Source organism: Paraburkholderia sp. FW306-02-B, assembly GCF_058782725.1.
This window is the reverse complement of the sequence record NZ_JBYSXZ010000001.1, coordinates 3,951,952-4,064,967: the sequence shown is the minus strand read 5'-3', so window position 1 is coordinate 4,064,967 and position 113,016 is coordinate 3,951,952. Positions and strand designations below refer to the sequence as shown.

The following is a 113,016-nucleotide window of genomic DNA, read 5'->3' as shown; positions in this document are numbered from 1 at the left end:
CTACCGTCCTAAAACCGCGGTCCTGAACAATCTCGAATTCGATCATGCCGACATTTTCCCGGATCTGGCCGCGATCGAAACGCAATTCCATCATCTGATCCGCACGGTGCCGGGCATCGGCCGCATCGTGACGAACGGTCGCGAGGACGCGCTGGAGCGCGTGCTGACGCGCGGGTGCTGGAGCGAAGTGGAGCGGTTCGGCGTGCAGGGCGGCTGGGAGGCCTTGCCGGCGGAAGACGGCGTGCCGGTCGACGAACGTTTTGCCGTGTATCACAACGGCGAGCGCGTCGGCGTGGTCGAGTGGCAGGTGCAGGGTGAGCACAACCGGATGAACGCGATTGCCGCGATCGCCGCCGCGCGTCATGTGGGCGTGCCGCCGGCGCAGGCCGCGAAGTCGCTTGGCAGCTTCCGCAACGTCAAGCGCCGCATGGAAGTGCGCGGCAGCGTCGACGGCGTGACCGTCTACGACGACTTCGCCCATCATCCGACCGCGATCGAAACCACGGTGGCCGGGCTGCGCGCACGCGTGGGCCACGAACGCACGCGGATTCTCGCGGTGCTCGAGCCGCGCTCGAACACCATGAAGCTCGGCGTGATGAAAGCGCAACTGCCGGAAAGCCTGGCCGACGCCGACCTCGTGTTCGGCTACGGCGCGCCGAGCGGCCGCGACGCGCTCGGCTGGAATCTCGGCGAAGCGCTCGCGCCGCTCGGCGGCAAAGCGCAGGCGTTCGACAATCTCGACGCGTTGGTCAAAGCGGTGGTGCACGCCGCGCGCCCCGGCGATCAGATTCTGGTGATGAGTAACGGCGGCTTCGGCGGCGTGCATCAGAAGCTGCTCGACGCACTCTCCGCGCGAGGCACGTCGTGATCCTTTATCTGCACGGTTTCCGCTCGTCGCCGAACTCGTTCAAGGCGCGCGTGCTGGCGGCACGACTTGCCGAACTCGGCCGCGGCGACGAATGGTGTTGTCCGATGCTGCCGGTTTCGCCGTTCGAGACGGTGGCGCTCGCCGAATCGCTGGTGGCTGCCGCGGGCGCCGAGCGCGTGACGCTGATCGGCAGTTCGCTCGGCGGCTATTTCGCTACCTGGCTGGCCGAGAAGCACGGCTGGCCGGCGGTGCTGCTGAACCCGGCGGTCGTGCCGCAGCGCGACCTGAGCGCGTACCTCGGCGAGCAGCCGTTGTGGCACGGCGGCGGCAGCATTGTTGTCGAGCCGCACCATCTGGACGAGTTGCGCGCGCTCAGCGTCGAGTCGATCAAGCGGCCCGAACGCTATTATTTGATGGCAGCCACCGGCGACGAAGTGCTTGATTACCGCGAAATGCTCGCGCACTATCCCGGCGCCCGCACTACGCTGATCGAAGGCGGTGACCACGCGATCAGCGAGTTCGAGCAATACGTCGACGAAGTGCTGGCCTTTTGCGATGCGGAAGACGTCGAACCGCCGGCGCCGCGCGAGGCCGCCTGACGGCCGAGGCCAGGGTTTATATCTCACGAGATTCATGCCGCCGGCGCACAAGTATCGAGTATCGCGCCGCGGACCCACTACCACGAACACGTTGCCGTGCCGCGCACGCCGTGACCGACAGTCGAACCATCGGGCGCGCCGGCAGATGCAAGTCAGAACGAGAGTATTGAGTGAACGTTTTCTTTGAGGAATCGGGCAGTTTCAAGGCGGGCAGCGTGCTGTCGCGCCAAGGCGACGCGTTTCAGGTCGAGTTGCCGGGTGGCCGGCGCGCCAAGGTGCGCGCGAAAGATGTGCTGATCGAATTCGAGAAGCCGACCGCGGCCGAGTTGATGCAGCAAGCCGACGCCGCCGCGCAGGACATCGATCTGGACTTCCTGTGGGAATGCGCGCCTGAAGACGAATTCCCGTTCGCCACGCTGGGCGCCGAGTACTTCGGCGAGGGCTTTGGTCCGATCGAACGCGCGGCGCTGGTGCTGCGCATGCACGGCGCGCCGGTGTACTTCCGCCGCAAGGGCCGCGGCATGTATCAACGCGCGCCGCAGGAGCAACTGAAAATGGCGCTCGCGGGGCTCGAACGCAAACGCCAGCAGGCGCTGGTGCAGGCGGGCTATGAGGAAGAACTGAAAGCTGGCCGTCTGCCCGAGGCGTTCGCCGGCGCCAAAGCGCTGGCGTTGCTGACGAAGCCCGACAAGAACACGATCGAATACAAGGCGCTCGAAGGGGCGGCCGCGGCACGCGGCATTTCGCAGGCGCGCCTGATGCTCGAATGCGGCGGCATTCCGTCTGCACGCGCGCTGCACGAGGCGAAATTCCTTTCGGAGTTTTTCCCGCACGGCACCGGTTTCCCGCCGGTCACCGTCGGCACCTTGCCGGAAGATCTGCCGGAAGCCCTTGTAGAGGCGTTCTCGATCGACGACGTCACCACCACTGAAATCGACGATGCGTTTTCCGTCGAGCATCTGGCCGATGGCCGCGTGCGGATCGGCGTGCACATCGCCGCGCCGGCGCTCGGCATCGGGCGTGGCGACGACGTCGACGCGATCGCGCGCACGCGTTTGTCGACTGTCTATATGCCGGGCGACAAGATCACGATGCTGCCCGATAGCGTCGTCGAAGCGTTCACGCTGGCTGAAGGCGGCTTGCGGCCGGCCTTGTCGCTGTATGTGATCGTCAATCGCGAGACGCAGGAGATCGTGGCGAGCGAAACGCGCGCCGAACGCGTGTTCATCAAGAACAATCTGCGCCACAACACGCTCGACGAACTCGTCACCGAAGAGGCGCTCGCCGCCGGCAGCGGCGACTATCCTCACAAGGAAGACATCGCCGTGCTGTGGCCGTTCGCGCAGGCTTTGTTCGAAAAACGTCAGACCGCGCGTGCCGGTTACGGTCTGCGCCGCGAAGTGCAGCGCAACACCGATTTCAATTTCTACGTCGAAGGCGAGCACATCACGATCACGCCGCGCCGGCGCGGTTCGCCGCTCGATACGATCGTGGCTGAGCTGGCGATTCTGGCCAACTCGTCGTGGGGGGCGTTCCTGCACGACCACGGTGTGCCGGGCATCTACCGTACGCAGCGCGCGTTCGGCGCGCCGACCGGCCCGAAGCGCACCCGCATGCAGACCAACGCCGCGCCGCACGAAGGTTTGGGCGTCACGCAATACGCGTGGAGCACGTCGCCGCTGCGCCGTTACGTCGACCTGGTGAACCAGTGGCAACTGCTCGCATGCGTGCAGCACGGCGTGACCGCGAAGCTGGCCGCGCCGTTCAAGCCGAAGGACGCCGATCTGTTCGCCGTCGTGCAAGGCTTTGACGACACGTACACCGCCTATGCCGATCACCAGCGCCGCATGGAGTACTTCTGGTGCCTGCGTTGGCTGAAGCAGGAGAACAGGAAGCAGGTGGTGGCATCGGTGGTGAAGGGCGATCTGGTGCGCCTCGAAGAGATTCCGTTGCTGCTGCACGTGCCGGGCCTCGGCGTGCACGCACGCGGTACGCGTTTGCAGATGGAAGTGATGTCGATCGACGAATTGACCGTCGAAGCGTCCGTGCGCTTGCTGCATGTGCTGGATGCGCCGACCGTGACGAGCGGCGCCGAGGCTGAAGAAGCCGACGAGGCGGATGAAGGCGAAGAAGAGATCATCGACGCCGCCGACGAAAGCGCCGAAGGCGAAGCCGAGGCGCAAGCTGAAGCGGACCTCGATGGCGGCGCAACTGCACAAGGCGACGCCGAGAACGGCGATGGAGCCAGCGATGCGGCGGCAGATCAACACGTCGCGGAGCCGGGACGATGAGCGCTAACGAAGTACGTGATCGCTACGCGGTAATCGGCAATCCGGTCGCTCATAGCAAATCGCCGTTCATACATGGACGTTTTGCCGTGCAGACTGGCGAGCCGATCGAGTATGGCCACTTGCTCGCGCCGGTCGACGCTTTCGTGCCGCACGTGCGCGCTTTTATCGAAGCGGGCGGCCGCGGCCTCAACGTAACCGTGCCGTTCAAGCTGGACGCGCACGCCTTCGCCGACACCTTGTCGCCACGCGCGGCGGCGGCGGGCGCGGTGAACACGCTGCGCGTCGATTCGACCGGCATTTACGGCGACAACACGGATGGCTTCGGTCTCGTGCGCGACGTCGAAGTGAATCTCGGCGTGCCGCTGAAGGGCGCGCGCATCCTGCTGCTGGGCGCGGGCGGCGCGGCGCGTGGCGTGGTGCTGCCGATGCTCGACCGCACGCCGCACACGCTGACAATCGTCAACCGCACGGCCGCGAAGGCGGAAGCGCTGGTCGACCAGTTCGCGCAAGCCGCACGCGACGCGGCATGCCGCTTGACCGGTGGCAGCGCAAAAGCCATTGAAGCGGGTGAGTACGACGTGATCGTCAACGCGACCGCGGGCAGTCTCGACGCGTCGCTGCCGGAATGCGACGACCGCGCGTTCGGCGCGGGCACGCTGGCCTACGACATGATGTACGGCGCGCAGCCGACGGTGTTCATGGAGCACGCGCGCACACTGGGCGCACGCGGTGCCGATGGTCTTGGCATGCTGGTCGAACAGGCCGCCGAGTCATTTTTTGTATGGCGTGGCGTGCGGCCTGACGGCGCGCCGGTGCTGGCCGAATTGCGAGCGTTGTTGACGGCGCCGCCGCGCGCCTAGACTGCTTTTCACTTTCCGGAATACGCCAACTCACTGACTTGAGGACTCCAGGCACGATGACAGCAACGCGGCGCGCGAGCCGGCCAGGTCCGGTGCGATGGGTGTTTTATCTGGGCGCCGTGGCGGCGATCGCGTGGCTTGCGACGCAGCTCTTCTATTTCGCGCAGATTGCGGTGTGGAATTACGTCAATCCGCAGTCGACTGCTTTCATGCGATCGGACGCATGGCGATTGTCGCAGGATCGGCCCGATTTATCGGTGCAGCATGCGTGGGTGCCGTACGAGCAGATTTCGCACAATCTGAAGCGGGCGATTATCGCTTCCGAAGACGCGAATTTTGTTAATAACAACGGGTATGAGACGGACGCCATTTTGCAGGCGTGGGAGCGGAATAAGGCCAAGGGCAGGATTGTTCGAGGCGGCTCGACAATTACCCAGCAGCTGGCGCGGAATCTGTTTTTGTCCCGGGAGAAGAGTTATATCCGCAAGGGGCAGGAGCTGATCATTACCTGGATGCTCGAGACCTTGATGGACAAGCAACGGATCTTTGAGATTTATCTCAGCTCCGTTGAGTGGGGCAATGGGGTTTATGGTGCCGAGGCGGCGGCGCGTTATTACTATAAGACTTCGGCTGATAAGTTGACTGCTGCGCAGTCGGCCCGATTGGCTGTGATGTTGCCGCGGCCCAAGTATTTTGACGAGCACAGGAGCTCGGGGTATCTCGCTCAGCGATCGCGCGTGATTGCGCGGCGGATGGGGGCCGCTGAGTTGCCGGAATAAGGGTTTATTTGCGCGTAGCGGCTGATTGGGGTGTTTGCCTACGGCGTTGGGTTTTTGCTTGAGCTTGTTTGCGTTTGTGGCGCTTTATGTCTGGGTGCCTACGGTGTTGGCCTTTCCTTGTTTTGTTGTTGGTTTATTAGCGTTCCCCCTGTGCGGGGGAGCACCTACTTTTCTTTGCCGGCCGCAAAGAAAAGTAGGCAAAAGAAAGCGGCTCACACCGCTAGCTTTGAAGCGGGTCCCCTGGCTTGGAGGAGGCAGTGGAGCATCTGGAATCAGTGTTCTCGCACACTCCGCGCTGGTGACAAGGCCGTCATGCTTCCGGCGGCGCTGCGCGCGCCGCAGCGGTACTTCTCAGCACCGAGCGCGGAAATGCGCTTCCAGCATCATTCTTCCCGCTCCGCACTGCGTGCGTTGCAGCGGTACTTCATAAAACCGCCCCCTTCTTTTTGACGCTAGATTTTCGCCCGGCGCGTTGGCGCGCCGTTGCATTGCCAATCCTCACTGTCGTACCGGCTCTTCGCTTCGCGTGATGGCCCGCACTCGCACATTCGGGTGCTTCGCCGAGGCGAAGCCGACGGCCCCCACCAAACCAAAACGAAGCCCCTGGTTTCCTTGGCAGACCGTTCCGGCGAGCACGCGGTACGAGGAGGCGGGAAGGATGATACGGAAAGCGCGTACGCGCTATCGGTGTTGAGAAGTACCGCTACGGCGCGCGTAGCGCCGCCGGAAGGATGACGGCCTTGTCACCAGCGCGGAGTGCGCGATGACACCGATTCCAGATGCTCCATTGTCTCCTCCAAGCCAGGGGACCCGCTTAAGAGCTGGCGGTGTAAAGCCGCTTTCTTTTGCCTACTTTTCTTTGCGGCAGGCAAAGAAAAGTAGGTGCTCCCCCGCACAGGGGGAACGCTAATAAACCAAAAACAAAACAAGGAAAGGCCAACGCCGTAGGCAAACACCCAACCCCAGCCCCCGGCAAGGAAAAAATCCCATTATATGAATCAAACACTCACATATTGGAGATTTCTAAAAAACCGCCCTACAATCCAACCCAACACGCGCCGCGAGCGGGAAAGAGCAGCAAGAGCCAGACCCAGACCCCCGCCCGCGACAGCGACTGCAAAAAAAAACCGGAGACAAAGCCAAACCATGCCTAAGACCCAAAGGCAGCACTGCCACGCCGCGAGCAGCGGCAAACCCCAAGGCCACTTCTCCGGCCCCGCGCTGTAAGCGCAAAAAACCAACCCCATAGCGAATCGCCATGAACAAAGCGATGCCTACTCACGCAGCAAGCGCGCCCGAGCCCGACTTCGCGCCGGCGGCGGATCATGCGCCCAGCGCGGCAAAAAACCCGCGCGCCAGTGCTCAGCCCCCGCGCGCTAGCGCTCAACCCGCCGTGGTCGACGAAATCGCCCTCCCCAGCACGCTGCTGGACATCACCCCGCAACAAGCCGGCACACAAACGCTTCTGCGCGGTCTGGCGATTCTCGAAGCCGCCGCCGCCGGCGTGCGCGATCTGCGGACCTTCGGCGCCGCGCTCGGCACCACCCGCAGCACCACGCATCGGCTGGTGAGCAGCCTCGTGCAGGCGCGCTACCTGCGGCAAGTGCAAGGCGGCTATCTGCTCGGCCCGAAACTGATCGAACTCGGCACCATCGCGCTCGAGCAGATGCCGCTTACCGCCGTCGCGCGTCAGCACCTCGAATCGCTCGCGGAACAGACGCTCGATACGATCCACCTCGGCGTGCGCGACGGCGACGACGTGCTGTATATCGACAAGATCCCCGGTACCCGTGGCCTGGAAATGCGCTCGCGCGTCGGTCACCGGATGCCGCTCGCGTCGACGGGTATCGGCAAAGCCATGATGCTCGACCTCACGCCGGACGTCTGGCAGTCGCTCTTCGAAGCCTCGCGGCGCGCGCTCGCCGGCGTCAGCTTCAAGCCGGATAACCGCCCCGACGCGCAGACCTTCATGCAGCGCATGACCAACTACGCCGCCGGTGGTTACACCTTCGACCTCGAAGAAAACGAAGCGTCGATCCGTTGCGTCGCCGCGCCCGTGCGCGATGCGTCGGGTGCCGTGGTGGCGGCGCTGTCGGTGGCGAGCACGATCCCGTATATGTCGCTCGAACGCATGGATGAACTGATTCCGGTCGTGCAGCGCGAAGCGCGCGCAATCTCGGAAGAACTCGGTTGGCGCGCCCCCCAACCGGCGACCCGCAGGATCAAACGATGAAGCAAGCGGGCTCTCCTACGCCGGCAGTCGATCACGCCGTTGCCGCCGGCACCGCCAACGTCAACGTCGACGCGAACGCCAACCTCGATCACGCAGCGCTGATCGGGCTCGATTGGGGCACGACGTCGCTGCGCGCGTATCTGTTCGACACCGCGGGCAAGCTGCTGGCCTCGCGTGCATCAACGGCCGGCATCATGAATCTGCCATGCAGCGCCGAGCAAGGCGGCTTCGACGCGGCCTTCGACGAAGCGTGCAGCAGCTGGCTCGAACCTGCGCCCGGTCTGCCGGTGATCGCGGCAGGCATGGTCGGCAGCGCACAAGGCTGGGTCGAAGCGCCATACGTCGAAGCGCCGGCGGATACCGACACGCTGGTTGCCGGCATCGTCCGCGTGAAGGCGGCGTGCGGCGCGACGCTGCATATCGTGCCGGGCGTGCTGCAACGCGGCGAACTGCCGAACGTGATGCGCGGCGAGGAAACGCAGGTTTTCGGCGCGCTCGGTGAAGACACGGGCTCCGCGGATAGCGGCAAACGCGCACTGATCGGTTTGCCGGGCACGCACGCGAAATGGGTCGTTGTACAAGCGGGTCGCATCGAACGCTTTCATACCTTCATGACCGGTGAGGTGTTCGCTGCATTGCGCGAACACACGATCCTCGGCCGCACGATGACCACGCCGGATCGTCCGGATACCGCTGCATTCCTGTACGGCGTGAACATCGCACGCGAGAAAGGCCAGGCAGGTCTGCTCGCGACTGTATTCAGCGCCCGCGCGCTCGGCCTGACAGGACAACTGTCGCGTGAACAGCAGCCGGACTATCTATCGGGATTGCTGATCGGTCACGAGCTCGCCGGCCTCGACGCCGTGCTCGCGCAACAGCAAAACTCGCTCAAGGGGCAAGCCTTGCGCCTGATCGGCAACGAAGCACTGTGCGAGCGTTATCGCCTCGCACTTGCGCAATTCGGCTGCACGCAGGCGGAACTGGTGAAGCACGCCACCGAGCGCGGCTTGTGGCGCGTCGCCACCCAGGCGGGGCTCGTCAACCCGGCCGCCCATGCGGTGCATACGGGCTAACCGGCAGCGCCGCCGCACATGAAACAAGGAACCGACATGCAACCTCACATCAATCTGCCCGCTCCGTACATGCCGCACGCGGGCCTGATCGCGGCGTTCGAGGTGTGTCCGCTGATCGCGATCATGCGCGGCGTCACGCCAGCCGATGCGGCCGATCACGGCCAGGCGCTGTACGAAGCGGGTTTTCGGATCGTCGAAGTGCCGTTGAATTCGCCGCAGCCGTTCGACAGCATCGCGGCGATCCGCAAGGCATTGCCGGCCGATGCGATCGTCGGCGCGGGCACGGTGCTGCATCCGAGTTTCGTCATCGATGTGAAGTCGGCAGGCGGCGAGTTGATCGTGATGCCGCATAGCGATCCGGAAGTGGTGAGCACCGCGAAGGCGCAGGGTCTGGCGTGCGCACCGGGCGTCGCGACGCCGAATGAAGCATTCATCGCGCTGAAAAACGGCGCCGACGTGCTGAAGATGTTCCCCGCCGAACAACTCGGCTGCCAGGTCGTGAAGGCGTGGCGCGCGGTGATCGCGGCGCAGGTGCCGCTGGTGCCGGTCGGCGGGATCACGCCGGACAACATGGGGCCGTTTCTGAGCGCGGGCGCGAACGGTTTCGGCCTCGGTTCGGCGCTGTACAAGCCGGGTCAGAGCGCGGCGGTGACGGCCTCGCATGCGAAAGCGTTCGTCAACGGTTTGCGTATCGCCAGGGCTGGCGCGAAGAAATGAAACGCCTCGCCGACAAGGTCGCGTTGATCACGGGCGCCGGGCGCGGCATCGGCGCGGCGATGGCGCTCGCGTTTGCGCGCGAAGGCGCGGCGGTCGTGCTGGCTGAACTGGATATCGAAACCGCGCGGCAAACGGCGGAGCAGATCAAGGCGCAAACCGGCGCGCGCGTGTTGGCGGTGCACACCGACGTCACGCAATCGGCCTCGGTCCAGCATGCGGTGAGCGAGGCCGAAGGTGCGTTCGGCGCGCTCGACGTGCTGGTGAACAACGCCGGCATCAACGTGTTCTGCGATCCGCTGACGATGACCGACGACGACTGGCGCCGCTGTTTCGCGGTCGATCTGGATGGCGTCTGGAACGGTTGCCGCGCGGTGTTGCCGGGGATGGTGGAACGCGGCGCGGGCAGCATCGTGAATATCGCGTCGACGCATGCGTTCAAGATCATTCCGGGCTGCTTTCCGTACCCGGTCGCGAAGCACGGCGTCATTGGCCTCACGCGCGCGCTCGGCATCGAATACGCGCCGCGCAACGTGCGGGTCAACGCGATCGCGCCGGGTTACATCGAAACGCAGTTGACGCACGACTGGTGGAACGAACAGGCCGATCCCGCCGCCGCCAAACAGGCGACGCTCGACTTGCAGCCGATGAAGCGCATCGGCCGCCCTGAAGAAGTGGCGATGACGGCGGTGTTCCTCGCCTCGGACGAAGCGCCGTTTATCAACGCCACCTGCATCACCGTGGATGGCGGCCGCTCGGCGCTGTATCACGATTGACCGTAGCAAAGCAGCACGCAATAAAAAGAGTGAGTTCGCCGGGCGACGCGCTGGCCGCGTGTGTCACAACCGGTACAAGAAAACGCGGCCGATACCTTCTCGTTATCAATTAGTCAGGAGACACGCATCATGAAACGAAGAATTTTCCTTACGCTGGCAGCAGCGGCGGCGGGTGTGCTCTTCAATGCACCGGTCGCGCAAGCCGCCGATCCGGTGAAGATCGGCTTCCTCGTGAAGCAGCCGGAAGAACCGTGGTTCCAGGACGAGTGGAAGTTTGCCGAAATCGCTGCCAAGGAGAAGGGCTTCACGCTGGTGAAGATCGGCGCGCCGTCGGGCGAGAAAGTAATGAGCGCAATCGACAACCTGTCGGCTCAGAAAGCGCAAGGCTTCGTGATCTGTACGCCCGACGTCAAGCTCGGACCGGGCATCGTCGCAAAGGCGAAGGCCGACGGCCTGAAGATGATGACGGTCGACGACCGTCTGGTGGACGGCGCGGGCAAGCCGATCGCCTCCGTGCCGCACATGGGCATCTCGGCGTACAACATCGGCAAGCAGGTCGGCGACGGTCTGGCCGCGGAAATCAAGAAGCGCGGCTGGGACATGAAGGATGTGGGCGCGATCGACGTGACCTACGAGCAACTGCCGACCGCGCATGACCGCACCACGGGCGCCACCGACGCACTGGTCGCCGCCGGCTTCCCGAAGGCGAATATCATCGCCGCGCCGCAAGCGAAGACCGATACGGAAAACGCCTTCAACGCCGCCAACATCGCGCTGACCAAGAACCCGCAGTTCAAGCACTGGATCGCTTACGCGCTGAACGACGAAGGCGTGCTCGGCGCGGTGCGCGCAGCGGAAGGCCGCGGCTTCAAGGCGGACAACATGATCGGTATCGGCATCGGTGGTTCGGAGTCGGCGCTCAACGAGTTCAAGAAGCCGTCGCCCACGGGCTTTTTCGGCACCGTGATCATCAGCCCGAAACGTCACGGCGAAGAAACCTCGACGCTGATGTACGACTGGATCACCCAAGGCAAGGAACCGCCGGCTCTGACGCTGACCAGCGGCATGCTGGCCACGCGTGACAACGTCGGTGAAGTGCGCGAGAAGATGGGTCTCGCGTCGAAGTAAGCACTGCCGCAGCGAGATGAACTGCCGGTGCGTGCGTCTTTTTCACGAAAGAAGGCGCGTACCGGCAGCAGCAATAGAAGAAGTAGTTGAGACAGACCGTGCGAGTGTCTATGAGGTCCACGAGGCACGTCGAGCACGGGTCACATGAAGCAACAGGAGGCGAAGTGTCAGCGACGCTACGTTTTGACAATATCGGCAAAGTCTTTCCAGGCGTGCGCGCGCTCGACGGTGTGTCCTTCGACGTCAACGTCGGCCAGGTGCACGGCCTGATGGGCGAAAACGGCGCAGGGAAATCGACCCTGCTGAAGATTCTCGGCGGTGAATACCAGCCGGATGCGGGCCGCGTGATGATCGACGGCAACGAGGTGCGCTTCACGAGCGCCGCTTCGTCGATCGCGGCGGGGATCGCGGTGATTCACCAGGAACTGCAGTACGTGCCCGATCTGACGGTCGCGGAAAATCTGCTGCTTGGCCAACTGCCGAATTCGCTCGGCTGGGTCAACAAGCGCGAGGCAAAACGCTTCGTGCGCGAACGCCTTGAAGCGATGGGCGTGGCGCTCGATCCGAATGCGAAGCTGAGGAAGCTTTCGATCGCGCAACGGCAGATGGTCGAAATCTGTAAGGCGCTGCTGCGCAACGCGCGCGTGATTGCATTGGATGAACCGACCAGCTCGCTGTCGCATCGCGAGACCGAAGTGCTGTTCAAGCTGGTGCGCGATCTGCGTGCGGACAACCGCGCGATGATCTACATCTCGCACCGGATGGACGAGATTTACGAACTGTGCGACGCGTGCACGATCTTCCGCGACGGCCGCAAGATCGCCTCGCATCCGACGCTCGAAGGCGTGAAGCGCGACACGATCGTCAGCGAAATGGTCGGGCGTGAGATCGCCGACATCTACAACTATTCAGCACGGCCGCTCGGTGAAGTGCGTTTCGCCGCGAAGGCGATCGAAGGGCATGCGCTCGCGCAGCCAGCCAGCTTTGAAGTGCGGCGCGGCGAGATAGTCGGCTTTTTCGGTTTGGTGGGCGCGGGACGCAGCGAGCTGATGCACCTGGTGTACGGCGCGGATCACAAGAAGGGCGGCGAATTGCTGCTCGACGGCAAGCCGATCAAAGTGCGCAGCGCGGGCGAAGCAATCAAACACGGCATCGTGCTGTGTCCGGAAGATCGCAAGGAAGAAGGCATCGTCGCGATGGCGACCGTGTCGGAGAACATCAATATCAGTTGCCGCCGTCACTATCTGCGCGCCGGGATGTTCCTCGACCGCAAGAAAGAAGCGGAAACCGCGGACCGTTTCATCAAGCTGCTGAAGATCAAGACGCCGAGCCGCCGCCAGAAGATTCGTTTTCTGTCGGGCGGCAACCAGCAGAAGGCGATTCTGTCGCGCTGGCTGGCCGAGCCGGATCTGAAAGTGGTGATTCTCGACGAACCGACGCGCGGTATCGATGTCGGCGCGAAGCATGAGATCTATAACGTGATCTATCAGCTCGCCGAACGCGGCTGCGCGATCGTGATGATCTCGTCGGAATTGCCGGAAGTGCTCGGCGTGTCCGACCGGATCGTCGTGATGCGCCAAGGCCGTATTTCCGGCGAATTGTCGCGCAAGGAAGCCACTGAACAAACGGTGCTGAGCCTCGCATTGCCGCAAAGCTCCACCGCGCTGCCCGCCACCCAGCAAGCGGCCTGAACATTATCTGGACGAAAGTCCGCAACCCGTGAGGAACGGGAGGAGTATTCAACATGCAAGCCAGAGAAAACCTCGCGCAACAGGCCGCCAAAAGCGTCGCCGACGCGCTGATTCCGCAAGGCAGCGACAAGGCGAAATGGTGGCAGCAGATCACCGAATACAGCCTGATCGTGATCTTCGTGCTGATGTTCATCACGATGTCGCTGACCGTCGATCACTTCTTCTCGATCGAGAACATGCTTGGCCTCGCGCTGTCGATCTCGCAGATCGGCATGGTCGCGTGCACGATGATGTTCTGTCTGGCGTCGCGCGATTTCGACTTGTCAGTGGGTTCGACGGTGGCGTTCGCCGGCGTGCTGTGCGCGATGGTGCTGAACGCGACCGGCAATACGTTCATCGCCATCGTCGCCGCGGTGTTCGCGGGCGCGGTGATTGGCTTCGTCAACGGTGCGGTGATTGCGTATCTGCGCATCAACGCGCTGATTACGACGCTGGCGACGATGGAAATCGTCCGCGGTCTCGGCTTTATCGTGTCGCATGGGCAGGCCGTCGGCGTGTCGTCCGATACGTTTATCGCGTTGGGCGGCTTGAGCTTCTTCGGCGTGTCGCTGCCGATCTGGGTCACGCTGCTGTGCTTCATCGTGTTCGGCGTGATGCTCAATCAGACGGTGTATGGCCGCAATACGCTGGCGATCGGCGGTAATCCGGAGGCGTCGCGTCTGGCCGGTATCAACGTCGAGCGCACACGTGTTTATATCTTCCTGATTCAAGGCGCGGTCACCGCGCTCGCCGGTGTGATTCTTGCGTCGCGGATTACGTCGGGTCAGCCGAACGCTGCCGAAGGCTTCGAACTGAACGTGATTTCGGCGTGCGTGTTGGGCGGCGTGTCGCTGCTCGGCGGCCGCGCGACGATCTCGGGTGTCGTAATCGGCGTGCTGATCATGGGCACGGTCGAGAACGTGATGAACCTGATGAACATCGACGCGTTCTATCAGTACCTCGTGCGTGGCGCGATCCTGCTTGCCGCCGTGCTGCTCGATCAGTTGAAGAATCGCGGATCACGCGATTAAATCCACCTTGTTCATAGAGGAATCGAACAATGTCGTCTCCGGCCAATGCAAACGCCCGCCTCGCGGATAACGCGTTCGCGCGCTATCCGAGTCTCGTCGACCGCACGGTGTTGATCACGGGCGGCGCGACCGGTATCGGCGCATCGTTTGTCGAGCATTTCGCGGCGCAAGGCTCGCGCGTCGCGTTCTTCGATATCGATGCGACAGCGGGCGAAGCGCTCGCTGATGAACTCTGCGATTCGAAATACAAGCCGCTGTTCTTGCCCTGCGATCTGACCGATATCGACGCGCTGCGAAAAGCGATCGCCGATGTGAAAGCCGCAATCGGCCCGATTCAGGTGCTGGTGAACAACGCGGCGAACGATCGCCGTCATTCGATCGGAGAAGTGACGCCCGAGTTTTTCGATGCGGGTATCGCGGTCAATATCCGCCATCAGTTTTTCGCGGCGCAAGCGGTGATGGAGGACATGAAAGCGGCCAACGCGGGGTCGATCGTCAACCTCGGTTCGATCAGCTGGATGCTGAAGAACGGCGGTTATCCGGTGTACGTGATGTCGAAATCGGCGGTGCAGGGGTTGACGCGCGGCTTGGCGCGCGACCTCGGCCCGTTCAACATCCGCGTCAATACGCTGGTGCCGGGCTGGGTGATGACGGAGAAGCAGAAGCGTTTATGGCTCGACGACGCGGGCCGTCGCTCGATCAAGGAAGGCCAGTGCATCGATGCCGAATTGCAGCCCGCCGACCTCGCGCGCATGGCGCTGTTCCTCGCCGCCGACGACAGCAAGATGATCACTGCGCAGGACATCGTCGTGGACGGAGGCTGGGCGTGAGCACGACGTCGCGCTCGCATCGCGCGGCGTTGCTGATCGATGCCAAATGCACGCTCGGCGAAGGCGCGACGTGGTGCGCGAAAACCGGCCGCTTCTACTGGACCGATATCGAAGGCGCGCGGCTGTGGCGCTATGACCCGAGCGACGGCCGCAGTACCTTCTGGCGCATGCCCGAGCGCCTCGCGACCTTCGCGCTGTGCGCCGATCCGCATTACCTGTTGCTCGGCCTGGCCACGCATCTGGCGTTTTTCGATCTCGCGACCGGCGAGACGCAGCGTATCGCCGATGTCGAGCCAGGTTTGAACACGCGCGTGAACGATGGCCGCTGCGATCGTCAGGGACGTTTTGTGTTCGGCACGAAAGACGAAGGCTCGCCGCTGAAACCGGTCGGCGGGTTTTACCGCCTGAATCACGATTTATCGCTGGAGCGCTTGCCGCTGCCCGCGCCGGCCATCTCGAACAGCATCGCGTTCAGTCCGGACGGCGCGACGATGTACTACTGCGATTCGCCGGCCCGCGAAATCCGCGCCTGCGACTATCGCGTGGACGGCAGCGTCGCCAACGACCGCGTCTTCACCACGCTGACGGACACCACTGGCGAACCCGATGGCTCGACTGTCGATCGCGACGGCGGTTTGTGGAACGCGCAATGGGGCGGAAATCGGGTCGTGCGTTATGGCCCCGACGGCGTCGAAACGGAACGCGTCGACGTGCCGACGGTGCAGCCGAGCTGCGTCGCGCTCGGCGGTCCCGCCAGGAAACTTCCTCCGGGGCGCCCCCCAAGGGGACTTCCTCCGGGGCGCGCGCAGTTGGGCACGCTGTACATCACGAGCGCGCGCATCGGCCTCGATGCCGCTGCGCTCGCGGGCGATTCACGTGCGGGTGGTGTGTTTATCGCAACACCTGGGCGGCGGGGTTTGCCCGAACCGGTGTTCCAAGGCGCGCCGGCGTAGCGCAGAATGACGCTGCCTAGATCGATGAGGCAGCGGTGTATGAGAAATAGCAGTGAATTTGACGGTGAATCAAGCGTTGACGTCGCAAAACTCAGTGGCAGCAAATCGGCAGCATGCAATTCGGACCCAAAGGCGACTGGTTAAAAGAAATCGCCCAACAGCACCCGTCAGCGATGACGGCAACGTCCCACGCCTCTCGATGGAGCCAGATATGACTGTTGCGAATCTTGTTTCCGCCTCTTCTCAAAGCCGACGCGCGCGACTTGCCGCAGCGGCCAATCCGGTGCTTCCGGGTCCCAGTACCTCCGCGGTCGCGGTTGGCGAAACGAGCGGCGGGGAGCTCGCCTGCATTACGCTCGCCAACGCGCAACTGCGGCTCGACGTCGCGCCGACGCTCGGTGGCGGCATCACCCGTTTCGACTGGCGCAACGACGGCGCGCTCACGCCGATCTTTCGGCGCTGCCGCCACGTCGGCGCCGATACCCAGCCGAACCAGCTTGCCTGCTATCCGTTGCTGCCGTATTCGAACCGGATCGGCGGCGGCCATTTCAATGTCGCGGGACGGCGTGTCGACGTGCCGCGCAACCGCGCCGACGAGCCGTTGCCGATTCACGGCGACGGCTGGCAGTCGGCGTGGCAGGTCGTCGAGGCGGATCGCGAAAACGTGCGCCTGACGCTCGATCGCCACGACGGCAAACCGTACGCGTTTCGCGCCACGCAAACCTACACGCTGGATGGGCCCACGCTCGTCGTCACGCTGGAGATCGAGAACGCCGGCCGTGAGGCGCTGCCTTTCGGGCTGGGCATCCATCCATTTTTCGTCCGCGACGCCGATACCGAACTGTCGGCGGCGGCCGGCGGCCTGTGGCTTGCCGGCGACGACTGGCTGCCGGTGCGCCATGTGCCCACACCGCCTGCGTGGCAGTTCGGCGTTGCGTATCCGTTGCCCGAGGCCATTGTCAATCATGCGTTCACCGGTTGGAGCGGGCAGGCGGCGGTGGTGTGGCCGAAGCGCCGCCTGTCGCTGACGATCGCCGCCGACACCGACTACTACGTGCTGTACACACCGCCCGGCGAGGACTTCTTCTGCTTCGAGCCGGTCGATCATCCGATCAACGCGATGAATCTGGCCGGCGGCGCGTGCGAGAACGGCATGACGATGTTGGGACGCGGCGAGCGGCTGACGCGCTCGTTCCGCTTTACCGTCGAACGCACCGGTTTGCGCTCGATGCCGGGCACTCGTGGTTCGCGACGGCGGCAGTAGAAGACGAGCAGAGCAGCACACTGCACCGCTTGGCACGGCATGACGCCGGCGCGGGCTGCCGCGCAGGACGGGTAAAATACGCGCCTCTTCCGTTATCGGCTCGCCGCGAGACTCACCATGTCCAATTTCATCCAGACACTCAACGACGCCTGGCAGCGCACCAACTCGCTGCTGTGCGTCGGCCTCGATCCCGAGCCCAGCAAATTCCCGGGCGCGCTCGCCGGCCGTCCCGAAGTGATTTTCGAATTCTGCCGGACGATCGTCGACGCGACGGCGCCGTATGCCTCGTCGTTCAAGCCGCAGATCGCGTGCTTCGCCGCTCATCGCGCGGAAGACCAGCTCGAGCAGCTGATTGCGCACATTCATGCGCACCACCCGGGCCTGCCGGTGATTCTGGACGCGAAGCGTGGCGACATCGGCAGCACCGCCGAACAGTACGCGCGCGAGGCGTTCGAGCGTTATCAGGCGGACGCGGTGACGGTGAATCCGTATATGGGTTTCGATTCGATCGAGCCGTATCTGGAGCACGAAGGCAAGGGCGTGATCGTGTTGTGCCGGACTTCGAATCCCGGCGGCTCGGATCTGCAGTTTCTGGAGACGGGCGGGCGTCCGCTGTATCAGGTGGTCGCGCAACTGGCTGCCGACAAGTGGAACGCGAGCGGACAACTGGGTCTGGTGGTCGGCGCGACCTTCCCGAAGGAAATCGAACTGGTGCGCGGGATCGTCGGCGAAATGCCGTTGCTGATTCCGGGCATCGGCGCGCAAGGCGGCGATGTGCAAGCGACGGTGAACGCCGGCCGTACGGCGAAGGGCACAGGGATGCTGATCAACTCGTCGCGCGCGATTATCTACGCCGGTAAGGGTGACGATTTCGCCGATGCCGCCGCCAAGGTCGCGATGGAAACGCGCGATCGGATTAATGCGTTTCGGTGATGGACGGCTGTCGTTGGAAGAGACAGCCTCTTAATCCGCTTCTTGAAAGGCTGTGTTGGGCGGCGTTGGGGCTGGTTAAGCGGCCGGCCCCAACCGCTCGATAAACGCTGCATGCTGCGGATGCTTCGTCTTCAACGCGTCGACGTCCGCGAGCTCGAATTCGCTGAATTCGAACCCCGGCGCCACCGTGCAACCCACCAACGCGAAGGTGGCCGGGTCGGCGCATTCGGCGGCGAACCACAACCCTGCGGGCACGACCGCCTGAAACACGGCATCGGAATGCGTCAGCGCATTGCCCAGCCGGTGCGTGACCAAATAGCCCGCTTCGTCGAGCACGTGCACGTTCAGCGGCTCTCCCGCGTAAAAATGCCAGACCTCGTCGGACTTGATCCGATGCCACGCCGAATGCGCGCCGTCGCAGAGCAGGTAATAGATCGCGGTGGACGCTGAGCGCGTCTCGGTAGAACCGTCGTCGCGGCTCACCAGCCCGGCCGACCGGTATGTCTCGCTAAAAAACCCGCCTTCCGGATGCGGCTTCAGATCGAAGCGCTGGATCAACTCGTCTTTGGCTGTGTGCGATTCGGGCATCTTGGGCATCCAACCGGAAGTTAGTGTTCGCGCTCGTCGAGCATTTCCAGCAGGCCGCGCAATGCATGCGCGGCGGCCTGCACGCGGATCTTCTCGCGGTCGCCCTTGAACACCTTCGTTTCCACCGACGTATGCAGCCGGTTGCTCCAGCCGAACGACACCATCCCGACCGGCTTGGTCTCCGTGCCGCCGCCCGGGCCGGCGACGCCGGTGATCGACAACGACACCTGCGCGCGGCTGTTGCGCAGCGCGCCTTCGGCCATCGCGCGCGCTACTTGCTCGCTCACCGCGCCGTACTTGTCGATCAGTTCGGCCGGCACGCCGATCATTTCGCACTTCGCCTGGTTCGAATACGTGACGAAGCCGCGCTCGAACCAACCGCTGCTGCCGGAAATATCGGTGATTGCCGTCGCCACCATGCCGCCCGTGCAGGATTCGGCGGTCACGAGCATCAGGCGTTCGTCGCGCAAGCGGTTGCTCACACGAATGGCGAGCTGGTGAACCACGGAATCGGTAGGCATGGCGTCAATCCGGAAACGGGCGACCGGCGGCTGGCGACCGGCGGCGGGGCTGGTGGCGGTTAAACCGACATGCGCCAGAGCGCAATCACGAGCAGCGTGAAAAACGCGGCGACCAGGTCATCGAACATGATGCCAAAGCCACCTTTCAGTCTGCGGTCGAAGTAGCCGATCGGCGGCGGTTTCACCATGTCGAAGAAGCGGAACACGATGAACGCGGCGAATTGCCCGGTTAGCGTGACCGGCGTGACCATCAGCAACACTAGCCAGAACGCAATGATTTCATCCCACACGACCGGTGACGGATCGTCGATACCGAGCTTCTTCGCGGTGAAGCCGCAGATCGCAATACCGCCGACAAACCCGATGACGATCAGCAGGCCCCACTCGATCACCGTCAGATAACGGCTCAATACGGCGAACGACGCCCACGCGAACAGCGTGCCGACCGTGCCCGGCGCAACCGGCGACAAGCCGCTGCCGAATCCCAGCGACAAGACGTGCAGCGGATGCGACAGCATGAAGCGCGCGGTGGCGCGGCGCGGTGGGCGCGGGTCGGGTGCTTTGGGCGGCGGGCTGCCGATGAGGTCGTCGGCGGGGCCGAGCGAGGGATCAGTCTGCATGGAAATGGTCGAAGCCTTGCAACGTCAGAGTGAGCGGCGCGCCGGCGGCATCGCGCCAGTTGATCGCCGGGCGGTCGGCCGCCGTTTGAAGAGCGCTTATTGTACCGATGCGCGTGACCGGCAGATTCGCCTCGCGGCCGGCCGCTTCAACCGACGCGCGCGCGGCCACTGGCGCCGTGAAGCACAGTTCGTAGTCGTCGCCGCCGGCAAGCGTGCAGCGTCGCTGGATCTCGGGCGATAAGCGGCGTAACGCGGCCGAACGCGGCACCGCGTCAACATCGACGCTCGCCTGCATTTTCGAGCGTTCGAGGATGTGCAGCAGGTCGCCGGCGAGCCCATCCGACAGATCGAGCGCCGCATGCGCAATGCCGCGCAGTGCGAGACCAAGCGCGACGCGTGGCTCCGGGCGTTCGAGGGCGCGACGAAACGTCGCAGTGTCCGCCAGGTCAGCCGACCACTCGCCGCGCTGCACGCCGAGCCCAGCGCGTGCGTCGCCGAGTGTGCCGGAGATCCAGATGTCATCACCCGGTTGCGCGGCGTCGCGGCGCAGCGCCATCCGCGGCGGCACGCTGCCGAATACGGTGATGCAGAGATTCAGCGGGCCGCCGGTCGTATCGCCTCCGATCAACTCGCAACCGTAGCGCCCGGCAATCGTGAAGAGGCCCTCGCTGAATGCGGTGAGCCATGCTTCGTCTGCTTTCGGCAAGGAGAACGCCAGCGTGAACGCCTGTGGCTTCGCGCCCATCGCGGCGAGGTCCGATAAATTCACCGCGAGCGCCTTGTGACCGAGCGCTTCGGGATCGATATCGGCGAAGAAGTGGCGGCCTTCGACCAGCATGTCCGTCGATATCGCCAGCATCTCGCCGGCGCGCGGCGCGAGCAGCGCGCAGTCGTCACCGATGCCGAGCGTGCCGTCGACGGTATTGGGCGGCAGAGCGGCGGCGCGGCGCGCGAAGAAACGATCGATCAGTGAAAACTCGGAGAGCATGGTGGCGACGAGTGAACGGGTAAGGGCGATGAAAAGCCGCTAACGGCGCGCATTGTACGGGGAAGGCGGCAGGTAAACACCTGATCCGCATTCAATCCGCATTCGATTCGCGCTCCGCCCGAAGCGCGCCTCGCGCACCTTTCGCTGTATTTCAGTCGTGGCAGTTGTACCCGTATTGAAGGAATTGGGGCGGCGATTGGGGCTACAATGCCGTCGAACATCTATTCTAATCCGCACTTCGAAGCCCGCCTTATGTCGACTCCCGTCAATAGCAAACTCCGCGAAGCCGCTCTCGATTATCACGAGTTCCCGACCCCTGGGAAGATCGCGATCGCCCCGACCAAGCAGATGATCAACCAGCGCGACCTCGCGTTGGCGTACTCGCCGGGCGTCGCGTTCGCGTGCGAGGAAATCGTCGAAAACCCGCTGAACGCCGCGCGTTTCACCGCGCGCAGCAACCTCGTCGGCGTCGTCACGAACGGCACCGCGGTGCTGGGTCTGGGCAACATCGGGCCGCTCGCGTCGAAGCCGGTCATGGAAGGCAAGGCCGTTCTGTTCAAGAAGTTCGCCGGCATCGACGTGTTCGATATCGAGCTGAACGAGTCCGATCCGCACAAGCTGGTCGACGTGATCGCGGCGCTGGAGCCGACCTTCGGCGGCATCAACCTTGAAGACATCAAGGCGCCGGACTGCTTCATCGTCGAACGCGAATGCCGCAAGCGCATGAAGATTCCGGTCTTCCACGACGACCAGCACGGCACGGCCATCGTCGTCGCGGCGGCGATCACCAACGGTTTGAAAGTCGTCGGCAAGGACATCAAGAAGGTCAAGCTGGTCTCGTCCGGCGCGGGCGCTGCGGCGCTGGCCTGCCTGGATTTGCTGGTCGACATCGGCCTGCCGCTCGAAAACATCACCGTCACCGACCTGGCCGGCGTGGTCTACAGGGGCCGCGTCGAACTGATGGACCCGGACAAGGAACGCTTCGCACGCGAAACCGAAGCCCGCACGCTCGCCGAAGCGATTGGCGGCGCGGACATTTTCCTCGGCCTGTCGGCCGGCGGCGTGCTCAAGCAGGAGATGGTCAAGCAGATGGCCGATAAGCCGCTGATTCTGGCGCTGGCCAATCCGACGCCGGAAATCCTGCCGGAACTGGCGCTTGAAGTGCGTCCGGATGCGGTGCTCTGCACGGGCCGCACCGACTACCCGAACCAGGTGAACAACGTGCTGGTGTTCCCGTTCCTGTTCCGCGGCGCGCTGGATGCAGGCGCGACGACGGTGACGCGTGAAATGGAAATCGCGGCGGTCAATGCGATCGCCGAACTGGCGCGCCAGGAGCAGAGCGACATCGTCGCAGCCGCTTATGGCATCCAGGATCTCTCGTTTGGACCGGCATATCTGATTCCGAAGCCGTTCGACCCGCGCCTGATCGTCAAGGTCGCGCCGGCAGTGGCGAAGGCGGCGATGGACTCGGGCGTTGCGACCCGTCCTATCGAGGACATGGACGCGTACGAACAGCATCTGCAGCAATTCGTCTACCACAGCGGCACGACGATGAAGCCGATCTTCCAGCTGGCGCGCAGCGTCGAGCCGGAGAAGAAGCGCATCGTGTTCGCGGAAGGCGAAGAAGAGCGCGTGCTGCGCGCCATGCAGATCATCGTCGACGAAAAGCTCGCCAAGCCGATCCTGATTGGCCGTCCGGCGGTCATCGAGCAGCGCATCGCGCGCTACGGCCTGCGTCTGGTCGCGGGTCAGGACTACACGGTCGTCAACACCGACCACGACGAGCGCTACCGCGACTTCTGGCAGGAATATCACAAGATGATGTCGCGCAAGGGCATCACCGAGCAGATGGCGAAGCTCGAAATGCGCCGCCGCACCACGCTGATCGGCGCGATGCTGGTGAAGAAGGGCGAGGCCGACGGCATGATCTGCGGCACGATCAGCACGACGCATCGTCATTTGCACTTCATCGATCAGGTGATCGGCAAGCGCGAAGGTTGCGCTGTCTACGCGGCAATGAACGCGCTGGTGTTGCCGAACCGGCAGATTTTCCTGGTCGATACGCACGTGAACGTGGATCCGACGCCGGAACAGCTCGCCGAGATCACGATCATGGCCGCCGAAGAAGTGCGCCGTTTCGGTATCGAACCGAAGATCGCGCTGGTGTCGCATTCGAACTTCGGCTCGAGCAACGCGCCGACCGCGCAGAAGATGCGCGACACGCTGGAGATCCTGCGCGAGCGCGCGCCGGACCTGCAAGTGGACGGCGAAATGCACGGCGACGTCGCGCTCGACGCGAATCTGCGCCGCGAAGTGCTGCCCGACTCGACGCTGGAAGGCGACGCGAACCTGCTGGTGCTGCCGAATATCGACGCGGCCAACATCTCGTACAACCTGCTGAAGACCGCTGCGGGCAACAACATCGCGATCGGCCCGATGCTGCTGGGCGCGGCCAGGCCGGTGCACGTGCTGACCGCGTCAGCCACGGTTCGCCGCATCGTCAACATGACGGCGCTGCTGGTGGCTGACGTAATCGCTGCTCGCTAATCGGGAAGTTGAGCCGGGATTGAATCTGAGGGCTCGAGCGCACCGGTCCTCAGACGAAAAAAAGGCGTGCCCGCAATGGGCACGCCTTTGGGTGAACAGGGGATAGCCACCCAAAAAAAGCTGAATGAAGCCATTCAGCCTCTGAAAGATCGCAAGGATAAGAGAGATTGAGGCGGGGCCGAGCCACAGCAGGCCGGTTCTCTATGGCGTCCTTTATTGCGCTATCAGGCTAATTTTAGCTTGAACAAGCTAAATTTTCTGTCAAAAGTCGTCAAAGCCTGCTCCGTGGCGCTTTACCGTGCGATTGGAACCTTTTGCCTGCCGAACGAACGTTGATTCCGGGGGCCATTAGCGATACCCTTACGACTTTCATGGTCGTCAAACTCGTGATCTAACAGCGGGGAACCCTGATTCATGGCACGCAAGTGGCGGCGCATTAAAGGCGTGCTGATCGGTGCTTTGATGCTCGGCGGATTGTTCGGCTCCGTGCCTGGCGCGTTTGCGCGCGACTACACGGCATCCGCCGATACAGACGCACAGGTGCAAGGCACCATCGCCGCGGCGCAGTTGCCGCGCGAAGCGGTCAATACATTGAACTTGATTGCCGCAGGCGGGCCTTACCCGTATGAGAAGGACGGCATCGTATTCGGCAATCGCGAACGGTTGCTGCCGCCGCATCGGCGCGGCTATTACCACGAATACACCGTTCCCACGCCTCGCGCGTATAACCGCGGCGCGCATCGCATCGTCTGCGGAGGTCCGCTAAAGCGAACCGATAACTGCTACTACTCGGACGACCACTACACCAGTTTTAATCGTATTGTTGAATGACATCGGGATGAACGGCATGAGCGACAACGTCTACGCGCACGACTCCGGAGTCGCGACGGATCTTTTCGCGGCCGGCGACGGCAATTTGTTCCAGCGCGTCATGAAGATGCGCGCCGGCGGTCAAGGCCGGGATAACCAGAGCGAAGCTAGCACTGTGCTTTCATCGAACGAGGAGCCCATGAGTCTTTTCAAGACCGTACGACCGAACATCGTACAGTCGATCCGCGCGTTTCGCGTGCAGGATCTAGCTGACGAAGCCAATCAGCTCGGGCAGCATTTTCTGTATGCGTATTGCGCGAATGCGCAAAGCAAACAGGAAGTGCTTGAGACTATCGCTACATCGTTCCTGTTTCCGAAACACTTCGGCAAGAATTACGATGCGCTCTACGATTGTCTGACCGATCTGGTTCAGAAAGCGGGCGCACAGCCCGGCTTCGTGATCGTGCTCGAGCAACTGCCGGTTGCACAGAAATTCGACAAGGAAGGGCGCGAGACGCTATTGGACGTGTTCCGCGAAGCGGCCGAGTTCTGGGCCGAGCGCAAGGTTGCGTTCCGGGTGTTTTATTCGTTTGCCTGAACGCCGCTTGTCGCGGCAAAAGAAAGAGAAAGGCCCGCCGATTGGCGGGCCTTTGCTTTGGGTACTCGTTTTTTGCGCTGACTGTGGGGGTCGGCCGGGCTAAATCGGCTGTCGGGTGCGGTGCGTCAGCGTGGCTTACCAGCCGCCCCAGCGAGCCGCGAGCGCCGAGAGCACCGCGATGCCGGCCGTTTCCGTGCGCAATACACGTGGGCCGAGGCCGACGGCGGTAAATCCGTGATCGGTCGCAGCGGCTTCTTCAGCGGCCGAAAAGCCGCCTTCCGGGCCGACCAGCACGGTCACGCGGCCGTACGGCGGATTAGCGGGCAAAGCTGAAAAGCTGATGCTGGCGCGTGGCGACAGCAAGAGTCGCAGCTCGCCATCTTCGGGCGCGCGTGGCAGCGCGCCGAGCCAGCTGGCGATCTCGCGCACCGGCATGACTTCCGGCAAGCGGTTGCGCCCGCACTGTTCGCACGACGCGCGCACGATACCTTGCCAATGCACATGCCGCCGTTGCGCGCGGTCGCCGGAAAGCCGCACGACGCTGCGCGTGGTGGTGAGCGGCACGAAACTGGACGCGCCCAGTTCGACCGCCTTCTCGATCAGCCAGTCCATCTTGTCGCCGCCGGCAATACCCTGAGCGAGTGTCAGGTGATACGGCGCTTCGACTTCGATAGTGCGGAATTCGCGAATCCTTACCTTGGCCGAGCGGCGTTCGACTTCGACGAGTTCGGCGCTGTACTCGCCGCCTGCGCCGTTGAAAAGCACGATTGAATCGCCGGGCTGCAAGCGCAGCACGAGAATGTGGCGCGTGACGTCATCGGGAAGCTGCATGATGTCGTCGGGCTGGAGAGGCGTATCGACGAAGAAGCGAGGCATCAGAAAAATACTCATTGGTTCAGGAAAGGTGGCGAGCGAGCGCCCAACGGTAGCCGTCCAGGTCTTCGACCTGGGCAAACCGGTCGCCCCAGAATTGATTCTGTGGCTCGCTCAGCGATTTTGCGCCGGCGGCCAGCGCCCGCGTGTAAACCGCGTCGACATCGTCGACATAGATATAGAACGATTGCGGCGCTATCGCGCCCGCGCTTCTGGGTGTCTTCGCCGCCGAACCGAACGCGCCTTCCGGCGCGAACATCACGATCAACTGGCCTTGATAGGTCATCTCGACATGCATGACAACACCGTCGTCCTGGACACTGTCACGTACTTCGAAGCCGAATGCCGCCTCGAAGAACGAGGTCGTGGCACGCGCGTCGCGTACCGTCAGATAGGGGGTCAACCAGGGCACACCGGCTGGGCGGGGGGCGGTCATGGATTTCTCCGGATCTATTGGGTTTTGCGGGACGCATGCTACGAAGCCAGGCGGGCGGCGGAGGTATCGATATACCGATAGCACGCGCCGACCGAACCGTGCATTTTGCCCCTGCGTTACCGCGATGGCTTTAAGAATTGACTTAGTTTATCGCGCACAGACTGCGAAACAGAGAACAGTCCGGCGTGCGTGGCCGCGTCGTAGTGTTTCAGCGCGTCGATTCGGCGCGCGGCGAGGCGGCTGGCGAGGTCGTCGACGGTGAGGGCGGCGGGGTCGAGCGTGTCGCTGGCGGTCGCCATCATCCAGAGCGAGCCGTATAGCGGGATGAACGCGCTCATCGTGCGTACGACGGCGAACGCCTGGCGCAGATCGTCGAGCAGGCCGGCGACGCGTTCGGCATGAAAGTACGGCGAGCCGAGGTGCAGGGAGAGCACGGAGGCCGGGCTCATCACCTGCTTGAGCTGCGCGTAGAAGTCCGGCGTGTAGAGGCCGGCGGCCGGCGAATCCGGCGGCGTCAGGTCGAACACCACGAGATCGAACTGCGCCGCTGTCGCGGCTGTTGTCGCTGCGGCCGCTGCGACGTAATGTGCGGCATCACCGATCACCAGTTCGACGCGTGGATCGTCGAAGGCGCCGCCGTGCACGTCGGGCAAATGCTCGCGCGTCAGACGCACGACGTCGGCATCGAGCTCCGCCACCACGATTCGCTCGATATCCGGGTGCCTCAGCAGTTGCCGCGCGGCGCCGCCATCGCCGCCGCCCAGCACCAGCGCCGCTTTAGGCGACGGATGGGCCAAAGCGGCTGGATGCACCATGCACTCGTGATAGATGAACTCGTCGCCGGTCGAGGTCATCGGGCGGCCGTCGAGCGTGAACAGGCGCCCGAGCTGCGGGGTGTCCCATACCTCGATGCGCTGATAAGGCGAATCGACGCTCGCGAGCCGGCGCGCGTTCGGAAAGCCGTAGACGGCGTCGGTGCTCGGGTGGAACAGCAGAGGTGTGCTCACGGATGGCAAGGCTCGGTGCGGAACATGGTGGGTTGAGGTTGCCCAATTGTAAAGGCGCCGCCGCGGCGCGGCTTCAGATCGCGCGAGGCCGGACAGCCAGGCGGCTTTCCGAGCGGGGAGCGGGTCAACGTTCTGTTAGAATGTCACGCTTTCAGCCTTGTCCGTTTGCTCTGCCCGTTTCGCGTCTCCTGGCGCCGCACCGTGCGCCGAAGTGGACTGGCCGCCGAGCTTCCGGGCCTCAAGCGCGCACCGCTTTTTGGACTCTGTCTCCGGACTCGACATGACGACCTCGTCTCCCGCAACCACCTCCCTGATGGCCAACGCAATCCGTGCGTTGTCCATGGATGCCGTTCAACAAGCGAATTCCGGTCACCCCGGCATGCCGATGGGCATGGCCGAAATCGGCGTGGCTTTGTGGTCGCGCCATCTGCGTCACAACCCGAAGAACCCGCACTGGGCCGATCGCGACCGTTTCGTTCTGTCGAACGGCCACGGCTCGATGCTGCTGTACTCGCTGCTGCATCTGACCGGCTACGATCTGCCGATGGAAGAGCTGAAGAACTTCCGCCAGATGCACTCCAGGACGCCGGGTCACCCGGAATACGGCATCACGCCGGGCGTCGAAACCACCACTGGCCCGCTCGGCCAGGGTCTGGCCAATGCAGTCGGCATGGCGCTCGCCGAGTCGCTCCTCGCCACCGAATTCAACAAGCCTGACGCGAAGATCGTCGACCACCACACGTACGTGTTCGTCGGCGACGGCTGCCTGATGGAAGGCATCTCGCACGAGGCCTGCTCGCTCGCCGGCGTGCTGAAGCTGAACAAGCTGATCGCGTTCTACGACGACAACGGCATCTCGATCGACGGCGAAGTGGTCCACTGGTTCCACGACGACACGCCGAAGCGCTTCGAAGCGTACGGCTGGAACGTGATTCCGAACGTGGTCGGCCATGACGTCGACGCAGTCGACGCCGCGATCAAGCACGCCAAACAATCGGACAAGCCGACACTGATCTGCTGCAAGACCGTGATCGGCGAAGGCGCGCCGACCAAGGCCGGCAGCCACGATTCGCACGGCGCGCCGCTCGGCGACAAAGAAATCGCCGCGACCCGCGCAGCCATCGGCTGGAAGTGGGAGCCGTTCGTGATCCCGCAGGAAGTCTATGCGGCGTGGGACGCGAAGGAAGGCGGCGCGCGCCTCGAGTCCGACTGGGACAAGGCGTTCGCGCAATACGCGTCGAAATACCCGCAGGAAGCGGCTGAATTCACGCGCCGCAACGCAAAGCAACTGCCCGCCGACTGGAAGGACAAGGCGCAGGCGATCATCGCCGGCGCGAACGAACGCGCGGAAACCGTCGCTACGCGTAAGGCATCGCAGCAAGCGATCGAAGGTTTGTCGGCCGTGTTGCCGGAACTGCTCGGCGGTTCCGCCGACCTGACCGGTTCGAACCTGACCAACTGGAAGGCCGCCAAGCCGGTGCGTGTGAACGCCGAAGGCAAAGCAGCCGGCAACTACGTGAATTACGGCGTGCGCGAGTTCGGCATGAGCGCGGCGATCAACGGCGTCGCGCTGCACGGCGGCTTCAAGGCGTTCGGCGGCACGTTCCTGACCTTCTCCGACTACAGCCGCAACGCGCTGCGCGTGGCCGCGCTGATGAAAGCGCCGTCGATCTTCGTGTTCACGCACGATTCGATCGGCCTCGGCGAAGACGGTCCGACTCACCAGTCGATCGAACACGTCGCGAGCCTGCGTCTGATTCCGAATCTGCAAGTGTGGCGCCCGGCCGATACGGTCGAAACGGCGGTGGCCTGGACCCATGCGGTCGAGCATCAAGGCCCGTCGTGCCTGATCTTCAGCCGTCAGAACCTGCCGTTCTCCGAGCGCACCGACGCGCAGATCGCCAACATCGAGAAGGGCGGTTACGTGCTGCGCGACTGGAACGACGAGATCGTCGCGCGCAAAATCATCCTGATCGCCACCGGTTCGGAAATCGAACTGGCGTTGAAGGCGGTCGAACCGCTGGCTCGCGAAGGCATTGCAGCGCGTGTCGTGTCGATGCCGTCGACCACCGTGTTCGACAAGCAGGACGCCGCCTACCGCGAACGCGTGTTGCCGCACGGTGTTCGCCGCGTCGCGATCGAGGCGGGCGTCACGGATTTCTGGCGCAAGTACGTGGGTCTGGAAGGCGGCGTGGTCGGGATCGACACGTTCGGCGAATCGGCCCCGGCTGGCGTGCTGTTTAAGCATTTCGGCTTCACCGTCGAGCACGTCGTAGAGACGGCTAAAGCCGCGCTCGGCTGATCTTCGGCAGGCGTTGCCGCATGCGTGCGAACGCGCGGCAACGCTGCCAGTCAGACGAACATGGACGTATTTTTTTCAGCCATCAGGAGATAGACCATGACGATTCGCGTCGCAATCAACGGCTACGGCCGGATCGGCCGCAACACGCTGCGCGCCTTCTATGAAAACGGCAAGAAGCACGATATCGAAATCGTCGCCATCAACGATCTTGGCGATGCCAGGACCAACGCTCACCTGACGCAATACGACACCGCGCACGGCAAGTTCCCGGGCGAAGTGTCGGTGGACGGCGACTACCTCGTCGTCAACGGCGACAAGATCCGCGTGCTGGCGAACCGCAACCCGGCAGAACTGCCGTGGGGCGAACTGAACGTCGACGTCGTGATGGAATGCACGGGCTTTTTCACGACCAAGGAAAAGGCTAGCGCGCACATCAAGGGCGGCGCGAAGAAGGTGATCATTTCGGCGCCGGGCGGTAAAGACGTCGACGCAACGATCGTCTACGGCGTGAACCACAACGTGCTGAAGGCATCGGACACGGTGATCTCGAACGCATCGTGCACGACCAACTGCCTGGCACCGCTCGTCAAGCCGCTGAACGACAAGATCGGCTTGGTCAACGGCCTGATGACGACGATCCACGCGTACACGAACGACCAGGTTCTGACGGACGTGTATCACGAAGACCTGCGCCGCGCGCGCTCGGCCACGCACAGCCAGATCCCGACCAAGACTGGTGCTGCATCGGCTGTCGGCCTCGTGCTGCCGGAACTGAACGGCAAGCTGGACGGTTACGCGATCCGCGTCCCGACGATCAACGTGTCGGTCGTCGACCTGTCGTTCATCGCCGCGCGCGACACGACGGTCGAAGAAGTGAACGCGATCATGAAGGAAGCATCGGAAGGCGCGCTGAAGGGCATTCTCGGCTATAACGACGCGCCGCTGGTCTCGATCGACTTCAACCACAACCCGGCTTCGTCGACGTTCGATGCAACGCTGACCAAGGTGTCGGGCCGTCTGGTGAAGGTGTCGAGCTGGTACGACAACGAGTGGGGCTTCTCGAACCGCATGCTGGACACGGCTGTGGCGCTCGCTAACGCGAAGTAAGCTGTCTGCTTCGGGGTCCCTGCGGTCTAGTCGAAGGGACAAAAAAGCCGCTCTTCGGAGCGGCTTTTTTTACGCCTGCGGGATCGGGAAGTAGACGCCGGCGCGCTGCGCGGCATTGGAGATATGCGTTTCGATCGCTTTGCCGGCCGCGGCGGAATCGCGCGCCTTGAGCGCGTCGAGAATCGCGCGATGCTCGTGGTAGGTGGACAGCACCAGTTCGCGCCGGTAGAACGGCAGCCGTTGGCTTTCCTTCATGATGTCCGCGCTGCTGCTCAAAATCGATTCGATCGCCGCATTGCCCGCAATGCTCACGATCCGCATGTGGAAGTCGTAGTCGAGCTGGGCGGCTTCGTCGAGTTCTTCGCAGGTGAGCGCCGCCCGCATCGCCGCGATATTGTCTTCGAGCCAGGCGAGGTCGGCGTCGCTGACCGCCTGCGCCGCCATTCGCGCGACAAAGCCCTCAAGCGCGAAACGCATCTGGTACGTATCCGGCAGCGACGACTGCTCCGCGAAGCGCCACGATTGCGCCGCCGTAGCCTGTGCGCTTTCCACATACACGCCCTTACCGGGGCGTATCACCAGCAAACCGAGCGCTTCGAGGGTGGACAGCGCCTCGCGCAACGACGCGCGGCTGATCGCCAGTTCTTCGGAGAGCTGGCGCTGCGCCGGCAGCAGACTGCCCACCGGATAGGCGCCCGCTTCGATCCGTTCGCGGATGGTCGCGATGGCGGCATCAGTAACAGTATGCGGAACGTTTTTCATCCTGGCTCACTTGTGTGGCGTGGTCTGACCAGCATTGTAGTACGCGTTCTGAACGCTCGTACGGATAGCCGCTCAACATGAGAATCCGGCCCTGAAACACGAAGAAAAGAACGGGTAAACACCGTGATTTGAATCCTTGACGCCAGTATATCGGCTTCCTACTATTCGAGATAACAGAACTGGTCGGACCAGTCTGAACAGATGTGAATCGTAACCAGGAGAAAGCCGTGTTGAAGTTTTTCAATTCACTATTTGGCCGGGTCGTCATAGCGCTGGTGGCGGGCATCGTGATCGGCGCCGTGTTCCCGCATTTCGCCCAATCGCTGCGCCCGCTCGGCGACGGCTTTCTCAAGCTGATCAAGATGGTGATCGGTCCAATCGTCTTTTGCGTGGTCGTGAGCGGCATGGCGCATGCCGGCGATCTGCGCAAAGTAGGGCGTGTCGGCTTGAAGGCGGTGATCTACTTCGAAATCATGACGACGATTGCCCTCGTGATCGGCGCGGTGCTGGCCTATGCGACGCGGCCCGGCGTCGGCATGAATATCGACCTGCATTCGCTCGATCCCGCTTCGCTGTCCACGTACACCGAGCACGCGAAGAGCCTGAAGGACACAGCGGGCTTTCTGCTGAAGATCATTCCCGACACGGCGATCAACGCGTTCGCGACCGGCGACATCCTGCAAATCCTCGTGTTTTCGGTGCTGTTCGGCTCGGCGCTGTCGTTGCTCGGCAATAAGGCGCAGCGTGTCAGCAGCCTGATCGACGAGCTGGCGCAGGTGTTCTTCCGCGTGATGAGTTTCATCATCAAACTCGCGCCGCTCGGCGTGCTCGGCGCGATCGCATTCACCACCGGCACCTACGGGGTGGAGTCGCTCAAGCAACTCGGCATGCTGGTGCTGGTGTTCTACGCGAGCTGCATCGTGTTCGTGGTGGTCGTGCTCGGCGTTGTGATGCGGCTGGCCGGCTTCAGCATCTTCAAACTGATCCGCTATCTGCGCGAAGAGCTGTCGATCGTGCTCGGCACGGCTTCGTCCGATGCGGTGCTGCCGCAGATCATGCGCAAGCTCGAATGGATGGGTGTCAAGGATTCGACCGTCGGCCTCGTGATTCCGACCGGCTACTCCTTCAATCTCGACGGCTTCTCGATCTATCTGACGCTCGCGGTGATCTTCATCGCGCAGGCTACCAATACGCCGCTGTCGATGCACGATCTGATTGTGGTGGTGCTGGTGTCGCTGGTGACGTCGAAGGGCGCGCACGGCATCCCCGGCTCGGCGATCGTGATTCTGGCCGCGACGCTGTCCGCGATTCCGGCGATTCCCGTGCTCGGTCTCGTGCTGATCCTGCCGGTCGACTGGTTCGTCGGCATCGCCCGCGCGCTCACTAACCTGATCGGCAACTGCGTCGCTACGGTGGTGGTCGCCGTGTGGGAAAACGATATCGACCGAGGGCGCGCCCATCGCGTGCTGAACCGCGACGCTGCGCTGCGCTACGTGCCTGCCGGCGAAGAAGCAGGTATCGAGTCCGCCGCCGGCGATCACGCGCCCGCAGTCTGATTTCATCCGATTTCGCGCGAGCCGACGCTCTGCGCTTTCCGGCCGGCGGATGCCGTGAATCCGCCGGTTGCCACCTACATAACTCACTGTTGCCTGACCGAGACTATGGCTAATCCGATCCTCGACCCCAATGCTCCCGCTTTCACCCGTCGCTACATGAACCTCGCCGACCCGCGTCTGGGTGCGAAGGCGCTCTACGCCAGCGATGAATTCTTCGCGCCGAAAGAACGCATGCTCGAGCCGCAACCGGCGGTGTTCATCCCCGGTAAGTACGACGACCACGGCAAGTGGATGGACGGCTGGGAGACTCGCCGCAAGCGCACTACGGGCCACGACTATTGCGTGATCAAGCTCGCGCGGCCCGGCGTCGTGCACGGCGTCGATCTGGACACGAGCCACTTCACCGGCAATTTCCCGCCGGCCGCCTCGATTGACGCGTGTCACGTGGACGGCGACGTTCCGCCGGACAACGCCGATTGGCAAACCCTCGTGCCGGCGACCACGCTGCAGGGCAACCAGCACCACTACGTCGAAGTGAACGACACGCGCGCCGTCACGCATCTGCGCGTGAATCTGTATCCGGACGGCGGTCTCGCGCGCCTGCGCGTGTACGGCCAGCCGCAGCGCGACTGGGCGCGGGTCGAACGCGGCACGCTGCTGGATCTCGCCGCGATCGAAAACGGCGCGTACCTCGTCGCCGCGAACAACCAGCATTTTGGCCCTGCCTCGCAGATGCTGATGCCGGGGCGCGGCGTCAATATGGGCGACGGCTGGGAGACCCGGCGCCGTCGCGAGCCCGGCAACGACTGGGCGATCGTCGCGCTCGCGCGGCCGGGCGTGATTCGCAAGATCGAAGTCGATACGGCGCACTTCAAGGGCAATTTCCCCGACCGCTGCTCGCTGCAGGCAGCCTCGGTCACGGGCGGCACCGACGATTCGCTGGTCACGCAGGCGATGTTCTGGCCGGTGCTCCTCGACGAACAGAAACTGCAGATGGACCACGTGCATACGTTCGCCGCGGAACTCGCGTCGCACGGGCCGGTGACGCATGTGCGTTTCAATATCTTCCCGGACGGCGGCGTGTCGCGCCTGCGGTTGTGGGGCAAGATCGCGTAACGGAGTGGCGTCGATGAAGACTTTGCAGATGGAGCGGCTGACGCGCTCGGCCTTCGCGCCGTTCGGCGACGTAATCGAGCTGGACGGCGCGCGCCATTTCGCGATCAACGGCGGCACGACCGAGCGCTATCACGACCTCGCCAAGGTCGACGTCACGGAAAACGGCGGGCGGCCGCTGATCAGCGTGTTTCGCGCGCAGCCCCGAACGCTGCCGGTCGAAATCGCGATGATGGAGCGGCATCCGCTGGGCAGTCAGGCTTTCATTCCCTTAACGGCACGTCGATATCTGGTGGTCGTCGCCCCGGCGGGCGAGTTCGACCCGGCACAGATGCGGGGCTTCTGGACCGACGGTTGGCAGGGCGTGAACTATGCGAAAGGCGTCTGGCATCATCCGCTGCTCGCGCTCGAGCAGGTGAGCGATTTTGTCGTGGTGGATCGGGGCGGCGAACAACCCAACTGCGACGAATTGTCGTTGTCCGAGCCGTACCGGCTCGTGTTCGATGCGAGCCTCGAAATGGTGGAATAGGGCCGCAACCGCAGCAGAACCGCGGCACGGCTGCAGCACTGAGCATGCTGTAATCGCACGTAAAAAAGACCCGGCCGATTTTCATCGGCCGGGTCTTTTTGCGTTTGCCTGCTGGACCGCGCACCCCGACGCGGCCTGCATCACGTCAATGCTTGCGATGCGGGCAATTCTCCTTGGTGCACGCACCGTACAGCGCCAACGCGTGCTCCTGCAGCTTGAAGCCGCGTTCCTTCGCGATGGACTGCTGGCGGCTTTCGATTTCGGAGTCGAAAAACTCTTCGACGAGCCCGCAATCGAGGCATACGAGGTGATCGTGATGCGACCCTTCGTTCAGCTCGAATACCGCCTTGCCTGATTCGAAGTTGCTGCGCGACAGCAGGCCGGCCTGCTCGAACTGCGTCAGCACGCGATACACGGTTGCCAGGCCGATATCGAGTTCTTCATGCAGCAGGTTGCGGTAGACGTCTTCTGCGGTCAGGTGGCGCACCGGGCTATGCTGGAAAATCTCAAGGATTTTGAGGCGCGGTAGGGTCGCCTTGAGCCCGATATTCTTGAGATCGGTTGGATTGGTCATGACAAGGGATCCCTAGAGTACAATGCTGGGCTCTCATAGTAATGTGTTTTTGCCGTTCTGGTCATCTTCGATGGAATGAAACTCGCGCGGCTCGTCCTCGGGCCCGCACGGTGAGTGAAATGATTTCTAAATCTCAATTGATCTACCGGGGGAGCCGCATGCGGGGTACCTTGATCGCTGCTGTGACTGTCGCGGTTCTTGCCGGATGTTCCACCTACGACAGCCTGACGCAGCGCGTTGCACAAAGCATCACGCCGTACCGGATTACCGTGGTGCAAGGCAATTTCGTCTCGAAAGAAGCGGCTTCGCAGATGCAGGTCGGCCTGTCGCGCGCGCAAGTGCGCCAGCTGCTCGGCACACCGCTGCTCACCGACATGTTCCACGCGGATCGCTGGGACTACGTGTTCTATTTCAAGCGCGGCTCGACTAGCGTCGTGCAGCAACGCGACTTCGTGGTTATCTTCGCGGGCGACCGCGTCGCCAGCTGGTCGGGCGGCGACGATCTGCCGTCCAACCTTGAGCTGCTTGCCGAAATCGACGGTGACAAGCGCGGCAAGAAGGCCGCCGTGCCGGTCGCGGCGAGTGGCGCCAGCGCGCCAGTGGCCGCGACGCCGGTTGCGGTGGACACCACGCGCTCGCCGTCCACCGACGCTGCCGCAGCGGCTGTGCCGTCTACGGACGCCAACGCCGAAGCTGCACAGGCCGCCAATCGTGCGACCAACGCGGTGCAGTCGCCGTCGGGCAGAACGCAGTCATCGGTGCGCTCGACCGCGCCGACCGCCAACGGTGGCGGGGTGCCGCCGCAAGGCCCGACGTCCGCGGGTCAGCCGCAGTTCCAGTTCCATCGTCCGCCGCCGCCGCAGGTTCCGGGCACGCAGGAGAATCCGGTGGGACCGACGGGCCCGCAAAGCAGCAACGGCGGCCCAACGCATAACGCGCCGCTGACTTCTTCTCCCACAACTTCGGGAACGGGCGGCTAATCGAGCTGTCCGTGTCTTAAGAAGGGCACTGCGAACGGGCACTGCACACGGGCTACGCGCCGTGCGTGGCGCCCGTCGGACTTTCTGCTTTTCCTGTTACGCGCGGCGCTTGCGTAAGATTCCCGCCGCCGCCGCTTTTGCCCGGTTTTTTGCCGGCTTTTTTGCTTTCGCCAAGCCTCGTAGCCATGAAAATTGCCATTGCTGGCGCATCGGGCCGTATGGGCCGGATGCTCATCGAAACCGTCCTTAACGATTCCGGCGCCACGTTGTCGGGCGCACTCGACCGTGCAGGCTCCCCTCAACTCGGCCAGGACGCCGGTGCGTTTCTCGGCAAACAAACGGGCGTCGCGCTGACCGACGACATCGAGCGCGTGTTCGCCGAGTCGGACTACCTGATCGACTTCACGCGCCCCGAAGGCACGCTGATGCATCTGGAAGCCGCGCAGCGCCACAACGTGAAAATGGTGATCGGCACGACCGGTTTCGACAACGAGCAGAAAGCGCAATTGCGCGCCGCCGCGGACAAGATCGCCATCATGTTCTCGTCGAACATGAGCGTCGGCGTCAATGTGACGCTGAAGCTGCTCGAATTCGCCGCGAAGCACTTCGCGACCGGCTACGACATCGAAATCATCGAGGCGCATCACCGTCACAAGGTCGACGCGCCGTCCGGCACCGCGCTGACGATGGGTGAAGTGATCGCCAACGCGCTCGGCCGCAATCTCGACGATTGCGCCGTCTACAGCCGCGAAGGCGTGACCGGCGAACGCGATCCGTCCACCATTGGTTTTTCGGCGATTCGCGGCGGCGATATTGTCGGCGACCATACGGTGCTGTTCGCGGGCATCGGCGAGCGCATCGAAATCACGCACAAATCGGCGAGCCGCCTGTCGTACGCGCAAGGCGCGCTGCGCGCGGTGCGTTTCCTCGAAGGCCACGCAAACGGCTTGTTCGACATGCAGGACGTGCTCGGCCTGCGCTGAGCGTGTCGCGGGGTCTTTCGCAGACCCTGTTTGCGCCCCTGAATCACTTCCGAAGGCGAGGTCAGATGGCAGGCAGCGGCATTACCCATTACCTGCAAACCAGCGATGCGATCACGCATGCCGTCGCCTATGTGCTGCTGGCTATGTCGATTGCGAGCTGGTGCTTTCTGATCGTCAAAAGCTGGATTTTGGGGCGCGCGAAACATCAGGCTACGCGCGCGATCGCGCAGTTCTGGCAGGCGCCCACGCTGTCCGAGGGCGTCGCGGCACTCAAGCGCGTGGATCGCGAGCGCGTCTTTACGCCGCTCGCCGAAGCCGCGCTGCACGCGGTCGAAGTGGACATTCCGGGTGCGCTGCTCGCCCGCGTGGAGCGCAGCGAGCGGGTGCTGCGGGCGCTGCGTCAGGCGCTCAGCGCGTCGCAGCGGCGGCTCGAATTCGGCCAGGTGCTGCTGGCCTCGGTGGGCAGCACGGCGCCGTTCGTCGGCTTGCTCGGCACCGTTTGGGGCATCTATCACGCGCTCAGCAGCATCGCGGCGAGCGGTGATGCGATGATCGAGAATGTCGCCGGCCCGGTCGGCGAGGCGCTCATCATGACGGCCTTCGGCCTCGTGGTCGCGATTCCAGCGGTGCTCGCCTATAACGTGCTCGGGCGTCTGGTGCGGCAGTTATCGGAAGAACTCGACGGCTTCGCGCACGATCTGCACGCCTACGTGTGCGCGCCGGCCGATCAGGCCCAAGCCAAAACCCACGAACCGGCGCCAGCCCCGGTCCGGGCCCGTTAAGCGCGCCGCTCAAGGCAGAAGGAGGCGATATGGCATTCGGCGGACTGGAAAAAAAGCAGACGGCCGCGCCGATGGCCGAGATCAACATGACGCCGTTGATCGACGTGATGCTGGTGCTGCTGGTGATCTTCATCATTACCGCGCCTTTATTCACGCACGCGATCCGGCTCGATTTGCCGAAGGTCGCTTCAGCGGCGGCGCGGCAAACGCCGCAAACCATTTCCCTTTCAATCGATGCCGCCGGCAAGCTGTACTGGAACGGCAACGTCATCACGCTTCAGCAGATGCGCGCGCGATTCGCGCAAGCAGGCAAAGAGACCGAGCAGCCCGAGATCCACCTGCGCGCCGAGCGCTCGACGCGTTACGAGGTGATTGCCCAGGTAATGGGCGCGGCGCAGCAGGCGGGGCTAGAACGGATCGGCTTCGTGACCGACCCGCCGCCGCCGGGCGCGAGCCAGTAGCAAGACCGCGCCAGTCCCGAGCCGGCCGCGCTACCCGGAACCCGCGAACCCGTAGCGCTGCATCCGGCCCCGATCCCGCCGGGAGGGCCCGATCCCATCCCACCCGCGCACCACGCCACGCGGCGCACCCGTCCGCGAACGGTATAATCAGCCCTTTCCCCGCAGAACGGGAAACGACGCCATTTCATCCAGCAGAGCACCAAAGCGGCCGGTGCGAAAGCACCGAACCCAGCGATCCCATCACACCATGCACGAAAAATACGTTCCCTCCGACGTCGAATCCGCCGCGCAAGGGCAATGGCGCGCCATCGACGCGTACAAGACGTCGGAAACCACCGACAAACCCAAGTTCTATTGCGTCTCGATGCTGCCGTACCCGTCGGGCAAACTGCATATGGGGCACGTGCGCAACTACACGATCAACGACGTGATGTACCGCTATCTGCGGATGAACGGCTACAACGTGCTGATGCCGATGGGTTGGGACGCGTTCGGCATGCCGGCGGAAAACGCCGCCATGGCCAACAACGTGCCGCCGGCGAAGTGGACCTACGACAACATCGACTACATGAAGAAGCAGATGCAGTCGATGGGCCTCGCGATCGACTGGTCGCGCGAAGTCGCGACCTGCAGCCCCGATTACTACAAGTGGAACCAGTGGCTGTTCCTGAAGATGCTCGAAAAGGGCATCGCGTACAAGAAAACCGGCACCGTCAACTGGGACCCGATCGATCAGACCGTGCTCGCCAACGAGCAGGTGATCGACGGCCGCGGCTGGCGCTCGGGCGCACTGGTCGAAAAGCGCGAAATCCCGATGTACTACATGCGCATCACCCAGTACGCGGATGAGCTGCTGAACGACCTCGAAGGCCTCGGCTGGCCCGAGCGCGTCAAGATCATGCAGCAGAACTGGATCGGCAAGAGCTTCGGCGTGAACTTCGGTTTCCCGTATGAAATCGACGGCGAACAGAAGTTGCTGCGCGTGTTCACCACGCGTGCCGACACGATCATGGGTGTGACCTTCTGCGCGGTCGCCGCCGAGCATCCGCTCGCCACGCGTCTGGCGAAAGACAAGCCGGAACTGCAAGCGTTCATCGAGGAATGCAAGCGCGGCGGCGTCGCTGAAGCCGACGTCGCGACGATGGAAAAAAAGGGCATGGCCACCGGCTTCTACGTCACGCATCCGCTGACGCAGGAACAGGTCGAAGTGTGGATCGGCAACTACGTGCTGATGAGCTACGGCGAAGGCGCGGTGATGGGCGTGCCGGCGCACGACGAGCGCGACTTCGCGTTCGTGAAGAAATACGGTCTGCCGATCAGGCAGGTGGTGGCAGTCGTCGGCAAGGAATTCTCGACCGAAGCTTGGGCAGAATGGTACGGCGACAAGGAAGGCGGTGTCTGCGTCAACAGCGGCAAGTACGACGGTCTGAACTACACGCAGGCGGTCGACGCGATCGCCGCCGACCTGAAGGAACTCGGTCTCGGCGACAAGCAGGTCACGTGGCGTCTGCGTGACTGGGGCGTGTCGCGTCAGCGTTACTGGGGCACGCCGATCCCGATCATCCACTGTCCGACATGCGGCGACGTGCCGGTGCCGGAAAAGGATTTGCCGGTTGTGCTGCCGGAAGACCTCGTGCCGGACGGCACGGGCAACCCGCTCGCGAAGTCCGAAGCGTTCGTGAACTGCACCTGCCCGACGTGCGGCGGCGCGGCCAGGCGCGAAACCGACACGATGGATACTTTCGTCGATTCGTCGTGGTACTTCTACCGCTATGCGGCGCCGGATGCGAAGACCATGGTCGACGAGCGCACCGATTACTGGGCGCCGATGGACCAGTACATCGGCGGCATCGAGCACGCGATTCTGCACTTGCTGTACTCGCGCTTCTGGGCGAAGGTGATGCGCGATATGGGTCTCGTCAAGTTCGGCGAGCCGGCCAGGAACCTGCTCACGCAGGGCATGGTGCTCAACGAAACCTACTATCGTGAAAACGAAGCGGGCAAGAAGACCTGGTACAACCCGGCCGACGTGACCGTCACCTTCGACGACAAGGGCCGCCCGGTCGGCGCCGTGCTGAACGCGGATGGCCAGCCGGTGGTGCTCGGCGGCGTCGAGAAGATGTCGAAGTCGAAGAACAACGGCGTCGATCCGCAATTGCTGATCGATCAGTACGGGGCGGATACCGCACGTCTGTTCGTGATGTTCGCCGCACCGCCAGAGCAACAGCTCGAGTGGTCAGGTTCGGGCGTAGAAGGCGCGAGCCGCTTCCTGCGCCGCGTGTGGAGCTTCGGTCACGCGAACGAAGCAGCGCTGCGCGCGGGCGGCAAGCTGGACGCCGCGACGTTCGGCGAGGCGGACAAGGTGCTGCGCCGCGAGATCTACAGCGTGCTGAAGCAGGCTGACTTCGATTACCAGCGTTTGCAGTACAACACGGTGGTGTCGGCGGCAATGAAGATGCTCAACGCGCTCGACAGCGCGAAGGGCGCGCAACCGGCCGTGCTGCGCGAGACGTATGGCGTGATGCTGCGCGTGCTGTACCCGGTCGTGCCGCATCAGACCTTCCAGCTGTGGCAGGAACTCGGTTATGCCGGCGAATTCGGCTCGCTGCTCGACGCCGCGTGGCCGAAGGTCGACGAACAGGCGCTGGAACAGGCCGAAATCGAACTCGTGCTGCAGGTGAACGGCAAGGTGCGCGGCGCGCTGACGGTGGCGAAGGACGCGTCGCGTGAAGCGATCGAACAGACCGCGGCTGCGCACGAAATGGTCGCGAAGTTCAGCGAAGGCAAGGCGCCGAAGAAGATCGTCGTGGTGCCGGGCCGCCTCGTGAACGTGGTCGTTTGACGGTTTGACGGCGCGCGAAAACATGACAGCAGGCAGGACGCCGCCGCGCGCGGCGGCGCTTGTCTGCGCTGCGCAATCTACTGCGAACCAGGAGCCAATGTGACTCGCAGATCGTTTTTGACGCTGGCTTGCAGCGTGCTGATGTTGTCCGCCTGCGGCTTCCAGCTGCGCGGCCAGCAGGACTATGCATTCAAACGCCTCTATATCTCCGGCGGGTCGGCAGCGGCTGGTGCGCGCCTGACGCGTCTGGTGCAAGGCGGCAGCGATACGGTGGTGGTCGGTTCGGTCTCGAATGCCGACGCGACGTTGCAGATTACCGAAGGCCGCGGCGTCAGTACGCTGACTTTGAACTCGCTCGGCGTCGTCGAGGAGTATCAAATGAATCTTTCGATGAACTACACGCTGGTCGGTAAGGACGGCACTGTGCTGATTCCGCCGAGTGTGATCGCGTTGAACCGCGCGATGACCTATAGCGACCAGTACTCGCAGGCCAAGAGCGCGGAATCCGATATCCTGTTCGCCGACATGGAAAACGACGCGATCGACCAGCTCACGCGCCGTCTGGCGATCGTGAAGTCGCTGCATCCTGCGCCGGGCCAGGAAGTGCCGGCGGTTGCGCCACGCGCGCCTCTGCCGCCGCCGCCGCTGTGAGCGGCGTGCTTTGCTTACTTTGTTTCTTTTGCCGCACTTGTTCAACCTCGCTGATCGGTAGCCATGCAACTGCGACTTGACGCGCTCGAAGCACATCTCGCCAAGGGACTCGCCGGACTGTACGTCGTGTACGGCGACGAGCACCTGCTCGCGCAGGAAGCGTGCGACCGGATTCGCGCGACGGCGCGCGCGGCCGGTTTCACCGACCGCTCGGTGTTCACCGTCGAGCGTGGCTTCGACTGGAGTTCGCTGCTTGGCGCGAGTCAGTCGATGTCGCTGTTCGGCGATCGTCAACTGGTCGAGTTGCGGATTCCGTCGGGCAAGCCGGGCAAGGAAGGCGCGGACGCGCTGAAGGCGCTCGCCGCCGCCGTCAATGACGACGTGCTGACGCTGATCACGTTGCCGAGGCTGGACGCCGCCACGCAGAAAGCCGCATGGTTTACCGCGCTGGCCGATGCCGGCGTCGCGTTGAAGATCGATCCGGTCGAGCGCGCGCAGTTGCCGAATTGGGTCGGCCAGCGGCTTGCGGCCCAAGGTCAACGGGTCGCCGCCGGTGAAGAAGGGCGGCGCGCGTTGGCATTCATCGCCGAGCGCGTGGAAGGCAATCTGCTCGCCGCGCACCAGGAGATCCAGAAGCTCGGGCTGCTGTATCCGGCCGGTTCGTTGAGCTTCGAGCAGGTTCAGGACGCTGTGCTGAATGTCGCCCGTTACGACGTTTTCAAGCTGAACGAGGCGATGCTGGCAGGTGATGTCGGCCGCCTGGCGCGCATGCTCGACGGCCTGCGCGGCGAAGGCGAAGCTGCTGTGCTGGTGCTGTGGGCGGTTGTCGAAGAAGTGCGCACGCTATTGCGGATCAAGCGCGGCGTGGCGGCGGGTAAGCCGCTCGCGATGCTGGTGCGCGAGAACCGCGTGTGGGGTCCGCGCGAGCGGCTGATCGGGCCGGCGCTGTCGCGCGTCACCGAGAGCGCGTTGGAGAAGGCGCTCGCTTTGGCGGCGCGGCTGGATCGTCAGGTGAAGGGATTGTCCGGCGGCACGCCCGGCAATCATCGCAACGATCCGCCGCCCGATCCGTGGGACGGCTTGTTCGAACTGGCGATGACGGTGGCCTCGCCCGCAAAAGCGGCGCCCGTGCCGCCACCGCGACCTCGCCCGGCGGCAACTGCACCGGCGCGAAGGCCAGTTTGATCTGCCTGGTTGAGCCTGGCTGAGCCAGGTTGAAGCTGCGGCTCGACGCGCAAGGGTGGTAAGGCGTGAGCCGCACTGCCAGTGTCTCGAAGACGTCTCGCACCACCGACCTTCAGTATCCAGAGGATCAAACCCTTCGCGCGCGCGAGCCGCCGCGGCGAGCAAAGCGCCGCCACCCGACTTACAATCGTTTCATCTTTCGCTCATTCTGCCTGTCCGCCGCACGTGAATGTGCGCGGCACCACGAGAATCAACATGGATATCGACCAGTACATGACCGACCTCGGCCGCCGCGCCCGCCACGCTTCGCGTGCGATGGCGCGTGCGTCGACGGCGGCGAAGAATGCCGCGCTCGCGGCCGTTGCCCAGGCGATCGAACGCGATGCCGCGCTGCTGAAGGAAGCCAACGCGCGCGACCTCGCGCGGGCACGCGACAAAGGCCTCGACGCTGCGTTCATCGACCGTCTGACGCTGTCGGACAAGGCGTTGAAGACGATGGTCGAAGGCTTGCGGCAAGTCGCCGCGCTGGCCGATCCGATTGGCGAGATCAGCAATCTGAAGTATCGGCCGAGCGGGATTCAGGTCGGTCAGATGCGCGTGCCGCTCGGTGTGATCGGCATCATCTACGAATCGCGTCCGAACGTGACGATCGATGCGGCGGCGCTGTGCCTGAAGTCGGGCAATGCGACGATCCTGCGTGGCGGGTCCGAAGCGCTGGAGTGCAACACGGCGCTGGCGAAGCTGATCGGTGAAGGGCTGGAAGCCGCCGGTTTGCCGCAGGACGCTGTGCAAGTGGTGGCCACCTCGGACCGCGCCGCGGTCGGTAAGCTGATCACGATGACCGAATACGTCGACGTGATCGTGCCGCGCGGCGGCAAGAGCCTGATCGAGCGGCTGATGAACGAAGCGCGCGTGCCGATGATCAAGCATCTCGACGGCATCTGCCACGTGTATGTCGACGATCGCGCGGATGTGGCGAAGGCGCTGACCGTCTGCGATAACGCCAAAACGCACCGCTATGGCACCTGCAACACGATGGAAACGCTGCTGGTGGCGCGCGGCATTGCGGCTGAAGTGCTGCCGCCATTGGGCAAGCTGTATCGCGGCAAGGAAGTCGAACTGCGTGTGGACGCTGCCGCGCGCGCGGTGCTGTCGGCGGCCGGCGTCGGCCCGCTAGTCGATGCAACCGAGGAAGACTGGCGCACCGAATATCTCGCGCCGGTGCTGGCGATCAAGGTGGTCGACGGCCTCGATGCGGCCATCGAGCACATCAACACCTACAGCTCCGCGCACACGGACGCGATTGTCACCGAAGATCACGACCGCGCGATGCGCTTTCTGCGCGAAGTCGATTCGGCGAGCGTGATGGTCAACGCGTCGACGCGCTTTGCCGACGGCTTCGAGTTTGGCCTTGGCGCGGAAATCGGCATCTCGAACGACAAGCTGCATGCGCGTGGGCCGGTGGGGCTGGAAGGGTTGACGTCGCTGAAGTATGTTGTGCTGGGGCACGGCGAAGGCCGGCAATAACGGTTCGCTTCCGGCGCGCTATCGCCATCACTGGGATGGACACGAGTTTCCGTTCAGTGCGCTGGCGGCCCCTCGCTCATTTCCACGCTGACAAGCAGTACAAGGACCGCTGATGCTTTGGGTAAAAACGTTTCACATCGTTCTGATTGCTTCCTGGTTTGCCGGCCTGTTCTATCTGCCGCGCATCTTTGTCAATCTGGCGATGGAGACGGAACCCGCCGCCACGGCGCGGCTTTTGACGATGGCGCGCAAGCTGTTCCGCTTCATGACGTTTATCGCGGTGCCGGCGCTCGCATGCGGTCTGTGGCTGTGGCTCGCGGTCGGCATCGGCCGCGGGCAGGGCTGGATTCACGCGAAGGTGGGGGTGGTGGTGTTGCTGATCATCTATCACGCGTACTGCGGCGTGCTGCTGCGGACTTTCGAGCGTGGCGAGAACCGCCGGACGGATAAGTGGTATCGGATGTTCAATGAACTGCCCGTGCTGGGGATGCTGGCGGCTGTAGCATTGGTTGTTTTGAAGCCGTTCTGAGAAGACACGCGGACCGGTCCCGGTCCGCGTGTCACGTCATCTTCGTAGCGCTTGCTCGATGCGCTACGTACCCGTGGCCGGACCCTGAATCCGGCGCCGCAACAATACTTCCTTCGCCTGCGCCAGTTTCTCGACCAGTTCCGGTCCCCGGCTTAGCGCCACACCCACCGCGAGAATATCGCCGATCGCCAGATGCGAGACGCGCGAGGTCATCGGCGAAAAGATATCCGTGTCTTCGTCCACGTTCGCAAACAGGCCCACCGTCGCGAGCCGGGCGAGCGGCGAATTGCCGTGCGTGATTGCAATCACCTTCGCGCCCGCCGCCAGAGCAGACTTCACGGCGTCGACGATGTCGCGCGTGCGTCCGGTATTCGAAATCGCCACCACCACATCGCCTTCACCCAACAGCGCCGCGGACATCAAAAACGTATGCGGATCCGAATACGCGACGCTCGGCATACCCAAGCGAAAAAACTTGTGCTGCACATCCAGCGCGGCAATACCCGAACCTCCCGCACCGTAAAACTCGATGCGCCGCGCCTGCGCCAACAGCGCGATCGCCGCCGCCACGCTGTCCGACGACAGATTGTTGCGCACCTGGATCAGCGCGCCGATGGTCCGGTCGAGGACCTTCGCGGCGACGCCTGGCGTCGGCTCGTCCGGCCGCACATCGCGGTAGACGGCGGGCACTTCCGCAGCAATGCCTTGCGCCAGCCGGATCTTGAATTCGCGAAAGCCCGAAAAGCCGAGCGCATGACAGAACCGCGCGATGGTCGGCTGGCTCACGCCGGCGCGCGCGGCCACCTCGGTCATCGACAGATCGAGCACCTCGCGCGGCGCTTCGATCACGTAATCGGCCAGCTTGCGCTCGGACGGGCGCAGCTGCTCGCGCATCTCTTCCACCTGGGACAGCATCATTGGAAAACTCGCACTATGCTGAAGAATGCGTGGACTATATCTGATTGCCAGTAAAGGTACAAAAACTACATTTAGCGCTGTAGGTGTAATCCCCAGGTTTCGCGCATTCATCATTGATTGGCCGCCAGTAAAGCGATGCAGGCAGTTCCGAGATGCGGCGGTGCAGCAGGAGTCGTCGTTGCGATCGTGTAGTTTTTCTACTAATATTGCGACGTCGACTGTTTCGACATCCCCGCGATACCTGCTTGGCATAGCGCGCGTACGCCTCACGCCAGCGACGAAGGAGCTCCGATGGTTTCCCCGCATTCGCAATTGTTGAAGGTCACGCAACGCGTGGTCGAGCGCAGCAAGCCCACCCGCGAGGCGTATCTGGCCCGCATCGCACACGCGCAGGGCAAATTCCCGGCGCGCGGCGCGCTCTCGTGCGCCAATCTGGCCCACGGCTTTGCCGGCCTCGAAGGCAACGACAAGCTCGTCATCAAGCAGATCCGTCAGCCGAACATCGGCATTGTGTCGTCGTACAACGAGATGCTGTCCGCGCACGCGCCGTACAAAAACTACCCGGATATCATCAAGGAAGCCGCGCGTGAAAATGGCGGCGTCGCGCAATTCGCCGGCGGCGTGCCGGCCATGTGCGACGGCATCACGCAAGGCAACGCGGGCATGGAACTATCGTTGTTCTCGCGCGAAGTGATCGCGATGGGTGCCGCAGTCGCCCTGACGCACAACATGTTCGACGCGGCGCTGTGCCTCGGCATCTGCGACAAGATCGTGCCGGGTTTGCTGATCGGCGCGCTGCAATTCGGCCATCTGCCGACGATTTTCGTGCCGGCCGGCCCGATGGGAAGCGGCCTCTCGAACGATGACAAAGCCAAGACCCGGCAACTGTTCGCCACTGGCCAATGCGGCCGCGACGCGCTGCTCGAAGCGGAGGCCGCCGCGTATCACAGCCACGGCACCTGTACCTTCTACGGCACCGCGAATAGCAATCAGATGCTGATGGAAGTCATGGGCCTGCATCTGCCGGGCTCGGCCTTCGTGCATCCGCATACGGCGCTGCGCGACGCGCTGACCGCGCAGGCCGCGCGCCGCGTGCTCGATCTGACGGTGGAGCGCGGCAACTACATGCCGATCGGCCATGTGGTCGACGAGAAAGCCATCGTCAACGGCATCGTCGCGTTGCTGGCCACGGGCGGTTCGACCAATCACACGCTGCACCTCGTCGCGATTGCACGGGCGGCCGGCATCGTGATCGATTGGGACGACTTCGACACGTTGTCGCAAGCCGTACCGCTGCTCGCGAAGATTTACCCGAACGGCAAGGCCGACGTGAATCACTTCCACGCGGCCGGCGGCGTGGCGTTTCTCGTTCGCAATCTGCTCGAAGGCGGCTTGCTGCATGAAGACGTAAACACCGTCGCGGGCAAGGGTCTCAAGCACTACACGGAAGAGCCGAAGCTGCTCGACGACAAGCTGCAATGGGTGCCGGGCGCGCAGGCAAGCGAAGACACAGCGGTGCTGCGCGGCATCAAGGAGCCGTTCCAGCCGGACGGCGGCTTGCGTCTGATGCAAGGCAAGCTCGGTCGCGGCGTGATCAAGATTTCAGCGGTGACGGCGCAGCATCGCAAGGTGAAGGCGCCGGCCATTGTGTTCGATTCGCAGGAAGCCGTGCAGGAAGCTTTCGACAACGGCGAACTGAAACGCGACTTCATCGCCGTGGTGCGCTTCCAGGGCGCCCGCGCAAACGGCATGCCCGAGCTGCATCGTTTGACGCCGTTGCTCGGTGTGTTGCAGGATCAAGGTTTCCACGTTGCACTGGTCACCGACGGCCGCATGTCCGGCGCCTCGGGCAAGGTGCCGGCGGTGATTCACCTGTCGCCGGAAGCGTTGCTGCAAGGCCCGATCGGCAAAGTCCGCACCGGCGACATGCTGGTGATCGATGCGGAAGCCGGCGTGCTGGACATTGAAATCGATGCAGCCGAATGGGCGGCGCGCCCGGAAGCGGTGCCGCAGCATCAGGCGGAAAACGAAGTCGGCTTCGGCCGCGAATTGTTCGGCGTGTTCCGTGCGGCGGCAGCACCCGCGGAGCAGGGCGCCTCGGTGTTCGGCCCGATGGTCGGCGAGCGCCACGCGCACCACGGCGAGCAAGGCAAAGCACACACAAGCACCACTCAAGCCAGCCACGTGCTGCAGAAACAAGGAGTCTGACTATGACGTCGAAAAAAGTAAGCGATATCGTGCGCCTCGGCCCGGTGATTCCGGTGCTCGCATTCGACTCGGCCGAACAGGGCGAACATGTGTCGCGCGCGCTGTATGCGGGTGGCGTGAAGGTGCTGGAAATCACGCTGCGCACGGCGGCCGGTCTGGAAGCGATCCAACGCGCGAGCCAGTTGGCCGAAGACATTGTGGTCGGTGTCGGCACGATCACGAAACCCGAGCATTGCGCTCAGGCGAAGAAGGCGGGCGCACAGTTCGGCGTGTCGCCAGGTCTGACGAAGGACATGCACAAGGCCGCGCAAGATGCGGGTTTGCCGCTGCTGCCGGGCGTGATGACGCCAAGCGACATCATCGCAGCGCTGGAACTCGGCTACGAAATCGTCAAGTTTTTCCCGGCCCAACAGGCCGGTGGCGTGCCGATGCTGCAAGCCTTCTATGGCCCGTTCCCGACGTTGAAGTTCTGCCCGACCGGCGGCATTACGGCGGAAACCGCCATCAATTTCCTCGCACAACCGAACGTCGTGTGCGTGGGCGGCTCGTGGCTGACGCCGAAAGCGGCGCTCGCCGCGCAAAACTGGGACGAAATCACTCGCCTCGCCCGCGCCGCCAGCCAGTTGGCCGCGCCTGCCCACTAAGCCGAAACGTCACGCACTTAGCCCGTTATCAACGTGCTACGTCAAGGAGCCTCGTCGATACAGCCGGTCAGGCTGTCGCGGCGAGGCTTCTTTTCGATAAGCGCGCCGGATTCGCGCGCGTTTAGAGACAACAAACAGTAAAATTCAGCGTCCGCGCGGCAAGCCGGGTTTTCTGGCGCCGCTACAGGCCGCTACGAGACAAGGTGCCAGCCGTGTTCCGCACCGAGAATCAATAACGCAAAGGAGGAGCTTCATGGAAGCTGTCCACGGCAGCATGCTGCTGGTTTACGGAGTGATCGCCATCGCAGCGCTGATCCTGCTAATCACGCGCTTCAAGGTTTATCCATTTCTCGTCCTGATCATCGTCTCGCTACTGCTTGGGCTTGCGGCCGGCATGCCGATGAGCACGATCGTCAAATCCTTCGAAACCGGCAATGGCAATACGCTCGGTCACATCGCGGTGGTGGTGGGCCTCGGCACGATGCTCGGCAAGATGATGGCCGAATCGGGCGGCGCGGAGCGCGTCGCCACCACGCTGATCGACTGGTTCGGTGAGAAGAACATTCACTGGGCGATGATGTTCGTCGCGATCATCGTCGGCTTGCCGGTGTTCTTCGAAGTTGGTTTCGTGCTGCTGATTCCGATCGCGTTCAACGTCGCCAAGCGCACCGGCAAATCGCTGCTGCTGATCGGCTTGCCGATGGTCGCGGGGCTGTCCGTCGTGCACGGGTTGATTCCGCCGCACCCGGCCGCGATGCTCGCGGTGCAGGCGTATCACGCCGATATCGGCAAGACGATTGCGTATGGACTGCTGGTCGGTGTGCCGACCGCGATCGTCGCCGGTCCGCTGTTCGCGCTGCTGATTCATCGCCAGATCAAGCTGCCGGCGAACAATCCGCTCGCCGCGCAATTCACCGAGTCTCACGCGGAAGGGGTGAAGCGTGAGCTGCCCGGGTTCGGCATTACGCTGTTCACGATCCTGCTGCCGGTTATCCTGATGCTGGTCGGCAGTTGGGCCGATCTGGTGTTCACGCCGAAAACCCTGCCGAACGATCTGCTGCATTTTGTCGGCAACTCGGACGTGGCGCTGCTGATTGCGGTGCTGGTCAGCTTCTGGACCTTCGGGGCGAAGCGCGGCTTCAATCGCGAGCAGATCCAGAAGTTCTGCGGCGAGTGTCTTGCGCCGATCGCGGGCATCACGCTGATCGTCGGCGCGGGCGGCGGCTTCGGACGTGTGCTGATGGATAGCGGCATCTCGAAGGAGATCGTCGGTGCGGCGACCTCGGCGCATCTGTCGCCGCTGCTGCTCGGTTGGATCGTCGCGGCGATGATCCGTCTTGCGACCGGCTCGGCCACGGTGGCGATGACGACGGCGTGCGGCATCGTCGCGCCGATCGCCTCGGCCAGTGGCGTGCAGGTCACGCCGGAATTGCTGGTGCTCGCCACGGGTTCGGGTTCGCTGATCTTCTCGCACGTCAACGACGGCGGCTTCTGGCTGATCAAGGAATATTTCGGCATGACGGTGGGGCAGACGTTCAAGACGTGGTCGCTCTGCGAAACCATCATTTCCGTGTTGGGTTTGGCTTTGACTTTCGCGCTCGCGACGGTCGTGTAAGGAGTAGTTGATGATTCTGATCGCAATGGGCGTGTCGGGCGCCGGCAAAACGAAGATTGGCGAAATGCTGGCTGAGCGCCTGCACTGCGCATTCACCGACGGCGACGCGTTTCACAGCGCCGCTAACAAAGAGAAAATGCACCACGGCATTCCCCTCACCGACGAAGACCGCTGGCCGTGGTTGCAAACCATCCGTGCAGCGATTGAAGAGAAGCAGAAGGCGGGCGAGCAGGCGGTGTTCACGTGTTCGTCGCTCAAGCGCTCGTACCGCGACGTTCTGCGTGGCGGCGGCAACGGTGACAAGGACGTGTGCTTCGTCTATCTGAAGGGGTCGTACGAGGTGCTGCGCGACCGGCTGACCACGCGTACCGGCCATTTCTTCGATCCGTCGCTGCTGCAAAGCCAGCTCGATACGCTCGAAGAACCGGGCGCTGACGAGGCGATTACGGTGAGCATCGAGTTGTCGCCGGAAGAGATCGTCGATGAGGTGTTGAAGCAGATGACGACGCGTTGAGCGTTTTCGTCGCTCATGCGGCAGGATGAAAAAAGGCGCTCCGAGGAGCGCCTTTTTTGTGCCTGAGCGATGCCTGAGGCAACGACGTAATGGCTGAGCTTAAGCGATCCGCTTCGCCAGTTCCACCGCCTTGCCGATATACGACGCCGGCGTCATCGCGAGCAAGCGATCCTTCGCGTCCTGCGGAATCGCCAGGCCGGTAACGAACGTCTGCAACGCTTCGCGCGTGATGCCCTTGCCGCGCGTCAGCTCTTTCAACTGCTCATACGGGTTCTCGATGCCGTAACGGCGCATCACCGTTTGCACCGGCTCGGCCAGCACCTCCCAGCAGTTGTCGAGGTCTTCGTTCAGACGCTGTGCATTGACTTCGAGCTTGTCGAGACCGCGGATCAGCGAGTCGTACGCGAGCAGCGAGTAGCCGAACGCGACGCCCATATTGCGCAGCACCGTCGAATCGGTCAGGTCGCGCTGCCAGCGCGATACCGGCAGCTTGTCGGCCAGATGGCGCAGCGTCGCGTTGGCGAGGCCGAGGTTGCCTTCCGAGTTTTCGAAGTCGATCGGATTGACCTTGTGCGGCATCGTCGACGAACCGATTTCGCCGGCCTTCGTACGCTGTTTGAAGTAACCGACCGAGATGTAACCCCACACGTCGCGATCGAGGTCGAGCAGGATCGTGTTGGCGCGCGACACGGCGTCGAACAGTTCGGCCATGTAATCGTGCGGCTCGATCTGGATCGTGTACGGATTGAACGTGAGCTTCAGACGCTGTTCGACCACTTCACGCGAGAACGCTTCCCAGTCGAACTCCGGATAGGCGGACAGATGCGCATTGAAGTTGCCGACCGCGCCGTTCATCTTGCCCAGCAGTTCGACCTTCGCGACGCGGTCGATCGCGCGTTCGAGACGCGCGGCGACGTTGGCGATTTCCTTGCCGAGCGTGGTCGGGCTGGCCGGTTGGCCGTGCGTGCGCGACAGCATCGGCTGTTCGGCGTGCGCGTGCGCCAGCGCGACGAGGCGCTGATGCACCGAGCGCAGCGCCGGCAGAATGACGTGCTCGCGTGCGCCGGCCAGCATCAGGCCGTGCGACGTGTTGTTGATGTCTTCCGAGGTGCACGCGAAGTGGATGAACTCGCTTGCGCGCTCCAGTTCTTCCTGACCCTTCACCGATTCCTTCAGCCAGTACTCGACCGCCTTCACGTCGTGATTCGTCACGCGTTCAATGTCCTTGATGCGCGCGGCGTCGTGCGCGGTGAAGCGCTCGGCCAGTTGCAGTAGGAATTGTTCTGAGGCGTCGGAAAAGCGCGGCACTTCGGCGAAACCGGCACGCGACAAGGCGATCAGCCAGTGGATTTCAACCGTCACGCGATTACGCATGAACGCGGCTTCCGAGAGCCAGTCGCGCAGGGCTTCGGTTTTCGACGCGTAACGGCCGTCGAGCGGGGAGAGCGCGTTCAGCGCGAACAGGGTGTCGGGGCGGGTGTCGGACATGATGGGGGCGTGGCGGCTCAGTGAGCGGATCGGGAACGGAGGGAACCGCGAATTTTACCACCGCGCGGCTGTTTGCCCGATTCCGGGATCGATCTGGCTACGAACCCGGCCTGCGCCAGGTAAGCTTCGAACCCGTGTTAAAGCCGTGCTAACGCCCCGGCGCTACGGCCGCGCCGCTAGAATGCTGACTTCTTCTCTCCCCGCTGGCAGCAGGCTTTCGCATGGAACTGAAATGGCTCGAGGACTTCGTTTCGCTCGCGGAAACGCGCAGTTTCAGCCGTTCGGCCGAATTGCGGCATGTCACGCAGCCGGCGTTTTCGCGGCGGATCCAGGCGCTGGAAGCGTGGCTCGGCACTGAATTGATCGACCGTTCGGTCTACCCGACGCGGCTGACCGCGGCTGGCCAGGTGTTCAACGAGCAGGCGCTCGCGATGCTGTCGCAGTTTCACGAGGCGCGTGCGCTGCTGCGCGGACACACGGCGACACCCCAGGCGACCATCGAGTTCGCGGTGCCGCACACGCTGTCGCTGACCTACTTCCCGCGCTGGCTGCAACGCATCGAAGCGCAGATGGGGCCGATCCACACGCGGCTGCGCGCGCTGAACGTGCACGACGCGGCTTTGTCGCTGGTGGAGGGCGGCTGCGATCTGATGATGGGCTATCACCATCCCAGCCACCCGGTCGCGCTCGATCCGGCGCGCTACGACATGCTGACGCTCGGCAATGAGCCGATCAGCCCGTTCTCGGCGCCGGGCCGCGCGGGCCGGCCGCGTCACACGCTGCCCGGCAGCGCCGACGCGCCGACGCCGTATCTGTCGTACACGCCGAACGCGTACCTCGGCCGCATGACCGAGGTGATCCACGCCAACGCGCCCGAGCGCCTTTACCTCGACCGGCTGTACGAAACCGACATGGCCGAGGGGCTCAAGGCGATGGCGCTGGCCGGCCACGGTATCGCGTTCCTGCCGCACAGCGCAGTGGAAGACGCGGTCGCCGACGGCAAGCTGATCCGGCTGGATCGCGCGACACGCGGCACGCCGGAAGGACAGCTCACGCTGACCATGGAGATCCGCCTGTATCGCGACAAGCTGGCGGCGAAAAGCGACGATGCGCGGCAGATACTCGTGCGTCAGTTGTGGGACCTGGTGTCGGAGGAACTGGCGCAGCGCGCTGTCTGAAACTGCCCGCGTACGACGTCAAATTGCGAGTTCTTGACGATTATGCAAAAAAAACATAATCGGATAAGGAAACGGCATTGGATTTCAAATTGGCGTTTTTCGACAATGGCGGCATTCGATCAACGCCGGAGCGTTCATGTCTTCCCAGCAGCCAGTCGCACAATCCGCCTCATCGTTGCAGTCCATCCCGTCCTACCTCAATAGCGACGACCTCGGCCCGTGGGGCAACTACCTGCGCCAGGTCGACCGCGTCGCGCCGTACCTCGGCTCGCTGTCCCGCTGGCTCGAAACCCTGAAGCGCCCGAAGCGCATTCTGATTGTCGACGTACCTATCGAACTCGATAACGGCACGGTCGCGCACTTCGAAGGCTATCGCGTGCAGCACAACGTGTCGCGTGGTCCAGGCAAGGGTGGCGTGCGCTATCACCAGGACGTGACGCTGTCGGAAGTGATGGCGCTGTCGGCGTGGATGTCGGTCAAGAACGCTGCTGTGAACGTGCCGTACGGCGGCGCGAAGGGCGGTATCCGTGTCGATCCGCGCACGCTGTCGCGTGGCGAACTGGAGCGCATGACGCGCCGCTACACGAGCGAAATCGGCATCATCATCGGACCCAACACCGACATCCCCGCGCCGGACGTGAACACGAACGAGCAGATCATGGCGTGGATGATGGACACGTACTCGATGAACCAGGGCCAAACGGCCACGGGCGTCGTGACCGGCAAGCCGATCACGCTCGGCGGTTCGCTGGGCCGCCGCGAAGCGACGGGCCGCGGCGTGTTCGTGGTCGGTTGCGAAGCGGCGCGCCGCATCGGCTTCGACATCGAAGGTGCGCGCATCGCCGTGCAAGGCTTCGGTAACGTCGGCGGGATTGCTGCACGTCTGTTCCAGGAAGCGGGCGCTAAAGTGGTCGCGGTGCAGGATCACACGGGTTCGCTGTACAAGTCGAGCGGTATCGATGCGGGGGCATTGCTCGAGCACGTCGTGAAGACGGGCGGTGTCGGCGGTTTCCCGGAAGCCGACACGATCGCTAACGAAGAATTCTGGACCGTCGAATCGGACATCCTGATTCCGGCCGCGCTGGAAAACCAGATCACCGAAAAGAACGCCGGCAAGATCAAGACGAAGATCATCGTGGAAGGCGCCAACGGCCCGACCACCACCGCAGCGGACGACATTCTGCACGATCGCGGCATCCTCGTGATTCCGGACGTGGTGGCCAACGCGGGCGGCGTGACGGTGTCGTACTTCGAATGGGTGCAGGACTTCTCGAGCTTCTTCTGGACCGAGGACGAGATCAACCAGCGCCTCGAGCGCGTGATGCGCGAAGCATTCGCCGCAGTGTGGCAAGTGTCGAGCGAGCAGCATGTGTCGGTGCGGACCGCGGCGTTTATCGTGGCCTGTAAGCGCATCCTGCAAGCGCGCGAAATGCGCGGCCTGTATCCCTGATCTGTTTGCGTGAAACGGCCGGTCCGCCACCCTGCGGGCCGCTGCGAATCCTTGCTTTGACGCGGTTCACAAGACTGCGTGTATGACCGGCGGGCGGCATCGTATCGATGCCGCCCGCCTTCGCATATCCGGAAAGGTTGACCGATCGGCCGGAAGCGCTGTAAACCTGTAGCGGCGTGCGCCCCGGAGGAAGTCCCCTTGGGGGATTGGCGGACACGCAACAAACATGGTTTATAGCCATACTTTCAGAATAATTACTTTGCTAAACTGGCGCCGGTTCTTGCCAAGGAGATCACAAATGAAGGTTAAAAAAGCTGCGCTGCTGCTCGCGACTCTCGGACTGTTTACGGTTGGCGCGCATGCGCAAGACGCCGGTACGCTGAAAAAGATCAAGGACACGGGCGTGATTTCGCTGGGTCACCGCGAATCGTCGATCCCGTTTTCGTACTACGACGACAAGCAGAACGTCATCGGTTACTCGCAAGAATTCGCGCTGAAGGTGGTGGACGCGGTCAAGGCCAAGCTGAACATGCCTAACCTGAAGGTCAAGCTCACGCCTGTCACGTCGCAAAACCGTATTCCGCTGGTGCAGAACGGCACTGTCGACATGGAATGCGGCTCGACCACCAACAACGCCGAGCGTCAGCAACAAGCTGCATTCTCGAACACGATCTTCGTGATCGGCACGCGTTTGATGACCAAGAAGGATTCGGGCGTCAAGGACTGGGCCGACCTGAAGGGCAAGACGGTCGTGACGACCGCCGGTACCACGTCCGAGCGTATCCTGCGCAAGATGAACCAGGATAAGAGCATGGGCATGAACATCATCAGCGCGAAGGACCACGGCGAGTCGTTCCTGACGCTCTCCACCGGCCGCGCTGCCGCGTTCATGATGGACGACGCGCTGCTGGCAGGCGAACGCGCCAAGTCGAACAACCCGGGCGATTTCGTGATCGTCGGCACGCCGCAATCGCATGAAGCGTACGGCTGCATGATTCGTAAGAACGATCCGGAGTTCAAGAAGGTGGTGGACGACGCGATTGCGAAGGTCGAAACCTCAGGCGAAGCCGATCAGATCTACAAGAAGTGGTTCGAATCGTCGATTCCGCCGAAGGGCCTGAACCTGAACTTCCCGGAAAGTGACGACATCAAGGCGCTCTACAAGAGCCCGAATGACAAGGCTATCGACTAAACCTTAGCTGTTTATTTTGAAACGCTGAGCGAAACGGAAGGGGCCACACGCTTCTTCCGTTTCTTTTTGCTGGAGTCTTGCTCATGTCATATCACTGGAACTGGGGCATTCTGCTGAGTCCGGTCTCCACCGGCGAGCCGACCACCTATCTGGGCTGGCTGATGTCCGGCTTCTGGGTGACGATCACCGTGTCGCTGTCGGCATGGGTGATCGCGCTGATCGTCGGATCGCTCTTCGGTGTGCTGCGTACGGTGCCGAACAAATGGGCGTCCGGCATCGGCACGGTCTACGTCGCGATTTTCCGTAACATCCCGCTGATCGTGCAGTTCTTCATCTGGTATCTGGTGATACCGGAGTTGCTGCCGGTGTCGATTGGCAGCTGGTACAAGCAATTGCCGCCGAGTGCGCAGTTCTTCTCGTCGTCGATTGTGTGTCTTGGGCTCTTCACCGCCGCGCGGGTGTGCGAGCAGGTGCGCTCGGGCATCAACGCGTTGCCGCGCGGCCAGCGCGCCGCGGGTCTGGCAATGGGTTTCACGCAATGGCAGACGTACCGTTATGTGCTGCTGCCGGTCGCGTACCGGATCATCGTGCCGCCGCTCACGTCCGAGTTTCTGAATATCTTCAAGAACTCGGCGGTCGCGTCGACCATCGGTCTGCTGGATCTGTCCGCACAGGCGCGCCAACTGGTCGACTACACGTCGCAGTCGTATGAGTCGTTTATCGCTGTCACGCTGGCGTATGTGCTGATTAATCTGATCGTGATGCAACTGATGCGCTGGGTCGAACACAAGACCCGGTTGCCCGGCTATATCGGAGGCAAGTGATGCACCATTTCGACTGGAGCGGTATTCCGGGCGCACTGCCTACGCTGTGGACCGGCGCCATCGTCACGGTCAAGATCACGTTGATCGCGATCGTGATCGGCATCATCTGGGGCACCCTTCTCGCGATCATGCGGCTGTCGCCGTTCAAGCCGTTCGAATGGTTCGCGAAGGGCTACGTCACAGTGTTCCGCTCGATCCCGCTGGTGATGGTCCTGCTGTGGTTCTTCCTGATCGTGCCGCAGGTGCTGCAGAACGTGCTTGGGCTTTCGCCGGATATCGATATCCGGCTCGCGTCGGCGATGGTCGCATTTTCGCTGTTCGAGGCGGCGTACTATTCGGAGATCATCCGGGCGGGTATCCAGGCGGTGCCGCGCGGGCAGGTCAATGCGGCGTTTGCGCTTGGCATGAACTACCCACAGGCAATGCGCCTCATCGTGCTGCCGCAGGCGTTTCGCGCGATGGTGCCGCTGTTGCTTACGCAAGGTATCGTGCTGTTTCAGGATACGTCGCTCGTCTACGTGATCAGCCTCGCCGACTTCTTCCGCACCGCCACGAATATTGGCGACCGTGACGGTACGAACGTTGAAATGGTACTGTTCGCGGGCGCGTGTTATTTCGTGATCTGCGTGATCGCGTCGAGCCTCGTCAAAGGTCTTCAGAAAAAGGTCGCAAGATGATCTCTATCAAGAATGTTTCGAAGTGGTACGGTCACTTTCAAGTACTGACCGACTGCACGACGGAAGTCAAAAAAGGTGAAGTGGTGGTGGTGTGCGGCCCGTCGGGCTCGGGCAAGTCCACGCTCATCAAAACCGTGAACGGCCTCGAGCCGTTCCAGAAGGGCGAAATCGTCATCAACGGCCAGTCGCTCACCGACAAGAAAACCAATCTGTCGAAGCTGCGTGCGAAAGTCGGTATGGTGTTCCAGCACTTCGAACTGTTCCCGCATCTGTCGATCGTGCAGAACCTGACGCTCGCGCAGGTGAAGGTGCTCGGCCGCTCGAATGACGAAGCCACGACCAAGGGCTACAAGCTGCTCGATCGCGTCGGTCTGCGTGCGCATGCGGATAAGTTTCCGGGGCAGTTGTCGGGCGGTCAGCAGCAGCGTGTGGCGATTGCACGCGCGCTGTCGATGGATCCGATCGCGATGCTGTTCGACGAGCCGACCTCCGCGCTCGATCCGGAAATGATCAATGAAGTGCTCGACGTGATGGTCGAACTCGCGCAGGAAGGCATGACAATGATGTGCGTCACGCACGAAATGGGCTTTGCGAAGAAGGTCGCGCACCGCGTGATCTTCATGGACAAGGGCTTGATCGTGGAAGACGACCGCAAGGAAGACTTCTTCGCGAACCCGAAGTCGGATCGCGCGAAGGATTTTCTGGCGAAGATCCTGCACTGAGGTTTGCTCGCGGCACGTTGTGCCGCTTTCGTCCTTCGGCAGAAAAAAAGCCGCTTCGGAAGAAGCGGCTTTTTTTGTTTGGTGCTCGCTTGCGTGAGTTCGGGGATTAACGCACCGGGATCAGGATTCGAACGCAGCAGCGTCGTCCGCCGCTTCCAGATCGACTTCCGACTCTGTCAATGCTGACGCCGCGATCGTCGTTGCCGAAGCCGATGCATCCAGCGCCGGGTTGCGCAGCTTCTCGAGCACAGAAGGCGGTACCGGCACATTGACGCGGCCGATCACCTCGCCATGCTGGAACATCATCAGATCGCCGGGGTTGAACGCGGTCCACACTTCGTTATCGGTGAGCGGTTGCGTCGCAATCACGGCGACACGGTCTTCCGGCGTCGTGTATTTCGCGAAATCGATCGACACGTCTGCATCGACAAGATGGGCGGTCGAGAACGGCCAGCGCCGTACGATGAAGTGCAGATGCGTCGAGCAATGCGCGAACAACGCCTGGCCGTTGGACATCAGGAAGTTGAATACGCCGAATTGCGTGATCTCGCGCGTGAGCGTTTCCAGTGCCGCGAACAGTTCTTCGAGCGGTGGCTGGCAGCCGGGGAAAGCCTTGCGCAAACCCTGCAGCAGCGCGCAAAACGCCAGCTCGCTATCGGTCGTGCCGACCGGCTGATAGACGCCCGTCAGCGTTGGCGAATAACTTTTCAGGTCGCCGTTGTGCGCGAAGATCCAGTGACGCCCCCACAACTCGCGCATGAACGGATGGCAGTTCTCCAGCAAGATGTGCCCTTGCGTCGCCTTGCGGATATGCGCAATCGTGTTCTTCGATTTGATCGGGTAGCGCTTGACCATCTCGGCAATCGGCGAGGTGGCCGACGATTGATGGTCGATGAACAGGCGGCAGGCCTTGTCTTCGAAGAAGGCGATGCCCCAGCCGTCCGCATGGTGATCGGTGACGCCGCCGCGCGCCGCAAAGCCGGTGAACGAGAACGTGACGTCCGTTGGCGCGGCGCAGTTCATTCCAAGAAGTTGGCACATGTTGCGGGTAAGCCTGTGAACGGGGCGAGCCGTTACAATGATGATTTTCCAAGCATATCACCGAGCCAGAACCGCCAAATAGCAAAATTGACGTGTGTTCAGGCCGCAACACCGCGGTTTGTTGCGGTTTGCAGCCGTCGATTGGCTTTGTCGCCGAGGTTCGTTCCCCTCTCGCCATGACTGCTTCCAACGCTTCCCTCGATTCCCTCACGCTCGCTCGCCCGGACGATTGGCACCTGCACGTCCGCGACGGCGAGATGCTTGCCGCCGTGCTGCCGGACACCGCGCGCCAGTTCGGCCGCGCGATCATCATGCCGAACCTGAAACCACCGGTCACCACCACCGCGATGGCGCAGGCGTATCGCGAGCGGATCGTCGCCGCGATTCCCGCCGGCGTGAAGTTCGAACCGCTGATGACGCTGTATCTCACTGACAACACGCCGCCCGACGAAATCCGCCGCGCGCGCGAAAGCGGTTTTGTGCATGGCGTGAAGCTTTACCCCGCAGGCGCGACGACCAATTCGGACGCGGGCGTCACCGACATCATGAAGTGCGCGAAAACGCTCGAAGTGATGCAGGAAACCGGCATGCCGCTGCTGGTGCACGGCGAAGTGACAGATTCGTCGATCGATCTGTTCGACCGCGAGAAAGTGTTTATCGATCGTGTGATGACGCCGCTGCGCCGCGAGTTTCCGGCCCTGAAAGTGGTGTTCGAGCACATCACCACGAAGGATGCAGTCGACTACATCCGCGAAGCCGGCGTGGCTCCGGGGTTGCTGGGCGCGACGATCACCGCGCACCATCTGCTGTACAACCGCAATGCGATCTTCCAGGGCGGCATCCGTCCGCATTACTACTGCCTGCCGGTGCTCAAGCGCGAGACGCATCGCGTGGCGCTGGTCGAGGCGGCGACTTCGGGCAATCCGCGTTTCTTCCTCGGCACGGATAGCGCGCCGCATCCGAAGGGCCTGAAGGAGCACGCGTGCGGCTGCGCGGGCTGCTACACGGCGCTGCACGCGCTCGAACTGTATGCGGAAGCGTTCGACAAAGCGGGCGCGCTGGATAAGCTCGAAGGCTTCGCGAGCTTCTTCGGGGCGGATTTCTACGGCCTGCCGCGCAGCGCAGAAAAGGTCACGTTGCGTCGCGAGGAATGGACACTGCCCGCTGAGTTGCCGGTCGGCGATACGCCGGTCGTGCCGTTGCGTGGCGGCGAGTCGATTGGCTGGCGGCTGGTCTGAGGTTGGAGCAGATGCAGGTGATGCAGGTGCAGGAGGCGGCGCGCGTGGGTTTCGCCGATATCGACTGGTCGAAACCGTGGTTCGCGCAGTTTGCCGAGCGCGGCGCCCGCTGGCAGCAGGCCGCGCTGACGAGCTACGCGGCTTTGCTCGATGAAATGAACGCGGATGCTGGCGCGATGCAGCAGCGCACCGGGCGCGGCCAGCGCCTGGAGTTCATCGCGCAGGACGATTTGCCGCCGGGCGCGGCTTACGAGGCGCACATCGCGTCGACCGGCTGCGTGCCGACTCGCCACAATCTGCATGACTTCTTCAACGCGTCGATGTGGTTTGCGTTTCCGCGCATCAAGGCGGCGCTGAACGCGCGTCAGTCTGCGGCAATCGACGTTTTAGGCGTCGGCCCGACCCGCGGCGGCGTGCGCGATACGCTGACTCTATTCGACGAGAACGCGTTGCTGTTCGCCTGCGCGGATCCGGCATTGAGTGCCGCCTTGCGCGGATTCGACTGGCAGACGCTGCTGGTCTCGCGGCGTGACGCGTGGGGCGCGCATTGTGAAGTGCGCTGCTTCGGGCATGCGTTGCTGGAAAAACTGATCGCGCCGTTCAAGGCTTGCGCGGGTCACGCCTGGATCGTCGACGTACCCGCCGAATACTTTGGGTGGGCCGCCTTCGCGCGCGACGCGTGGCTAGACGAAACGGTCGGCACCGCGCTGCTGAATACCGAAGCATTGACGAGCCGCCTGTTCGCGCCATTACCCGTGCTGGGCATTCCGGGCTGGTGGCCGGACAACGAATCGCCCGCGTTTTACAACGACGCCTCGGTGTTTCGCGCCGGCCGCCGTTCGCGCTAAGACCTCAGCGGGCCAAGCGCGGCTCCGTACGCGACGACGCCCATTCGGCTATTTCCACCGCGCAAGCGGCTTGCCGCTCGTCGCGGTGGTAAAATCCGCTCCAGCAAAGCGGGCCAGGCAGTCGCGGCCTCTGCGGCTTCGGCCAAAGAGGGCGAGGAAAGTCCGGACTCCACAGGGCAGGGTGATGGCTAACGGCCATCCGTGGTGACACGCGGAACAGGGCAACAGAAAGCAAACCGCCGATGGCCCGGCGCAAGTCGGGATCAGGTAAGGGTGAAACGGTGCGGTAAGAGCGCACCGCGGCTGCCGCAAGGCAGACCGGCACGGTAACCTCCACCCGGAGCAATTCCAAGTAGGCAGGCGCGCATCTTCGAGATGCAGGACGGGGCCCCCGTCTCGTCTGCGGGTAGGAAGCTTGAGCGCGTCAGTAATGGCGCGCCTAGAGGAATGGCTGCCACGCGCGTCGCGTTTTCGGACGTTGCGCGTGCACAGAATCCGGCTTATCGGCCCGCTTTGCCACCCAATGAAAAATGCCGGCGTCCACACGGGCGCCGGCATTTTCTTTTTGTGCGCTCCTCCTCCGGCTACTTGCACCGGAGCCGACGCGCCGCGCTTAGCCCGCGACGATATCGAACGAGTGCGACAGTTCGGCGGTTTTCGCGATCATGATCGACGCCGAGCAGTATTTGTCGTGCGACAGATTGATCGCCCGTTCCACGGTAGCCGGATTCAGATTCTTGCCGGTCACGGTGAAGTGGAAGTGGATCTTGGTGAACACCTTCGGATCTTCGCTCGCGCGTTCCGCCTTCAGCGTCACCGAGCAGCCGGCGATTTCCTGGCGGCTCTTCTTCAGGATCATCACGACGTCGTACGCCGTGCAGCCGCCCGTGCCGAGCAGCACCATTTCCATCGGACGCGGCGCAAGATTGCGGCCGCCGCCTTCCGGCGCGCCGTCCATCGTGACCAAATGGCCGCTGCCCGTCTCGGCTGCGAAAGCCATCCCGTCTTGCCCCATCCAGCTAACTTTGCATTCCATGCTGTGCTCCACCGCGCTTCGCTTATTCGAGACGGCATTGTAGCCCGGCGTTTGCGTGTCCGCCCGGAGGGACTTCGGCGGGAAATTATGCGCAATGACGGCTTGCGTGTTGCGGTGCGGCATGTTCAGCTGGTTCGGGAATGCCCTGAAGGGTTTAGGGGTTTTACTCTAGTCGATGTCTGCCTGCGTGGCCACCCTGGGAGGATCTTGTGCTTGATTTAAAAGAGGATTTCCTGCGTGACGGCCGACCTTTGTGTTTCCCATATAGTGAAATCGTATTTCGCAATGCAAATGTTCTTGCATCGCACAAGGGTGCCTCATATAATCCATTCCATCGGTTGCAGCAGTTCTGCAACCTCCGCTGTCTCCTCCACCTCCTCCTTTGGTGGATTAAACCCGAACCGCTCGTTCGGGTTTTTTTTCGTCTTCACTTTTGCCTTCGAGGCACGGTTTCACGGCCCGGCACGAAGGCTGGATGGCTACTGTCCTGGCGTACCTGCGCAACACCCCTGTCAGTTCAGGCAGTCGCAGATTTTGACTTGACGTCACAAATTCCTTTATAATCCAAGGCTTTTCCGCATCCGCGCCCGCGGAGGAAGAACAGGGAGAGCCTGCACGCGCCTCGATGCGCACACTACAAGCAGGAAAAAAACATTGGGCGCAGCAATTTTTTTGGATCGATCATGAAGACGTTTTCCGCAAAAGCCCATGAGGTGACGCGCGAATGGTACGTGATTGACGCGACGGATAAGGTTCTCGGGCGTGTCGCCAGCGAAGTGGCACACCGTCTTCGCGGCAAGCACAAGCCTGAATTCACTCCCCACGTCGACACCGGTGATTTCATCATCGTTATCAACGCCGGCAAGCTGAAAGTCACGGGCAACAAGGCTACTGACAAGAAGTACTATCGCCACTCGGGTTACCCGGGCGGTATCTATGAAACGACGTTCGGCAAAATGCAAGAACGCTTCCCGGGCCGTGCGCTCGAGAAAGCGGTCAAGGGCATGCTGCCGAAGGGCCCGCTCGGCTACGCGATGATCAAGAAGCTGAAGGTCTACGCCGAAGCAACGCATCCGCATTCGGCGCAACAGCCGAAAGCGCTCGAGATCTAAGGGGAGCCCACATGATCGGTAACTGGAATTACGGCACGGGCCGCCGCAAGAGCGCCGTCGCACGTGTGTTCATCAAGGCAGGCAAGGGCGATATCGTTGTGAACGGCAAGCCTATCGCCGATTACTTCTCGCGCGAAACGTCGCTGATGATTGTGCGTCAGCCGCTGGAACTCACGAACCACGGCGTTACATTCGACATCAAAGTCAACGTGACGGGTGGCGGTGAAACGGGTCAAGCCGGTGCGGTTCGCCACGGCATCACCCGCGCGCTGATGGACTATGACGCAACGCTGAAGCCGACGCTGTCGAACGCTGGCTTCGTGACGCGTGATGCTCGTGAAGTCGAACGTAAGAAGGTCGGCTTCCACAAGGCACGCCGCAGGAAGCAATTCTCGAAGCGTTAATCGCTTCGGGGGCGATCCGGCTCTTGGGCCGGAGCGCTGCAAAAGCCGCCGACGCTTTCGCGAAGGCGGCTTTTTTTATGGGTTTTTCTCCCGGTTTTTGCGTTGGCCATTTCGTTGTTGCGGCGGCCGTTTGGCACGCGCAGGCAGGCTGGCGGCGGCTACGGCGCCGCCAAACGATTTTCCTGGAAGAACCCATTGATTTTGTGGGCTTCAGCACGATATCGAGATCAGCCCTACAATAGCGGCTAGAAGCTTTTTGGAGAGTTCGAATGAACGCAGTCACCGATACACCCGTGACCGAGATGCCCGCCCCTTTCGTTTTCACCGACGCAGCGGCTGACAAGGTCAAGCAACTGATCGAAGAAGAAGGCAATGCGGACCTCAAACTGCGCGTTTTCGTGCAAGGCGGTGGCTGCTCGGGCTTTCAATACGGTTTTACGTTCGACGAAGCCGTCAACGAAGACGACACCGTCATGAACAAGAGCGGCGTCCAGTTGCTGATCGATTCGATGAGCTACCAGTATCTGGTCGGCGCAGAGATCGACTACAAGGACGACATCAATGGCGCGCAGTTCGTCATCAAGAACCCGAATGCCTCGACCACCTGTGGTTGCGGTTCGTCGTTCTCGGTTTGATGGCAGCGGTTTGATGCCCCTTTGGGCAACAGGTTGTAAAAAAACGGGGCTTTGGCCCCGTTTTTTATTGCCTGAACCCGAAGCGCGCGGTCAACGCGGATAAATCGCCCCCAGCACGCGCTCGGCGGTGGCACCGGTGACGGCCGGCAAATTGCCCGGCAGGCGCGCCACGCAACGCATCGCCAGCCACGCGAACGCCAGAGGCTCGACCTGGCTTGGCGGCACGCCGAGGGCGTCGGTGGTCAGAACCGGCACGCCGCTTACGCCGCTTTCCTCCAGCGCCGCCTGCAGCGCCTTCATCAGTTCCGGGTTGCGCGCGCCGCCGCCACAAACATAGACCGCCCTGGCATCCGACGCATGCCGCTCGATTTCGCGCGCGACTGTCACCGCGGACAGCGCGACCAGCGTTGCTTGCACGTCGGCGGGAGAAAGCGTGGCGAACGGCTGGAGCTTCGCGTCGAGCCATGCGGGGTTGAACAGGTCGCGGCCGGTGCTTTTGGGCGGTTGTTGCGCGAAAAAGGGTTCGTCGAGCAATGCACAAAGCAGCGTTCGATGGACTTGACCGCTCGCCGCGAAATGGCCGTTTTCGTCGAACGGTTTGCCAAGATGGCGCTGCGCCCACTCGTCCAAGAGCGCGTTGGCCGGACCGCAGTCGAAGCCGCGTACGCCGCCCGTCGCGTTCAGGATCGTGATGTTGCTGATGCCGCCAAGATTGCAGACCACCCGCGTTTCGTCTTTCGCGCCGAATATCGTGGCGTGAAACGCCGGTACGAGCGGCGCGCCCTGGCCGCCGGCTGCGACATCGCGGCTGCGGAAATCGGCGACCACGTCGATGTGTGTCATTTCCGCAAGCAGTGCCGGGTTGTTGATCTGCCGCGTATAGCCTTTCTCCGGCCGATGCCGCACCGTCTGGCCATGCACGCCGATCGCGCGGACCTCGGCGGCGGACAATCTGCCGCTGCGCAGCAGTTCGTGGCAGCACACCGTGTAGCGGGTGGCGAGCGCATTGGCCGCCAGCGCCTCGCGTTCGATCTCGTTGTGGCCCGGCTGTTGCAGCGCGAACAGCGCCTCGCGCAAGCCTGCCGCGAAGCCGACGAACGCCTCGGCCCGTACAACCGGCGGTTTCCCTTTGGCAAATTCGACGGCCACGCCGTCCACGCCGTCCATGCTCGTGCCGGACATCAGTCCGAAGTAGACGCCGTCTGCGGGGTCTTGCGCCACGTTGCTGCTCCTTTCGATAGTTCGTTGCAATCGTTTTAGCAGATTATCAGCGCAAGCGAGGCGGAGCATATAGCTTTGCGACGCCGGCCCTGCGCTTGATTTGCGCCTGATTTGCGCGTGATTTGTGCCTGATTTTGCGCTTGAATCAGCGGAAACCGGCCGGCGCAGGGCGCATTGTGACCGAGTCAGTGGGCGCGGCGGCGCGCATCTATGGGACAATCTCCTTTTTTCGCGACTTCACGTTTCCAGCATGAGCACCGAGCCGACCAAGCCCAGCCCCGCCTTCCCGATCACCGACGAAGTCCGTCACGCGCTCGCCGTCACCAAACGCGGTGTCGACGAACTGCTGATCGAAGACGAATTCGCGCAAAAGCTCGCGAAGAGCCAGGCGACCGGCACGCCGCTGCGCATCAAGCTAGGCCTCGATCCGACCGCGCCGGATATCCACATCGGCCACACGGTTGTGCTGAACAAGATGCGTCAGTTGCAGGACCTCGGCCATACCGTGATTTTCCTGATCGGCGATTTCACCTCGCTGATCGGCGATCCGTCGGGCCGTAACGCTACGCGCCCGCCGCTCACGCGCGAGCAGATCGAATCGAACGCAAAGACCTATTTCGAGCAGGCCGCGCTGGTGCTCGACCGCGAAAAGACGGAAATCCGCTACAACAGCGAATGGTCGATGCCGCTCGGCGCCGACGGCATGATCAAGCTCGCATCGCGCTACACGGTGGCGCGCATTCTCGAGCGCGAAGATTTCACCAAGCGTTTCCAGGGCGGCGTGCCGATCTCGATCCACGAGTTCCTGTACCCGTTGATGCAAGGCTACGACTCGGTCGCGCTGAATGCCGACCTCGAGCTCGGCGGCACGGACCAGAAATTCAACCTGCTGGTGGGCCGTGAATTGCAGAAGCAGTACGGCCAGGAACCGCAGTGCATCTTGACGATGCCGCTGCTCGAAGGGCTCGACGGTGTCGAAAAGATGTCGAAGTCGAAGAACAATTACATTGGCATCAGCGAAAAACCGAACGACATGTTCGGCAAGCTGATGAGCATTTCCGACGTGCTGATGTGGCGTTACTTCGAACTGCTGTCGTTCCGCCCGATGGAAGAGATCACCGGTTTCAGGCGTGAGATCGAAGCGGGCCGCAATCCGCGCGATTTCAAGGTGATGCTCGGCCAGGAAATTGTCGCGCGCTTCCACACGCAGGCCGATGCCGAGCGCGCGCTCGAAGACTTCAACCATCGCGCGAAGGGCGGCGTGCCGGACGATATTCCCGCGGTGGCGCTCACAGGCGCGCCGCTCGCGATCGGCCAGTTGCTCAAGCAGGCCAACCTCGTGCCGTCGACCAGCGAAGCGCTGCGCAACATCGAGCAGGGCGGCGTGAAGATCGATGGCGCGGCCGTGTCCGACAAGGGCCTGAAAGTCGAAGCCGGCGAGTTCGTCGTGCAGGTCGGCAAGCGCCGTTTTGCGCGCGTCACGCTGACGGCTTGATGGCCGCGCTTTTACTGATGCATTCGGAGTCGAGCCGTTGATCGCGCTGATCCAACGCGTGCGGCGCGCGGAAGTGCGCGTCGGCGAACGTGTGACCGGCGCGATCGATGCGGGCCTGCTCGCGCTCGTGTGCGCCGAACGCGGCGACACCGACGCGGCCGCCGACCGGCTGCTGGCGAAGGTGCTCGGTTACCGCGTATTCAGCGACGCGGCCGGCAAGATGAATCTGTCCGTACAGAATCTCGATGGCGCCGGGCGCGCGGGTGGTCTGCTGCTCGTTTCGCAGTTCACGTTGGCTGCGGACACCAACAGCGGCCTGCGCCCGAGCTTCACACCGGCGGCAGCGCCTGACGAAGGCAGGCGTCTGTTCGATTACTTCGTATCGTCCGCACGGGCGCAGCATCCGATCGTCGAGACCGGTGAATTCGGCGCCGATATGCAAGTGTCGCTCGTCAACGACGGGCCGGTCACGTTCTGGTTGCAGACGCACGCCTGAACTGCCGCTGACGTTTCTCGCCCAGCGGCGCGCATCAACTCCACCTACCGCTTTTTGCGACAATAGCGGCTCGGCATAACCGGCTACTGGCGCCCACGCTCATCCCATGACCACGCAGATTCTGTTTATCCGGCACGGCGAGACCGACTGGAATCGCATCAAGCGCATTCAGGGGCACATCGACATTCCGCTCGCGACAACCGGCCTGGCACAAGCGCAACGGCTCGCGCGCCGTATTGCGGACGATGCAAAGCGGGGCGCGCGGCTCGATGCGATCTATTCGAGCGATTTGCAACGCGCGCAGCAAACGGCGCAACCGATCGCGGATGCGCTCGGCTTGCCGCTGCAACTGCGCGAAGGCCTGCGTGAGCGTTCGTATGGTGCGTTCCAAGGGCATGACAGCGACGAGATCGCCGTCCGTTTTCCCGATGAGTATGCGCACTGGCAAACCCGCGATCCGGGTTTCGCGCCGCCGGACGGCGAATCGCAACGCGCGTTCTACCATCGTGTGCTGCACGCGGTCGAGCCGGTCGTTGCCGCGCATCCGGGCGGCCGGATCGCGTGTGTCGCGCATGGCGGCGTACTGGATTGCGTGCGCCGGTTTGCTTGCGCTTTGCCGCTCGACGCACCGCGCAATTACGCGTTGCTGAACACAAGCGTCAACGTGGTGGATTTCGATGCTGGAAAGGCAACGATCGTTTCGTGGGCAGACGTCGCGCATCTCGATGCAGCCAGCGAGGACGACAGCTTCAGGAAGGTGCCGGAGCCGGGGCGCTAATCAGCACGGCGCAGTTCGCGTGGGTCAGTCCGATTTTTGCGCGGCGGCAACGCGTCGACGCGCGCGCTTCGAGACGCCGTTCACCAGCGCCCAGCGGATCACGGGCGCGGCCAATCTGACGCCGGGCCTCGCGAACGCGCGGCGCATACCCGCGAAGCGTTCGAACCCAAGCATTGCTTGCGCCCAATCGGGCAACAGATCGACGCCGGCGTTGAACATCAACATCCCGGCGGGCCGCATCGCCACGCTCGGGGCCGGCGCGTTGATCAGAACCTTCACGACTTCGCGGGTGCGCTCGCTGGCCACCAGTTCGGGTTGCATGGCGAGCAGGTAAGCGTCGATCCCGGCGCGTGAGCGCGGAATATTCGACGCGCCGAGCATATCGGCAATACGCGCGGTTTCCGCGAAGTACTGATCCTGGGCGGCCGCCGGCAGCAACGGGTTCACATACCTTAAGTGCGCAGTCATAAAGCTCGATACTTCCGCCACATGCACCCACGTCAGCAACGCAGGATCGCTCGCGCGGTACAGGCGGCCATCGGGCGCGATGCCGTTCACGCCAAGGTGAATCCGTTTAACGCGTTCGATCAGCGCTAACGCATCGTGCCGGTCGCCATAAGTCGTGCCGGCGATGAAGGTCGCGGTGCGGCGCAGCCGGCCAAGAATGTCAGTGCGAAACGACGAGTGATCCCACACGCCGGCCAGCGCCAGCGGATGCAATGCCTGGAGCAGAAGCGCGCTGATGCCGCCCGTCATCATCGACGTGAAGTCGGCGTGGACTTTCCAGCACACGGAGTCGGGTCCGAACAGTCCGGGATCGCCCGGTGGCGATGAATAGTCGAGCGTCGGGCCGCTGCCGCTCGTCAGATGCGTGACGCCGGCCGCGAGCTTCGAGCGGATCCTTGCAGCGAGCAATTGCGCGAGACCGTCGCGAGAGGTGGGCTGCCTGGCTTGATCGGACATCGCTAGATCGGTCTCACGCGACGGATAACCGGCTCAGGACGCGGCCGAATCCCACAGGCCGGGCACAGGGCTCGAAGCATCAGGCGCGGCGAGACCGAAATGGCGATACGTCAGCAGCGTGGCGACCCGGCCGCGCGGCGTGCGCTGCAAGAAGCCTTGCTGGATCAGATACGGTTCGAGCACGTCTTCGATCGTGTCGCGCTCTTCGCCGATCGCCGCCGCCAGATTGTCGACGCCGACCGGGCCGCCGTCGAACTTGTGCAGGATCGCTTCGAGCAGCTTGCGGTCCATCAGGTCAAAGCCGACCGCATCTACGTCGAGCATTCTGAGCGCGGCGTCAGCGACCTGCGCGGTGATGTTGCCGTCGGCTTTCACTTCGGCGAAATCGCGCACGCGGCGCAGCAGCCGGTTCGCGATCCGCGGCGTGCCACGTGCGCGCCTGGCGATTTCGAACGCGCCGTCAGGATGGATCTGCGCATGCAGCAGCGACGCCGAACGCGTGACAATACGCGCCAGTTCCTCGGCGTTATAAAACTCGAGCCGCGCGACGATGCCGAAACGGTCGCGCAGCGGATTGGTCAGCATGCCCGCGCGGGTGGTCGCGCCGACCAGCGTGAACGGCTGCAGATCCAGCTTCACGCTGCGCGCGGCCGGCCCTTCGCCGATCATGATGTCGATCTGATAATCCTCCAACGCCGGATACAGAATTTCCTCGACGACCGGCGAAAGCCGGTGAATTTCGTCGATGAACAAAACGTCGTTGGCTTCGAGATTGGTGAGCAGTGCGGCGAGGTCGCCCGCGCGTTCGAGCACCGGGCCGGAGGTTTGCCGCAGATTGACGCCCATTTCCCGCGCGATGATGTGCGCGAGCGTGGTCTTGCCGAGACCCGGCGGGCCGAACAGCAAGACGTGGTCGAGCGATTCGGAACGGCGTTTGGCAGCCTCGATGAAAATTTCCAGCTGACCGCGCACTTTTTCCTGCCCGACATATTCTTCGAGCTGGCGCGGGCGCAACGCGCGCTCGAACGCTTCTTCGTTCGGCGAGACGGGCGTGGCCGCGATGATGCGCTCGGCGGCGAGTTTGTCGGTTTCGATCATGCGGTCATTGTACCGCGCGCGCCCCGAAGGAAGCCCCCCTTGGGGGGCCGCCCGTTGCAGAACCCAGCCGAATGGCCAAGGTGCTCGGCCCCCAAGGGGGCTTCCTTCGGGGCGCGGGCAAGCGTATGCGAAGCTTTACTCATCGCACGCAGGGCTAATCGCCAAGGCTTGAGGCTCAGCTCTCGCTCAGCCCTTGGATAGCGCCTTCAACGCGAGTTTGATGCCCTCGGAAACACCGGTGCCGGCCGGCACGTTCTTGATGGCCGCCAACGCTTCTTTTTCGGAGTAACCCAATGCGATCAGTGCGTTCAGGATATCGGAGGCGTGATCGGATGCCGACGCCGCGCCTGCCATCGCGCCGAGATCGGCGCCGATCTTGCCCTTCAGTTCGAGGAGCAGCCGCTCCGCGGTCTTCTTGCCGATGCCCGGCACGCGCGTCAGACGCGCCGCGTCCTGCATCGTGACGGTCTGCGCCAGTTCGTGCACGCTCATGCCCGACAGCACCGCGAGCGCCATGCGCGCGCCGATGCCGGTGATCTTCAGCAGCTCGCGGAAGGTCGAGCGCTCCCCGGCGGTGCCGAAACCGTACAGCAGATGCGCGTCTTCGCGGACGATCATTTGCGTGAGCAGCACGACGCGTTCGCCGTTCGACGGCAGGTTGTAGAACGTGCTCATCGGCACATCGACTTCGTAGCCGACGCCGTTGCAGTCGACGAGCAGATGCGGCGGGTTTTTTTCCAGCAGAACGCCGGCAATGCGACCGATCATGGCGGATTCAATCTTTAGAGAAAGAGCGAGTGTAGCGCAGCGAGTGCGCAGCAGGCGTGGCGGCACGATGCAAAAGCGCGGCGAGAAATAACGACGGCGAATCGGGACAGCGGCGCGTGCCGCGTTATGCGCAATCGCGGTTGACCGGCGCGAGGCGGCCCCCTAGACTGAGATCCCTTTTGGCGGGTTCTCGCCCCAACGAACCAAAAGGGGCTTCCATGCTGAGCCTCACCACGCTCGCGCTGTTTGCCGGCGCGTGTCTCGCGTTGACCGCCACGCCCGGCCCCGACATGTTGCTGATCGCTTCACGCAGCGTGAGCCAGGGGCGTTCTGCGGGTTTTGCATCGTTGGCCGGCATTCTGGTCGGCACCTACTGTCACGCGCTGGCCGCCGCGTTCGGTCTGTCGCAGCTGTTTCTGGCGGTGCCGATGGCTTATGACGTTGTGCGTTTCGCCGGCGCCGCGTATCTGCTGTATCTCGCATGGAAAACCTTCCGCACGCAAGGCACCGTGCTGTCGCCGAATGCGTCGATGAGCCGTTATCCGGTCGGCCGTATTTTCCGGCAAGGTCTCTTCACCAATCTGCTGAATCCGAAAGTCGCGTTGTTCGTGCTCGCGCTGTTTCCGCAATTCGTGCGGCCCGAGGCGGGCTCGGTGGCGTTGCAGATCATGGTTCTGGCAACCGTGCTGAATCTGATCGGTTTCTGCGTGAACGGGGCGGTGATTCTGATGGCGAGCAAATTGAGCCGCAAGCTGTCGGCGGGGCGCCGGCCGTCGCGGGTGCCGCAATATCTGCTGGGGACCGTGTTTGCCGGGCTGGCCTGCCGGTTGGCGCTGGCGAGCCGGAACTGAGCGCGACTTCGACTATCCCACCAAGCGCCCGCGCCGCACCCGCAAACCCTTCTTCGCCAGCGAAGGCGCAATGCCGCCCAGCGTACTGAGCGTGCTGCCGCCATGCGCGTGGCAGATCGCCATGCCGAGCGCGTCGGCGGCGTCGGTGCTTGGCACGCCGGATAGGTTGAGCAGCCGCACCACCATCTGCTGCATCTGCTCCTTGGTCGCGCGGCCATAGCCAACCACCGCCTGCTTCAATTGCAGGGCCGTATATTCGGCGACCGGTACGCCGCCCGCCACCAGTCCGCAGATCGCGGCGCCGCGCGCCTGACCGAGCAGAAGAGTGGATTGCGGGTTGACGTTGACGAACACCTTTTCGATCGCGGACTGATCGGGCGAATGCTGAAGGATCAACGTCGAAATGCCTTCGAAAATGGTGCCGAGGCGCGACGGCAGATCGGCGTCGGCGGTCTTGATGACGCCGCTCGCGACGTAGCTGAGCGTGTGTCCGCTTTGATCGATCACGCCGAAGCCGGTCACGCGCAAGCCAGGGTCGATGCCGAGAATTCTCATGAGGTGCCGCACGTGCGGTAAAGACGAAGTGCTTGCGATACTACAACGAACCCGCCGCATGGCGGCCGGTGTGCTGTGATGTAGCCGGAATAAAAAACGGCCCGGCAGAAAACGCTGCCAGGCCGCTTCGCTCAAGCTAGACCAGCGACCGTCGCTTCACAGAGAAGCCGGCGCCGTCCGCCAAGCCTGAATCCATCAATGCCGGAAGTGACGCACGCCGGTCACCACCATCGCGATGTTGTGCTCGTCAGCCGCGCCGATCACTTCGTCGTCGCGCATCGAGCCGCCCGGCTGGATCACGCAGGTCGCGCCCGCTGCCACCACCACGTCGAGGCCGTCGCGGAACGGGAAGAACGCATCCGACGCCACTGCCGAACCGGTCAGCGTCAAACCTGCGTTCTGCGCCTTGATGCTTGCGATGCGCGCCGAGTCCACGCGGCTCATCTGGCCCGCGCCGACGCCGAGTGTCATGCCATTGCCGCAGAACACGATCGCGTTCGACTTCACGTACTTCGCAACACGCCATGCGAACAGCAGATCGTCCATTTCCTTCGGCGTCGGATGACGCTTCGTGACGACGCGCAATTCGCGCGGTTGCACGTTCTTCGAATCGAGCGATTGCACCAGCAGACCGCCACCGACGCGCTTCAGATCGAACGTGTTGTGGCCCTCGCCCAAGGCGATTTCCAGCAAACGCACGTTCTGCTTGGCCGCGAACACCTGGCGAGCCGCCGCGCTGAACGAAGGCGCGATCAGCACTTCGACGAACTGCTTGGCCACCGCTTGGGCCGCCGCTTCGTCGACTTCGCGGTTGAACGCGATGATGCCGCCGAACGCCGAGGTCGGATCCGTCTGGAACGCCTTCGAATACGCTTCGTTCGCGTCCGCGCCCACTGCCACGCCGCACGGATTCGCGTGTTTGACGATCACGCAGGCCGGCACGTCGAAGGTCTTCACGCATTCCCACGCTGCATCGGAATCGGCGATGTTGTTGTACGACAGTTCCTTGCCTTGCAACTGGTTGTAGTTCGCCAGCGCGCCGGCCGGCACCGACAGGTCGCGATAGAACGCGGCGCTCTGGTGCGGGTTCTCGCCGTAGCGCAGATCCTGCACCTTGTCGAAAGCCAGGTTGAAGGTAGCCGGGTAAGTGTTGCGCGACGAGTGTTGCAGTTCGTCGGTCAGGCTCGTCAGGTAGTTCGTGATCGCGCCGTCGTACTGCGCGGTGTGCGCGAACACCTTGGTCGCGAGACGGAAGTTGGTCTTGTACGCAACCGTGTTGCCGTTCGCGCGCATTTCGTCGAGCACCGTCGCGTAATCGGCCGGATCGACCACCACCGTCACGTCGCGATGATTCTTCGCAGCGGAACGCAGCATGGTCGGGCCGCCGATGTCGATGTTCTCGATCGCGTCTTCGAGCGAGCATTCTTCCTTCGAGACGGTCTGCACGAACGGGTACAGATTCACGACCAGCAGGTCGATCGTCGGGATGTTGTGCTTTTCAAGCGCCGCCATATGTTCCGGCAGATCGCGGCGCGCGAGAATCCCGCCATGCACCTTCGGATGCAGCGTTTTCACGCGCCCGTCCAGCATTTCCGGGAAGCCCGTGTAATCGGCGACTTCGGTGACGGAGAGGCCCGCGTCCGCGAGCAGTTTCGCGGTGCCGCCGGTCGACAGGATCTTGACGCCGAGGTCCGACAGCGATTTGGCGAAGTCGACGATGCCGGACTTGTCGGAAACGGAGATGAGCGCTTGCTTGATCATGATGAAGACGAAAAGCCGAAGGAAAACGTGGCGGGGCGCCGGGAAACTACAACAAACCGTGCTGTTGCAGCTTCTTGCGCAGCGTATTGCGGTTGATGCCGAGATACTCGGCGGCCAGCGACTGATTGCCGCCGGCCTGCTCGAGCACCACCTCGAGCAACGGTTTTTCTACGCACGAAATAACCATGTCGTAGACGTCGTGCGGATTGGAGCCGTCGAGGTCCTGGAAATACATTCCCAGGCTGTCGCGGACAGATTGTTCGATATTGTTCTTGCTCATGCTGCTAGTCGGTCGGTTTGGTCCGGCTCGCCGTCGTTCTTGTTGAGCGTTTCTTCGACGTAGACGAGGCGGTCGGAAATCGCCTTTTGTGCGTCGAAGAACTCGTTGACGGCGAGGAGTTGTTCGCGCGTGGTGTCCAGCGTATTCATGCGATGCCGGAACACGTTGGCGCCAGAAAGGCCGCGAGTGTACCAGCCGATGTGCTTGCGCGCAGTGCGCACACCCGTAAATTCGCCGTAGAACGCGTAGTGATCCTCGAGATGCTCGTTCATCACCTGCTGGATTTCGTCGATGCGCGGCGGCGGCAGCAACTCGCCCGTTTGCAGGAAATGCTCGATCTCGCGGAACAGCCACGGGCGCCCCTGCGCCGCGCGGCCGATCATGATTGCATCGGCGCCGGTGGCGGCGAGCACCTCGCGCGCTTTTTGTGGCGACGCTATGTCGCCGTTGGCGACCACCGGAATGCGCACCGCCGCCTTCACCGCGGCGATGGTCTCGTATTCGGCGTCGCCGTGATACAGGTCGGCGCGCGTGCGGCCGTGCACGGTCAGCATCGAAATGCCGGCGGCTTCGGCCAGACGCGCAACGGTCAAGGCATTCTTGTTGTCGCGGTCCCAGCCGGTGCGGATTTTCAGCGTGACGGGCACCGCATCGGGCCCCGCGCCCACCGCACCGACCACCGCCTCGACGATGCGTTGCACCAGCGGTTCGTTCTGCAGCAGCGCTGAACCGGCCGCGACGTTGCAGACCTTTTTGGCCGGGCAACCCATGTTGATGTCGATGATCTGCGCGCCGTTGGCGACGTTGTAGCGGGCCGCTTCGGCCATCATGGCCGGATCGGCGCCGGCGATCTGCACCGCGATCGGCTCGACCTCGCCAGCGTGGTTGGCGCGGCGCATGGTTTTCTCGCTTTTCCACAACTGCGCGTTCGACGCGACCATTTCCGACACCGCATAGCCCGCGCCCAGCCGCTTGCAAAGCTGCCGGAACGGCCGGTCGGTCACGCCCGCCATCGGGGCGACGAACAGGTTATTACGCAGATTGTGGGAGCCGAGAGTAGGCATGACGTGGCCGCGCGCGCAGCCGATTGTTTCAGTTTCTTTTCAGATTCTGTCAACCGGAGCATTCGCGAAATGCGAGGGAAAACCGTTATTTTAGCGTTAACGGATAGCCGGCACCCGACTTGAGCCTGTCGTAACTCATTAAATCCTCTATGAAAGTGCCCCGGTTCATAGAACCGGCACCGCTCGCGCTTGCTGTCATGTCGACGCAGCGCGCGAGCGAGCGGCGCGCTCAGCGGCGCTGGCCGAACATCATTTGCCGTGCCAGCGCGGTTTTCACCGGCGGCACGAATTCGAGCGCGGTGAGTGCGAGGCCGCGCACGATCGCCAGCGGTGGGAAGTCGACGGTGAAGAGGCGCGCGAGCGTGTCGGTGGCGCCGATCGTCAGGCGCCGGTCCAGCGCGCGGCGCTGGGCGAACTCGGCCAGCGCGAGCGGCGTGGCGCCTTCTGCTGACAGCGCGTCGGCGAGCGCGTGCGCGTCACGCAGGCCGAGATTCAGACCTTGACCCGCCACCGGATGCAGCGTCTGCGCCGCGTTGCCGATCGCGACCACGCGGCCCTTGACCAGCGTATCGACCGCGTTCAGCCCCAAGGGAAACGACGCGCGTCCTTTGATCTGCGTAAAGCGTCCCATGCGGTCGCCGAAGGCAGCGCCGAGTTCGCGCAGGAATGCCTCGTCGGAGAGCTGTGAACGGCGCGCGGCTTCGTCCGGCGCGCAGCACCAGACCAGCGCGTAGTCCGCGCCGCGCACGCCGCCCATCGGCAGCAGCGCGATCGGCCCTTGCGACGTGAAGCGCTCCCATGCAACGTGCGGTTGCGGCGCCGATACGCTGACCGTGCCGACCAGCGCGGTTTGCCCGTAATCGCGCGTGCCGCCTTTGCCGGCGCCTTTGCCGGTTTTCTGGTCGCCGAACAAACCGCCCTCGGCGTTCACCAGAATGCGCGTGCGCAGATGGCGCGTGACGCCCGCGGTTTCGACCGGCAGCGTGACGCCGTCATGCTCCTGAACCGGTGCTGACGCGGAAGTCGAGCGAAACCAGTGCACCGGACTTGCGTGGACCGCTTCGGCAAGCCCATGGACGATCGAGCCGTAGCGCAGCACGTAACCGAGCGCCGGCAGGCCGTGTTCGCTGTGATCGATCAGCGTGCGGCCGAAATGGCCGCGCTGCGATACGTGGATGCGCTGGATCGCGGTGGCGTCGGCGGGCCAGCGCAGCGGTTCGAGAATCATCCGGCTGCCGTGCGACACGGCAATCGCGCGCGGATCGACGATCGAGTCTTCCGGCTCGCGCGCATCGATCAGCGCGATCTTCAGCGCCTGCGTCGCGCTGCGGCGCGTCAGCCATCCAGCCAGCGCGAGCCCCACCGGGCCGGCGCCGACGATGGTCACGTCGAAATCGAATGAGGCGTCGGACGCGGCGGGTTTCAGGATCACTGCCGACTGGGAAACGTCGTTCATTGCGGGTTACTTCCTTGCTTCATGGGCCGCGCGGGCTTCCTGCATCAGCGCTTCGATCTCGTCGGCGGCGACCGGCACGTCGCGCGTGATCAGCTCGCAACCGTGCGGCGTGACGATCGCGTCGTCCTCGATGCGGATGCCGATGTTCCAGTAGCGCTCCGGCACGCCTTCGGCCGGACGGATATACAGACCGGGCTCGATGGTCAGCGTCATCGATGCTTGCAGCGTGCGCCATGGCAGCGCGCCCGCTTCGTCGCGCGGCGCGCCGCGCTCGCGATAGTCGCCGCAATCGTGCACGTCCATGCCGATCCAGTGGCCGGTGCGGTGCATATAGAACGGCGCATAGGCGCGCTCGGCGAGCGCGTCGTCGACCGACTTGAATTTCGTGCGGTCGACGATGCCCGTGTCGAGCAGGCCTTGCGACAGCACGCGCACGGCGGCCTGGTGCGGATCGTCGAAGCTGGCGCCGGCGTGGGTGGCGTCGACGGCAGCCTGCTGCGCGGCCAGCACGATGTCGTACAGCTCGCGCTGCGCCGGGGTGAAGCGGCCGCTGGCGGGGAAGGTGCGGGTGATGTCGGACGCGTAGCCGTCGAGTTCGCAGGCCGCATCGATCAGGATCAGGTCGCCGTCCTGGGCGATGGCGTTACCGGCCGGGTAGTGCAGCACGCAGGCGTTCGCGCCCGCGGCGACGATCGACGTGTAAGCCGGCGCCTGTGCGCCGAATTTGCGGAAGGTGTACAGCAACTCGGCTTCGAGCTCGTACTCGCGCACGCCAGGCCGGCACGCGGCCATCGCGTGGCGATGCGCCTGTGCGGAAATTTTTCCGGCACGGCGCATGATCGCGAGCTCGTGATCGTCCTTGATGAGCCGCATGTCGTCGAGCAACGGGATGAGATCGCGCGCGGCGGTGGGCGCCGCGACGCCGCTGCGGCCCTGCGCGCGCACCGCGTCGAGCCAGCCGCGTACCTGTTCGTCCAGTTGCGCGGACGTGCCGAGCGCGTAATGCAGCGATGGCTTGTCCGTCAGAATGCGCGGCAGTTGCGCATTGACTTCGCCGATGGCGAATGCGGCGTCGAAGCCGAACGCCTCGCGCGCGCCATCCGGGCCGAAGCGGAAGCCTTCCCACGTCTCCCGCTCGACGTTCTTCGCGCGGCAGAACAGGATCGAAGCCGGCTCGCCCGGCGCGGCGCTTGCGTCGAGCACCAGCAGCGCCTCGGGTTCGGTGAAGCCGGTCAGGTAGTAGAAGTAGCTGTCGTGCCGGTATGGGTAATCGGCGTCCCGGTTGCGCAGCTTTTCCGGCGCGGTGGGTACGATGGCGACGCCGCCGCCCGCGGCGCGCAGCGCGGCGAGTACGCGCTCGCGGCGCGTGCGGTAAACGTCGATGGCGATGGTGGGTTCGGTCGGCTGGTTCATCGTGCGATTGTAGCGCCCAATGCGCGGACTTTTTTTGTGCGGATACGGGTGGTCGGGATGGCGGAGCTTGCCTCGCGCGGCAGGCTGGCGCAGTGTGCCGATAAGACGCGCGACGGCGGTAGCGCCGCGTCTGTCTTTCAGTCAATCGGCCGTTTAGCCTGGTAGACGCCCGGCCTCCAGCGCGGCAATGTTGCTATCCATCCACAGCCAGCATCCACGCGGCTTGCGAAGATGGGGCGCCGCACTCGGAATGCCGCCGACCACTTATACTTTCGCCGAATTCAAGAAAAGGGCAGATGTGATGATGAAACTCATCGGTTCGCTCGGCAGCCCGTTCGTGCGTAAAGCGCGCATTGTGCTGGCCGACAAGAAGATCGACTACGAGCTGGTGCTGGAGAACGTCTGGGCGCCGGATACCACGATTCACACCTTCAACCCGATCGGCAAGGTGCCGTGCCTCGTCATGGAAGACGGCGAAGCGGTGTTCGATTCGCGGGTGATCTGCGAGTACGTCGATACGCTCTCGCCGGTCGGCAAGCTGATTCCGCAGTCGGGGCGCGAGCGCGTCGAGGTGCGCTGCTGGGAGGCGTTGGCCGACGGCATGCTGGACGCGGCGGTGCTGATTCGCCTCGAGGGCACCCAGCGCGCGCCCGAGCAGCGCTTGGACGCGTGGGTCGCGCGGCAGCAACGCAAGATCGACGAAGGCCTGATCGCGATGTCGCAAGGATTGGGCACCAAGCCCTGGTGCACGGGCAATCACTACACGCTCGCGGATATCGCAGCGGGTTGCGCGCTGGGCTACCTCGATTTCCGCATGCCCGAGCTGAACTGGCGCGAAGCGTATCCGAATCTGGACAAGCATTTCCAGAAGCTGTCGCTGCGCCAGTCGTTTATTGATACTGTGCCGGCGAACTGAGCGAGCGGCATGGGTGCTTTGGCGAGTGATTTTTGAATAAGTGTTGCTGGTAAACGCGTTTGAATTTTGTTAACTTTCGGCGTCGTCATTACGCTGGGGTACCGATGAAGTGTGTCGTAGAACTGACCGAGGCCGAGGATCAAACGTTGCAACAGCTGTCCGTAAACCACAAACATCGCGACGCGCGCACCCGGGCCGCAGGCGTGCTGTTGCTCGGACGCAGGGTCAAGCTGACCGAGATTGCCTCGAAACTTGGCGTCAGCGATCAATCGGTCTACAACTGGGCGCACGCGTGGCGTTTGCGGCTTGCTGACCGGCCATAAAGGCAGTCGTCCCCGCGCGCTGTCCGAAGGCATGCTGGCCACCGCGACGCAAGTCGCACGCACAGAGTCCATGACGCTCCGGCAAATCGCGAGACGCATTGAAGTCGTGCATGGCGGTCGTGCATGGCGAGCCGATGCCGTGCGCACTGGAAACCTTGTCGGTCGCCCTTCGGCGGGAAGGCTTCTCCTTCAGGCGCAATCGTTTCTCGCTCAAAAAAAGCGCAACCAGGAAGACTTTGAGATGAAATCAGGCACCCTGGAAAAACTGCAATGCGCCGCTCGCGCCAACGCAGTCCGCCTGGTCTATTTCGATGAAGCGGGCTTTGCCGCGTCGCCTCCGGTGCAAAGAGCGTGGTCACCGCGCGGCCTGCCTCATTGTGTCGAACCTCGCTTCCATTGCCGGCGCTCGGTGCTCAGCGCGCTCGACTTCGGAGCCAACGCGTTGACTCACCATGTCACGAGCTCGTCGATCAACGGGGGCGCTGTCGTCGAGTTCCTCGAGCAGATCGCCCTGCAGGGCGATGAGCGTCCAACCGTGGTGGTACTCGACGACGCTTCGATTCATCATGCCATTGATCCCGAAGTGCATGAGCGCTGGCTACGCGAGCATCGCATGCAACTGTTCTATCTGCCGCCATACAGTCCCGAACTCAATCTCATTGAGATCGTCTGGACGCAGGCCAAATACCATTGGCGTAACTTCGTCACCTGGACGAAGGAAACCATCGACGACGAGGCCCGCAGCCTACTCGGCGCATACGGCACTAAGTTTCAAATCAATTTCGCCTGAACACTTAGCCAGCTTTCACGGTAACGAGATGCCTCTGACAATCTGGCCTCCAAACCCGCTGTGGTTGTTGCAGCGGTAGCGCCAGAATAGCACCCGCGCCACCCTTTCCTGATTGTTCTGCGCGCGACGTAACACCCATAACTAACCAGTCACTATCTGAGGTTATTCCAGCCTGGCTAATGGTGGCACGACAGACTATTCTTGCAAAAGTCTCTTTAGCTCATCAAGGAATGAGGTGACCGTATATCCCCATAATTCAGGGCCAAAATCATAACCATAGGCTTCCTCGAATGCGGCCTCCAAGTCATTAACATGAATCGACCTGAGTCTATCAATCTCAGACACTGCGGCTTGGCGCATCTCAGGAGTAATTCCGTTTCTATAGCATGTCACAATCTCCTGAATAGTGTCACCCCATAAATCGGAATCCTGATTGAGGTATCCACCAAACAGAATGTCAAGATTTGGATATTTCGATTCGCTGCTCATTTTCTTCACTATGGGTTAATATATGATGATAGTACATAATGGGGCATGCCGTTATATTCTTCATGCTTAATGACAACTACTACGTTTTTCATCGGAGTAAATTCACCTGTTTTGCGAACTACTCCGTAACCTACATCCTCTGTCATTCGTTTCTCCAGAACCAATACATAGCCCGGGGACGATTGCGCCCAGTTTTTGATGCGCATGGCATTGGTTTGCATGACCCCCGAAATAGCCCGCTCGGCAACTTGTAGGTTTGCAAAGGACGACACAGTCTTTTTCGTTGGCTCTTTTAGCAAGCGCTCCCTCAACTGCGCTTCCGTCCGCCCAACATGTTTTAGGATCGTATGCCCTCCAAGTTGAGGATTGGCTGCAGTCGCCTCATGCCGCAGCAAATTAATTCGACCCATCGTCACGCTGCCGACGCGCGCCGCCTTCACGATCCCGGCGACACCAAACGACACCCCGATGTCTAGCGACAAGCCAATGTTGTTCGCCATCTCCGGCGGCGCCTTCATCGCCTCAGCCAGTTTGCTCGTACCCTGTTGTGTCAGCGTGATCGTATCCCGCCCCGTCCACATCTGACGCGCCCCCGCCGCTGCTGTGTCCGAACCGTGTACGCCGAACGCAATACACCCCAGCTTGGTCAAGCCCGTGGGCTCCGGCGCAATGCATAGCGCCGCCGCTCCCGCCATTTCCAGCACGCCGCCGACCACTTGCCAACCGCCCCATAGCCGGTTGCTCAGCATCTCGCGAGGGCTAATTGACTGGTTCGACAGCACGGCCGCGAGTTGCGGCGCGCTCAGCACCACGCGTACACCTTCAGTTTCGCAAGCTTGAGTAATCCTGAATATTTCCTTTCAATGAATGAAAGGTTGGATGCTAACAGATTGATTTCATGCTGTTTTTTTTGGGATAGTCGGGATTTCCAGTTGCGGTCAGCCTAGCTGTTTGAACAAAGGCCACCATTGATGGAGGCATGGGCGGAACACGTTTTTTCTGTTTTGCCTCTACTCCACCGTTAGGGAAACACTGATTTAATCGACGAGTTTGTAAACGCTGTGACTTAGTGAAGCGTTGTTAGAGCTGGAACGACGACAGAGCGACGCGGATGCGACAAATCAGTTTTGCGAGTGCGGAACACCAAGGCAAGAAGCGGGTTACGAGGCGCGAGAAATTCTTGAGTGAGATGGAGCGAGTCGTGCCGTGGTCGCGCTTGCTGGGGGCATTGGAGCCCTACTACCCGAAGGGAACGAGGGGCGTCCGCCGATTGGGCTGGAGCGCATGCTGCGGCTGTACTTTGTGTAGCAATGGTACGCATTGTCCGACAAAGGGTTGGAAGATGCGGTGAGCGACAGCGCAGCCATTCGGCAATTTGTCGGTATCGATCTGGGACATGAGGAGGCGCCGGACGCGACCACGGTGCTGAAGTTTCGCCGGCTGCTGGAGGCACACAAGCTGACTGCGGTGCTATTGGAGGAAATCAACGTGCACTTGCGCGAGCGCGGGCTGATGATGCGCGAGGGAACGATGGTGGATGCCACCGTGATCAACGCGCCGACACTCGACGAAGAATCGAGACAAGGCGCGCGACCCTGAGATGCATCAAACGAAGAAGCGTAATCAGCGGTACTACGGGATGAAGGCGCACGTGGGCGTTGACGCTGAGTCGGGTCTGGTGCACAGCACGCACTACACGGCGGCCAACGAGTCTGATGTGGCGCACACCCATGAGGTGCTGCATGGTCAAGAGGATCACGTGTTTCTCGATGCGGGTTACACGGGGGTGCAAAAGCGCGAAGAGATAGTGAAGGCGCAAGCCGACGGTGCCATCAAGACGCAAGTGCGCTGGTTGGTCGCGGTGAAGCGTGTCAAGCTCAAGGGCATGGCCGAAGGGCCGCTGAAGCAGTTGACGCAGGCTCTGGAAAAGGTCAAAGCGCAAATCCGGGCGCGGGTTGAACATCCGTTTCATGTGGTGAAGAACCTGTTCAACCACAAGAAGGCTCGCTACCGGGGGCTGGCTAAAAATGGTGCGCAGTACGGCGCTGGGAAATTTGGTGATTGCAAAGAAAGCGTTGCTGCAATCAATGGAGAACTCCGTCTGCACGGCAGCATAGAGCGCAAAAACGGGGGCAAAAGCCCCGCAGAAGTGAAAATTCTCAGCGGCTTGTCGGCAAATCCGCGGTCGGATCACGAAAGACTCCGCATCGTGTGAATAGCGTTACACGATGCTGCTTTGTTCAGCGTTTCCTTAGGGGATCAGGGAAAAATTGCATAGCGGATCAAGTCAATCAAGGGGATCAGAGGCCTGTCTGCGTCCCCCTGTCCCGTTAAGTATCGGCGTTTTATCGCAGCTTCAATTCTTGCCGTTGCGCCGCCGCGTAATCCCCGGCCCGAACGCAAAGCCGAACGCCAGCAGGAACAACGAAACCGCCAGCACCGTGTTGTTGCCGCTCGTCACATACGGCGTCCTGCCCGAGGTCCCTTGCACCGTCACATCGAGCGAGCCGACCGTGTAAGGCGTCAGGCGCCCAAGCACTTTCCCGTTCGCATCGATCGCAGCCGTCATGCCGGTGTTGGTCGCGCGCAGCATCGGCCGGCCGGTCTCCAGCGAACGCATCCGTGCAATCTGCAAATGCTGATCGAGCGCGATCGTGTCGCCGAACCAGGCGAGATTCGTCGAATTGACCAGCACGCCCGCGGGCGTATCGCTCTCGCGGATGCTCCGCGCGATCTCTTCGCCAAAAATATCCTCGTAGCAAATATCGACGGCGACCGGCTGGTTATGCACGATGAACGGCTTCTGCACCGGCGCGCCACGTGCGAAATCGCCTAGCGGAATGCGCATCAGATTCACGAACCAGCGAAAACCCCACGGCACGAATTCGCCGAACGGCACGAGGTGGTGCTTATCGTAGCGATACACGTCGCGGGTGCCCGGCGTGACGCCGAACAGGCTGTTCGTATAGTCGATCACCTGACCTTCCGGCGTAATGGTGCCGCCGATCGCGCCGAACAGGACCGCAGTGCCCGTGGTATCCGAAAAGTTGCGCACCGCCGACGCAAACTGCAGCGGCAATTGTTGCGCGAGTACCGGAATGGCCGTTTCCGGCGTGACGATCAGGTCGGCGGGCTTCGACGTGATCATCTGCTGAAACTGGTCGATCGCGGCGCGCATGCCCGCTTCCTCGAACTTCATCTCCTGCTTGACGTTGCCTTGCAGCAGGCGCACGGTGAGCGCCGCGTTGGCCGGCACGGTCCATTGCGCGAGCGGCAGCAGCAGGCCGGCCGCAAGCAGCGCAACCGCGATCAGCGCCGGCACAGCGACGCGCGCGCCACCGCGCTTAGCCCCAATGTGCCCTTGAGCAGCATCGAGCGGCTCGCGCAACCGCATCAAAGCCTGCGCGATCAACGCCGCCACCAGCGCCAGCATCCAGCCGACGCCGTATACGCCCGCCACCGGCGCAAAGCCGGCGAGCGGGCCGTCGACCTGCGCATAACCGCTCGCGAGCCACGGAAAACCGGTGAACACGGTACCGCGCAACCATTCGCCGATTGCCCAGGCACTGGCAAAAGCCAGCGCGCCGTGCAAGGTCGGCGAGAAGGGTTTGTCGTCGTCGAGTGTGCCGTTGCGTGCATGACCGGCGCAGAACGACCAGACGCCCGCGGCCAGCGCCGGATAAAGCGCCAGATACAACGAGAACAGCACGACCGCCGCGCCTGCCAGCGGCGCGGCCATGCCGCCGTAGTCATGCATGCTGACGTACAGCCACCACACGCCGGTGACGAAGTTGCCGAAGCCAAATGCGCCGCCCGTCAGCGCGGCGCTCTTCCAGCCGGTCGCGCGTGTGAGCCACGTGAAGAAAAACGTGAAGATCGCGAGTTCGAGCCAGCCGCCGTGCGGCGTCGGCGCAAACGAAAGCGTGTTGGCCGCACCGGCGGCCAAAGCGACGAGATAGTGCCAGCGGGGCAGTGCGCGGCCGCGTGTTTCCTGGGCGGCAGCGGAACTCACGCCGCGGCGCGAACGGGAAGTAATCGGGTCGGCCATTGTTGCGCGGTCGGCGTGAGGAGTTGAAGAAACGAAGAAGTGACGCGGCTCAGGTCTGCACGTGCTGCGCGTCGCGCTCGCGCTGGCCGGCAAGCGGATCGCGGCGTACCAGCAGCATGTGAATCTGGCGGGCATCGCCGCGCAGAATCTCGAAGATCAGATCGTCGATGCGGACCTTTTCGCCGCGATGCGGCACGCGTCCGAAGTGATGCGTGACGAGGCCGCCGATCGTATCGACTTCCTCGTCCGGATAATGCGTGCCGAATGCCTCGTTGAACTGCTCGATCTCAGTGAGCGCGCGCACGCGGAACCGGCCGTCCGGCGAGGCGATGATGTTGCCGCTTTCCTCGTCGAAATCGTATTCGTCTTCGATATCGCCGACGATCTGTTCCAGCACGTCCTCAATCGTGATCAGGCCGGCAACGCCGCCGTATTCGTCGACCACGACTGCGAGGTGATTGCGATTCACGCGAAAGTCGTGCAGCAGCACGTTCAGGCGTTTCGACTCCGGAATGAACACGGCGGGGCGCAGCATGCCGCGCACGTCGAATTCCTCTTCGGCGTAGTAGCGCAGCAGGTCTTTGGCCAGCAGCACGCCGATGATGTTGTCGCGATTGCCTTCAAAAACCGGATAGCGCGAGTGTGCTTTTTCCAGCACGTAGGGGATGAATTCGGCGGGATTGTCCGCGATGTTGATCGCGTCCATTTGTGCGCGCGGCACCATGATGTCGCGCGCGCTGAGTTCGGAAACCTGGAACACGCCCTCGATCATCGACAGCGAGTCGGCGTCGATCAGGTTGCGCTCGTGCGCGTCCTGCAGAATTTCCAGAAGTTCGCCGCGCGAGTCGGGCTCAGGCGAGATGAAGTCGGTCAGTCGCTCGAGGAGTGAGCGCTTTTCCTGCGGTTTGTCGATTTGGCGTCGACTGGGATACGTGTCGTTCATGGTAGTGCGCCCGGCAAGACTGGGCGCGCTGTTGCAGAGCATTAAGGATACACCAGGCACATGGCAGGACCGTGTCCCGCCGGGCGAGGCGCTGAGTGAAGCAGCCGTGAAACTGCCCCGTCGCTAGACGCGGGGCATAGGTCAATCCTAACTGATAACGCGAGGAAAAGCGTTCTGAAGCAAAAAAGTGCGGCTTGTGGCGCAGTAGGCGGCACCGGTGCCGTCGAAGCGGGTGTTGCCCGGTTGTCCGCGGGCTGCACCCGCAGTGGCCGTCCGGTGGCCGTCCGGCGGCGGACCTGAGTAGCTGCCGCTTTCGTCCCGAGCGCCGGCCTGACTACTGCCTTGCCTCGCCGCTTTCCTCACGGCAACGCTCGAGCAGCGCTTCCAGCGCGCGGTCCGGCATGCCGCTTTCGCGCAGCGCATGCACGGTGCGGCTGACGTAGTCGAGCGTCGTGCCGTAGCGGCCGCAGGCGCAACCGAACACGGTTTTGACGACGTCGTCGCGTAGTTTGCCTGTGTAGGTGGACACGTCGCGGCGCATTACGAACGCGAGCGCATCGACGCGCCGGCCGTCGGCGAGCACGCACGGCAGCCATGCCGGACGGTACGAACCCATCGCCATTTCACGGCGCCACAGTGCGTCGAGATGCGGCATCGCGCCCTCGGCGGCCAGGCGAAACGCAATACCGGTGCAGGAGCCGCCGCGATCGAGCGCGAGCACGAGGCCCGGCTGTTCGGGCGTGCCGCGATTCACACGCGACCACAAATACAGCCCACGGTGGTAACCATGCACCTTGGAGCGGGTCGCTTCGACGGTGGGCAGGCCGGGATTCCAGATCAGCGAGCCATAGCCGAACAGCCACAGATCGCTTTTGCGGTCCCAGTCGCGCAACGTGCATTCGAGCGACGCGCGCAGCTCCTCGTCCGTGAGCAGCCGCGATTCGCCGAGCGCCGGCGGGTAGTCCGGACAGGGCTGGCGGGTGTCGGCTTCAGGGGAGGAGGTGCTCACGGTGGCTTTAAACGACGATGTCGGCGGCTATTGATAAGGATCGGGGAAACCGAGCTTGCCGAGAATTTCAGTTTCGATCGCTTCCATTTCCTCGGCTTCTTCCTCGACCTCGTGATCGTAGCCTTGCGCATGGAGCGTGCCGTGCACCAGCAGATGCGCATAGTGCGCGACGAGCGGCTTGCCCTGCTCGGCGGCTTCTTTCTCGACCACCGGACAGCACAGGATCAGGTCGCCGGTCACCGGGTCGTCTTCGGATTCGGCGTACGCGAAGGTCAGCACGTTGGTCGCGTAATCCTTGCCGCGATAGGTGCGGTTCAGCGTGCGGCCTTCTTCGGCGTCGACAAAGCGCACCGTCAGTTCGCCGTCCGCGAAGAGCGCCGCACGGATCCAGCCGGCCACGGTGGCGCGTGGCAGCAGCGCTTTGTGTTCCGGCCAGGCCTTGGCGGCGGGGAATTGCAGATTCAACGTCAGTTTCGGAGCGCGGCTCATGCGTGATCGATTTGTTGCTTTCTTTGTGACGGCATTTTCAACCGCATTTCCAACTGCATTTTCAACGGTAATCGACGCCAATCAACGAGAATCCGCCGGATTGGCGGCTTTCTGCGAATGCGCATCGTATGCCTCCACAATTCGCGCGACCAGCGGATGCCGCACCACGTCCGCGCTGGTGAAGCGCGTGAGCGCAATGCCGCGCACGTCCGACAGCACCTGCTGCGCCTCGATCAGCCCACTCTTCGCGCCGCGCGGCAAATCCACCTGCGTCGTGTCGCCGGTGACCACCGCCTTCGAGCCGAAGCCGATTCGCGTGAGGAACATCTTCATCTGTTCGGGCGTGGTGTTCTGCGCTTCGTCGAGGATGATGAACGCGTGGTTCAGCGTGCGGCCGCGCATGTACGCGAGCGGCGCGATTTCGATCATCTGCCGCTCGAACATTTTCGCGGTTTTGTCGAAGCCGAGCAGGTCGTACAGCGCGTCGTACAGCGGGCGCAGATACGGATCGACCTTCTGCGCCAGATCGCCCGGCAGGAAACCGAGGCGTTCGCCCGCTTCGACGGCCGGACGCGTCAGCACGATGCGCTTGACCTGATCGCGCTCCAGCGCATCCACCGCGCAAGCCACCGCGAGATACGTCTTTCCCGTACCCGCCGGACCGACGCCGAAGGTCACGTCGTGCGAGATGATCTGCTTCAGATACTCGCGTTGCGCCGGTGTGCGGCCGCGCAGATCGGCGCGCCGCGTGTACAGCTTCGGGCCGAGTTCTTCGAGGTCTTCGTCATCGTTGTCGGCCGGTTGGTCGAACGGATGATCCGGATTGCCGGGGAAACGCGCATCGCCTTCTTCACTGCCTTTGCCGTTCGTGCGATGGCGCGCCGGATTGCGCACTTCGACGAGCGCAAGCTGGATGTCGTCGACCGACAGCGGCTCGCGTGCGTTGTTGTAGAAGTTTTCGAGCGCGGTGAGCGCGAGTTTCGCGCCGCGTCCACGAATCGCGATGCGATGGCCACGGCGTTGCAGCGTCACGTCGAGCGCCTGCTCGATCTGCCGCAGATTTTCATCGAGCGGTCCGCAGAGGTTGGCGAGCCGCGCGTTGTCTTCGCGCGGTGCGGTGAATTCCAGATGCTGCTGAGTGGTCTTCAAGGCGGTGGATCGATCCTATCGGTTTCGAAACGGCTTAGTGGGTGGTGGCGGGGGCGTCGTCGTGCACCAGCACGAGTTCGCCGCGTAGCGAATGTGGGTACGCGTGGACAATTTTCACGTCGACCATCTGGCCGATCAGCCGTGCGTGCGACGTAATCGGCGCCGGGAAATTCACCACACGATTGTTCTCGGTGCGGCCCGCGAGTTCGTTCGGGTCCTTGCGTGCCGGGCGCTCGACCAGAATCCGCTCGACCTTGCCGACCATCGAATCGCTGATGCGCTGCACGTTCTCTTCGATGGTGGCCTGCAAATGTTGCAGGCGTTTGAGCTTCACTTCACGCGGCGTGTCGTCGTGCAGATTCGCTGCCGGCGTGCCGGGGCGCGGGCTGTAGATGAACGAGAAGCTGGTGTCGTACTTCATTTCGTTCACGAGCGCCATCATTTTGTCGAAGTCGTCTTCCGTTTCGCCGGGGAAGCCGACGATCATGTCCGTCGAGAGCGACAGGTCAGGGCGGATCGCGCGCAGCTTGCGGATCACCGACTTGTATTCGAGCACCGTATAACCACGCTTCATCGCCATCAAAATGCGGTCGGAGCCGTGCTGCACGGGAAGGTGCAGGTGGCTGACCAGCTTCGGCACTTTCGCGTAGGTGTCGATCAGGCGCTGCGTGAATTCCTTCGGATGCGACGTGGTGTAGCGAATCCGTTCGATGCCCGGAATATCGGCGACGTATTCGATCAGCGTCGCGAAGTCGGCGATTTCAGACGAGCCGAGCGTGAGACCGGCACGGTAGGCATTCACGTTCTGGCCGAGCAGCGTGACTTCGCGCACGCCCTGGTCGGCGAGGCCGGCGATTTCGGTCAGCACGTCATCCAGCGGACGCGACACTTCTTCGCCGCGCGTGTACGGCACGACGCAGTAGCTGCAGTACTTGCTGCAACCTTCCATGATCGACACGAACGCGCTCGGGCCGTCGACGCGCGCCGGCGGCAGGTGATCGAACTTTTCGATTTCCGGGAATGAGATATCGACTTGCGCGCGGCCGCTTTCGCGGCGCTTGTCGATCATCTGCGGCAAACGGTGCAGCGTTTGCGGACCGAACACCAGATCGACATACGGTGCGCGCGCAACGATCGCCGCGCCTTCCTGGCTCGCCACGCAACCGCCGACGCCGATGATCAGATTCGGATTCGCTTCCTTCAGTTCGCGCACGCGGCCGAGGTCGGAGAAGACTTTCTCTTGTGCTTTTTCGCGCACCGAGCAGGTGTTGAACAGAATGACGTCCGCGTCTTCCGGGGTGTCGGTCTTGACGAGGCCTTCAGCCGCGCCGAGTACGTCGACCATTTTGTCGGAGTCGTACTCGTTCATCTGGCAGCCAAAGGTCTTTACATAAACTTTCTTGGTCATCGAATTTCGCCGGTCGCAGTGGTTAACCTGGGGGCGTCGTTTAAAAGGTGAAAGAGGGGCCAAACGTGCGGGCAGCGTGCGGACGGGCCGTGGGGCGGCGCGTGGGTTGCCTTTCCGGTCCACTTTCACGACACGTTTGCAGCGTAGCTCAATATTATAGCCCTTCATCGGATGAGGTTTCTGTCGCGGCCCGTGCTTCCGGCCGCTCCGGCGGCAGGCCCAGCAGGCCTTCCAGTTCGTCCGATACCTGCGCGAAGCGCTCGCTCAGGAAATCCAGCAACACGCGCACGCGCGGCGCCATGAAGCGGTTGCGGTGATAGAGCGCGTGCAGCGGCGCGTCTGGGTAGCGCCACTCGGGCAGCAGGATTTTCAGGCCGTCGGCGCGCAAGTCCGCTTCCACGTCCCACATCGACTTGATCACGATTCCATAACCGCGCAGCGCCCATTCGCGGGCCACCGCGCCGTCGTTGGTCTCGCGCGCGGTGTCGAACGGCACGGTGTAGTGCTGCACTTCGTCGCCGCGCGTGAAGCGCCATTCGTTGACGGGCCCGGACGCGGTGCCGAGCACGATGCAGTCGAAATTCGCCAGGTCGTGCGGATCCTTCGGCTCGCCGCGCCGCGCGATGTAGTCCGGCGACGCGCACAGCACGCGCCGGTTCGGCGCCAGTTTGCGCGCGACCAGCGAGCTGTCCTGCGGCACGCCGAAGCGGATCGCGAGGTCGATGTCTTCCTGCACCAGATTCGACAGCGAGTCCGACAGCGTGAGCGCGAAAGTCACCTCCGGGTAGAGCGCGTTGAACTCGTCGAGCCAATGCATCAGCAGATTACGGCCGAAGTCGGAGGTCGCGGAAATCCGCACCTTGCCGCGTACCACGCCCTGGCCGGCTTGCAGCGCGGCTTCGGCGTCGTCGAGCGATTGCAGCGCCTGGCGGCAGCAGTTGAGGTACAGCCGGCCTTCGTCGGTGAGCCGCAACTGGCGCGTGGTGCGCTCGAACAGGCGCGCTTTCAGGCCGGCTTCGAGCTTGGCCAGCCGCGCACTGGCTGCGGCGGGCGTCAGGCCCATCTTGCGGCCCGCCGCCGACAGGCTGCCTTGCTGCGCCGCTTCGACGAACAGGCGAATGTCACCGAGGTTATCCATCGCGGTCTTTCAAAAATAATTTGAAAATGCTTCAAATGCTACGCCAATTATCAAAACCACGCTGTCCGCCGACAATGCACTCCTCGAAAACCCTGATGTCCGCTGAGCCGCCAACGCCATGCAACTCGACCACGCGACGATCGTCACCGCCGATCTCGACACCGCCCGACGTTTTTTCGTCGAGGTCGTCGGGTTGACGGATGGCGCGCGGCCGCCGTTCCGGATCGACGGCAATTGGCTGTATGCGAACGGCCGGCCGGTGATTCATCTGATCGACGCGACGGTGCCGGCCCAGGCGGGAAAGGCGGCGCCGCGCATCGATCACATTGCGTTCCGGCTGGAGAGCGCCGGCGAATGGCAGATGTTGATCGGCCGGCTGCATACGGCGGACGTGCCCTACCAATTCGCCGAAGTGCCTCCGATGGGCCCGCAGCAAGCTGAATTGCAACTGTTCGTCGCGCTCGCGCCGGGTGTGGTCATCGAATTCGTGACCGCGCAACGCCACGCTCAGCACGCGCAACACGCTCGACTTTAGAACCTGGAGAAGAAAGATGCCCATTCCATTACTGGCGCTGGCGATTAGCGCATTTGCGATCGGCACCACCGAGTTCGTGATCATGGGCTTGCTGCCCGAGGTCGCGCACGATCTGGCGGTGTCGATTCCGTCGGCCGGTTTGCTCGTGAGCGGCTACGCGCTCGGCGTCGCGGTCGGCGCGCCGCTGCTCGCGGTGATCACCAGCAAGATGCCGCGCAAGCTCGCGCTGCAGTTGCTGATGGGCGTGTTCATCGTCGGCAACGTGCTGTGCGCGGTCGCTTCCAGCTATTCCGTGCTGATGATCGCGCGTGTCGTGACGTCGTTCGCGCACGGTTCGTTCTTCGGTATCGGCGCGGTGGTGGCGGCTTCGCTCGTGCCGGCCGAAAAGCGCGCGAGCGCGATTGCGCTGATGTTCACCGGCCTGACGCTGGCGAATGTGCTCGGCGTGCCGTTCGGCACCTTCATCGGCCAGGAGTTCGGCTGGCGCGCCGCGTTCTGGATCGTCAGCGTGTTGGGCGTGCTGTCGCTGGCGGGTGTGTCGGCGCTGGTGCCGAACCGTCACGATTCCGGTCCGGTCGGCCTCGGTCATGAAGTGCGCGTGCTGAAGGACCCGCAAGTCTGGAGCGCGCTCGCGATGACGGTGCTCGGCTTCGGTGGCGTGTTCGTCGTATTCACCTACATCGCGCCGATTCTCGAACAGGTCAGCGGCTTCTCGCCGCGCGGCGTGACGCTGATTCTGGTGCTGTTCGGCATCGGCCTGACGATCGGCAATACGGTGGGCGGCAAGCTCGCGGACCGCGCGCTGATGCCTTCGCTGATGGGCATCCTGGTCGCGCTCGCGGTGGTGATGGCGATCTTCGCGCGCACCAGCCATTCGCAGATGGCCGCGGCGATTACCGTGTTCGTGTGGGGCGTCGCCGCGTTCGCGACTGTGCCGCCGTTGCAGATGCGCGTGGTCGAGAAGGCGGCCGCGGCGCCGAATCTGGCTTCCACGTTGAACATCGGTGCGTTCAACGTCGGCAATGCGGGTGGCGCGTGGCTCGGCGGTCTCGTGATCAATCACGGCCATTCGCTCGATACGCTGCCGTGGGTTGCGGCGGCGGTCAGCGCGGTGGCTTTGCTGCTGACGTGGTTCGCGGCGCGGATGGATGCGCCGGCATCGACCGTGGCGCAGCGTGCCTGAACGCGCCTGAGTCTGCGGATCGGCATGCGGGCGCCCATATGAAAAATTCGCACAAGCTTTGCGAGAATCGTCCTCCGCAATGCTGATAACAGTGTGAAGATAACTTCGTTGGGCGCAGCCAGGGGCGATGCTATCTTGCTTCCACTAACCGCTTGCCCGCCGTCTGGCGGCGCTCCTGGAGGCAATCATGCATTCCCCGCTTGCGCTGGTTCGCGATCCCGCGGCTGACACCGAAGCGTCGCCGCGTGCCGCCGAACCCTTCGATGCACTTGAACATCTGGTCGGTGTGAATCTCGCCCGTTTGCGCGCCGAGCGGCAACTGTCGCTCGACGCCTTGGCCCGCGCTTCGGGCGTCTCGCGAGCGATGCTGGCGCAGATCGAGTCGGCGCGCAGCGTGCCGTCGATCAAGGTGCTGTGCAAGGTCGCTGCGGCGTTGAAAGTGTCGGTCGCGGCGTTTTTGCGGCGTCACGCGACTAACGGCTTCGAGCATCTGCCGGCTGAACGTTCGTCGCGCGTGGTCAGTTCGAATGGGCGCTATTCGGCGCGGCCGCTTTATCCCGACGCCGAGCCCACCGCCGCCGAGTTTCACGAGCTGCGTATTGCGCCGCTGCATACCGAGGCCGGCACGCGCCGCGCGCCGGGTACGACCGTGAATCTGGTGGTGAGCGAAGGCACGCTGGAAGTCAGCGTGCACGATCAGCGTCAATTACTGGCAACGGGTGATGCGATCGTCTTCGATGCCGACCAGCCGCACAGCCTGCGCAATCCGGGCGACACCGAAGCGCGCGCGTTTCGTGTGACGCTGAAGGCGGAATCGCCGCCGCGCTGGGATGTGCCTGCAGCGCACGATGCGACGCGGCAGACCGCGCCGGTTTAATGTAACGAGGCTTGGCTGCGTGGGCCTGGTCCCGCTTGCGTTTGCGCTGTTAAGCAGAGGTGTCCGTCTAATCAGTAGGGGTTGCGCTGCACATCCGGCGCGACTGTTGTATGCTTTGCCCGCCGGTCGATCCGGCAATCAGTGCGTCTTCAGGGCGGGGTGAAATTCCCCACCGGCGGTATGCCGGCAGCGCGACAGCGTTAGCCGACAAGCCCGCGAGCGCCCGCGTAGCAAGCGTCTTTCCAGCGTGGAAGACAACGCGGGGTCAGCAGATCTGGTGAGAAGCCAGAGCCGACGGTTAGAGTCCGGATGGAAGAAGATGTGCAGATAGCCATGTTCGTTTCCGTGGCGCTGCTTGTTGGTCGAGCGGTGCGCGAGCGGCGCTTTAAGCGGCGTTCAACGGTGCGTCTTTGTCTGTTTGCAATGCCCTGAAACGTTTTTCGCCCAACTTTTGCGATGAGCGTTTCAACTATGTCCTTTGCTACTTTTCCTGCTCCGTCGACGATTGCGGACGCCCCGAGGGAAGTCCCCTTGTGGGACGGACCGAATGAAGCCCCCTTGGGGGGCGACGCATTCCTCGATCTCCCGCTGCTCGCCATCGAAGCCGTTCCGCCGCGTATCGCCGCTGCCTTGCAAGCGATGCGCGAGGGCCGCGCCGTCGTGCTGCAAGACGATCTCGACCGTGAGAATGAAGCCGATCTGATCGTTTCCGCCGAGCGTCTTTCCGTCGAAACCATGGCGTTGCTGATCCGCGAATGCAGCGGCATCGTCTGCCTGTGCCTGCCCGACGACAAGATCCGCGCGCTCGAACTGCCGCCGATGGCCGTCAACAACGAAAGCCGTCATGGCACCGCGTTCACCGTCTCGATCGAAGCGCGCGATGGCGTGACGACCGGCGTGTCCGCGCTCGATCGCGTGACGACGATCCGCGCGGCAATCGCCGATACGGCGAAGCCTGCCGACATCGTGCGTCCGGGCCACGTGTTCCCGTTGCGTGCGATGCCGGGCGGCGTGCTGGCACGCCGCGGCCACACTGAAGGCACGGTGGATCTGGCGATTCTCGCGGGGTTGAAGCCGGCCGGCGTGCTGTGCGAATTGATGAACGCGGACGGCACGATGACGCGCGGCGCGGATGTGGAGCGTTTCGCCGCGCAACACAATCTGCCGATGCTGACGATCGCCGAACTGGTGGAATTCCGTCAGGCGCTGGCGACGGCACGTGAATGCGTGGCCGACGAGGCGTGATGCGCGTATCCGCGCTGACAGTTGTTCGATAAAAAAGCCGGCGATTCAGCCGGCTTTTTTCTTGCGGTCACGACGAGCCGTTAACCGCTATGACTGCACGTCGCCGAACTCGCCACGCACGCCTGCGTCGATCAACGCGGGCAGCTCATCCATATGTTTCATGATGCGTGTCATGCCCATCTTGCGCAGTGCGTCCGCATAGCCGTCGGGGATATGACTCGCGCCGACGAAGGCGATCGTCTTCATGCCCGCCGCGCGCGCTGCATTCAAGCCGGCCACGCTGTCTTCCACGACGATGCAGCGGGACGGCTCCACACCCAGCGTCCTGGCGGCGAACAGATACACATCCGGATAAGGCTTTGGCCGCGCGACCTGTTCGGCGCTGAAAATCCGCTCGCCGAAAATCTGCTGCAAACCCGCGCGCCGCACCGACGCGTTGACACGCGCCATCCGGCTGTTCGACACGACCGCGGCCGGCAGCGTCACGCGTTGCAAGGCGTCGCGCACGCCGTTGATCGGACTGAGCGACGCCGCTAGCGCCAGCTCGACGTTGTGTTCGACGGTGTTGAGGAAATCCGCCGGCAGGGTGACGTCGAACGACTTCTCGATGCCTTCGAGAAAGCGCGACGTCTGTTGGCCGAAGGCCGTTTTGACGGCCGGTTCGAAGTCGAGGCCGGGGAAGGTAGCGGACAGCGTTTCGAGGAGCACGTGGTCAGCGATGATTTCGCTGTCGACGAGCACGCCGTCGCAGTCACAAATGAGGTGGTCGATCATGCGTTAAAACGGAAAGCGAGAAGCGCATGAGCAAGACGGTTGCAAGCTCATGCGCGGAGATTGAAAGCAACATGATACGTGCTTTGGCGCCGCCTGCGCGGCGCCGTCGCTTGCCGTCCTCGCGTTTCCTTACGGCGCAATCAGTGCGCGTGCAGGTACATATACAGCGTTGCTGCCACCGCGCCGCCCAGCAACGGGCCGCAGACCGGAATCCACGAATAACGCCAGTCGCTGTCGCGCTTGCCCGGAATCGGCAGCAGCGCGTGCATCAGGCGCGGCGACAGGTCGCGCGCCGGGCTCATCGCGTAACCGGTCGGGCCGCCGAGCGAGATACCGATGCCGAGCACCAGCAAGCCGACCGGCAAGGCGTCGAGCGCGCCCAGACCGACTTGCGGCGACGCCAGATACAGTACGCCGAGAATCAGCACGAAGGTCGCGATCATTTCGGTCAGCAGGTTATGCGGCACGCTGCGAATCGCCGGCGACGTGCAGAACACGCCGAGCTTCACGTCGGCATCGCCTTCTTTCGCGAAATGCTGACGATACGCGACCCACACGAGCAGGGCGCCCGCCATGCCGCCGAGCATTTGCGCCGCGACGTAGCCGGGGACCTTGGCCCAGGCGAACTTACCGGCCAGCGCGAGGCTGATCGTCACGACAGGATTCAGATGTGCGCCGCTAAAAGAAGCGGTGACGTACACGGCGATGAACACGGCCATCGCCCAGCCCATCACGATCACAATCAGGTCCGCGCCTTTACCTTTGGTGCGCGCGAGCAGCACGTTGGCGACCGCGCCGTCGCCGAGCAGCACCAGAAGGGCTGTGCCGATGAATTCCGCAATGTAAGGAGACATTATTGGTTGTCCGAAATATAGTTATTAGGGAAGCCGCTAGAGGAAGCGGCTTCGTTATGTCGAAAGGTGTTTTATGGAGCGGTGAAATGCGCGGTCAGGGCGTGTCGGCCCAGGCCTTCGCGGCGCGAATCGCGCGCTGCCAGCCGTCGAGGCATTCCTTGACGTCGGCTTGTTCGAGCGCGGGCGTGAAGCGGCGATCGAGCTTCCACTGGCTTTGCAGTTCGTCGACGTCCTTCCAGTAGCCAACCGCGAGACCGGCCAGATACGCCGCGCCCAATGCGGTGGTTTCCGACACCTGCGGGCGTACTGCGTCGACGCCGAGAATGTCTGCCTGGAACTGCATCAGCAGATTGTTCGCGCAAGCGCCGCCGTCCACGCGCAGCTCGCCGATGCGAATACCGGAATCGGCTTCCATCGCCTTCAGCACGTCGAGCGACTGGTACGCGATCGAATCGAGCGCGGCGCGTGCGATATGCGCCGAGGTCGTGCCGCGCGTCACGCCGAACAGCGTGCCGCGAGCGCGGGCATTCCAGTGCGGCGCGCCGAGACCGGCAAACGCGGGCACCAGATACACGCCGTCACTATGCGGCACGCTGCGCGCCATCGTTTCGATGTCCGCCGCGTGCTTGATGATGCCGAGGCCGTCGCGCAGCCATTGCACCACGGCGCCGCCGATAAAGATGCTGCCTTCGAGCGCGTAGTTGATCTGGTCGCCGATCTGCCACGCGATCGTGGTGACGAGGTTGTTCTTCGATTCGATCGGCCTGTCGCCGGTGTTCATCACGAGGAAGCAGCCCGTGCCGTAGGTGTTCTTCACCATGCCCGATTGCGTGCACATCTGACCGAACAGCGCAGCGTGCTGGTCGCCGGCGATGCCCGCGAGCGGAATCTTCGACGCGAACACGGTGGTCTTGGTCGGCCCATACACTTCCGATGAAGCCCGCACTTCCGGCAACATGCTGCGCGGAATGTCGAGCGCTTCGAGCAGTTCGTCGTCCCACTTCAGCGTGTGGATGTTGAACAGCATCGTGCGCGACGCGTTGGTCACGTCGGTGACGTGCAGGCCGCCCTTGGTGAAATTCCACACCAGCCAGCTGTCGACCGTACCGAACGCGAGGCGTCCTTGCTTTGCCTTTTCGCGCGCGCCTTCGACGTTGTCGAGAATCCAGCGGATCTTGGTCGCCGAGAAATACGAGTCGATCGGCAGACCGGTTTTCGCGCGGACTTTTTCTTCGAGACCTTGCTCTTTGAGCTGGTCGCAGAAGTCGGCGGTGCGGCGGTCTTGCCAGACGATCGCGTTGTAGATCGGATGCCCGGTTTCGCGGTCCCACACGATGGTGGTTTCGCGCTGATTGGTGATGCCGATCGCGGCGATCGACGTGCCGTTCATGCCGGCGCGCGTGACGGCTTCGGCGGCGACGCCGGCCTGGGTCGACCAGATTTCCTGCGGATCGTGCTCGACCCAACCCGGGCGCGGATAGATTTGCTGGAATTCTTTCTGAGCGGTCGACACGACATTGCCGAGCCGGTCGAATAGCATCGCGCGGGAGCTGGTGGTGCCTTGGTCAAGCGCGAGGATGTACTGATCCTGCATTGTGTCTTCTCCATGCGTTTTATGAATCGCCGGAATGCGAACCGGCGACGGGAACGGCTTGTTGTTTTAAGCGGGCTGCAACAGCTTGCGGTGATGCGTCCCGGCTTTGTCCGTAGCCGAGGGGTAAAGCTTTCAGGTTGTGCGATCGGGCCGCGTTGCGTTGGCCTTACGCGTTCTGTTTTTGTCTGGCCGGCTCGCGGGCGAACCACGCGTCGATCTCGTGCGTGACCGACTCCAGCGTGCCGGGCTCGACGTGCAAACCGAGCTTCGAGCGGCGCCACAACACGTCCTGTGCGCTGCGCGCCCATTCGATGTCGCGCAGATAAACGAGTTCGGCTTCGTGGAGACCCGGCGCGAATGTGTTGCCGAGCTCGGCGAGCGAGCGCGCGTTGCCGATCACATCCTTGACTCGTGTGCCATACGCGCGGGCGAGGCGATGCGCCAGTTCGGCGGGCAGCCACGCATGCTGCTGCTTGAACTGGGCGAGAAAGCGCTCGAAGTTGGCTTGCGGAATATCGCCGCCCGGCAACGGCGCGCCGGCCGTCCACGAAGGCGCGTTGTTTTGCAGCGCTTGCGCGAGTTTGTCGACGGCTTCTTCGGCCAGCTTGCGGAATGTCGTAATCTTGCCGCCGAACACCGACAACAGCGGCGCTTCGCCCGCGGGTGCGTCGAGTTCGAGCGAGTAATCGCGGGTGACCGCCGACGGGTTGTCCGCGCCTTCTTCTTCGAGCAGCGGACGCACGCCCGAGTAGGTCCAGCGTACGTCTTGTGGCGTGATCTTCTGCTTGAAGTAGCGGTTGATCGAATCGCACAGATACTGCGTTTCGTCCGGCGTGATCGCGACTTGCGACGGATCGCCGCGATACTCGATATCGGTCGTGCCGATCAGCGTGTAGTCGTGTTCGTACGGAATCGCGAAGATGATCCGCTTGTCCGGGTTCTGGAAGATGTACGCATGATCGTGTTCGAACAGGCGCCGCGTGACGATGTGGCTGCCTTTCACGAGGCGCACGCTGTGCGTTGCTTCCCGGCCGAGTGCGCCTTGCAGCAGTTCGCCGACCCACGGGCCCGCCGCGTTCGCAATCGAGGCGGCGCGCACGTCGAGGATCGTGCCGTCGGCGCGCTTGAGTTGCGCGCGCCATTCGCCGCCGGCGCGCACCGCGCTCAGCAGCTTGGTGCGCGTGAGAATCTTCGCGCCGCGTTCCTGCGCGTCCAGCGCGTTCAGCACGACCAGGCGCGCGTCATTGACCCAGCCGTCCGAATACACGAAACCGCGTTTGATCGAATCGACCAGCGGCGCGCCCGCCGGATGGCGGCGCATATCGATGCCGCGCGAGCCGGGCAGCAGTTCGCGTTTGGCGAGATGATCGTAAAGAAAGAGGCCGGCGCGGATCAGCCAGGCGGGGCGTAGATCGGGCATGTGCGGCATCACGAAGCGCAGCGGCCACATGATGTGCGGCGCCGCGCGCAGCAGCGTTTCGCGCTCCTGCAAGGCTTTGCGCACCAGCCCGAACTCGCGGTACTCGAGGTAGCGCAGGCCGCCGTGAATCAGCTTCGTGCTGGCCGACGACGTATGCGCGGCCAGATCGTCCTGTTCGCAGAGCAACACCGACAGGCCACGGCCCGCCGCATCGCGTGCGATGCCTGCGCCGTTGATCCCGCCGCCCACGACGAGCAAATCGTACTTTGAGCCTTGCGTCACCTGCTGTGTCCCCTACGCCGTATTCGGAAGCTATCTGAAAAAACTATCGAACCGATAGTGTTCATTTTCGAACTTTAATGAACATATTCGAAAAAGTAAAGTTCGATTTGTCTAAGAATTCCTCTAACGGTTAGCCAGGGCGGTGGCGCAACGCGCGGCCTCGGACGATACTCTCGGCAGCAGCCATATCGAGGTGAATTCATGCGTGGACTTTGGATGATCGGCGCGGCGGCGCTTGTCGCGGGATGCGTCAGCACGCCGAGCTTGAACGGGACGAGGGGCGCGCCGTCGTTCGCGTCGCTGCAACAGATGTGCAGCGCCCAGACGGTCGACTACGGTAACGACGCGCAAGGCGTCTACGTGACGCTGTTCGATGCGTACGTGGCGAATCGGCGCGGCAGGCTATCGAAGGATGACTACTGTGCGTTCCAGACGTCGATCGCGCAGCACTACACGAGCCTGGGCGCGAGCAGCGACCCGCAGGCGCGGAATCAGTGGGTCACGTTCTTTACCGACCAGCGCGTCAAGGCGTTGAGCTGGCGCGCGGCGGTCGATCCGACCTTGCGCAGCGGCTGAGTTTTTCGCTCGGTTTCCGGATCAGGTTCCTGCTAAGGTTCCTGCGCAGTTTCCCGATTAGCGCGCTCAGGCTTGGGCGCGCTGCGGCTGCGCGCCGCGCCATAACATCTGGCGAATCTGCGCGAGCACGGCCTCGCGCGTCGGCGCCTTGCTCGCGGCGGGCTGCTGCGCTTGCGGCAGCGGCAGATGATTGGCGAGCGCCAGCATCGTGAAGCCGTGCAGGCTCGCCCAGTACGCGTAGCCGATCAACTGTGGGTCGCCTTCCAGAATGCCCGCGGCGACGAGCCGCTCGAAGTGCGCGCCGAGCATGTGCCACGCTCGCTGCGACGCGGCCGCGAGTTCCGGGTAGCCGCTTTCCTGCTGCGTCAGATCGAACATCAAACGGTACGCGTGCGGTTCGTCGAGCGCGAACGCAACGTACGCGTCGCTGACGGCCGAGTGGTTGGTCTCCGGAGCCTGCCTCGCGGCTGCCTCCAGACGCGCCGCGAAGCGGTTGAACGCCGCGGCGCGGACCATCGCGAGAATCTCGTCCTTGTCGCGGAAGTAGCGGTAGGGTGTCATCGCGCTGCAACCCAGCTCTTTCGCCAGTTCGCGCATCGTCACGCCCTGCGCGCCGCGCGTGGCGAAGGCGTGCTCGGCCACGCGCCGCATGGTTTCGCGGAATTGCTGGATGTCGTCGGAGGAGAGCGTTTTTGGCATGCGCGAAGGCAGAGGGTCCGTCGCGTCAATTTACTGTGTAAATGAATTGGGCACAACAAAACGTCCGCGTGAGCGGACCGACGGCTTTGCAGAAACAGAATGCGAGGCAGCTTTCAAGGGCGCGCGCCTCATGAAACTGGCAACAGCCAGCGCGCAGCCCGCCTTCATGCTGCCGAACGTCGACCGCACAGGCCGACGTACCGGGAAAAACACTACGAGAAACGTTTGATAGCTCGAATTGCGCTGTCGCCGGTTTCGGTCACGCGCCATTGTTCGTTGCCCGACGCGAGTCGTTCGAGTTGTACGAGCTGGCGTTCCAGCAGGGCGTCGAGTTCTTCTCGCTCCATATCGACTTGATTGGGAGCGTCCTTGACGAGCAACAACGTGGCGAATTCATGCGGACTCAGCATCGTTTCTCTCCATGTCAAGCTAGCGCGGACGGCCTTGCCGGCGACTGGCCAGATGCCAGTGGAGTCCGCTAGAGGATCAGGCGGGAAATACGGCTAATACACACAGGTTCACGCAACCGGCACCACGCGCAACGCGGAACGGACGCCGGGGAACTGGAGTGTAGTCAACCGCACGTTAAACACCAAATGGGCCCTAGTAAATTTTTCCTTTGACAATTGCGCCATGCAGAGGCGGTTTAGGACAGCGGCCAAATGCTTGATTTCACTCGAAGTTTTGCGTGCGCTGCAACATGGCGGAAGATGCCTGGGCTTACTCCGCGATGTACACCTGGCAGCCGGCGGCGGTCAGCGTTTCGGCCATCTCGGCCGGCGGTGCGGCGTCGGTGAAAAGCGCGTCGATCTGATCCAGATGACCCTGGCGAACCAGCGCCGGACGGCCGAACTTCGAATTGTCGGCGGCGAGGAAGACCGTGCGTGCGTGCTGGATGATCGCCTCGGCGACGCGCACTTCGCGCGTGTCGAAATCGCGCAGCGTCCCGTCCGTCTCGATGCTCGACGTGCCGATGATCGCGAAGTCCACCTTGAACTGGCGGATGAAGTCGATCGCCAGTTCGCCGACGATCCCTTTGTCCCAAGGCCGCACGATGCCGCCTGTCACCAGCACTTCGCAATCCGGATAGCCGCTCATCATGCTGGCGACGTTCAGATTGTTGGTAATCACGCGCAAACCGCGATGCCGGTTGAGCGCACGCGCGACTTCTTCAGTGGTGGTGCCGAGGTTGATGAAGAGAGAAGCCTGGTCAGGAATGTGAGTGGCCACTAGCGCCGCGATGCGCCGCTTCTCTTCATGGAACATCCGCTGACGCGCGGTGTACGAGACGTTCTCGGAGCTCGTCGGCAGACTCGCGCCGCCGTGATAGCGGCGCAGCAGGTTCATGTCGGCGAGCCAGTTGACGTCGCGGCGGATCGTCTGCGGCGTCACGTCGAAGTGGGCCGCGAGGTCGTCCACGGTCACGAAGCCGTCGCGTTGCACCCACTCCAGCAGTTCCTGTTGCCGGGCGTTGAGAGTCAGGCGGGGGTCTCGGGTCATGTGTCTCGGGTCGTGGGTTTTTGTCGCTGCCGCCCGGCCACCAGCGGGGTGCGCCGGGCCGGAGAGCGAGCGATGCGTGAGCAGGAGTGAGCGTATTGTAAGACCTTCGCACGCCTTGTCTGCCAACTCGTGCGACACGGGTGAGATCGGCGCCGACCCATTCAGGCTATTTACGCATTTATTCATTTGATAAATGAATTTGTTTTTTGTGTCGGATCGCGCTGCAATCCGAGGTTCTCCATTTCACCGTCTTACCACGGTTTCCGGCGTCCCCCAGGGAGGCGGCCCGTGCTTTTGAGAGTGTCCGACATGACTGGTTTCAACTGGCAAAACCCCTATCCGACGCCGCGTCTGCCTGTATTCGCGCGCAACATCGTTTCGACGTCGCATCCGCTCGCCGCGCAAGCCGGGCTGCGGATGCTGTGGAAGGGCGGCAATGCCGTCGATGCGGCGATCGCGGCGGCTGCCGCCATCACGGTGGTCGAGCCGGTGTCGTGCGGCCTGGGCGGCGATGCATTCGCGCTGGTGTGGGACGGCAAGAAGCTGCATGGCCTGAATGCGTCGGGTGTGTCGCCGGCGGCGTGGAATGTCGATTACTTCAAGCGCAAGTACGGCGAGGAAAACGGCCTTGCGAAGCAGCCCAAACGCGGCTGGGACGCGGTGACGGTGCCGGGCGTGATCGCCGGCTGGGAAGCGCTGCATCAGAAATTCGGTTCGCTGCCGTTTGCCGATCTGATGGAGCCGGCCATTGAAATCGCCGAGCGCGGTCATGCGCTCGCGAGCATCGTCGCGTACAAATGGGCGGCGGCGGTGCCCGAATTGAAAGACCAGCCGGGCTTCGCGCAAACCTTCATGCCGCGCGGCCGTGCGCCGGAAGTCAGCGAACTGGTGCGCTTTCCCGGCCACGCGAAGACGCTGCGCAAGCTCGCCGAGCAAGGCCCGCGGGCTTACTACGAAGGCGAGATCGCCGAGCAGATCGCCGCCTTTGCGCGTGAAGGCGGCGGCGCGCTGAGCGTCGACGATCTGCGCAATTACCGCGCGGATTGGGTCGAGCCGATCGGCAAGGATTATCGCGGCTACACCGTGCACGAAATTCCGCCGAACGGCCAGGGTATTGCGGCGCTGATCGCGCTCGGCATCCTCGAAAAATTCGACGTGAGCCCGCTGAAGGTCGACAACGTCGAATCGCAGCATTTGCAGATCGAAGCGATGAAGCTGGCGTTCGCCGATGTGTATCGCTACGTCGCCGATCCGCGATCTATGGAAGTCACGCCCGAGCAGATGCTCGACGACGCGTACCTCACGTCGCGCGCCAGGCTGATCGATCCCAGGCGCGCGACCCACTTCAACTTCGGCATGCCGAAGGCCGGCGGCACGATCTACATGTCGGTGGCCGACGAACGCGGCATGATGGTGAGCTTCATCCAGTCGAACTACATGGGCTTCGGCTCGGGCATCGTGGTGCCCGGCAGCGGCATCGCGCTGCAGAACCGCGGTTGCGGTTTCTCGATGGACCCGAAGTCGCCGAATGTGGTGGAAGGCGGCAAGCGGCCGTTCCATACGATCATCCCGTCGTTCCTCACGCAGCAGGCGGACGGCAAGCAGGAAGCGGTGATGAGCTTCGGCGTGATGGGCGGCGACATGCAGCCGCAAGGTCATTTGCAATCGATCGTGCGGATGCTCGACTACGGTCAGCAGCCGCAGGCGGCGTGCGATGCGCCGCGCTGGAAGGTCAACCGCGACTTCACGATCGATATCGAATCGACGCTCGATCCGAAGACCGCGGTGGCGTTGCAAAACCTGGGCCACACGATCAAGTCGATCGACGATCCGTACATGGACTTCGGCTCCGGCCAGTACATCTGGAAGCTCGACCGTAACGATCCGGAGCGTGGCTACGTGGCGGCGAGCGATAGCCGTCGCGACGGGCTGGCAGCCGGGTTCTAAGCGATTCAAACGAAGCGCGGCGCCGCGTGAGCGGCCGCGCTTTGTTGTATCCGTTGACGATGCATGACGCATGCTGGCGGAGCGAACCGATCGGCAATTAAAGCAAGGCATCGCGCGCAATCGCGATGGGCTGCGCGCGACAGCCGGGCATCGAGCGCTTCGAGCGCATTCAGCGCGTCAAATACCAGACAGGGCAGGAGACATCATGGACATCCCCGCGTCGCAATCCGCGACAGCTTTTCCTCATCCCACGCCCGCACCACTTTCCAAAGCAATGGTGCGGCGTATTGTGTTTTCGTCGTCGGTCGGCAATGCGCTCGAGTGGTTCGACTTTCTGGTCTACGGCTACTTCGCGACCATCATTGCGAAACAGTTCTTCCCCATGCAGGACGAGTGGCTCTCGACGCTGCTCGCCATCGCCACCTTCGGCATCTCGTTCCTGATGCGGCCGTTGGGCGCGGTGGTGTTGGGCATCTACGGCGATCGCAAAGGCCGCAAGGCGGCGCTGACGCTCGCCATCCTTCTGATGATGGTCGGTACCTTCACGATGGCGGTGATGCCACCGTATGCGTCGATCGGCATCGCAGCGCCGGTGCTGATTCTGCTCGCGCGGCTGGTACAAGGTTTCGCGGTGGGCGGCGAGTTCGGCAGCGCGACCGCCTTCATGGTCGAGCACAGTGCGTCGAGGCGAGGCTACTATGCGAGCTGGCAATTCGCCAGCCAGGGTCTCGCAGCGATCACCGCGGCGGCTTTCGGTTCGCTGTTGACCGCATGGATGCCACCCGGGCAGCTCAATAGCTGGGGCTGGCGCATTCCGTTCATCTTCGGTTTGCTGGTCGGGCCGGTTGGTTACTACATCCGTTCGCATCTGGACGAGACGCCGGAGTTTCTCGCGCTGCGCGAAGCGCGCCGGATAGCGGGCAGCAGCGAGGGCAAGAGCGAGGAGAAGGGCGCGTCGTTCGCTAATCAGTGGGTGAATCTGCTGCTGGCCGTGGGCATCGTCGCTCAATCGACGGTCGGCGTGTATGTGCTGCAACTCTATATGCCGATGTACGCCGTCAAGCAACTGCATATGCCGGCGGCGGCGTCGTTCGGCGTGGTGGTGCTCAACGGCGGCTTGCAGTTCGTGTTGTCGCCGGTGATGGGCGCATTGTCCGACCGCATCGGCCGGATTCGCATCATGCTGACGACGTCGGTCCTGATGGGCGCACTGATCTACCCGATGTTCGCTTTGCTGCAGACCCATCCGACCATCGGCTGGCTGTTGCTGCTGCAAGGTACGGCCGGCATCTTCAAGGCCGCTTACTCGGGGCCGATGCCCTCGCTGATGTCCGAGATCTTCCCGACGCAAGTGCGCTCGACAGGTCTTTCAATCGGTTACAGCATTGGCGTGACGATCTTCGGCGGCTTTGCGCCGACGATCGTAGAGACGTTTATACATTTGACCGGTGACAAGCTTGCGCCAAGTTACTACGTGTTGACTGCCGCGGTGCTGTCGGGCACGTCGCTCGCCATCGTCGCGTGGCGCATGCGGCGCGTGCGGCATGCCGAACGGGTTCAGCACGCGTGATCCAGCGTTTTGGCGTGCGTTTATTGCAGCGCGGCGAAGATTGCCGCGCCTGACTTCGAGGCAATCTTCGAGGCAATGTATCCACATACAAGCCAGCTCCTTGAGCTGGCTTTTTTTGCGCCGTCCGCGCGCCTTTTTATTTCTGACTGAATAATTCGACTACCTTGGTATTGGAACTGCGGCGGTCCGGCATGGTCTGTGCTGGGTTATCTGCAGAGTTGTGAAACACCGGCTAAGATGCAAGATACAAGGGGTTAACTCTAATTCAAGGCGCTGTATCTGACACGGCGAACCGTCCTGACGAGAGCGGGCGGTTTCGAGCACGCTCCACGAGTCGATACAGCTTTGGGAGCAAGACACGATGCACACTGAGCTGAACCATGTGATGCCCTGGCGGATCGAGGATATCGACCTTACCCGCATCGATCGCCAGAAGGCCGTCGCTAACGAAGATCTGCTGCTGCTGTTGTGCGCCGCTTCGTTTATCGAAAGCGGCTCGGATCTCTACACCAGCAATCTGAGCACCTTCTTCGACGGCGATCCGGAAGTCTCGGCCTGGCTCAACAACGAATGGGAGCCGGAAGAATTGCAGCACGGCCGGGCGCTCAAGACGTACGTCGCTTACGTCTGGCCCGAGTTCGACTGGGACACGGCGTTCCGCAATTTCTTCGAAGAGTATTCGCTGACCTGTTCGGTGGAAGACTTCGAAAAGAGCCGCGCGCTCGAGATGGTGGCGCGCTGTGTCGTGGAAACAGGCACGGCTACGCTGTATCGCGCGATCGGCGAATGTTCGGACGAACCGGTGCTCAAGCAGATCACCGACAACATCCGTACCGACGAAGTCCGCCATTACAAGCACTTTTTCAAGTACTTCAAAAAGTACAACAAGATTGAAGGCAACGGTCGTCTCGCCGTGCTCGGCGCGTTGATGCGCCGCGTGATGGAGATCAAGAACGAAGACTCGGAGATCGCGTTGCGGCATGTATTCGCGATTCGTTATCCTGAGCGCGTGCACGATTCGGCTTATAACCGTGAGCGCGCGGCACGGATCAACGCGCTGGTGCGCCGCAATCTGTCGGCGGACATGTGCGTGAAGATGCTGCTCAAGCCGCTCGATCTGCCGGCCAAGATTCAGCCGGGCGTGCATTATCCGCTCGCGAAAATCACGCAACATGTGTTTTTCCGTTGAACCTCTTATCTCTGACGTAACGGTATGAAAAACGAATGGCCCGCACAAGCGGGCCATTCGTTTTTCAAGGCATGATGTGCTTTTCGACCCGCGCGATGTTCGCGACCTTCACTGACCGGACCAAGACGATGAGCGATTCACCTGTACCCGAACATCCGCTCGAACAGACCGTGTTCGACGAATGGCCCGACGCTGTCCGCACGCTGTTCGACGGCTCGTCGCTCGCGAGCAAGAAGGGCTTCACTGCGTCGCTGCTGACTATAGATACGAACGGTCATGTGCGTACGTCGCTGCTCGGCGTCGGCGAGTTGTATGCGCCCGATTCGCGCACGCTGTGCATCGCGTTATGGCCGCAGGCGCGGGCCGCGCGCGCGATCGCGCAAAGCGGCCGGGCCGCGCTGACGTTTGTCTGCGATGAGGCGTTTTATCAGGTGCAACTGCTTGTGACGCCGCTCACGGCCGTCGAAGGCGATGACAGCGGCCTGGCGTATCTGATCGGCTCGATCGATACCGGTGAGGCGCAAAGCGTTCGTTATGCGCGCCTGACAGGCGGCATCACGTTCGAACTGCAAGGGGAAGGGAAGGCAGTGCTCGATCGATGGGAACGGCAGATCGAGCACCTGAAGCAAGCAGCCGCTGCGGCCAACCGTAGGGACTAACGCCCCGCAGTCAGCCGGTCAGCGGCTTTGAATCTCAACGGCCGCGCTGGCCGCTGCGCGACGGTTGGCCGCCACGCGGCGCATCGTTGCGCGGCTTCGCGCCACCCAGCAATGCACCCGGATTGCCGCCTTGCGGCTTACCGCCCTGCGGTTTGCGCGGCGCATGTTGCGCGGCGCTGCCTTCATGCGCCGCCGCGCGCGGCTTGTCGTCGTGACGTTGGCCATCCCGGCGCGGCTGGCCGCCGGCGCCCGCAGGCTTCGCACCTTGCGGCCTCGGCTTTTGCTGACCGTTCGCCGGACGCTGATCCGAACGTTGCGCCGGTTTTGCCGGCGAAGCGCCGTCGCGCCGGGCGCCGTCGCGCTTCGGGGCGCCTTGACCCTGACGCGGCTGACGGCCGCCGCCGCCACCCTGGCCGCGGCGCAGAATCGGCTCCGGCTTCGCATTCGGATCCGGCTCGAAGCCCGCAATCACTTCCTGCGGCACCGGACGCTTGATCAGCTTCTCGATGTCCTTCAGCAACTGCAGTTCGTCGACGCACACCAGCGAGATTGCTTCGCCCGTTGCGCCTGCACGGCCCGTGCGGCCGATGCGGTGCACGTAGTCTTCCGGCACGTTCGGCAGGTCGAAGTTGACCACATGCGGCAGTTGATCGATATCGATGCCGCGTGCGGCGATGTCGGTCGCGACCAGCACTTGCAGCGTGCCGTCCTTGAACTCGGCGAGCGCGCGCGTACGGGCCGACTGGCTCTTGTTGCCGTGAATCGCCAGTGCGCTGATGCCGTCTTTGGTTAGCTGTTCAGCGAGCCGGTTCGCGCCGTGCTTCGTGCGCGTGAACACCAGCACCTGGAACCAGTTGTGCTGCTTGATCAGATGCGTGAGCAGTTCGCGCTTCTTGTCGCGATCGACCGGGTGAATCTTTTGCGCGACCGTCTCAGCCGTCGTGTTGCGGCGTGCGACTTCGATCAGCGCCGGCGAGTCGAGCAGGTTGTCGGCGAGGGTCTTGATCTCGTCGGAGAAGGTGGCCGAGAACAGCAGGTTCTGACGCTTCGGCGGCAGCTTCGCGAGCACGCGCTTGATGTCGTGGATGAAGCCCATGTCGAGCATGCGGTCGGCCTCGTCCAGCACGAGGATCTCGAGATGCGACAGATCGATGGTCCTCTGCTGCATGTGGTCGAGCAAGCGGCCCGGCGTCGCGACGACGATGTCCACGCCGCTGCGCAGCGCGCCGATTTGCGGATTGATGCCGACGCCGCCGAACATCACGGTCGACTTCAGCTTCAGGTACTTGCCGTAGGCGCGCACGCTTTCTTCGACCTGTGCGGCCAGCTCACGCGTCGGCGTGAGGATCAGCGCACGTACGGCGCGCTTGCCCGAGGCCGTGGCGACGGCGGGCATGGTGTTCAGACGCTGCAGGATCGGCAGCGTAAAGCCGGCGGTCTTGCCGGTGCCGGTTTGCGCGCCGGCCAGCAGATCGCCGCCGTTGAGCACGGCGGGAATCGCTTGCGTCTGGATCGGAGTCGGCGTGGTGTAGCCGAGTTCGTGTACAGCGCGGACCAACGGTTCGGACAAGCCGAGGGAATCAAAAGACATAAAAGCTCTTTGCAATGCAGTTTTGCGAACGGCACAAACGGGCCCAAGCGGGCACAAACGAGCCCAAGCGCGGCATGAACACGCCTCTATGGCGCGTTCGAGGCCAAAGCCCAGTTCCGGTCGCGGAGAAATCGGCGGCACGCTCAAACACGTGCCGAATGCTTCAACGCGCTATGCAGACACGTTGACTGGCCTTAAGTTGCATTTCGCCGCCGTGGCGTGTCACGCGACGTAGCGCGCGACACTGACGAATTGACACAGACTGCCCGCCAGTACGAACAGGTGCCAGATACCATGTCCGTGCCGGATGCGCTCGTCGTTAATGAAGAAGTAGATGCCGGCGCTGTAGATGACTCCGCCGGCCACGAGCCAGGCGGTACCCGCTGCCGGTAAGGCTTGAACCAGCGGGCGGACGGCAACGAGCGCGAGCCATCCCATCAATACATACAGCACCATCGAAACGCTGCGGGTGCGTCGCCCGAGCGTCAGTTCCTGCACGATGCCGAGGGCGGCAAGCCCCCAGCTTACGCCGAATAGCGACCAGCCCCACGGTCCGCGCAACGTGACAAGCGTGAACGGGGTGTAGCTGCCGGCGATCAGCAGGTAGATCGCCGAATGGTCGCATTTTTGCAGAACGGCCTTCACGCGCGGGTTGCGCACGCTGTGGTAAAGCGTCGAGATAGCATACAGCACGAACAGCATCGCACCGTAGACACTGAAACTGACCACCTTGTACGCGTCGCCGTCGAGCGCGCCCATTGTCACGAGCGCAGCAAGCCCCGCCACCGACAGCACGGCGCCGACGAGGTGGGTAATGCTGTTGAAGCGCTCACCGACATGCACGGCTCTTTCCTCCTGCGCGGTTTCATAAGGGCAAATGTGCCGACATGATACCGGTCCTGAAAAAACGAAGGGCGCGGCCGCTTTTTTCGCAGGCCGCGCCCCGGGTGCATCTAACGCTGCTTAGTCGAGCGGCGCCGAACGCAGATCAGCCACTTGCTGCGGCGACACCGCCGTGCCGTGGTTGCCCCACGACATACGGATGTACGTCACAACGGCTGCGACTTCCTGATTCGACAGCGCTTGCGCGAACGGCGGCATGCCGTACGGATGCGGGTTGGCTGCCGTGCTCGGCGGGTAACCGCCGTTCAGCACCATACGGATCGGGTTGACCGCCGACGGCATCTGGATCGACTGGTTGTTCGCGAGCGGCGGGAAGGCCGACGGCATGCCGAGGCCATTTTCCGCGTGACACTTGGCGCAGTTGTCAGCGTAGATCTTCTGACCTTGTTTCAACAGTTCGCCGCCGAACTTTTCCGACGTTTCGAGTTGCAACGGCTCCGGCGCCTCGCTCTTTTGCGGAATCGTCTTCAGATATGTCGACATTGCCTTGATATCGTCGTCCGACATGTACTGCAGGCTGTTGTGAACCACTTCGGCCATCGGGCCGAACACCGCGCCGCGCTGCGACACGCCGGTCTTCAGCAGATCCGAGATGTCTCTGATATCCCAGTCGCCGAGGCCCGCTTCCTTGTTCGACGTCAACGAAGGTGCGTACCAGTTTTGCAGCGGGATCAGACCGCCTGCAAATGCAGCCGAATTGACCGGACCGCCCATCGCGTTGATCGACGTATGGCACATGCCGCAGTGGCCGAGGCCTTCGATCAGGTACGCGCCGCGGTTCCATTCGACCGACTTGGTCGGATCGGCCTTGTACTCGCCTTCACGGAAGAACAGCGTGCGCCAGCCGATCAGCAGGTTGCGGTTGTTGAACGGGAACTTCAGTTCGTGCGGACGGCTTGCGACGTTGACCGGCGTGACCGAGCGCAGGTACGCGTAGATCGCGTCCGAGTCGGCGCGCGTGACCTTCGTGTAGCTCGTGAACGGGAAGCCCGGATACAGCAGGCTGCCGTCTTTCGAACGGCCGGTGTGCATCGCGCGATAGAAGTCGTCTTGCGTCCACTTGCCGATACCGTACTGGTCATCAGGCGTGATGTTCGGCGTGAACATCGTGCCGAACGGCGTAGCCATCGGCAGGCCGCCGGCGAACTCCTTGCCGCCGCGCACCGTGTGGCACGCGATACAGTCGCCGGCGCGGGCGAGGTACTCGCCCTTCTTGATCAGCGCGGCCTGGTCGGCGGGCGTGGCCGCCACAGCGGTGCCGTTATGCAGGTTGTCGCCGCCCGACCACAGGACGGGAACGAGTGCGGCAGCCGCTACGACGACGACTGCCGAGAGGGCGAACAAAGACTTGCGTTTCATTTGAGTGTCTCTCCCGGTGCCTTATTGCGGTTCGCTGCCGCAGGCAAGCGGAGTCTTCATCGAGCGGGCCGGAGCCGGCACGGGGTTTTGCGGAGCCGTCTGCGTGGAAAGCCATGCAGCGACGGCGTTCACGTCTTCATCGGTAAGACGCGTAGCGATGGTATGCATGCAATCAGGCGCGATTGCGTGGCGCGAGCCCGAACGCCATGCGCCCAACTGCGCGCTCATGTAATCAGCATGCAGACCGACCAGACCCGGAATAGCGGGTTCCATACCGGTCAGCGCCTTGCCGTGGCAAGCCGCGCAAGCCGGAATCTGTTTCGATGCGTCGCCTTGCAGCACGATCTGCTGGCCGCGCGCAACGATAGCCGCCGACACGGTCGGTTTGGCCGGCGTCGGGTACGGCGGACGTTGCTGCGAGAAGTAAGTGGCGATCTGATGAAGGTAGTCGTCCGAGAGATACGTGACGAGGTAGTTCATCGGCGGATACTTGCGGCGCCCTTCACGGAAGTTCTGCAACTGGTTGTACAGATAGTCCGCAGGCTTGCCCGCCAGACGCGGGAAGTAATCATTATCAGTACCTTGGCCGTGCGAGCCGTGGCAGGCCGTGCAACCTTGCACGCGCGCTTCCATCGTATCGGGGGCCTTCGGTTGAGTCTGCGCTTTCGCAGCGCTATAGAC

At 63.0% G+C, this 113,016-nt stretch carries 108 protein-coding genes, 1 other RNA gene, 1 pseudogene and 1 riboswitch (2 of these 111 cut by a window edge); of the genes and pseudogenes, 67 read left to right on the top strand and 43 right to left on the bottom strand.

The window, feature by feature from the left end:
* From mpl to pyrF, 16 genes are all read left to right on the top strand, one after another.
* Positions 1-868, top strand: partial view of a UDP-N-acetylmuramate:L-alanyl-gamma-D-glutamyl-meso-diaminopimelate ligase gene (gene mpl / locus AC3WOG_RS18140; RefSeq protein WP_492579254.1) — the 3' portion only. 527 nt of this gene lie to the left of the window's left edge; 868 of the gene's 1,395 nt are visible here — the last part of the coding sequence; its start codon lies beyond the left edge, outside the window; the stop codon is at positions 866-868.
* A complete protein-coding gene (locus AC3WOG_RS18135) occupies positions 865-1,467 on the top strand; it encodes a YqiA/YcfP family alpha/beta fold hydrolase (protein ID WP_492579253.1) in 603 nt (200 codons plus the stop codon). The genes mpl and AC3WOG_RS18135 overlap by 4 nt, the downstream gene beginning before the upstream one ends.
* A 170-nt stretch (positions 1,468-1,637) precedes the next feature.
* Entirely contained in the window at positions 1,638-3,758 is a 2,121-nt protein-coding gene (locus tag AC3WOG_RS18130; RefSeq protein WP_492579252.1) for a ribonuclease catalytic domain-containing protein, read from the top strand.
* The gene (gene aroE / locus AC3WOG_RS18125; RefSeq protein WP_492579251.1) at positions 3,755-4,618 is read left to right on the top strand and encodes a shikimate dehydrogenase; all 864 of its coding nucleotides are present in this window, start codon (positions 3,755-3,757) and stop codon (positions 4,616-4,618) included. The genes AC3WOG_RS18130 and aroE overlap by 4 nt, the downstream gene beginning before the upstream one ends.
* A 56-nt stretch (positions 4,619-4,674) precedes the next feature.
* Positions 4,675-5,397: a monofunctional biosynthetic peptidoglycan transglycosylase gene (gene mtgA, locus AC3WOG_RS18120; RefSeq protein WP_492579250.1), complete on the top strand. Its 723-nt coding sequence runs from the start codon at positions 4,675-4,677 to the stop codon at positions 5,395-5,397.
* A 1,258-nt stretch (positions 5,398-6,655) separates the two neighbouring features.
* Positions 6,656-7,630 (top strand): IclR family transcriptional regulator, encoded by a 975-nt coding sequence (locus tag AC3WOG_RS18115; RefSeq protein ID WP_492579249.1) that lies wholly within the window; start codon positions 6,656-6,658, stop codon positions 7,628-7,630.
* On the top strand, positions 7,627-8,703 hold the full coding sequence (locus tag AC3WOG_RS18110) for a 2-dehydro-3-deoxygalactonokinase (RefSeq protein WP_492579248.1): 1,077 nt from the start codon (positions 7,627-7,629) through the stop codon (positions 8,701-8,703). Before AC3WOG_RS18115 ends, AC3WOG_RS18110 begins: the two co-directional genes overlap by 4 nt.
* Before the next feature lie 36 nt (positions 8,704-8,739).
* Complete coding sequence (locus tag AC3WOG_RS18105) at positions 8,740-9,420, top strand: 2-dehydro-3-deoxy-6-phosphogalactonate aldolase (protein ID WP_492579247.1); 681 nt, start codon at positions 8,740-8,742, stop codon at positions 9,418-9,420.
* The gene (locus tag AC3WOG_RS18100; RefSeq protein ID WP_492579246.1) at positions 9,417-10,193 is read left to right on the top strand and encodes an SDR family oxidoreductase; all 777 of its coding nucleotides are present in this window, start codon (positions 9,417-9,419) and stop codon (positions 10,191-10,193) included. The genes AC3WOG_RS18105 and AC3WOG_RS18100 overlap by 4 nt, the downstream gene beginning before the upstream one ends.
* 129 nt (positions 10,194-10,322) lie before the next feature.
* On the top strand, positions 10,323-11,321 hold the full coding sequence (locus AC3WOG_RS18095; RefSeq protein ID WP_492579245.1) for an arabinose ABC transporter substrate-binding protein: 999 nt from the start codon (positions 10,323-10,325) through the stop codon (positions 11,319-11,321).
* 164 nt (positions 11,322-11,485) lie between these two features.
* On the top strand, positions 11,486-13,012 hold the full coding sequence (gene araG, locus AC3WOG_RS18090) for an L-arabinose ABC transporter ATP-binding protein AraG (RefSeq protein WP_492579244.1): 1,527 nt from the start codon (positions 11,486-11,488) through the stop codon (positions 13,010-13,012).
* A gap of 53 nt (positions 13,013-13,065) precedes the next feature.
* The gene (gene araH, locus AC3WOG_RS18085; RefSeq protein WP_492579243.1) at positions 13,066-14,082 is read left to right on the top strand and encodes an L-arabinose ABC transporter permease AraH; all 1,017 of its coding nucleotides are present in this window, start codon (positions 13,066-13,068) and stop codon (positions 14,080-14,082) included.
* Positions 14,083-14,111: 29 nt separating this feature from the next.
* Positions 14,112-14,912: an SDR family NAD(P)-dependent oxidoreductase gene (locus AC3WOG_RS18080; protein ID WP_492579242.1), complete on the top strand. Its 801-nt coding sequence runs from the start codon at positions 14,112-14,114 to the stop codon at positions 14,910-14,912.
* The gene (locus AC3WOG_RS18075; protein ID WP_492579241.1) at positions 14,909-15,865 is read left to right on the top strand and encodes an SMP-30/gluconolactonase/LRE family protein; all 957 of its coding nucleotides are present in this window, start codon (positions 14,909-14,911) and stop codon (positions 15,863-15,865) included. The genes AC3WOG_RS18080 and AC3WOG_RS18075 overlap by 4 nt, the downstream gene beginning before the upstream one ends.
* A gap of 211 nt (positions 15,866-16,076) precedes the next feature.
* Positions 16,077-17,129, top strand: a complete 1,053-nt coding sequence (locus AC3WOG_RS18070; protein WP_492579240.1) for an aldose 1-epimerase — start codon at positions 16,077-16,079, stop codon at positions 17,127-17,129.
* Positions 17,130-17,246: 117 nt separating this feature from the next.
* Positions 17,247-18,062, top strand: coding sequence for an orotidine-5'-phosphate decarboxylase (pyrF, locus tag AC3WOG_RS18065; RefSeq protein WP_492579239.1), 816 nt, complete (start codon positions 17,247-17,249; stop codon positions 18,060-18,062).
* A 75-nt stretch (positions 18,063-18,137) separates the two neighbouring features.
* Here pyrF and AC3WOG_RS18060 read toward each other — a convergent pair whose 3' ends face one another.
* Genes AC3WOG_RS18060 through thiL form a run of 4 tightly spaced genes read right to left on the bottom strand, consistent with a single transcriptional unit; the run spans position 18,138 to position 20,779 of the window.
* The gene (locus tag AC3WOG_RS18060) at positions 18,138-18,650 is read right to left on the bottom strand and encodes a cupin domain-containing protein (protein ID WP_492579238.1); all 513 of its coding nucleotides are present in this window, start codon (positions 18,648-18,650) and stop codon (positions 18,138-18,140) included.
* A gap of 20 nt (positions 18,651-18,670) precedes the next feature.
* Positions 18,671-19,171: a CinA family protein gene (locus tag AC3WOG_RS18055; protein WP_492579237.1), complete on the bottom strand. Its 501-nt coding sequence runs from the start codon at positions 19,169-19,171 to the stop codon at positions 18,671-18,673.
* Positions 19,172-19,230: 59 nt separating this feature from the next.
* Positions 19,231-19,791, bottom strand: a complete 561-nt coding sequence (locus tag AC3WOG_RS18050; RefSeq protein WP_492579236.1) for a phosphatidylglycerophosphatase A family protein — start codon at positions 19,789-19,791, stop codon at positions 19,231-19,233.
* Positions 19,781-20,779 (bottom strand): thiamine-phosphate kinase, encoded by a 999-nt coding sequence (gene thiL / locus AC3WOG_RS18045; protein WP_492579235.1) that lies wholly within the window; start codon positions 20,777-20,779, stop codon positions 19,781-19,783. Before thiL ends, AC3WOG_RS18050 begins: the two co-directional genes overlap by 11 nt.
* A 207-nt stretch (positions 20,780-20,986) precedes the next feature.
* On the opposite strand from thiL, the gene AC3WOG_RS18040 reads away from it, so the two are divergent.
* The 3 genes from AC3WOG_RS18040 to AC3WOG_RS18030 all read left to right on the top strand — a co-directional run bounded on the left by AC3WOG_RS18040 (position 20,987) and on the right by AC3WOG_RS18030 (position 24,734).
* The gene (locus AC3WOG_RS18040; protein ID WP_492579234.1) at positions 20,987-23,326 is read left to right on the top strand and encodes an NADP-dependent malic enzyme; all 2,340 of its coding nucleotides are present in this window, start codon (positions 20,987-20,989) and stop codon (positions 23,324-23,326) included.
* 414 nt (positions 23,327-23,740) lie between these two features.
* Positions 23,741-24,157 (top strand): ribonuclease, encoded by a 417-nt coding sequence (locus AC3WOG_RS18035; RefSeq protein WP_492579233.1) that lies wholly within the window; start codon positions 23,741-23,743, stop codon positions 24,155-24,157.
* Between the two features lie 16 nt (positions 24,158-24,173).
* Positions 24,174-24,734, top strand: a complete 561-nt coding sequence (locus AC3WOG_RS18030) for a barstar family protein (RefSeq protein WP_492579232.1) — start codon at positions 24,174-24,176, stop codon at positions 24,732-24,734.
* 135 nt (positions 24,735-24,869) lie between these two features.
* Here AC3WOG_RS18030 and AC3WOG_RS18025 read toward each other — a convergent pair whose 3' ends face one another.
* The 3 genes from AC3WOG_RS18025 to speE all read right to left on the bottom strand — a co-directional run bounded on the left by AC3WOG_RS18025 (position 24,870) and on the right by speE (position 27,050).
* A complete protein-coding gene (locus tag AC3WOG_RS18025) occupies positions 24,870-25,610 on the bottom strand; it encodes a 16S rRNA (uracil(1498)-N(3))-methyltransferase (RefSeq protein WP_492579231.1) in 741 nt (246 codons plus the stop codon).
* 19 nt (positions 25,611-25,629) lie between these two features.
* On the bottom strand, positions 25,630-26,043 hold the full coding sequence (locus tag AC3WOG_RS18020) for a VOC family protein (RefSeq protein WP_492579230.1): 414 nt from the start codon (positions 26,041-26,043) through the stop codon (positions 25,630-25,632).
* Positions 26,044-26,159: 116 nt separating this feature from the next.
* The gene (speE, locus tag AC3WOG_RS18015) at positions 26,160-27,050 is read right to left on the bottom strand and encodes a polyamine aminopropyltransferase (RefSeq protein ID WP_492579229.1); all 891 of its coding nucleotides are present in this window, start codon (positions 27,048-27,050) and stop codon (positions 26,160-26,162) included.
* Positions 27,051-27,330: 280 nt separating this feature from the next.
* Here speE and tkt point away from each other — a divergent pair, with 280 nt between their 5' ends.
* Positions 27,331-29,352, top strand: a complete 2,022-nt coding sequence (gene tkt, locus AC3WOG_RS18010; RefSeq protein ID WP_492579228.1) for a transketolase — start codon at positions 27,331-27,333, stop codon at positions 29,350-29,352.
* Between the two features lie 96 nt (positions 29,353-29,448).
* Positions 29,449-30,459, top strand: coding sequence for a type I glyceraldehyde-3-phosphate dehydrogenase (gene gap, locus AC3WOG_RS18005; protein ID WP_341314287.1), 1,011 nt, complete (start codon positions 29,449-29,451; stop codon positions 30,457-30,459).
* Positions 30,460-30,528: 69 nt separating this feature from the next.
* Here the strand turns inward: gap and AC3WOG_RS18000 are convergent, their stop codons facing one another.
* Positions 30,529-31,221 (bottom strand): FadR/GntR family transcriptional regulator, encoded by a 693-nt coding sequence (locus AC3WOG_RS18000; protein ID WP_492579227.1) that lies wholly within the window; start codon positions 31,219-31,221, stop codon positions 30,529-30,531.
* A 227-nt stretch (positions 31,222-31,448) separates the two neighbouring features.
* Between AC3WOG_RS18000 and AC3WOG_RS17995 the strand changes: the two genes are divergently transcribed.
* The 3 genes from AC3WOG_RS17995 (at position 31,449) to AC3WOG_RS17985 (ending at position 34,419) form a co-directional block, all read left to right on the top strand.
* A complete protein-coding gene (locus AC3WOG_RS17995; protein ID WP_492579226.1) occupies positions 31,449-32,777 on the top strand; it encodes a C4-dicarboxylate transporter DctA in 1,329 nt (442 codons plus the stop codon).
* 105 nt (positions 32,778-32,882) lie between these two features.
* Complete coding sequence (gene alc, locus AC3WOG_RS17990; RefSeq protein WP_492579225.1) at positions 32,883-33,893, top strand: allantoicase; 1,011 nt, start codon at positions 32,883-32,885, stop codon at positions 33,891-33,893.
* Between the two features lie 13 nt (positions 33,894-33,906).
* Entirely contained in the window at positions 33,907-34,419 is a 513-nt protein-coding gene (locus AC3WOG_RS17985) for an ureidoglycolate lyase (protein ID WP_492579224.1), read from the top strand.
* Positions 34,420-34,564: 145 nt separating this feature from the next.
* On the opposite strand, the gene fur is transcribed toward AC3WOG_RS17985, so the two are convergent.
* Positions 34,565-34,993 (bottom strand): ferric iron uptake transcriptional regulator, encoded by a 429-nt coding sequence (gene fur, locus AC3WOG_RS17980; RefSeq protein ID WP_012434340.1) that lies wholly within the window; start codon positions 34,991-34,993, stop codon positions 34,565-34,567.
* Between the two features lie 158 nt (positions 34,994-35,151).
* Here fur and AC3WOG_RS17975 point away from each other — a divergent pair, with 158 nt between their 5' ends.
* The 9 genes from AC3WOG_RS17975 to AC3WOG_RS17935 all read left to right on the top strand — a co-directional run bounded on the left by AC3WOG_RS17975 (position 35,152) and on the right by AC3WOG_RS17935 (position 44,933).
* Positions 35,152-35,973 carry an outer membrane protein assembly factor BamE gene (locus AC3WOG_RS17975; RefSeq protein ID WP_492579834.1) on the top strand — a complete coding sequence of 274 codons (822 nt, stop codon included), beginning with the start codon at positions 35,152-35,154 and terminating at the stop codon, positions 35,971-35,973.
* Positions 35,974-36,158: 185 nt separating this feature from the next.
* A complete protein-coding gene (gene dapB, locus AC3WOG_RS17970; protein ID WP_492579223.1) occupies positions 36,159-36,956 on the top strand; it encodes a 4-hydroxy-tetrahydrodipicolinate reductase in 798 nt (265 codons plus the stop codon).
* Positions 36,957-37,021: 65 nt separating this feature from the next.
* The gene (locus tag AC3WOG_RS17965) at positions 37,022-37,738 is read left to right on the top strand and encodes a MotA/TolQ/ExbB proton channel family protein (RefSeq protein ID WP_492579222.1); all 717 of its coding nucleotides are present in this window, start codon (positions 37,022-37,024) and stop codon (positions 37,736-37,738) included.
* Positions 37,739-37,767: 29 nt separating this feature from the next.
* The gene (locus tag AC3WOG_RS17960) at positions 37,768-38,199 is read left to right on the top strand and encodes an ExbD/TolR family protein (RefSeq protein ID WP_492579221.1); all 432 of its coding nucleotides are present in this window, start codon (positions 37,768-37,770) and stop codon (positions 38,197-38,199) included.
* 247 nt (positions 38,200-38,446) lie between these two features.
* Positions 38,447-41,041 carry a leucine--tRNA ligase gene (gene leuS, locus AC3WOG_RS17955; RefSeq protein WP_492579220.1) on the top strand — a complete coding sequence of 865 codons (2,595 nt, stop codon included), beginning with the start codon at positions 38,447-38,449 and terminating at the stop codon, positions 41,039-41,041.
* A gap of 99 nt (positions 41,042-41,140) precedes the next feature.
* Complete coding sequence (locus AC3WOG_RS17950; protein WP_492579219.1) at positions 41,141-41,692, top strand: LPS-assembly lipoprotein LptE; 552 nt, start codon at positions 41,141-41,143, stop codon at positions 41,690-41,692.
* A 63-nt stretch (positions 41,693-41,755) separates the two neighbouring features.
* A complete protein-coding gene (holA, locus tag AC3WOG_RS17945) occupies positions 41,756-42,877 on the top strand; it encodes a DNA polymerase III subunit delta (RefSeq protein WP_492579218.1) in 1,122 nt (373 codons plus the stop codon).
* Positions 42,878-43,132: 255 nt separating this feature from the next.
* Positions 43,133-44,404, top strand: a complete 1,272-nt coding sequence (locus AC3WOG_RS17940; RefSeq protein ID WP_492579217.1) for a glutamate-5-semialdehyde dehydrogenase — start codon at positions 43,133-43,135, stop codon at positions 44,402-44,404.
* Between the two features lie 112 nt (positions 44,405-44,516).
* Positions 44,517-44,933, top strand: a complete 417-nt coding sequence (locus tag AC3WOG_RS17935) for a CopD family protein (protein WP_492579216.1) — start codon at positions 44,517-44,519, stop codon at positions 44,931-44,933.
* Between the two features lie 63 nt (positions 44,934-44,996).
* On the opposite strand, the gene AC3WOG_RS17930 is transcribed toward AC3WOG_RS17935, so the two are convergent.
* Entirely contained in the window at positions 44,997-45,851 is an 855-nt protein-coding gene (locus AC3WOG_RS17930; protein ID WP_492579215.1) for a MurR/RpiR family transcriptional regulator, read from the bottom strand.
* Positions 45,852-46,142: 291 nt separating this feature from the next.
* On the opposite strand from AC3WOG_RS17930, the gene edd reads away from it, so the two are divergent.
* The 4 genes from edd (at position 46,143) to AC3WOG_RS17910 (ending at position 50,832) form a co-directional block, all read left to right on the top strand.
* The gene (gene edd, locus AC3WOG_RS17925) at positions 46,143-48,059 is read left to right on the top strand and encodes a phosphogluconate dehydratase (RefSeq protein ID WP_492579214.1); all 1,917 of its coding nucleotides are present in this window, start codon (positions 46,143-46,145) and stop codon (positions 48,057-48,059) included.
* A gap of 2 nt (positions 48,060-48,061) precedes the next feature.
* Positions 48,062-48,703, top strand: coding sequence for a bifunctional 4-hydroxy-2-oxoglutarate aldolase/2-dehydro-3-deoxy-phosphogluconate aldolase (gene eda / locus AC3WOG_RS17920; protein ID WP_492579213.1), 642 nt, complete (start codon positions 48,062-48,064; stop codon positions 48,701-48,703).
* A gap of 253 nt (positions 48,704-48,956) precedes the next feature.
* Positions 48,957-50,318: a GntT/GntP/DsdX family permease gene (locus tag AC3WOG_RS17915; RefSeq protein WP_341314303.1), complete on the top strand. Its 1,362-nt coding sequence runs from the start codon at positions 48,957-48,959 to the stop codon at positions 50,316-50,318.
* A gap of 10 nt (positions 50,319-50,328) precedes the next feature.
* Positions 50,329-50,832: a gluconokinase gene (locus tag AC3WOG_RS17910; protein ID WP_492579212.1), complete on the top strand. Its 504-nt coding sequence runs from the start codon at positions 50,329-50,331 to the stop codon at positions 50,830-50,832.
* A gap of 99 nt (positions 50,833-50,931) precedes the next feature.
* Here the strand turns inward: AC3WOG_RS17910 and purB are convergent, their stop codons facing one another.
* A complete protein-coding gene (gene purB, locus AC3WOG_RS17905; protein ID WP_492579211.1) occupies positions 50,932-52,320 on the bottom strand; it encodes an adenylosuccinate lyase in 1,389 nt (462 codons plus the stop codon).
* 221 nt (positions 52,321-52,541) lie between these two features.
* Here purB and AC3WOG_RS17900 point away from each other — a divergent pair, with 221 nt between their 5' ends.
* The 6 genes from AC3WOG_RS17900 to AC3WOG_RS17875 all read left to right on the top strand — a co-directional run bounded on the left by AC3WOG_RS17900 (position 52,542) and on the right by AC3WOG_RS17875 (position 58,363).
* The gene (locus tag AC3WOG_RS17900) at positions 52,542-53,498 is read left to right on the top strand and encodes a LysR family transcriptional regulator (RefSeq protein ID WP_492579210.1); all 957 of its coding nucleotides are present in this window, start codon (positions 52,542-52,544) and stop codon (positions 53,496-53,498) included.
* A 136-nt stretch (positions 53,499-53,634) separates the two neighbouring features.
* On the top strand, positions 53,635-54,948 hold the full coding sequence (locus AC3WOG_RS17895; protein ID WP_492579209.1) for a Glu/Leu/Phe/Val family dehydrogenase: 1,314 nt from the start codon (positions 53,635-53,637) through the stop codon (positions 54,946-54,948).
* A 298-nt stretch (positions 54,949-55,246) separates the two neighbouring features.
* Entirely contained in the window at positions 55,247-56,140 is an 894-nt protein-coding gene (locus AC3WOG_RS17890) for a glutamate/aspartate ABC transporter substrate-binding protein (RefSeq protein ID WP_492579208.1), read from the top strand.
* 83 nt (positions 56,141-56,223) lie between these two features.
* Positions 56,224-56,964 carry an amino acid ABC transporter permease gene (locus AC3WOG_RS17885; RefSeq protein WP_492579207.1) on the top strand — a complete coding sequence of 247 codons (741 nt, stop codon included), beginning with the start codon at positions 56,224-56,226 and terminating at the stop codon, positions 56,962-56,964.
* Positions 56,964-57,641 carry a glutamate/aspartate ABC transporter permease GltK gene (gltK, locus tag AC3WOG_RS17880; protein WP_492579206.1) on the top strand — a complete coding sequence of 226 codons (678 nt, stop codon included), beginning with the start codon at positions 56,964-56,966 and terminating at the stop codon, positions 57,639-57,641. Before AC3WOG_RS17885 ends, gltK begins: the two co-directional genes overlap by 1 nt.
* On the top strand, positions 57,638-58,363 hold the full coding sequence (locus tag AC3WOG_RS17875) for an amino acid ABC transporter ATP-binding protein (RefSeq protein ID WP_492579205.1): 726 nt from the start codon (positions 57,638-57,640) through the stop codon (positions 58,361-58,363). The genes gltK and AC3WOG_RS17875 overlap by 4 nt, the downstream gene beginning before the upstream one ends.
* A 120-nt stretch (positions 58,364-58,483) precedes the next feature.
* On the opposite strand, the gene AC3WOG_RS17870 is transcribed toward AC3WOG_RS17875, so the two are convergent.
* Positions 58,484-59,404, bottom strand: a complete 921-nt coding sequence (locus AC3WOG_RS17870) for a class II glutamine amidotransferase (protein WP_492579204.1) — start codon at positions 59,402-59,404, stop codon at positions 58,484-58,486.
* Between the two features lie 176 nt (positions 59,405-59,580).
* On the opposite strand from AC3WOG_RS17870, the gene pyrC reads away from it, so the two are divergent.
* The 3 genes from pyrC (at position 59,581) to rnpB (ending at position 62,009) form a co-directional block, all read left to right on the top strand.
* Complete coding sequence (gene pyrC, locus AC3WOG_RS17865; protein WP_492579203.1) at positions 59,581-60,642, top strand: dihydroorotase; 1,062 nt, start codon at positions 59,581-59,583, stop codon at positions 60,640-60,642.
* Between the two features lie 20 nt (positions 60,643-60,662).
* On the top strand, positions 60,663-61,490 hold the full coding sequence (locus tag AC3WOG_RS17860) for a DUF3025 domain-containing protein (protein WP_492579833.1): 828 nt from the start codon (positions 60,663-60,665) through the stop codon (positions 61,488-61,490).
* Between the two features lie 105 nt (positions 61,491-61,595).
* Positions 61,596-62,009, top strand: an RNA gene (gene rnpB, locus AC3WOG_RS17855) — RNase P RNA component class A.
* A 94-nt stretch (positions 62,010-62,103) separates the two neighbouring features.
* On the opposite strand, the gene AC3WOG_RS17850 is transcribed toward rnpB, so the two are convergent.
* Complete coding sequence (locus AC3WOG_RS17850) at positions 62,104-62,526, bottom strand: OsmC family protein (protein ID WP_429283720.1); 423 nt, start codon at positions 62,524-62,526, stop codon at positions 62,104-62,106.
* A gap of 683 nt (positions 62,527-63,209) precedes the next feature.
* Here AC3WOG_RS17850 and rplM point away from each other — a divergent pair.
* From rplM to erpA, 3 genes are all read left to right on the top strand, one after another.
* Positions 63,210-63,638 carry a 50S ribosomal protein L13 gene (gene rplM / locus AC3WOG_RS17845; RefSeq protein WP_020069304.1) on the top strand — a complete coding sequence of 143 codons (429 nt, stop codon included), beginning with the start codon at positions 63,210-63,212 and terminating at the stop codon, positions 63,636-63,638.
* Positions 63,639-63,649: 11 nt separating this feature from the next.
* Entirely contained in the window at positions 63,650-64,042 is a 393-nt protein-coding gene (gene rpsI / locus AC3WOG_RS17840) for a 30S ribosomal protein S9 (RefSeq protein WP_341314315.1), read from the top strand.
* Between the two features lie 269 nt (positions 64,043-64,311).
* Positions 64,312-64,677, top strand: coding sequence for an iron-sulfur cluster insertion protein ErpA (gene erpA, locus AC3WOG_RS17835; protein WP_029968241.1), 366 nt, complete (start codon positions 64,312-64,314; stop codon positions 64,675-64,677).
* Between the two features lie 90 nt (positions 64,678-64,767).
* On the opposite strand, the gene AC3WOG_RS17830 is transcribed toward erpA, so the two are convergent.
* Positions 64,768-65,898, bottom strand: coding sequence for an anhydro-N-acetylmuramic acid kinase (locus AC3WOG_RS17830; RefSeq protein WP_492579202.1), 1,131 nt, complete (start codon positions 65,896-65,898; stop codon positions 64,768-64,770).
* A 250-nt stretch (positions 65,899-66,148) separates the two neighbouring features.
* Here AC3WOG_RS17830 and tyrS point away from each other — a divergent pair, with 250 nt between their 5' ends.
* The 3 genes from tyrS (at position 66,149) to AC3WOG_RS17815 (ending at position 68,667) form a co-directional block, all read left to right on the top strand.
* Positions 66,149-67,393: a tyrosine--tRNA ligase gene (gene tyrS / locus AC3WOG_RS17825; protein ID WP_492579201.1), complete on the top strand. Its 1,245-nt coding sequence runs from the start codon at positions 66,149-66,151 to the stop codon at positions 67,391-67,393.
* A gap of 37 nt (positions 67,394-67,430) precedes the next feature.
* Positions 67,431-67,889 (top strand): D-aminoacyl-tRNA deacylase, encoded by a 459-nt coding sequence (gene dtd, locus AC3WOG_RS17820; protein ID WP_492579200.1) that lies wholly within the window; start codon positions 67,431-67,433, stop codon positions 67,887-67,889.
* 106 nt (positions 67,890-67,995) lie between these two features.
* Positions 67,996-68,667 (top strand): histidine phosphatase family protein, encoded by a 672-nt coding sequence (locus AC3WOG_RS17815; RefSeq protein WP_492579199.1) that lies wholly within the window; start codon positions 67,996-67,998, stop codon positions 68,665-68,667.
* A 24-nt stretch (positions 68,668-68,691) separates the two neighbouring features.
* Here AC3WOG_RS17815 and AC3WOG_RS17810 read toward each other — a convergent pair whose 3' ends face one another.
* From AC3WOG_RS17810 to ruvA, 3 genes are all read right to left on the bottom strand, one after another.
* The gene (locus AC3WOG_RS17810; RefSeq protein ID WP_492579198.1) at positions 68,692-69,630 is read right to left on the bottom strand and encodes an oxygenase MpaB family protein; all 939 of its coding nucleotides are present in this window, start codon (positions 69,628-69,630) and stop codon (positions 68,692-68,694) included.
* A 33-nt stretch (positions 69,631-69,663) separates the two neighbouring features.
* Positions 69,664-70,728, bottom strand: a complete 1,065-nt coding sequence (gene ruvB, locus AC3WOG_RS17805; RefSeq protein ID WP_341314320.1) for a Holliday junction branch migration DNA helicase RuvB — start codon at positions 70,726-70,728, stop codon at positions 69,664-69,666.
* A 186-nt stretch (positions 70,729-70,914) separates the two neighbouring features.
* Positions 70,915-71,496 carry a Holliday junction branch migration protein RuvA gene (gene ruvA / locus AC3WOG_RS17800; RefSeq protein WP_492579197.1) on the bottom strand — a complete coding sequence of 194 codons (582 nt, stop codon included), beginning with the start codon at positions 71,494-71,496 and terminating at the stop codon, positions 70,915-70,917.
* Positions 71,497-71,714: 218 nt separating this feature from the next.
* Between ruvA and AC3WOG_RS17795 the strand changes: the two genes are divergently transcribed.
* Entirely contained in the window at positions 71,715-72,347 is a 633-nt protein-coding gene (locus AC3WOG_RS17795) for a LysE family translocator (protein ID WP_492579196.1), read from the top strand.
* Between the two features lie 12 nt (positions 72,348-72,359).
* Here the strand turns inward: AC3WOG_RS17795 and ruvC are convergent, their stop codons facing one another.
* The 6 genes from ruvC to AC3WOG_RS17765 all read right to left on the bottom strand — a co-directional run bounded on the left by ruvC (position 72,360) and on the right by AC3WOG_RS17765 (position 78,876).
* Positions 72,360-72,902 (bottom strand): crossover junction endodeoxyribonuclease RuvC, encoded by a 543-nt coding sequence (gene ruvC, locus AC3WOG_RS17790; RefSeq protein ID WP_492579195.1) that lies wholly within the window; start codon positions 72,900-72,902, stop codon positions 72,360-72,362.
* Positions 72,903-73,097: 195 nt separating this feature from the next.
* Positions 73,098-74,663, bottom strand: coding sequence for a bifunctional phosphoribosylaminoimidazolecarboxamide formyltransferase/IMP cyclohydrolase (gene purH / locus AC3WOG_RS17785; RefSeq protein WP_492579194.1), 1,566 nt, complete (start codon positions 74,661-74,663; stop codon positions 73,098-73,100).
* 46 nt (positions 74,664-74,709) lie between these two features.
* Positions 74,710-74,943: a Fis family transcriptional regulator gene (locus tag AC3WOG_RS17780; RefSeq protein ID WP_007180440.1), complete on the bottom strand. Its 234-nt coding sequence runs from the start codon at positions 74,941-74,943 to the stop codon at positions 74,710-74,712.
* Complete coding sequence (gene dusB, locus AC3WOG_RS17775; protein WP_492579193.1) at positions 74,940-76,007, bottom strand: tRNA dihydrouridine synthase DusB; 1,068 nt, start codon at positions 76,005-76,007, stop codon at positions 74,940-74,942. The genes AC3WOG_RS17780 and dusB overlap by 4 nt, the downstream gene beginning before the upstream one ends.
* Positions 76,008-76,236: 229 nt before the next feature.
* Positions 76,237-77,463 carry a UbiH/UbiF/VisC/COQ6 family ubiquinone biosynthesis hydroxylase gene (locus AC3WOG_RS17770; RefSeq protein WP_492579192.1) on the bottom strand — a complete coding sequence of 409 codons (1,227 nt, stop codon included), beginning with the start codon at positions 77,461-77,463 and terminating at the stop codon, positions 76,237-76,239.
* Between the two features lie 6 nt (positions 77,464-77,469).
* The gene (locus AC3WOG_RS17765; RefSeq protein WP_492579191.1) at positions 77,470-78,876 is read right to left on the bottom strand and encodes an aminopeptidase P N-terminal domain-containing protein; all 1,407 of its coding nucleotides are present in this window, start codon (positions 78,874-78,876) and stop codon (positions 77,470-77,472) included.
* Positions 78,877-79,177: 301 nt separating this feature from the next.
* Between AC3WOG_RS17765 and AC3WOG_RS17760 the strand changes: the two genes are divergently transcribed.
* The 3 genes from AC3WOG_RS17760 to AC3WOG_RS17750 all read left to right on the top strand — a co-directional run bounded on the left by AC3WOG_RS17760 (position 79,178) and on the right by AC3WOG_RS17750 (position 80,905).
* Positions 79,178-79,792 carry a glutathione S-transferase C-terminal domain-containing protein gene (locus AC3WOG_RS17760; RefSeq protein ID WP_492579190.1) on the top strand — a complete coding sequence of 205 codons (615 nt, stop codon included), beginning with the start codon at positions 79,178-79,180 and terminating at the stop codon, positions 79,790-79,792.
* A 104-nt stretch (positions 79,793-79,896) separates the two neighbouring features.
* Positions 79,897-80,115, top strand: coding sequence for a helix-turn-helix domain-containing protein (locus AC3WOG_RS17755; protein WP_492579189.1), 219 nt, complete (start codon positions 79,897-79,899; stop codon positions 80,113-80,115).
* Positions 80,099-80,905, top strand: a complete 807-nt coding sequence (locus AC3WOG_RS17750; RefSeq protein WP_492579188.1) for an IS630 family transposase — start codon at positions 80,099-80,101, stop codon at positions 80,903-80,905. Before AC3WOG_RS17755 ends, AC3WOG_RS17750 begins: the two co-directional genes overlap by 17 nt.
* Positions 80,906-81,100: 195 nt before the next feature.
* Here AC3WOG_RS17750 and AC3WOG_RS17745 read toward each other — a convergent pair whose 3' ends face one another.
* Positions 81,101-81,394 carry a contact-dependent growth inhibition system immunity protein gene (locus AC3WOG_RS17745; protein WP_492579187.1) on the bottom strand — a complete coding sequence of 98 codons (294 nt, stop codon included), beginning with the start codon at positions 81,392-81,394 and terminating at the stop codon, positions 81,101-81,103.
* A gap of 8 nt (positions 81,395-81,402) precedes the next feature.
* Entirely contained in the window at positions 81,403-82,239 is an 837-nt protein-coding gene (locus AC3WOG_RS17740; RefSeq protein ID WP_492579832.1) for an RNase A-like domain-containing protein, read from the bottom strand.
* Between the two features lie 266 nt (positions 82,240-82,505).
* Between AC3WOG_RS17740 and AC3WOG_RS17735 the strand changes: the two are divergent.
* Positions 82,506-83,511: pseudogene (locus tag AC3WOG_RS17735) on the top strand (IS5 family transposase).
* Positions 83,512-83,750: 239 nt separating this feature from the next.
* On the opposite strand, the gene lnt reads toward AC3WOG_RS17735, so the two are convergent.
* The 7 genes from lnt to AC3WOG_RS17700 all read right to left on the bottom strand — a co-directional run bounded on the left by lnt (position 83,751) and on the right by AC3WOG_RS17700 (position 91,578).
* The gene (lnt, locus tag AC3WOG_RS17730; protein ID WP_492579186.1) at positions 83,751-85,442 is read right to left on the bottom strand and encodes an apolipoprotein N-acyltransferase; all 1,692 of its coding nucleotides are present in this window, start codon (positions 85,440-85,442) and stop codon (positions 83,751-83,753) included.
* Between the two features lie 49 nt (positions 85,443-85,491).
* On the bottom strand, positions 85,492-86,385 hold the full coding sequence (locus tag AC3WOG_RS17725; RefSeq protein ID WP_492579185.1) for a CorC family transporter: 894 nt from the start codon (positions 86,383-86,385) through the stop codon (positions 85,492-85,494).
* A gap of 334 nt (positions 86,386-86,719) precedes the next feature.
* Positions 86,720-87,394, bottom strand: a complete 675-nt coding sequence (locus AC3WOG_RS17720) for a gamma-glutamylcyclotransferase (protein ID WP_492579184.1) — start codon at positions 87,392-87,394, stop codon at positions 86,720-86,722.
* A 27-nt stretch (positions 87,395-87,421) separates the two neighbouring features.
* Entirely contained in the window at positions 87,422-87,883 is a 462-nt protein-coding gene (ybeY, locus tag AC3WOG_RS17715; RefSeq protein ID WP_341314331.1) for an rRNA maturation RNase YbeY, read from the bottom strand.
* A gap of 81 nt (positions 87,884-87,964) precedes the next feature.
* Positions 87,965-89,032, bottom strand: a complete 1,068-nt coding sequence (locus AC3WOG_RS17710) for a PhoH family protein (RefSeq protein ID WP_492579183.1) — start codon at positions 89,030-89,032, stop codon at positions 87,965-87,967.
* 34 nt (positions 89,033-89,066) lie between these two features.
* Positions 89,067-90,440, bottom strand: coding sequence for a tRNA (N6-isopentenyl adenosine(37)-C2)-methylthiotransferase MiaB (miaB, locus tag AC3WOG_RS17705; protein ID WP_492579182.1), 1,374 nt, complete (start codon positions 90,438-90,440; stop codon positions 89,067-89,069).
* Between the two features lie 154 nt (positions 90,441-90,594).
* The gene (locus AC3WOG_RS17700; protein WP_492579181.1) at positions 90,595-91,578 is read right to left on the bottom strand and encodes a LysR family transcriptional regulator; all 984 of its coding nucleotides are present in this window, start codon (positions 91,576-91,578) and stop codon (positions 90,595-90,597) included.
* Positions 91,579-91,696: 118 nt separating this feature from the next.
* On the opposite strand from AC3WOG_RS17700, the gene AC3WOG_RS17695 reads away from it, so the two are divergent.
* The 5 genes from AC3WOG_RS17695 to ribB all read left to right on the top strand — a co-directional run bounded on the left by AC3WOG_RS17695 (position 91,697) and on the right by ribB (position 95,418).
* Complete coding sequence (locus tag AC3WOG_RS17695; protein ID WP_492579180.1) at positions 91,697-92,113, top strand: VOC family protein; 417 nt, start codon at positions 91,697-91,699, stop codon at positions 92,111-92,113.
* 16 nt (positions 92,114-92,129) lie between these two features.
* Positions 92,130-93,296: an MFS transporter gene (locus tag AC3WOG_RS17690; RefSeq protein WP_492579179.1), complete on the top strand. Its 1,167-nt coding sequence runs from the start codon at positions 92,130-92,132 to the stop codon at positions 93,294-93,296.
* Between the two features lie 187 nt (positions 93,297-93,483).
* Positions 93,484-94,173 carry a helix-turn-helix domain-containing protein gene (locus tag AC3WOG_RS17685; protein WP_492579178.1) on the top strand — a complete coding sequence of 230 codons (690 nt, stop codon included), beginning with the start codon at positions 93,484-93,486 and terminating at the stop codon, positions 94,171-94,173.
* A gap of 141 nt (positions 94,174-94,314) precedes the next feature.
* Positions 94,315-94,498: riboswitch (FMN riboswitch) on the top strand.
* The gene (locus AC3WOG_RS17680; protein ID WP_492579177.1) at positions 94,483-94,605 is read left to right on the top strand and encodes a hypothetical protein; all 123 of its coding nucleotides are present in this window, start codon (positions 94,483-94,485) and stop codon (positions 94,603-94,605) included. (Overlaps the previous riboswitch by 16 nt.)
* 39 nt (positions 94,606-94,644) lie before the next feature.
* Positions 94,645-95,418: a 3,4-dihydroxy-2-butanone-4-phosphate synthase gene (gene ribB / locus AC3WOG_RS17675; protein WP_492579176.1), complete on the top strand. Its 774-nt coding sequence runs from the start codon at positions 94,645-94,647 to the stop codon at positions 95,416-95,418.
* An 87-nt stretch (positions 95,419-95,505) separates the two neighbouring features.
* Here ribB and AC3WOG_RS17670 read toward each other — a convergent pair whose 3' ends face one another.
* The 4 genes from AC3WOG_RS17670 to glpD form a co-directional block, all read right to left on the bottom strand.
* Positions 95,506-96,192 carry an HAD family hydrolase gene (locus tag AC3WOG_RS17670; RefSeq protein WP_492579175.1) on the bottom strand — a complete coding sequence of 229 codons (687 nt, stop codon included), beginning with the start codon at positions 96,190-96,192 and terminating at the stop codon, positions 95,506-95,508.
* 140 nt (positions 96,193-96,332) lie between these two features.
* Positions 96,333-97,046 carry an MIP/aquaporin family protein gene (locus AC3WOG_RS17665; protein ID WP_492579174.1) on the bottom strand — a complete coding sequence of 238 codons (714 nt, stop codon included), beginning with the start codon at positions 97,044-97,046 and terminating at the stop codon, positions 96,333-96,335.
* A 94-nt stretch (positions 97,047-97,140) separates the two neighbouring features.
* On the bottom strand, positions 97,141-98,640 hold the full coding sequence (glpK, locus tag AC3WOG_RS17660; RefSeq protein WP_492579173.1) for a glycerol kinase GlpK: 1,500 nt from the start codon (positions 98,638-98,640) through the stop codon (positions 97,141-97,143).
* A 166-nt stretch (positions 98,641-98,806) separates the two neighbouring features.
* Complete coding sequence (gene glpD, locus AC3WOG_RS17655; RefSeq protein ID WP_492579172.1) at positions 98,807-100,342, bottom strand: glycerol-3-phosphate dehydrogenase; 1,536 nt, start codon at positions 100,340-100,342, stop codon at positions 98,807-98,809.
* Between the two features lie 201 nt (positions 100,343-100,543).
* On the opposite strand from glpD, the gene AC3WOG_RS17650 reads away from it, so the two are divergent.
* Complete coding sequence (locus AC3WOG_RS17650) at positions 100,544-100,918, top strand: hypothetical protein (RefSeq protein ID WP_492579171.1); 375 nt, start codon at positions 100,544-100,546, stop codon at positions 100,916-100,918.
* 66 nt (positions 100,919-100,984) lie between these two features.
* Here AC3WOG_RS17650 and AC3WOG_RS17645 read toward each other — a convergent pair whose 3' ends face one another.
* From AC3WOG_RS17645 to AC3WOG_RS17635, 3 genes are all read right to left on the bottom strand, one after another.
* Entirely contained in the window at positions 100,985-101,617 is a 633-nt protein-coding gene (locus AC3WOG_RS17645; protein WP_492579170.1) for a TetR/AcrR family transcriptional regulator, read from the bottom strand.
* A 212-nt stretch (positions 101,618-101,829) separates the two neighbouring features.
* Positions 101,830-102,027: a hypothetical protein gene (locus tag AC3WOG_RS17640; RefSeq protein ID WP_165847895.1), complete on the bottom strand. Its 198-nt coding sequence runs from the start codon at positions 102,025-102,027 to the stop codon at positions 101,830-101,832.
* A 310-nt stretch (positions 102,028-102,337) separates the two neighbouring features.
* Positions 102,338-103,117 carry a DeoR/GlpR family DNA-binding transcription regulator gene (locus tag AC3WOG_RS17635; RefSeq protein ID WP_492579169.1) on the bottom strand — a complete coding sequence of 260 codons (780 nt, stop codon included), beginning with the start codon at positions 103,115-103,117 and terminating at the stop codon, positions 102,338-102,340.
* A 309-nt stretch (positions 103,118-103,426) separates the two neighbouring features.
* On the opposite strand from AC3WOG_RS17635, the gene AC3WOG_RS17630 reads away from it, so the two are divergent.
* The 4 genes from AC3WOG_RS17630 (at position 103,427) to AC3WOG_RS17615 (ending at position 108,482) form a co-directional block, all read left to right on the top strand.
* The gene (locus AC3WOG_RS17630; protein WP_492579168.1) at positions 103,427-105,064 is read left to right on the top strand and encodes a gamma-glutamyltransferase family protein; all 1,638 of its coding nucleotides are present in this window, start codon (positions 103,427-103,429) and stop codon (positions 105,062-105,064) included.
* A gap of 205 nt (positions 105,065-105,269) precedes the next feature.
* Positions 105,270-106,634 (top strand): MFS transporter, encoded by a 1,365-nt coding sequence (locus AC3WOG_RS17625; protein WP_492579167.1) that lies wholly within the window; start codon positions 105,270-105,272, stop codon positions 106,632-106,634.
* Between the two features lie 361 nt (positions 106,635-106,995).
* Positions 106,996-107,823, top strand: coding sequence for a ferritin-like domain-containing protein (locus AC3WOG_RS17620; protein ID WP_492579166.1), 828 nt, complete (start codon positions 106,996-106,998; stop codon positions 107,821-107,823).
* Positions 107,824-107,951: 128 nt separating this feature from the next.
* Positions 107,952-108,482: a hypothetical protein gene (locus AC3WOG_RS17615; protein WP_492579165.1), complete on the top strand. Its 531-nt coding sequence runs from the start codon at positions 107,952-107,954 to the stop codon at positions 108,480-108,482.
* A gap of 34 nt (positions 108,483-108,516) precedes the next feature.
* On the opposite strand, the gene AC3WOG_RS17610 is transcribed toward AC3WOG_RS17615, so the two are convergent.
* The 4 genes from AC3WOG_RS17610 to AC3WOG_RS17595 all read right to left on the bottom strand — a co-directional run.
* Positions 108,517-110,073 (bottom strand): DEAD/DEAH box helicase, encoded by a 1,557-nt coding sequence (locus AC3WOG_RS17610; protein ID WP_492579164.1) that lies wholly within the window; start codon positions 110,071-110,073, stop codon positions 108,517-108,519.
* Positions 110,074-110,295: 222 nt separating this feature from the next.
* Positions 110,296-110,916, bottom strand: coding sequence for a PAQR family membrane homeostasis protein TrhA (gene trhA / locus AC3WOG_RS17605; protein ID WP_408218312.1), 621 nt, complete (start codon positions 110,914-110,916; stop codon positions 110,296-110,298).
* Between the two features lie 120 nt (positions 110,917-111,036).
* Positions 111,037-112,335, bottom strand: a complete 1,299-nt coding sequence (locus AC3WOG_RS17600; RefSeq protein ID WP_492579163.1) for a c-type cytochrome — start codon at positions 112,333-112,335, stop codon at positions 111,037-111,039.
* A 21-nt stretch (positions 112,336-112,356) separates the two neighbouring features.
* Positions 112,357-113,016, bottom strand: partial view of a c-type cytochrome gene (locus AC3WOG_RS17595; protein ID WP_492579831.1) — the 3' portion only. It continues 72 nt past the right edge of the window; only the last 660 of its 732 coding nucleotides appear in the window; its start codon lies off the right edge, out of view; the stop codon is at positions 112,357-112,359.

Bases quoted from the DNA above. Each gene is read 5' to 3' on its own strand.
- rpsI (WP_341314315.1), top strand. From the start codon at position 63,650: ATGATCGGTAACTGGAATTACGGCACGGGCCGCCGCAAGAGCGCCGTC.
- aroE (WP_492579251.1), top strand. From the start codon at position 3,755: ATGAGCGCTAACGAAGTACGTGATCGCTACGCGGTAATCGGCAATCCG.
- AC3WOG_RS17960 (WP_492579221.1), top strand. From the start codon at position 37,768: ATGGCATTCGGCGGACTGGAAAAAAAGCAGACGGCCGCGCCGATGGCC.
- pyrC (WP_492579203.1), top strand. From the start codon at position 59,581: ATGACTGCTTCCAACGCTTCCCTCGATTCCCTCACGCTCGCTCGCCCG.
- leuS (WP_492579220.1), top strand. From the start codon at position 38,447: ATGCACGAAAAATACGTTCCCTCCGACGTCGAATCCGCCGCGCAAGGG.
- AC3WOG_RS18035 (WP_492579233.1), top strand. From the start codon at position 23,741: ATGGCACGCAAGTGGCGGCGCATTAAAGGCGTGCTGATCGGTGCTTTG.
- edd (WP_492579214.1), top strand. From the start codon at position 46,143: ATGGTTTCCCCGCATTCGCAATTGTTGAAGGTCACGCAACGCGTGGTC.
- AC3WOG_RS18060 (WP_492579238.1), bottom strand. From the start codon at position 18,650: ATGCCCGAATCGCACACAGCCAAAGACGAGTTGATCCAGCGCTTCGAT.
- AC3WOG_RS17935 (WP_492579216.1), top strand. From the start codon at position 44,517: ATGCTTTGGGTAAAAACGTTTCACATCGTTCTGATTGCTTCCTGGTTT.
- AC3WOG_RS18115 (WP_492579249.1), top strand. From the start codon at position 6,656: ATGAACAAAGCGATGCCTACTCACGCAGCAAGCGCGCCCGAGCCCGAC.
- AC3WOG_RS18105 (WP_492579247.1), top strand. From the start codon at position 8,740: ATGCAACCTCACATCAATCTGCCCGCTCCGTACATGCCGCACGCGGGC.
- AC3WOG_RS17795 (WP_492579196.1), top strand. From the start codon at position 71,715: ATGCTGAGCCTCACCACGCTCGCGCTGTTTGCCGGCGCGTGTCTCGCG.
- ribB (WP_492579176.1), top strand. From the start codon at position 94,645: ATGTCCTTTGCTACTTTTCCTGCTCCGTCGACGATTGCGGACGCCCCG.
- AC3WOG_RS18000 (WP_492579227.1), bottom strand. From the start codon at position 31,221: ATGAAAAACGTTCCGCATACTGTTACTGATGCCGCCATCGCGACCATC.
- AC3WOG_RS17685 (WP_492579178.1), top strand. From the start codon at position 93,484: ATGCATTCCCCGCTTGCGCTGGTTCGCGATCCCGCGGCTGACACCGAA.
- AC3WOG_RS17985 (WP_492579224.1), top strand. From the start codon at position 33,907: ATGAAGACTTTGCAGATGGAGCGGCTGACGCGCTCGGCCTTCGCGCCG.
- ruvB (WP_341314320.1), bottom strand. From the start codon at position 70,728: ATGATCGAAACCGACAAACTCGCCGCCGAGCGCATCATCGCGGCCACG.
- AC3WOG_RS17600 (WP_492579163.1), bottom strand. From the start codon at position 112,335: ATGAAACGCAAGTCTTTGTTCGCCCTCTCGGCAGTCGTCGTCGTAGCG.
- AC3WOG_RS18020 (WP_492579230.1), bottom strand. From the start codon at position 26,043: ATGACCGCCCCCCGCCCAGCCGGTGTGCCCTGGTTGACCCCCTATCTG.
- holA (WP_492579218.1), top strand. From the start codon at position 41,756: ATGCAACTGCGACTTGACGCGCTCGAAGCACATCTCGCCAAGGGACTC.
- tyrS (WP_492579201.1), top strand. From the start codon at position 66,149: ATGAGCACCGAGCCGACCAAGCCCAGCCCCGCCTTCCCGATCACCGAC.
- AC3WOG_RS17810 (WP_492579198.1), bottom strand. From the start codon at position 69,630: ATGTCCGATCAAGCCAGGCAGCCCACCTCTCGCGACGGTCTCGCGCAA.
- eda (WP_492579213.1), top strand. From the start codon at position 48,062: ATGACGTCGAAAAAAGTAAGCGATATCGTGCGCCTCGGCCCGGTGATT.
- AC3WOG_RS17760 (WP_492579190.1), top strand. From the start codon at position 79,178: ATGATGAAACTCATCGGTTCGCTCGGCAGCCCGTTCGTGCGTAAAGCG.
- AC3WOG_RS17910 (WP_492579212.1), top strand. From the start codon at position 50,329: ATGATTCTGATCGCAATGGGCGTGTCGGGCGCCGGCAAAACGAAGATT.
- AC3WOG_RS17870 (WP_492579204.1), bottom strand. From the start codon at position 59,404: ATGTGCCAACTTCTTGGAATGAACTGCGCCGCGCCAACGGACGTCACG.
- araH (WP_492579243.1), top strand. From the start codon at position 13,066: ATGCAAGCCAGAGAAAACCTCGCGCAACAGGCCGCCAAAAGCGTCGCC.
- AC3WOG_RS17650 (WP_492579171.1), top strand. From the start codon at position 100,544: ATGCGTGGACTTTGGATGATCGGCGCGGCGGCGCTTGTCGCGGGATGC.
- AC3WOG_RS17700 (WP_492579181.1), bottom strand. From the start codon at position 91,578: ATGGATAACCTCGGTGACATTCGCCTGTTCGTCGAAGCGGCGCAGCAA.
- AC3WOG_RS18030 (WP_492579232.1), top strand. From the start codon at position 24,174: ATGAGCGACAACGTCTACGCGCACGACTCCGGAGTCGCGACGGATCTT.
- rplM (WP_020069304.1), top strand. From the start codon at position 63,210: ATGAAGACGTTTTCCGCAAAAGCCCATGAGGTGACGCGCGAATGGTAC.
- AC3WOG_RS17615 (WP_492579165.1), top strand. From the start codon at position 107,952: ATGAGCGATTCACCTGTACCCGAACATCCGCTCGAACAGACCGTGTTC.
- AC3WOG_RS17745 (WP_492579187.1), bottom strand. From the start codon at position 81,394: ATGAGCAGCGAATCGAAATATCCAAATCTTGACATTCTGTTTGGTGGA.
- AC3WOG_RS18025 (WP_492579231.1), bottom strand. From the start codon at position 25,610: ATGCCTCGCTTCTTCGTCGATACGCCTCTCCAGCCCGACGACATCATG.
- AC3WOG_RS18055 (WP_492579237.1), bottom strand. From the start codon at position 19,171: ATGCCTACCGATTCCGTGGTTCACCAGCTCGCCATTCGTGTGAGCAAC.
- dapB (WP_492579223.1), top strand. From the start codon at position 36,159: ATGAAAATTGCCATTGCTGGCGCATCGGGCCGTATGGGCCGGATGCTC.
- AC3WOG_RS18100 (WP_492579246.1), top strand. From the start codon at position 9,417: ATGAAACGCCTCGCCGACAAGGTCGCGTTGATCACGGGCGCCGGGCGC.
- AC3WOG_RS17610 (WP_492579164.1), bottom strand. From the start codon at position 110,073: ATGTCTTTTGATTCCCTCGGCTTGTCCGAACCGTTGGTCCGCGCTGTA.
- AC3WOG_RS18080 (WP_492579242.1), top strand. From the start codon at position 14,112: ATGTCGTCTCCGGCCAATGCAAACGCCCGCCTCGCGGATAACGCGTTC.
- gap (WP_341314287.1), top strand. From the start codon at position 29,449: ATGACGATTCGCGTCGCAATCAACGGCTACGGCCGGATCGGCCGCAAC.
- thiL (WP_492579235.1), bottom strand. From the start codon at position 20,779: ATGCTCTCCGAGTTTTCACTGATCGATCGTTTCTTCGCGCGCCGCGCC.
- fur (WP_012434340.1), bottom strand. From the start codon at position 34,993: ATGACCAATCCAACCGATCTCAAGAATATCGGGCTCAAGGCGACCCTA.
- AC3WOG_RS17850 (WP_429283720.1), bottom strand. From the start codon at position 62,526: ATGGAATGCAAAGTTAGCTGGATGGGGCAAGACGGGATGGCTTTCGCA.
- alc (WP_492579225.1), top strand. From the start codon at position 32,883: ATGGCTAATCCGATCCTCGACCCCAATGCTCCCGCTTTCACCCGTCGC.
- AC3WOG_RS17690 (WP_492579179.1), top strand. From the start codon at position 92,130: ATGCCCATTCCATTACTGGCGCTGGCGATTAGCGCATTTGCGATCGGC.
- AC3WOG_RS17630 (WP_492579168.1), top strand. From the start codon at position 103,427: ATGACTGGTTTCAACTGGCAAAACCCCTATCCGACGCCGCGTCTGCCT.
- AC3WOG_RS17890 (WP_492579208.1), top strand. From the start codon at position 55,247: ATGAAGGTTAAAAAAGCTGCGCTGCTGCTCGCGACTCTCGGACTGTTT.
- AC3WOG_RS17725 (WP_492579185.1), bottom strand. From the start codon at position 86,385: ATGAACGACACGTATCCCAGTCGACGCCAAATCGACAAACCGCAGGAA.
- AC3WOG_RS17765 (WP_492579191.1), bottom strand. From the start codon at position 78,876: ATGAACCAGCCGACCGAACCCACCATCGCCATCGACGTTTACCGCACG.
- lnt (WP_492579186.1), bottom strand. From the start codon at position 85,442: ATGGCCGACCCGATTACTTCCCGTTCGCGCCGCGGCGTGAGTTCCGCT.
- AC3WOG_RS18095 (WP_492579245.1), top strand. From the start codon at position 10,323: ATGAAACGAAGAATTTTCCTTACGCTGGCAGCAGCGGCGGCGGGTGTG.
- AC3WOG_RS17915 (WP_341314303.1), top strand. From the start codon at position 48,957: ATGGAAGCTGTCCACGGCAGCATGCTGCTGGTTTACGGAGTGATCGCC.
- AC3WOG_RS17875 (WP_492579205.1), top strand. From the start codon at position 57,638: ATGATCTCTATCAAGAATGTTTCGAAGTGGTACGGTCACTTTCAAGTA.
- AC3WOG_RS18070 (WP_492579240.1), top strand. From the start codon at position 16,077: ATGACTGTTGCGAATCTTGTTTCCGCCTCTTCTCAAAGCCGACGCGCG.
- AC3WOG_RS17645 (WP_492579170.1), bottom strand. From the start codon at position 101,617: ATGCCAAAAACGCTCTCCTCCGACGACATCCAGCAATTCCGCGAAACC.
- purH (WP_492579194.1), bottom strand. From the start codon at position 74,663: ATGATCAAGCAAGCGCTCATCTCCGTTTCCGACAAGTCCGGCATCGTC.
- AC3WOG_RS18040 (WP_492579234.1), top strand. From the start codon at position 20,987: ATGCCGTCGAACATCTATTCTAATCCGCACTTCGAAGCCCGCCTTATG.
- AC3WOG_RS17620 (WP_492579166.1), top strand. From the start codon at position 106,996: ATGCACACTGAGCTGAACCATGTGATGCCCTGGCGGATCGAGGATATC.
- purB (WP_492579211.1), bottom strand. From the start codon at position 52,320: ATGTCCGACACCCGCCCCGACACCCTGTTCGCGCTGAACGCGCTCTCC.
- dusB (WP_492579193.1), bottom strand. From the start codon at position 76,007: ATGCCTACTCTCGGCTCCCACAATCTGCGTAATAACCTGTTCGTCGCC.
- AC3WOG_RS17780 (WP_007180440.1), bottom strand. From the start codon at position 74,943: ATGAGCAAGAACAATATCGAACAATCTGTCCGCGACAGCCTGGGAATG.
- ruvA (WP_492579197.1), bottom strand. From the start codon at position 71,496: ATGATCGGTCGCATTGCCGGCGTTCTGCTGGAAAAAAACCCGCCGCAT.
- AC3WOG_RS17965 (WP_492579222.1), top strand. From the start codon at position 37,022: ATGGCAGGCAGCGGCATTACCCATTACCTGCAAACCAGCGATGCGATC.
- glpK (WP_492579173.1), bottom strand. From the start codon at position 98,640: ATGCAGGATCAGTACATCCTCGCGCTTGACCAAGGCACCACCAGCTCC.
- AC3WOG_RS18110 (WP_492579248.1), top strand. From the start codon at position 7,627: ATGAAGCAAGCGGGCTCTCCTACGCCGGCAGTCGATCACGCCGTTGCC.
- pyrF (WP_492579239.1), top strand. From the start codon at position 17,247: ATGTCCAATTTCATCCAGACACTCAACGACGCCTGGCAGCGCACCAAC.
- miaB (WP_492579182.1), bottom strand. From the start codon at position 90,440: ATGACCAAGAAAGTTTATGTAAAGACCTTTGGCTGCCAGATGAACGAG.
- AC3WOG_RS17975 (WP_492579834.1), top strand. From the start codon at position 35,152: ATGCGGGGTACCTTGATCGCTGCTGTGACTGTCGCGGTTCTTGCCGGA.
- AC3WOG_RS17625 (WP_492579167.1), top strand. From the start codon at position 105,270: ATGGACATCCCCGCGTCGCAATCCGCGACAGCTTTTCCTCATCCCACG.
- erpA (WP_029968241.1), top strand. From the start codon at position 64,312: ATGAACGCAGTCACCGATACACCCGTGACCGAGATGCCCGCCCCTTTC.
- AC3WOG_RS17680 (WP_492579177.1), top strand. From the start codon at position 94,483: ATGGAAGAAGATGTGCAGATAGCCATGTTCGTTTCCGTGGCGCTGCTT.
- AC3WOG_RS17930 (WP_492579215.1), bottom strand. From the start codon at position 45,851: ATGATGCTGTCCCAGGTGGAAGAGATGCGCGAGCAGCTGCGCCCGTCC.
- AC3WOG_RS17885 (WP_492579207.1), top strand. From the start codon at position 56,224: ATGTCATATCACTGGAACTGGGGCATTCTGCTGAGTCCGGTCTCCACC.
- AC3WOG_RS17940 (WP_492579217.1), top strand. From the start codon at position 43,133: ATGGATATCGACCAGTACATGACCGACCTCGGCCGCCGCGCCCGCCAC.
- AC3WOG_RS17635 (WP_492579169.1), bottom strand. From the start codon at position 103,117: ATGACCCGAGACCCCCGCCTGACTCTCAACGCCCGGCAACAGGAACTG.
- AC3WOG_RS17695 (WP_492579180.1), top strand. From the start codon at position 91,697: ATGCAACTCGACCACGCGACGATCGTCACCGCCGATCTCGACACCGCC.
- AC3WOG_RS17640 (WP_165847895.1), bottom strand. From the start codon at position 102,027: ATGCTGAGTCCGCATGAATTCGCCACGTTGTTGCTCGTCAAGGACGCT.
- AC3WOG_RS17815 (WP_492579199.1), top strand. From the start codon at position 67,996: ATGACCACGCAGATTCTGTTTATCCGGCACGGCGAGACCGACTGGAAT.
- AC3WOG_RS17665 (WP_492579174.1), bottom strand. From the start codon at position 97,046: ATGTCTCCTTACATTGCGGAATTCATCGGCACAGCCCTTCTGGTGCTG.
- AC3WOG_RS17770 (WP_492579192.1), bottom strand. From the start codon at position 77,463: ATGAACGACGTTTCCCAGTCGGCAGTGATCCTGAAACCCGCCGCGTCC.
- AC3WOG_RS17755 (WP_492579189.1), top strand. From the start codon at position 79,897: ATGAAGTGTGTCGTAGAACTGACCGAGGCCGAGGATCAAACGTTGCAA.
- AC3WOG_RS18050 (WP_492579236.1), bottom strand. From the start codon at position 19,791: ATGCAGACTGATCCCTCGCTCGGCCCCGCCGACGACCTCATCGGCAGC.
- AC3WOG_RS17895 (WP_492579209.1), top strand. From the start codon at position 53,635: ATGTCTTCCCAGCAGCCAGTCGCACAATCCGCCTCATCGTTGCAGTCC.
- tkt (WP_492579228.1), top strand. From the start codon at position 27,331: ATGACGACCTCGTCTCCCGCAACCACCTCCCTGATGGCCAACGCAATC.
- AC3WOG_RS17860 (WP_492579833.1), top strand. From the start codon at position 60,663: ATGCAGGTGCAGGAGGCGGCGCGCGTGGGTTTCGCCGATATCGACTGG.
- AC3WOG_RS17900 (WP_492579210.1), top strand. From the start codon at position 52,542: ATGGAACTGAAATGGCTCGAGGACTTCGTTTCGCTCGCGGAAACGCGC.
- ybeY (WP_341314331.1), bottom strand. From the start codon at position 87,883: ATGAGCCGCGCTCCGAAACTGACGTTGAATCTGCAATTCCCCGCCGCC.
- mtgA (WP_492579250.1), top strand. From the start codon at position 4,675: ATGACAGCAACGCGGCGCGCGAGCCGGCCAGGTCCGGTGCGATGGGTG.
- ruvC (WP_492579195.1), bottom strand. From the start codon at position 72,902: ATGAGAATTCTCGGCATCGACCCTGGCTTGCGCGTGACCGGCTTCGGC.
- gltK (WP_492579206.1), top strand. From the start codon at position 56,964: ATGCACCATTTCGACTGGAGCGGTATTCCGGGCGCACTGCCTACGCTG.
- AC3WOG_RS17670 (WP_492579175.1), bottom strand. From the start codon at position 96,192: ATGATCGACCACCTCATTTGTGACTGCGACGGCGTGCTCGTCGACAGC.